Genomic DNA, 115,343 nt, shown 5'->3' with positions numbered 1-115,343 from the left:
TAAAAGGTATAGTGGCACGTGGAAAAGAGTTGTTTTACCAGTACCTTGAACAATATTCGCTAGCCAGCTTGATGGTGCAGGCGCCACAATTACGTGAGATATTCACGGTGGCGCGCGGTGAGTTAAATTAACCGGCACGCCACCTTTGTTCAAGTTTGATTAAAACCCAAGCGGGATGCCAAAGCTGAAAAACGCGACTAACAGCGCGGTCCATACCAGCATAAAGGCCAGTGAATAGGGCACCATCATGGCAATCATTTCACCAAAGGTGAGTTGCGGATTATATTTGCGCATAAAGGCTAAGATAATACCGGCGTAACTCATCATCGGGGTGATGATATTGGTTGATGAATCCGCCACTCGGAAGGCTGCGGCGACTAAATCGGGTGTCATTTCGCTATTAACCAAGTACAGCATCGGAATAAATATTGGGCCTAACAGCATCCATTTAGAGGTGAGCCCGCCGACGAAAATATTAATGATGGCGGTAACTAGGATAAAGCCAATCAATAATAATACCGGAAAGCTTTGTAACCCTAAGTTAGTGAGTAAAGTAGCGCCTAGATAGGTGATGTAGGCGCCAAGTCCGCTGTAACTAAGTACACCCAGAAAGTTATAGCAAAAGAAAGTAAGCACCAAGATGTAGCCCATGGTGTCCATCTGTTTCACCATGGCTTTCACGACATCTTGCATCGAGGTAAAACGTCCGCTTGCCACACCAAAAGCAACACCCACTGCGGTAAAGACGAAAGTGATAAGTAGGATCACGTTATTCAGGTAGGGAGTAATGGTTGCGCCCTCGGCGTTTTGATAGGGTGCCAGGGGGCCCACTGCTAAGCCATAAACAGCCAGTAACGCTACCACTAGAGCAATGCCTGCGGCACGTAAACCTTTTTGTTCTTGCGCAGTGACATCAAAATCGCCGAGCTCTAATTCAGCTGGGATGGTATAGGGCTTTTGCTCGAGTCGCGGTTGCACAAATTTTAACGTAACCCAAGCCCCTACCGCACCTAACACGAAAGTTGAAGCCAAAATGAAGTAGTAATTCATGGTGGCTGGCGTTAAAGGTTCTCCGGCTTGATTGGTGAAAGGAATCCCCTGAGCTTCGGCAAAAACTTGAGCGTTGACCCCAATAATGACATCAATCGGGGTTGCGGGAATTAAATTGGCACTAAAGCCGGCGGAAACTCCGGCAAAAGCTGCGGCCATGCCGATCAGCGGGTTTTTGTTTAAGCCTGCATAAAGTAGCCCGGCCAGCGGGATCAAGATCAAGTAACCGGCATCGGTAGCAATGGAGCTCATGATGCCAATAAAGACGAGGAATAAGGGTAACCAATTAATGGGTAAGCCGCGTGATACTTTCTTTAAGATGGCGCCAAATAATCCAGAGTGTTCTGCAATGCCTACCCCTAGCATGACGATTAAGATAACGCCAAGCACGCCGCCACCAAAACCTAACCAGTTAGCTAATAACGCATTATCAAACAGCCATACCACATTGTCGCTGGCCAGCATGTTTTTGATTTCATAGGCTATGGGTTGCCCATCGCCACCGTAGGTTGTGAAGGTTAAGCCACCGATGGCCCAGGTTAACACCAGCGCGCCGACTAGAAAGTAAATGAAGATAATAACGGGATCGGGGATGCGTTTACCAGCTCGTTCAACAAAAGCGATGAAGCCTTTATCGCTGGAGGTTGTTGGTTGTGAAGACACTGCTAGGTTCCTTAGTTATTTTTATTAGGTATTGTGATGATGGGCATGGTAGGAGAATTTTTCCGGGGTGTCTACGCTTTAGCTGGCACATATAGGTGGTTCTGGGGCTGGCACTTGTCCTTGCGTACGGCAGCCAAGTAACAAGCGCCAGACCAGAATAAGTTTATCTTAATTGATGCTTCAACACCTTACCGTTCGCGTTGTGGGGGAGTTCATCCATGACGGCGTAAATGCGGGGACATTTATAATCGGCGAGGCAGTTGCTCATGTGTGCACGCAAGTCAGCTTCAGTGGCGTCAGCTTTCAGTACCACGCAGGCTTTTACGGTTTCGCCCCACTGCGGGTGCGGAATACCAATAACCGCGGCTTCTAGCACCGCAGGGTGCCGGGCTAAAGCATCTTCAACCTCGCGTGGATAGACATTTACACCGCCACAGATAATGAGATCTTTGATGCGATCTTTGACCCAGAAATAGCCGTCTTGGTCACGAATACCTATATCTCCAGTTCGGATCCAGCCGTCGCTGGTGAAGACCTCTGCGGTGGCGCTGGGATTACGCCAATATTCTAGCATCAGGCCTTCTCCGCCAATGTGAATTTCGCCCGGTTCGTTCACTGCTGCGATCTTGCCATCGCTGTTGATAATTCTCATCTCGGTAAAGGCGGCGGCACGCCTGCCAACAGATCCAGCTTTGCTGGCATGCTCTTCTGGGCGTAAAAAACTGCCAGTTGGACCGGCCTCGGTTAGGCCGTAAACGCAATAAAATTGATCGCTACCAAAGGCTTCTTGTACTTGTGTTGCATGTTCTGCGGCTAACGGGCCGCCACCATAAATCCAGTGACTCATGCTGGTTAAGTCAGTTGTTTTAATAGCAGGGTGCTGTGCCGTCATCAGGTAGGCCACGGGTGCGCCAAAGAAATGGGTGGTGCGTTCTTGTGCTACTAGCTGAAGGAGCAGTTCAGGAGTAAAAGTTGGTGCGATAACATGGGTGCTGCCCATGATGGTACCGCCTACTAAGGTTAGGTTTAGCGGTGCCGAATGAGTAAATGGCATCAGCGATAACAGCCGACTATCGGGGCCGTAATGCATTTCTGTGGCGAACATCATGCCAACAAAGAGTAACGCTTGATGATGAAACAAGACCCCTTTGGGGCGGCCAGTGGTGCCTGAGGTGTAGAGCAAGGTTGCGGCGGTTAATACGGCGTCTGTTGCCAACGGTTGTAATGGGTCTTGGGCGCTATCTGATGGCCCGGGGGGCAGGGTATGGGCGATTGGCTGGCTGGCAAGAAATTCGGGCATCTGGTTAATCACCAGGCTGTTTATACCTAAGTCGCGGCAGGCTGCTAGTGCGTGGGTGCTGGTTAAATCACAGGTGATCACTAAACGGGCATCTGCATCGGTGAAGATGTAGTTAAGCTCACTGGCGGTGAGTTTGACGTTAATCGGAGCGACGATGGCACCGATACGTTGGATGGCAAAATACGCCACCACAAAAGTGTAGGTATTGGGTAACACCAAACAGACCCGGTCGCCTGCGCTAATTTGGTACTGGCAAACTAAGTAGCGTGCACAGCGATCCACATCGTTATCGAGTTGCTGCCACGTTGCTCGCAGTTGGCCATCAACGACGGCTTCTTGGTTTGGGTATTTACGGGCGTTACGTGCTACGTAAGCTGGGATAATCATCGCAGGCTCCTTAAAACGCGCGGTTAATGATTGAGTTAAGATCGAGCCCACTGGGCAGACAGCCGTAATTGGCATGACTGCGGGCAACCAGACGTGCAGCGATAAAAGCATCAGCTAGGGTATTGGGGGCGTGTTGTAAGAGCAGGGCCGCCTGCAAGGCAAGCGCCATGTGGTCGGCAAAGTAACGTGCATGGTAGGGCCATTGCTGTTGCGGCGTTTGTTTGAAATTGCGTTGTAGTTCAGCGACAAATTCATCAAAGCGTCGGTCACAGCCGCTCGCTCGCTGCAGTTCGTTAAAATAGGCCTCGAGTACTTGTGGTTCTTTTGCTATGGCGCGCAGAATATCCAGACATTGCACGTTTCCGCTGCCCTCCCAAATGGCGTTAACCGGGGCCTCTCGATACAAGCGCGGCATGATGGTGTTTTCCATAACGCCCATACCACCGATAACCTCCATGGCTTCGTATGCATGATTAGGGGTGCGTTTACAAATCCAATACTTACCTATGGGAGTAGCAATACGGGCCAACAGCCGCTCGTGTTCTTGATCTTGTTGGTCCATGGAGCGAGCCATGCGCAGGGTAAGTGTCATCGCAGCTTCGCTTTCTAGAGCTAAATCGGCTAACACATTCTGCATCAAGGGTTGATCACAGAGGAGGGCACCAAAGGCTTGGCGATGACGGGTATGATGAATGGCTTGTACGGTTGCTTGACGCATTCCAGAACTAGAACCAATCATGCAATCGTAACGAGTCATGGCCACCATCTCGATGATAGTGGGCACGCCGCGGCCCGGCTCACCTACCATCCAGCCAAGTGCACCGCGCAGCTCACACTCGCTGGAAGCGTTGGCAATATTGCCCATTTTGTTTTTCAGTTGCTGGATCTGCAGCGCATTTTTACTGCCATCAGGGCGCCAACGGGGCACTAAAAAGCAGGATAGGCCGGCTGGCGTTTGCGCAAGGACTAAGAAGGCATCACTCATAGGAGCAGATACAAACCACTTATGGCCCACCAGTTCATAGGCTTCGCCGGCACCTTCCGTACCTACCGCATAGGCTTGGGTGCTGTTGCTACGTACGTCAGAACCACCTTGTTTTTCGGTCATCGCCATGCCGATGGTTAGGCCTAATTTTTGCCCATCAGGTAGGTTTCGGCCGTCGTAGATGGTGCTGGTAATTTTGGGTGCGAATTGCGCAAACAAGTTGGGTTGATGGCGCAAGGCTGGTAGGGCGGCAAAGGTCATGGTTATCGGGCAACCGTGGGCAGCTTCCACTTGGGTGTGCAAATAATACTTGGCGGCACGGGCGACGTGGGCACCAGGCTTCGGGTCAGTCCATGGGCTTGCATGTAAACCTTCGCTGATAGCGATGTCCATCAATTGGTGATAGCTAGGATGAAAATCGATGTGATCGATACGGTGGCCAAAGCGGTCGTGGGTAAGTAGTTGTGGCTTATTTGCATTGGCGTGAAAGCCCAATGCAATGCGTTCGGGCAGACCGCACTCTGCACCAAACCGGGCTAAGTCTTGTTGCGCCCACGCGCCGCCTTCGCGGTTAACTGCTTCTTGAAGGGCGCTATCTTCTGCATAAAGATTATAGTCTTCTAAAGCTGGGGGTTGGTTTTCTACTTGGTGGGTACTGCTTAGATAAGTAGGGTCGCGTTCGGCTGGCATGATGGTTGTCCTGTGTTGATCATTATTTATGAGTTATTGATGATGCGAGATGGGCTGACGGCCATGGACGGGCGCTGATGGCCTGCATACAAAAAGCAACGCTGGTTTGCACCGCGGCATGAGCATCGAGTTGTTCGGTTTTGGCCAGCGGCCCAATTAAAGCTTCAGCTATAGCTCCTACCAAAGCTCGACTACTCAAGCTGCTGTCTTGCGCAGGGAGTTCGCCCGTAGCTACGCCTTGCTCGATGGCGTTGGCAAAGAGTTGAGCGTAGCGTTCACGGTAATGTAAACGTGCGGCAACCACTGCTGGAGCTACCGGTTCAGCGATAAGGGCCCAGGCGGTGATAGGTGCACGTAAGGCACGTTTAGCAAAAGTGCTTAGGGCAGCAGCTATGCGTTCACTGGCAGTATCTGTGGTACTGCTAAGGTGTTGTTCCACTTGCGCGATTTCGATATCGGTAGCATGGGCAAAGAGCACCGTGCAGAGATCTTCTTTTGAGGGAAAGTAACGATACAAGGTACCGGTAGCTAAGCCACAACGATTGGCTAATGCGGCCATTTGCAATCCGCTGAAGCCCACTTCGTTAAGCATTGCTAGTGCATGGCTTACGATGGTGCTGTGGGTTGCTTGTTTGCGTTCACGTATTTTACTAGTTTCGCGGTAGGCCATGGTGGTTGCTCGTTGCTTGTTGCTCGTTACTTGTTCGTAGTTGCTCGGGTGTACGACCGTGTCACTCAATACAAGAAGTGAATCATGATTCATTTTTTAGATCAAGGTTTATTTGCAAAGCGATTGTGTCTGAAAATCAGCCAGATATGGCATTTATCTCTTTACACTATTAAAAGATAGTTGAAAAATTGTTGAAACTGATAACATTTGCGTCTATATTTCACTCACTTTATCTGTAGCTAAATGCGTACATACCTATGGGGCAAATCACTCACTTAGGTGCACACTAAGCTGCAATGAGTTTTAACAACACCAGTACAGGGATAATAACTATGGATAGAAGTACCTATCGAATGGGCGGTTTAGCTCGTTCCCTTAGACTGATTTTAACCGGGGTTGCAGCTGCTACCGTGCTTACTGCATGTGGTGGCTCTGATGATCCTGAGCCTATTACTCCGCCACCGCCTCCGCCGCCACCGCCAGCAAGTTACACGGTAACTGCTGAAGCCGGTGAGGGAGGAAGCGTGGCGCCAACCGAACAAGAAGTAGAGTCTGGCGAGCAAGCATCGATTGAGGTGACTGCTGATACGGGTTATGACATTGATGGCGTAACCGGATGTGGCGGTGATTTAGCTGGTACGACTTACACCACCGGTGCAATTACTGAAGACTGTACCGTCACCGCAAGTTTTATTAAAAAGACGTACACAGTTACCACAGATGTAACTGAGGGCGGTAGTTGGTCACCAACCGAAGCGATTGTTGAACACGGTGATAGCACCTCATTTGTGCTGACCTGGGACCCGGTGGATTATCGTATTTTAACCACCGAGGGCTGTGAAGGTAGTTTTGCAGATGACACTTATACTACCGGGCCGATTACCGCTGCGTGTGTGGTACAAGCGCAATTACAATTTAACGAAGCACCGCAGTGTGATGCCGGTGATGACACCGACGCGAATGCCGGTGATCGGGTCAGTATTGAAGGGACTGGCTCAGACGATATGGAGATTGTGAGCTGGTTATGGGAGCAGATAAGCGGTCCTGAGGTGGTGATTCTTGATCCCGCTAGCCCAACCCTTGAGTTTGATGCCCCTGACGTGACCGAGGTCACTACGTTGGTATTTCGGTTAACAGTTACGGATAACGAAGGCAAGACTGCCACGGATGAAGTGACAGTTACGCTGTATCCGGTGTATCCGGAACTTACTGGTGTCGCTATGTTTGCAGGCGATGCTCGTGCCGTAGGTAGCACAGTAACCGTCTATCTAGACAGCAGCGAAGATCTGCGTTCTATCAACTGGCAGGTGACTAAGCGTGCTGATGCAAGCGCGGTTGATTTTACTGCTATCAACGACAACGCAGCCATTGAATTCAATGTGGATGATGTAGGCTTGTATGATGTAGTGGCTACCTCGCACAGTGGTGATAGCATGCAGTCGATGGCGGTACTGACTTCTAGTGTGCCGGCACCAGACCCCGCCGCGTTAGAAAACTACGATGGCACCACAGCATTAGATGAAGTGGTGGCGGTGGTACTGAACCAATCGTGGGTGGTGAGTGATACGCTCACGGAAGCTGAGCTTACCGCGCTTATTACCAGCGATTACAGCACCCTTAACCCGGTTGCTTATGATGCAACGCAGGGCCTATTGGTGCAGTACGATGCGGATTCTATTTTGGTACGCGAACAGTTAGAAATGCTTAAGTTGCAGCCGAATATCGCATCTGTCAATCAGCGCGTGCATGTGGGTGTGAATGCTGAAATCAGCTTCAGTACCGCATTACCTGATGATGGTGACACTTGGGCTGATGGCGGCAGTAACTGGCACCTAGAAACCGAGCAAGGGGCAAACTTTGTCGAGGCTTGGAATACGGTTACCGGTAACGAAAACGTGCAAATTGCCGTGGTTGATGGTGGGTTTTATGCCGAGCATGAAGAGCTGCAAGGTCGTTATAGCCACTTGTTGACGGCGAGCCAGTCAGCGCATGGCAACGGCACCGCTGGTGCGATTGTCGGGGCTAGCAACAATGGCGTGGGTGTTACTGGTATCAATCACAGTTCGCAAGCAGTGTTAGCGCGCTGGGGCGTGCAGTCGTACGCTGAAGCTTTGGCGCAAGATGATGCCAATGATCTTCGTAAAATTAAGGTGGTGAATAACTCATGGGGTCCGATGGGGAACAACTCCAGCTCGATAAGCATGGGTATTTACTTCAGCCGTAGTTATCGCCAATTAGCCTTAGCTCATCAAGATGTGTTGCACGTATGGGCTGCCGGTAATGACGGGCGCTCAGCAACTTATCAAAATGGTGCCTTGCATTTAAATAACAACGGCAGCTACTCGCCTTTGAGTAATATCATGGTGGTTGCGGCTCACGGCAGCGACGGCTTGTTGTTGCCTTACAGTAACTATGGCACCAGCGTAGATATTGCAGCTCCTAGTGAGTATCTCGGGGTAGGTGCAGTTAACGCAGGTGTGTCTGAATACTATGCCAGCGAAGACGATAGTTATGGCAGTTGTTACAGCGGCGGCTTTAATGGTACCTCGGCTGCGTCGCCAGTAGTGGCTGGTGCTGCTTCGTTAATTTACAGCATGTATCCGGGCTTTACCCCAGCTGAAGTGAAACAGATCTTGGTCGACAGTGCTGATACTTATGTTACTCAGCGTCATGCCAATGCTGCGAGCTGTAATGGCGTGCCAGAAACGGTTGAATTACCTAGCCCGATTCCGGTATTGAATGTGGCTAACGCGGTGGCGATGGCGCAAGACATCATCAATAGTAAAGTGACTATTAGCCACTACATGGTGAATCCGTTTATGAATCAAGTGCAGTTTATTATGACTAGCATTGATAACAACTTAGCGGTGCAGTCTTTTGATTGGCAGTTAGAGAGCTTATCTGCTGAGCAAAACTGGTCTGTAACGGATTCAGGTACCGGTGATGTGGGTATTTTTGCGGGGATGTTTGATGGTACTGCGCAGGAGCATCGGTTAACAGTTAACGTTGAGCTGTATGATCCGCAAAGCGACACCATCGTGAATGCGAGCCGTAGCTATACCTTTAGCCTAGCGCAAGTATTCATCAATACTCGTGATACGGTCAGCCTGAACGCCATTGGTGGTGCTGAGTTGCAAATAGCTAACGAAGCTGGTCAATTGTATAGCTTTACCGGTTATTCGCCTGAAAGTGGTATTACCCCAGCATGGTTGAAGCCGGGTAGCTATTCGGTTTATGCCGAGGCAACGGATTATCAGAGCAGCGCGGTGAGCTTTACCGTAACGACTGATGAGCCGCAAACGATTTACCTCAATATGACGACACTAGATGCCGGTTCGGTGGGCTCTATTAGCGGCCGGGTGGTGAATCAAAATGATGAGCCGGTAGCAGGCGCGTCAGTACGTATCTCTGGTGGTGAGCTCACTAATGGCTACTTTGCTTCGGCAGTAACCAATAGTGCCGGTGAGTATGTGATTTCTAACATCTCCAAAGTATCGAGCACTGGCCAACCGATTGAGAGCTTTACCATGGAAGCGACAGCATCGATGCATACCACAGTGGTACGTGACGAAGTGATCGTATTGGCAGGCTTAGATCGGGTAGAAAACTTCCGTTTGAACGAGCTGGAAGAGTCTGAAGAAGTTATTTTTGCAGATAGCTTTGAAAATGGCCCCGGCGAATGGTCTGCAGAAGGTATGTGGCACTTGGAGTCAATGACGGGTAATAGCTTGTACAACCTGTTGGTTGATGAAGGGTATGTGCTGTTTGCTCCAGATGAAGTTGCTGACCATGCATATCTGCCACAGGCTTATGATGGCGATTACGTGTGGTGGTACGGCAAAGCCGATACAGGTACCTTTATTGGTGAACAAGCTAGTTCAGATACGCTGTTAAGTGGTGGTCGCTCTACGTCAAGTAATATGGGTATGCTAACCTCACCGGTGATTGACTTGAGTAATACCAACCAGCCGATGTTAGATCTACAAAGCTGGTGGGAAATCGAGTCAGTGAATCCTAATAGTAGCGGTTTTGATTTGCTACGGATTCAGGTGTCGATGAACGGTGATAATTTTGTCACGGTGCGTACGTTAAATCCGTATGTTGATCCGAATGATACGCAACGCGCTGCGAAGCCGTTCTCATCAGCGGGCTACAATCGTAAACCGGTGTGGACCAACGAACTGTTAGACTTATCGGCGTACGCAGGTTCGCAGATTCAGATCCGCTTCCAGTTCGCAACGATAGACCATTTATACAATGGCTTCCGTGGTTGGGTGATTGACCATGTGCGGGTGGTTGACCGCTATAGTGAAGTGGTGGATCCGTCGATTGCGAGTGGTCGCGTTGAGCATCCAGATTCAGCTGAGTTGTTACAGCAATTACGGCAGCCGCAATGGCAGCCAGAGCAGGCGCAACAAGCACCTGTGCGAGACTCTATGGATGGAGTGCAGCGGTAATACCCGTCATTAAGTGAGTTAAAACCGCTTGTAGCTTTGGCTATGAGCGGTTTTTTTATGGTGTTTTTTAGCCTTTTTGTAGCAACCTGCTCATGGCTGTGGTTAAGCCATCTAAGGTGAGTGGAAACATACGGTGCCCCATGAGTTCGTTCATCATGTCGATGGACGCGTAATAATGCCAGTGCTGTTGTGGCTGGGGATTAAGCCAAACCGCATGCTGGTAATGCCCAAGTAATCTTTGCATCCAAACTGAACCAGGCTCTTCGTTCCAGTGCTCGACACTCCCCCCCGGATAAGCGATTTCGTAGGGCCCCATGGTGGCATCGCCGACAAAAATCAGTTTGTAGTCGCGGCCGTATTTATTGATAAGCTCTTTCGTGGGCGTTTTTTCGGTAAAACGGCGGCTGTTATGTTGCCACACATGCTCATACACGCAGTTATGAAAGTAATAAAATTCGAGGTGTTTAAATTCGCTGCGGGCAGCGCTAAAAAGCTGTTCACATTCATAGATATAGTCATCCATAGAGCCACCGACATCAAACAAGATCAACACTTTGATGGCGTTGTGACGTTCCGCCTGCCATTGCAAATCAAGTAATCCGCCTTTTTGCGAGGTGGCTCGAATGGTGTTGTTAAGGTCTAGTTCAGTGGCTGCGCCGGAGCGAGCAAACTTGCGTAATTTGCGCAGGGCGAGCTGCAGATGGCGCTGGGTGAGTTGTTGGCCACCATCGAGATCTTTAAATTCGCGCTGATCCCACACTTTGACTGCGCGTCGTGCATTGCTGCGGTCTTGGCCGACTCGAATACCTTCAGGGTTATAGCCGTATGCGCCAAACGGTGAGGTGCCACCGGTGCCAATCCATTTGTTGCCACCAGCATGGCGCTTTTGTTGTTCGGCTAAGCGCTCGCGGAAGGTTTTAAGGAGTTCATCTAGGCCGCCCAAAGCTTGAAGTTTAGCTTTATCTTCGTCACTGAGCTGGCGCTGCAGAGCCTGCTCTAGCCATTCAGGCGGAATGCTAGCAGCAAGATCAACCTGCTCAACGCCGGTAAAATATTCAGCGAAGGCTTGGTCAAACTTATCGTATTGGCTTTCGTCTTTAACGAGCACCAGCCTTGCTAGCCTATAGAAGTCATCGACGTTAGCAAAGATCACACCGCGCTCTAACGCAGCCAATAGATCTAATAGCTCGGTAATACTGGTGCTAAGCCCATGTTTACGCAGGTAGTAAAAAAACTCTATTAGCATTAGCGCTGGCGACGCGCCATAAAGGCGAGTTTCTCAACCAGTTGCACATCTTGCTCGTTTTTTAACAAGGCACCGAACAGCGGCATCAGGCCGGTATTCTGTTGTAAGTCAGCGGGCTGGATTTGTTCCGCAAGCAAGAGTTTTAGCCAGTCGATAAGTTCCGACGTGGATGGCTTTTTCTTCAGATTTGGCACTTGGCGCAAGTCAAAGAAAACCTCGAGTGCGGTACTCAACAACTGTTGTCGAATGTCTGGAAAGTGAACCTGCACGATTTGCGCTAAGGTGTCTGCATCTGGAAATTTGATGTAGTGAAAAAAACAGCGTCGCAGAAAGGCATCTGGAAGCTCTTTTTCGTTGTTGGAGGTGATGATAACAATAGGGCGCTGTTGAGCTCTGATTTGCTCGCCCGTCTCATACACATGAAACTCCATTTGATCCAGTTCATGTAAGAGATCGTTGGGAAACTCGATGTCCGCCTTGTCGATTTCATCGATCAACAATACCGGTCGGGTGGTGGCGCTAAAAGCCTGCCAGAGTTTGCCCGGTTTAATGTAATTGGCAATATCGTGCACTTTGTCGCTGCCCAACTGACTATCACGCAAGCGCGATACAGCATCGTATTCGTACAGACCTTGCTGAGCTTTGGTGGTGGATTTTATTTGCCAACGAATCAGTGGTACGCCCAAACTGGCGGCTAATTCTTCCGCCAGTCGGGTTTTACCAGTGCCAGGTTCGCCTTTGAGTAAGAGCGGTTTTTCTAAAGTTACTGCGGCGTTTACGGCTAGGCCGAGATCATCGGCAACAATATAATTACTGGTACTGGTAAAGCTCATGTTAGTCCACTATTTTTCCTGAAGTTTGCAGGTATTGTTTACCGTTTTTCTTCACTTTGTCAAAGTCCATGTGCTCTGAGCCTTTGTGAACTTCCTCTAGCACGTCTTGTAAATCATCAACTTCGGTCTCTAGACGTTGCAGTGCAACTTCGAGGGTGTAGGTTAATTGATGAATTTCACCCATTTTTTGAGGCGTTAACTCACCGTTAAGTACTTCGGCTAATTTTTTATTGTATTCGCGCAAGTTATCTAAGGCTTGCTCAAGGTTTTCTGATGGCTTGCCTTTAAAGTGGTCGGGACGGTCATCGCTAGCTTGGCTAGCTGGTGCAAAAGCTACGCCGCTGGCAAGGATAACGGCAATAGAGGCGCTGGTTAATTGTTTAAAAAGGGTCATGAATAAGCTCCTGGGTAGACTGAGTGACAACTTAAGCCAAATGCTTAATGAGAATCGTTCTCATAAAATACTCTAATTTGTCATGGCTGCCAAGTGTTTTACTTGAGTTATGTCCCCGGGGTAAAACCACAATCACTGAAGAACTGTTGCCAATAACGCACATGATTACGGGTGGTATCGGTGAGTTGATCAGGTAATGCGTTGATTTGTCGCAGGTGGGTTAACCACGCTTGCGGTGCCTCGGGTGAGGCCAATAGGGTTAATAGCGGAGCTACTTGCTGAGCTTGGCGAATTAGGCCGGCAAAATGCTGCTGCACAGGGCCACTGAAATATTGCACAAAAACATTGCGTAATACTAGGGCCCGACTGGGGGTGCCGGCACTTAGGCAACCGGCTGCGGCACTCAAGTCTTGTACTAATGGCGTTAGCTGCTGCAGGTATTGTTGCTGATCATACAAAGCGCGCCAGAGTTGGCTTAGGTAAGGGGACTGCTCGAGGAGCTGCAATGCCTGCTCTAGCTCATCCAGCGCAACCGGGGCGATCGATAACTCGCTTTGCTGCTCTTGGTTGAATGCCGCATTGGGCGCTGGTAAGGGCGCATTTAACAGTAGGTAGACTTGTTGTAAGGCGGTTAAAAGCGGCGCGAGTTGGGCAGGGTCGACCTTGGCTAAAGGACGATCTGCTAGGCGTAAACTTTGCCGTATACTAGGGTCACTTACCAAGGCTTGGAGCTTGAGTTGGGTCATATTGGCAGCTTTGTTGCGGCTTAGGTCGCTCACCTTTTGCGCTAATTCAAGCTGACCTTGTTGTTCTAGCTGAGCGGCACAGATATAAAGCGCTTGCAGCAGCTGATAATCATGATAGTAGCGCACTAAGCCCTGTTGTAATTTGCCTAAACTGCTGTTGCGCTCAGCGATTAGACTGCCCGCTTGGCATTGATCTAAACGTATCGCATCCAGCAACGACAGACTCTGGCTTGGTACTTCGATGCGTAGTTCGCGCAAGGGCGGCAGTTGCCAGGTGGGCGCTGTTAGCACGGGTGCTGGTAATGGGCTCTTGAGGGTATTAGCGACCCGCTGCCGGTAATCAGCTACTTGCTCTAATCCAACGGGTGCCGGGTTACAGGCTGTCAGTAGCAGCAACGTTGTTAGCCACGCCCATGTGCGATAGCGGCAGGTTAAGCAACGTTGGTTAGGATGCTGCGGCTGAGTCATAGGGTTCCTGTTTGTTGGTGATCTGCGCTCAGTGGTACTCGTACTTTACGTGGCACTTCATCATTATTGTGGTTACAATATTTTACCTGAGATTCAGCAAAACGAGACCTCTTATGTTCACCGGAATAGTACAAACCCAAGCGCAAGTGGCCAAATTACAGGACCGTGACAACTTTCGTCAACTTACCCTAAGCGTAGCCCCTGAGTATCTGCAGCAGGTGGCACTAGGTGCCAGTATTGCGATTAATGGTTGTTGTTTAACGGTGGTGAGTTTTACCGAGACCACAGTAAGCTTTGATATCATTGATGAAACCTTGCGCTTAACTAATCTAGGCGCACTCTGCGTGGGTGACAAGGTTAACTTTGAGCGTAGTTTGAAGGTGGGCGATGAAATGGGCGGCCATTACGTCTCGGGCCATATTCATGGGGTGGGGCGCATTGTTGAGCGGCAACAGAGCCCTGATAACTTAGCTTTGTGGATTGAATTTGCGCCTGAATTTGCGCCTTACGTTTTGCCCAAGGGCTTTATCAGTGTCAATGGTGCAAGCTTGACCGTAGGCCAAGTGGTAGGCAATACATTTTCTTTGCATTTAATTCCGGAAACCTTGCGGCTTACTAATTTGGCAGACGCAGACCAGGTTAACCTTGAGTTTGACCAACAAACCATGACCATTGTAAACACAGTCGAGCGAGTTTTAGCGCAGCGCGGGCATTAGTCTATGGCAGCTGACGAGCGAGTGATTCGATTAAAGTTGCGCTCGGTTGAGCAGTTATTTAACTCGCTCGACCCATCGCCGTTTGTGGGGCGCGATCTCGATCCAGCGGCTGAGAGCTTCATCGTTGATTGGGCGGCGGAACATCCGCGTACTGGGGCGTTTAAGTTAGAAGTGCTGGTAGAGCAGGTGGCTGCTCCCGAACTGGCTCAAGAACGGTTAAGCGCTGCTTTACAAAGCTATTTTGGTGCCAGCGTAGCTGCCACAGAACAGCAATTTCGTCGATTAATGCGCCAAGGACGCTTTAGTTTGTTGGTGGGTTTGGCGTTTTTGATAACCTGTTTTGGCGTGAGTGATTTATTGCAGCAGCAAGTCCCCCATTCACGGGCAGTCGATTTTATTTCAGAAGGGCTATTGATTGTGTGCTGGGTTGCCATGTGGCAGCCACTGCAAATTTTTTTATATGAGTGGTGGCCGTTGCGTCGTCACCGGCAACTATTGCAACGGCTAGCGGCAATGTCAGTGGTGATTAAAACTCAGTAGAAATTTTCGTCATCGCTGGCCACGCGGACAATTATTTTATCCGCTACCTCATCTATCTTCACTATCAAATGAATATCTGAACCGCATGCAGCGCACTCATCGAGGTAGTCTTGAGCACCTTCTGAGGGGTCGATACTAACGTGGATTCGGTGTCCGCAGTGAGGGCAGCGGAGGCCGGCATCGTAGAGTTTATCAGCGTTCATACTTACTTCCTTGCAGTGGCTTGAGTCACTTTAGTATGGCTGATTCTGCGAAAATTTCCTGTTGCTGACCACGTAAAATATTTTAGTCGATGGCTCAACGAGTTAGCTTACATGAGCCAAACCAAACAACAGAGCAATACCTGCCACGGCCACCAAGGCGCCAAGAATACTGCGGAGTGATAGCGGTTGACCACGCAGCCATTGAATCGGAATAAGCCACAGCGGAGCCGTTGCGAGTAGGGTTTGAGCGAGGCCCGGATTGATGTAGGCAATAGCCGTTTGTTGTAACCAAATCGCTAAAAAAGTCCCCATCACGATAGCCACCAACAACCAAGGGATAGAAGTGTGTCGCAATGCGGCACGGGTGCTGGCAAGCAAACTTGGTTTGAGAAATAAGAGCGCGATGGTGAGCGCTAGGGTACCGGCAAGCAACCGTAGTAAGGCTGCATTTAGCGGGTTCATGTTGAACTCTTGCAACGCATGAAACGACATCACTAGCCCCAGTGCTTGGCACAGCGCCGCACCTACACCAGCGGCAATCCCACTGCTACTAAGCTCAACACGCTTGGCAGCGGCTGGTTTTTCGCTAATCACCACCACAATGCCGAGGATAATAATGGCGGCAGCGACTACTTCTTGTAGCCTCATGCCCTGTGCCAACAGCACCCAAGCTAGCAGCGCGGCAAAAGGCGGAGCTAGGTATTCAAGTAGCATGGTGTGCCATGGGCCAAGTCGGCGCAGTGCGGAAAAGTACAAAGTATCGCCTAAGGTAATACCAATCACGCCACTGGCAAGTAGCAGGTAGGTGGCTGGATTAGCTTCTAAGGTGAGTAGTTGCCCGGTAAACCAGCCGGCGATGAGCAGTAGCGGACAGGCTACAATGCCTTTGACCAAGTTTAATTGGGTGGCCGACAAATAACTGCCAGCTTGACTATAAAGTAAGGTGGCAAGGGTCCAAAATAAGGCTGCGGTTAAAGCCGCTAGTGGGCCAATGAGGTTTTCCATGATTACTGTCTCTGGTAACGGCTAAGTTTTAGGTGCGATTGCAGTGCAGGCCTTTCCTTGGGGGGCATCATACGCTATAGTGCTGCTTTCTAAAATCACAAGTGACACTTGGTAGGTGCCACCACTGTAAAAAAGGATTCAGTCATGCCTGTAGTAACCCTTCCTGATGGTAGTCAACGTGCCTTTGATGGCCCCGTTTCCATTCTTGATGTTGCCCAAGATATTGGCCCTGGTTTAGCCAAAGCGACGGTAGCTGGACGAATTAACGGTGATTTGCACGACGCGTGTGACCTCATTACTGAAGACGCCCATGTACAGATCATCACGCCAAAAGACGATGATGGTTTGCATATTATTCGTCACTCTTGTGCGCACTTGCTCGGCCATGCCTTAAAGCAGATGTTCCCTGATGTGAAGATGGCCATTGGTCCGGTCATTGAAAATGGCTTTTACTACGATGTGGATATGGAGCATACGCTCACTGCAGACGATTTGCAGGCGTTAGAAAAACGCATGCTAGAGTTGGCAAAAACTGAATATTCAGTGGTGAAGAAAAAGGTAAGCTGGCAACAAGCTCGCGAGACTTTTGTCAGCCGTCATGAACCTTATAAGGTTGAGATTTTAGATGATGATATCAGCCAAGATGATCAGCCTGGCTTGTATCACCATGAAGAATACATCGACATGTGCCGTGGTCCGCACGTGCCGAACATGCGTTTTTGCCAACACTTCAAGATCATGAAGGTAGCCGGTGCTTACTGGCGTGGCAATTCAGATAACAAGATGCTACAGCGTATTTATGGTACGGCCTGGGCGGATAAAAAAGCGTTGAAAGCTTATCTGCAACGATTAGAAGAAGCAGAAAAGCGTGACCACCGTAAAATTGGTAAAACCCAAGATTTGTTTCACTGGCAAGAAGAAGCGCCAGGTATGGTGTTTTGGCACCACAATGGCTGGACCATTTTCTTAGAACTTGAACGTTTTATTCGCGAAAAATTACGCGAGTACAAATACCAAGAAGTAAAAGGCCCATTGATGATGGACCGAGTGCTGTGGGAACGTTCAGGGCACTGGGAAAAGTTTTCTGAGCTGATGTTTACTACGGCTTCAGAAAACCGTGAATATGCTATTAAACCCATGAACTGTCCGGGGCATGTGCAGATTTTTAATCAAGGTTTAAAATCTTACCGTGATTTGCCGTTGCGGATGGCTGAATTTGGCTCGTGCCATCGTAACGAACCGTCAGGTGCCTTGCATGGCCTGATGCGCGTTCGTGGCTTTACCCAAGACGATGCGCATATTTTCTGTACGGATGCACAGGTGCAGCAAGAAGTTAGTGGCTGCATTAAGATGGTTTACGAAACCTACAAAACTTTTGGTTTTGAAGATATCGTAGTGAAACTGTCAACCCGTCCAGAACATCGTCTAGGCGATGACGCAACTTGGGACCATGCTGAACAAGCCTTGGCCGATGCGTTAAAGAATCACGGCATTGAGTTTGAATACTTGCCGGGTGAGGGCGCTTTCTACGGTCCGAAAATTGAATTTACCCTGCACGACTGTTTAGGTCGGGCATGGCAATGTGGTACGGTACAGTTAGATTTCGCGTTACCGGGCCGCTTAGGTGCTACTTATGTGGGCGAAGATAATGAACGCCATACGCCCGTGATGATTCACCGTGCCATTTTGGGCTCGTTAGAGCGCTTTATGGGAATTATCATTGAAGAATATGCGGGTTACTTCCCATTATGGTTGGCACCAAATCAAGTTGTGGTGATGAATATCACCGATAATCAGGCTGATTATGCAAAAGAAATCGTAAAAGAGTTGAATAAACTCGGATTTAGGGCGACAGCCGACTTGAGAAATGAGAAAATAGGCTTTAAAATTCGCGAGCACACTTTAAAACGTGTTCCATATTTGTTGGTTGTTGGCGATAAAGAAGTCGAGAACCAAGCGGTTGCGGTACGTACTCGACGTGGTGAAGATCACGGTGTTAAAGGGCTACAGCAGTTTATTGCTGAGCTTAACGAAGAAGTACGTAGTCGCAAGATTAGTTAATTGATTGGAGGAATGACCCATTAAAGGCGGAAAAAAAACTCAGAAAGCTGGTGATAAGAATCGGATTAACGAAGAAATTCGTGTCAAAGAAGTACGATTAATCGGTGTTGAAGGTGAACAAATCGGTGTTGTCGCTATTCAGGATGCAATTAATGCAGCTGAAGAAGCGGGCGTTGATCTGGTTGAAATCAGCCCTAACGCTGAGCCGCCAGTCTGTCGTTTGATGGATTACGGGAAGTTTGTCTACGAGAAAGCTAAGAACGCTAAAGAGCAAAAGAAAAACCAGAAGCAGATTCAGGTGAAGGAAGTTAAATTCCGTCCTGGAACTGATGAAGGCGATTATCAGGTAAAACTACGCAACCTGACTCGTTTTCTGGAGGGAGGTGACAAAACTAAAGTCACCGTTCGTTTCCGTGGCCGAGAAATGGCGCACCAAGAGTTGGGTATTGACCTACTAAACCGGATCAAAACCGATTTAGAAGAGATCTCAACTTGCGAGTCGTTCCCAAGACGGGCTGAAGGTCGTCAGATGATTATGGTTCTGGCACCTACTAAGAAGTAGCTGTGGTTTTCAAGTAGGGCGGCGGGCTTCAATTGAAGTTCACCAAACTCACCCTGTTACACTGTTAACTAACAATGCGGAGTAATTTTCATGCCGAAAATGAAATCCAAAAAAGGCGCCTCAAAGCGCTTTAAGAAAACCGCTTCAGGCGGCTTTAAATGCAAGCAATCACATTTGCGTCACATTCTGACTAAGAAAAGCTCAAAGCGGAAACGTCACTTACGTGCGAAAAGCATGGTGCACGAGTCTGATGTAGCGTTAGTCGCGCGCATGTTACCGTTCGCGTAAAAGGAAAGGAGATAGCAAATGGCACGAGTAAAACGTGGTGTGATCGCGCGAGCGCGTCACAAGAAAGTCCTGAAGCAGGCGAAAGGTTATTATGGTGCTCGTTCACGCGTTTATCGCGTAGCGAAGCAAGCCGTTATCAAAGCGGGTCAATACGCATACCGTGACCGTAAAGCTAAGAAACGTACGTTCCGTCAATTATGGATCGTTCGTATCAATGCTGCAGCGCGTCAAAGTGGTTTGTCGTACAGCCGTTTTATCAATGGCTTGAAAAAAGCATCGGTAGAAATCGATCGTAAAATCCTGGCCGACATCGCAGTTCATGACCAAGCTGGTTTTGCTGCGCTGGTAGAGAAAGCTAAAAGCGCTCTGTAAGCTAGTTGAAATACATAAAAAGGGGGCTTTCTAGCTCCCTTTTTTTATGCTTTTTCGTTATCATAGGCGCAATTAACTATTCACTTTTATGTTTTAGTCATAACCGAGGAAACTCATGGCGTTATCTGACATTGTAGCTGCAGCTGAAGCGGCGGTTGCGGCGGCCACTACCGCGCAACAATTGGACCAAGTACGAGTTGATTACTTGGGTAAGAAAGGGGCTCTTACCGAGCAGCTGAAAAGCCTCGGCAAACTAAGTGCTGAAGAGCGTCCAGCTGCCGGACAAGCGATTAACGAAGCCAAGCAGCAAGTGCAAGCTGTGATTAACGCGCGTAACGATGAACTAAAACAAGCAGAATTAGCGGCTAAGTTAGCGGCTGAACGGATTGATGTTAGTTTACCAGGTCGGCGTGCTGAGCGTGGCGGCATGCATCCGGTCAGTCAGACCATTGCACGAATTGAAGCGTTTTTTGGTGATTTAGGTTTTCGTACGGTTGAAGGCCCGGAAGTGGAAGATGATTTTCATAACTTTGATGCGCTCAATATTCCTGCGAATCACCCAGCTCGAGCCGACCACGATACCTTTTATTTTACCCCAAAGACCATGTTGCGCACCCAAACTTCAGGGGTGCAGATCCGCACCATGGAACAGGAACAGCCACCGTTGCGGATTATTTCTCCAGGACGCGTGTATCGTAATGACTACGATCAGACCCATACGCCGATGTTCCATCAGGTTGAAGGCTTGATGGTAGATACGGATGTGAGTTTTACCCAGCTTAAAGGCATTCTAGAAGACTTTTTGGTGAACTTCTTTGAAGAAGAGCTAGAAGTACGTTTCCGTCCTTCTTACTTCCCATTTACCGAGCCGTCCGCAGAAGTGGACGTGCGTCGTAAAAATGGTCAATGGTTAGAAGTACTAGGTTGCGGCATGGTGCATCCAAGTGTGTTGCAAGCAGTTGGCATTGATAGCGAAAAATACACCGGGTTTGCGTTTGGTATGGGCGTTGAGCGTTTAACTATGCTCCGCTACGGCGTGAACGATTTACGTGCGTTCTTCGAAAATGACGTACGCTTCTTAAAACAATTTAACTAAGCCGGGTACGCAGATGAAATTTAGTGAAAAGTGGTTACGTAGCTGGGTTAACCCGGCCTTAGATAGTGTGGCGTTGTCAGAGCAATTAAGCATGGCAGGCCTAGAAGTAGACAGTATTGATGCGGTAGCGGAAGATTTTAGTGCCGTCGTGGTGGGCGAAGTTATTGCCTGTGGTCCGCATCCTGATGCCGATAAATTACAAGTCACTAAGGTTGATATCGGTGCTGATGAGCCGGTTGATATCGTCTGTGGTGCGCCGAACTGCCGATTGGGTTTGAAAGTAGCGGTAGCGACTGTGGGTGCTGTGCTACCAGGTGATTTTAAAATCAAGAAAGCCAAATTACGCGGTCAGCCTTCGCACGGCATGTTATGTTCGAACGCTGAGCTTGGTTTAAGTGATGATCACGATGGCATTATTGAATTGCCAGCCGATGCGCCGGTAGGCATGGATTATCGCGATTATCTAGAACTTAATGATGTAACTTTAGATGTGGATTTAACCCCAAACCGCGCTGATTGCTTAGGCATTCGCGGTATTGCTCGCGAAGTGGGCGTACTGAATCGCTTAGCAGTAACTGAACCAGCTATGGCTCCAGTTACGGTAACCCATGACCAAGAGCGCGCTTTAGTCTTAGCAGCACCGGCAGCTTGTCCTCGTTATTTGGGTCGAGTTGTACGTGATCTTAACGTGCAAGCCGAGTCACCATTGTGGTTGCGTGAACGTCTGCGCCGCAGTGGTGTACGTAGTATTGATCCTGTGGTGGACGTAACCAACTACGTGTTGTTAGAGCTGGGTCACCCTATGCACGCCTTTGATAACGCTAAGTTAGAAGGTGCCGTGCAGGTACGAATGGCAACCGCTGGCGAGCAACTGACCTTGCTAGATGGCAACCAAGTGACCTTAACTGATGACGTGGTGGTTATCGCTGATGAAGCAAAAGCACTAGCCATGGCAGGTATTTTTGGTGGTGCCGATAGCGGTGTAACCAGTGCCACCACGGATGTCTTCTTAGAGAGTGCGTTTTTTGCACCAGCGGCGATCGCCGGCCGGGCACGTCGGTTTGGCTTACATACAGATGCATCGCATCGTTATGAGCGTGGGGTTGATCCTGAACTCCAACGCACGGCGATGGAGCGAGCCACTGCGTTGTTGATAGAGATTTGCGGTGGCGAAGCAGGTCCGATTGTTGAGGCAGTAAGCCCTGAACATCTGCCGCAAGCAGCAAAGATTGTGTTACGTAAAGCTCGCTTAGCCAAAGTGTTGGGGATTAGCATTGCTGCAGCAGAAGTAACTGACATCTTAACCCGCTTAGGTTTTGCTGTTGAAGAAGATGCAGATGCTTGGCAGGTGACTGTACCAACCTTCCGCTTTGATATGGCCATTGAAGAAGATCTAATTGAAGAAGTAGCCCGCATCTATGGCTATCATCGCATTCAAGCTGCTGCTCCAGCAGCACAATTGCGCATGATTGCCCGCCAAGAAGGCAAGCTTAGTGCTGTTTCATTAAAGCGCACTTTGATTGACCGTGGCTATCAAGAAGCTATCACTTACAGCTTTGTTGATCCTAAACATCAAGCGATGCTATTTGATGACGTGGCTGCGTTGACGCTGCCGCACCCGATTTCGGTAGAGATGTCATCGATGCGTGTGAGTTTGTGGCCAGGCTTAGTAGGTGCCGTGGCGCACAACCAGAAACGCCAGCAACAATCGTTAGCTTTCTGTGAAACTGGGTTACGTTTCATTCCTGCGGAGGATGCTGAAAATGGCGTTCGCCAACAGCCGATGATTGCTGGTATTCGAGCTGGTAAAGCCCATCCAGAGCATTGGAGTGATGGTGAGCGTGCGGTTGATTTTTATGACCTTAAGGGTGATGTAGAGGCATTGTTAGCCATGACTGGCGCGGCGGGCGAGTTCCGCTTTGTGGCAGATCAGCATCCAGCCTTGCACCCAGGGCAAACCGCAGCTGTGTTCCGCGGTGCTGAGCGCATCGGTTACTTGGGCGCGATTCATCCGCAGTTTGAGAAAAAACTGGGCTTGAACGGTCGCACCTACGTATTTGAGCTAGAGCTAGACGGCTTGGTAAACCGTGCGGTACCAGAAGCTCAAGCAGTTTCTAAATACCCATCCATTCGTCGTGATTTGGCGATTGTGGTGAAACAGAGCATTGCCGCCGGTGAGATTTTGGCTGCAATTGAAAATATTGGCGTAAATCATTTAGTTGGCCTAAACTTGTTTGACGTGTACCAAGGTGCTGGTGTTGCCGAAGGTCATCGCAGTTTAGCTTTATCGATGACGTTACAGCACGCTGAGCGCACGCTCGAAGAACAAGAAATCAACGCTGCCGTGGCGGCAGTGGTTGACATGCTGACATCTGAATTTGGGGCAACCCTAAGGGAGTGATGCTATGGCGCTGACCAAGGCTGAATTAGCTGAACAATTAAATGAAAAGTTTGGCATGCACAAACGTGATGCAAAAGAACTGGTTGAATGTTTTTTTGAAGAAATTCGTCGTGCATTAGAAGCTGGTGAAGAAGTAAAACTATCTGGTTTTGGTAACTTTGAGTTGCGTACTAAAAACCAACGGCCGGGTAGAAACCCAAAAACGGGCGAAGATATTCCAATCTCAGCTCGCCGGGTAGTAACCTTCCGGCCTGGACAGAAATTAAAGCAGCGCGTTGTTAACGCCAACCCGCAAGACTAAAAAAAGCCGTTGTGATTATCACAACGGCTTTTTTAATGACTTTAGTTTGCAGCTTGAGTTATTTAAAGAACAAACTACTAAAAGGATTTAACAAGCGACTTAGGCCCGTAGTGAAGTGCAACGGAGCGTCTAGTGCCGCTAAGGTTAAACAATCTTCGTGAGTGGTGTGCGGGCTGTGTTTGTGCGCGCCATCCAGTAACACAAAGTCACCGTCTTTATAGTCACCTTGCTCGTCACTGAACACACCGTTTATCACTAAGGTTGCTTCGTTACCTTTATGGGTATGCTCTGGTACGGTACTTTGCTCGCCCATGTAGATAAAGTTGAGCGACTGCTCAGCTCCGATATCTACGGAGGCACGCCACAATTTACCCGGTAAGCGGCTCCAGTCACCAATGCGGTGGCTGTTGCGTGCTAAGGTCGCAGGCAACGTAAAACGCTTGCCTTCTAAGTACAATAGGTTGTCATGGGGCTGTGGTGGGCTGGGTTCAGCAACCGGCGCCGTTGACGCAAATATTGCAGCTAGCATGGCATCATGAGTCTTACTGTCTAGGCTGTTAGCTTGATAATCGGCAAAATTATTTTCGCCAAATAGTTTGCGTGCCATCTGCTCTTCGATGTCTTGTACCTGTGCTTGGCATTGCTTACACATGTCCACATGGGTACCCACCATCATCAGCATGGCAGGGCTGAGTTCACCAGCAGCATAAAGCACAAGTTGCTGTTCTGAAGGGTGGAATTTAATCATGCTGTATTAACTCTTTCAATTTCTGTAGTGCCAAGCGAGTACGTGATTTAACAGTACCCAACGGAATATCCAAGGCGTCAGCAACTTCTTGCTGCGATTTGCCTTCTATGTAAATCAACTCAATCACGGTTTTTTGAGCCGGCGGTAGTTGTTCACAATAAACCGCCAACTGCTGCATCAGTAAATCGTCATCTAACGCATAATCGTCATCAAGAGATTCATTTTGCTCGGCCAGAACTGGCCACAAATCATCCGCACTTAAATCATTCTGGCGATATTTATTCTTCCGCAAGAAATCAAAGCGAATGTTTCTAGCAATAGTGAATATCCAAGTGGCTGCAGAACCGCGGTCGGGCTTAAATAAATGAGCCTTATGCCAAACGTTGGTCATGGTTTCTTGAACCAAATCCATCGCGGTCTGTTCATTGCCGAATTGTCGCGTTGCGTAAGCTTGTAAGCGTGGTGCAAAGTGTTTGAATAATTCACTAAAGGCAGCACGCGATTGCTCAGTAGCAATTTGGGCGAGAAGCTCGGCAGCGTGTTCGGGATTATCCGGCTGCGCAGGAGGCATAGTTTTCCGTTGTGTTATTTGCTCAGTTGCTATCTGCATAGTAGTGATACCCGCTTGGATATTCAAGGATTACCTATGTTTACGCCAAGGTTTTACACAAGGATCACTACTGCCTAAAAAATCTGCAAAAATAATTAGCTGTCGTATTCTTGGCTAGCATCCATCAAATCGCGTAAAAACTCTAAGGCGGCATCAGCCGTTGGGGCTTGCAACAATTCTTGCTTGGCAGTCGCGGCTATGGGTAATAACTCTAGCCAGCGTAGCGCTACCCAATCAGCTCGTTGCCACAGTTCAGGGTCAGCTTCGATGGCAAGTTCTGGATAAGCTTGATAGACAGCGTTTAACTGGTCAGCAATATGCTTATCGTTCGCGCTTAATGACAACGCTGACCAAGCTCCAATCGGCTCAATTTCGCCTACTCGTAGGCCATCGTCTTGCACTTGAATGTCGACGATACGAAACAGCTCATTGCCGGCTACCGTGATCCCCAGTAAGCCATCAGGTAATTGCTCAAAATCAACAATGGTGACCTTGGTGCCAATGGGATGGATATGGGTGTTAGAAGCTACGTCGCCATCCTCATTGAGCATGCATAAGCCAATCGGTGAACAACTGTTACCATTGCAGGCTTCTTTCACCATCCGCACGTAGCGAGGCTCAAAGATGCGCAAACGCATGGTTCCCCCAGGAAGCACATGTCCAGAGAGAGGAAACAAGGGAATTGTGGGTTGCGCATGTGTCATGCTTAAATCCTTCATAGTTAAACTTATGCTCCAGTACGCTAGCCTCTGGTCTTTGGATTAGTACTTAGTGAACTTTTCCTCGCGACTAGCGTAATTTGTCAGTATGTTGTCAGCATGAGTTCAAGAACAAGGAGTAGCTTGTGACCATCAAAGTTGGGATAAGTGCCTGTTTATTAGGCGATCAGGTGCGTTATGACGGCGGCCATAAAAGGTCTTCTTTTTGTGCCGATGAGTTAATTCGTCATGTGGAGTTTGTCAAGTTGTGTCCCGAAGTCGGGATTGGTATGCCGGTGCCGCGTCCAACCATCCGCTTAGAGTGGCATGAACAAGCACCTACCGCTTCGGAACCTGCATCTTCGGTACGTGCAATTGTACCTAAGACAGGTGAAGACGTGACTGCACGCTTAACCGAATTTGCCGACCGGGCGCAGCCGCATTTGCGCCAATTAAGTGGCTACGTACTTTGTGCAAAATCGCCTAGTTGCGGGATGGAACGGGTTAAGTTGTACGATCCTGTTACTGGCTATTCAAAAAAAGCCGCTGAGGGCATTTTTGTACAGCGGTTAAGGCAGTTGCATCCTGCTTTGCCATTAGAAGAAGATGGCCGGTTAAACGATGCACCACTACGCGAGAACTTTATCATGCGGGTGTATGTCTATCATGCTTGGCAGCAACTGTTGGGCAAAGCAACGCCGGCGGTGGCGGTGAAGAAAGCTGATTTATTAGCCTTTCATACCAGCCTAAAACTACTCCTTATGGCGCATAACCAGCAGCAATATCGTGAGCTTGGCCGCTGGGTTGCGGCGCAACAAGATTTAACCTCAGCAGATGCACAAGAGTATATTGAGCAGGTGATGCAGGCATTAGGTAAACCAGCGACACGAGCCAACCATACTAACGTCTTGCAACATTTGCAGGGCTATTTTGGTCGTCATTTAAACGCTGAGCAAAAGCAAGAGCTAAGTCAGCTGATTCTGGATTACCACGATGGTATCCAGCCGTTGTTGGCGCCATTAACCTTGCTACGACATTATTTACGGGAATATCCAGATAGCTACTTGGCCGGACAGCGTTACTTGAATCCTTACCCAGCTGATTTGAAATTGAGGTACGCGTTATGAGTTCAGAGGCACCAGCAACGGCTAGCGCACGGGCAGGGTTGTGGTTGCGCCACGACCTGCGGCTACGCAGTAATCCGGCACTGGCAGCAGCGGCTAAGCTGAATGGCGCTGAGCAGCCCATCCCGGCGTTGATTTTGCTTTGCCCACAGCAAATGCATGAGCACGATTGGGCTCCAATCAAGTGGGACTTGTATTATCGGCACCTACACGAGTTTGTAAAAAGTGCGGCGGCGGCTGGGATAGCGCTATCCATTCAGGTGATTGAGAGTTGGCAAGTAGCGCCTAAAGCCGTGAAGCGATTTGCCGAACAACAGCAGCTGTCAGAGGTTCATGTCAATGTAGAGTATCCGTTGCACGAAGTGCGCCGAGATCGTGCAGTAAAAGCGCTGTTGGAGCAGCAAGGTGTGGCGTGGCATGGGCATCATGGCAACCTCGTCGTCCCCCCTGTGTTGACCACTCAAACCGGCACTATTTACCAGAAGTTCACTCCATTTGCGAAAGCGTGGCGGCAGCATTTGCGAGAGCAGCTTGGTCATAATGGGCTGCCATTCATGCAACCCGTGGAACGCCGCTGCAAGGTGGCAGCAGCCGTGGTACCCGAGGTTGATTACCCGCGACAGGATTCCAGCGCCTGGGTGGTGGGTGAAGATGCAGTGTATCAGCAATTACAAGGGTACATCGAGGAGCGGGTGACCGCTTATGCGGCGGAACGTGATTTGCCAGGTCTAGATACGACTTCGCGTTTATCACCCTACTGGGAACTAGGCATGCTATCGCCATGGCAAGCCGTGCAGCAGTTAGCGCAGTTAAGTCCGGACTTTCCTGATGCGTTAGATCAAGGTCCTGATGTGTGGCTAACGGAATTGATTTGGCGAGAGTTTTACCAACATCTGATGTTCCACGTGCCGCGCTTAAATTATGGCAAAGCCTTTTTAAAACATACCGATGCTATGCAATGGCGTGAGGATGCCGACAGCTTTCAACGCTGGTGTGAAGGCCGTACCGGCTTTCCTATCGTGGATGCTGGCATGCGGCAATTAGCTGCAGAAGGTTGGATGCACAACCGAGTACGGATGATAGTAGCTCACTTTTTAGTTAAAGATTTACTGCTGGATTGGCGCTTAGGTGAACAGTTTTTTATGCGTCACTTAATTGATGGCAGCTTTCCGGCCAACAACGGCGGCTGGCAGTGGAGTGCCTCGACGGGTACTGATGCAGCACCTTATTTCAGGGTGTTTAACCCAACCTTACAGAGCGAAAAAGTTGATCCCGACGGCAGTTATATTCGTAGATGGGTGAAAGAATTAGCCGATTGTCCGAAACAGCATATCCATGCTCCAGGAAAATGGCTGAAAGACCGTAAACGCAGTGATTATCCGCAACCTATCGTGGACCATAAAGTAGCTCGAGAGCGTTTTTTAGCTGCGTTTAAAGCATTATAAAACCGCTGAGTTTACTAGGTTAGAGGGTAGATGGTAGGCATAACACCGGAGAGCAGGCATGACTGATACAAGCGCAACCGATAACAGTGACATTGTGGCACGCCTAGAACAGGTCTATGCCGAGCTAAACCAACAAAGTATTGCCGCGCTAGATGCACTCTATGCTGACCAGGTGAGTTTTGTCGATCCTATTCACCAAGTGCATGGGTTGAGCGACCTCAAAGCTTATTTTCAAAACACCATTAAAAATGTGCAGAGCTGCTACTTTAAGTTTACCGACCATGCGTTGCAGGGTGATAACTTGTTTGTAGCCTGGCAGATGTTGTTACGGCACCCTAAGTTGGCTAAAGGCGAGCAGGTGACATTGCCAGGTACCAGCCATTTTAAGTTAGCGAATGGCAAGATTATCGCTCAAGTGGATTACTACGATGCTGGTGCGATGGTCTATGAACATATTCCGGTGCTTGGCTGGGCCATTCGCACCGTCAAAGATAAGGTGAAGTCTGCATGAAAATTTTGATTACTGGCGCGACCTCTGGTATCGGCAAGCAGCTCGCCCTCGATTATGCGGCAGCCGGCCACACAGTGATAGCTTGTGGCCGTAATACAGATGCGCTAGCTGAACTTGAACAAGTTCATCCCCAGCACATTGCCGGGCAGCGTTTGGATGTAAGTGATGCGGCCAGCACCAAGCAAGTTTTAGCTGTGTATCAAGATGTTGATGTGGTGATCTTGTCGGCAGGTGTATGTGAGTACTTGGACGTCGAGCAGTTTGAAGCGGCCATGTTCGAGCGCGTGTTTGAAGTGAACGTGTTTGGCATGATGCGTTGTGTCGAGGCTTTATTGCCGAACCTGCAAGCTGGTTCGCAGTTAGTCTTTGTTGGCAGTACTGCACGGCTGCTGCCGTTTACCAAAGCTCAAGCTTACGGTGGCTCTAAAGCAGCTATCCAGTATATCGCGCGTAGCTTACAGGTGGATTTAGCGAAACGGGGTATCCATGTACAAACCGTATCTCCGGGCTTTGTAAAAACCCCGATGACGGACGCCAATACCTTTGAGATGCCGATGCAGGTAACGGTTGAATTCGCTTCACAGCGGATCCGTAAGGGTATTGCTAATAAAACCACCGACATTACCTTTCCGACGCTGTTTGGCTGGGTGCTTAAATTCTTATCGCGGTTGCCACAGAGTTGGCAAGTTGCACTATCTAAACGCTTAAGTTAACGGAGTACATGCGTTCATGAAGATCGCCATTATTGGTTCTGGGATTGCTGGCATGACGTCGGCCTATTTGTTGCAGCAACAGCACGAGATCACCCTGTTTGAAAAGAATAGTTATATCGGTGGCCATACCCGTACTGTTACCGTTGAGGTGCAAGGCAAGGAATACGCCATTGATACCGGTTTTATCGTATTTAACGATAGAACCTATCCGTTATTTCGTAAGCTGATGCGCGAGATCGGCGTATCTTGGCAAGATACCGAAATGAGTTTTAGTGTGCGCGACCCTGAGTCTGGTTTGGAATACAATGGGCACAATCTGAACACCTTGTTTGCACAGCGCAAAAACCTAGTATCCCCCAGTTTCTGGCGATTGATTCGCGGTATCTTAAAGTTCAACAAGGCTGCAAAAGAGGCTTACAACAGCGGAGCGGATCTTGATCAGTTGACCCTAGGTGAGTTTTTACGTCAGCAGCACATCCATCCTTCAGTGAGCGAGTTTTACTTGTTGCCCATGGTGGCAGCTATTTGGAGTGCCTCGTTACAGGAAGCAGAAGCCTTTCCGTTAGGCTTTTTCTTACGCTTCTTTAATAACCATGGATTACTGAATGTCGCAGACCGGCCACAGTGGGCGACCATAGATGGCGGCTCAAGTGCATACGTAGCGCCATTAACTGCGAGTTATCGCGAGCGTATTGAGTTAAACGCCAATATTGTTGCGGTACATCGTCAGCTGCCAGAACGCCAAGCTGCGGTCACATTAGAGTTTGCTGATGGCGAGTTACGCGATTTTGACGAAGTGGTGTTTGCCTGTCACAGCGATGAAGCTTTGGCTTTGTTAGCTCAACCGAGCGCGGCAGAGCAGCAGGTTTTAGGTGCTATCCCGTATCAAATGAACGAAGTAGTGTTACATACTGACGTGCGCTTACTACCACGTGAACAGCGGGCATGGGCCAGCTGGAATTATCTATTGCATAGCGACGATCAGGCACGGACACGGCCGAGTTCAGTCAGCTATAACATGAATATCTTACAGCGCATTCAGGCTCCAGAGGTGTTTTGCGTTACGCTAAATAACACGGCAGCGATTCATCCTGAAAAGATTTTAGGCACCTACCATTATGCGCACCCGGTTTATAGTGTAGAGTCGATGCAAGCCCGCGCCCAGCGTGCGCTGATTTGTGGCCAGCAACATACCCATTATTGCGGGGCTTATTGGTATAACGGTTTCCATGAAGACGGGGTTCGTAGTGCCGTCGATGTCGCCAAACGGTTAGGAGTAGAATTTGTCGCTAGCTAGTGCTATCTATCGAGGGCGAGTGCACCACGCTCGCTACTTACCGCATCCCCACGCCTTTAGCTACAGTATCGCGCAGTGGTGGTTAGCATTGGACGAGTTAGAGCAAGTGGCGGCGCAAAGTCGGTGGTTTTCGTTAACCAACCGCTGGGTGCCATTACGCTTTAAACGCAGCGATTATTTACCTGATACCGACGGTGATTTAGCCGCAGCTGTGCGCCAAAAACTCAGTGAACAGTTGCAGCAGCCAATCAGCGGACGGGTGTTCTTTCTTGGTGCGCTGCGAACCTGTGGGCTCTACTTCAACCCATTAAATTGTTACTTCGTGCAGAGCGATGGGGCGCAAGAGTTCAGTTATATGTTGGCTGAAGTAAGTAACACGCCCTGGAACGAACGCCATTACTATGCCGTAGACTTACAGCAACCACTGCGGCATCCCAAGACTTTCTTTGTATCGCCTTTTAATCCACTTAACATGCATTATCGTTGGCAGCTCAAACCACCAGCTGGGTATGCAGTAGAGGCGGGTGACAAGGCTCTCGTTCATTTAGATGTGCTTAAACAACAAGCAACGGCAGGCACTGATGCCGCCAGTTGGGTGCGTCATTTTAGTGCCACGATGAAATTATCACGGGTGGCATTGAACCGACGTAGCATTCGTAACGTATTATTGCGGTATCCAATAAACACGGTAGGTACGGTGGCGGCTATTTACTGGCAAGCATTGCGATTATGGTTAAAACGTAATCCAGTGTATATCAGTGAGCGTAATTGTTCGGAGACAACAAGTTCAGAGACAACAAGTTCAGCGGCAACCAGTACTGAGTCCAAACAGAATGAACTCAACAAATAATGGTCTAAATTAGGCCAATATAACAGGTAAGTTCCATGTATAAAGAAGATGCCTTAACAGTGATGCAGAACGATTTAACTACGCTCGATAAAACCTTTCGTACCATTGTCTTACGCCTACTGAATCATCTGCAGTTGGGTCACCTTAAGATGTTTGAGCAAGGTCAGCTGATTGCTGAGTTTGGTGATAAAGCCAGTGAGTTAAAAGCTGAGATAGATATACAGAAAGGGGATTTTTATCGCCGCTTTTTGTTTGGTGGTAGTATTGGCGCCGCTGAATTATTTATGGATGAAAGTTGGACGACACCCAACCTGACCCATGTCATTCAATTGTTTGCCCGGAACTTACCCGCGTTAGATGCAGCCGAAGCTAAGTTTAGCTGGTTGTTATTACCGCTCCAAAAGTTTCAGCACTGGCGCCGCAACAATAGCAAGCGCCAGGCCAAAGAGAATATTTCAGCGCACTACGATTTAGGTAACGACCTGTATCAAGCCTTTTTAGACCCAGCACTACAGTATTCAAGTGCAGTATATCCGCATGCTGATGCAAGTCTTGCCGAAGCGCAACAACATAAGCTCAAACGCTTGTGTGACAGCTTAGAGCTATCTGCGGAAGATCACCTGCTCGAAATTGGTACGGGCTGGGGCGGTATGGCGGTATTTGCCGCCAAACATTACGGCTGTAAAGTAACTACAACGACCATCTCAGAAGAGCAATATAGCTATACCAAAGAGCTGATTGAACGAGAAGGGCTGACACAGCAGATCACTTTGCTGAAAAAAGATTACCGCGATTTAGAAGGTACTTACGATAAGTTGGTATCGGTAGAGATGATTGAAGCCGTAGGCTTAAAGTACATGCCGACCTTCTTTAAAACCTGCAGTCGTTTACTTAAGCCAAATGGCAAAATGGCGTTGCAAGCCATTACCATTGCGGACCAGCGCATGAAAAGCTATGCCAACTCGGTGGATTTTATTCAAAAATATATCTTCCCAGGTGGTTTTTTGCCGTCGTTAACCATGATGGCTGAAATGTTTACTAAGCATACAGATATGGTAATGCGTGAAGTACGTGATATTGGTTATGACTACGCCAAAACCTTAGCTGACTGGCGCGACAATTTTAATCAGGCGCACCCGCAACTGATCGACAAAGGCTACGATGAGCGCTTTGGCCGGATGTGGAATTACTACCTGTGCTATTGCGAAGGTGGTTTTTGGGAGCGGACCGTATCTGCGGTGCAGTTGGTTGCAACTAAGCCGCAGAGTCGTTAAGAGGTTATGGCTAATCCTAAGGCGTTAATAAAAACCTACCTGCCTAAGCTGGTAGGTTTGTTTTTATTTGATGCAGTGTGGTTCGCAGCAGTTGCTGGGCGTGGTGAATGGCTGGCGCTGACGTTGGTTTTAGTGGCTGCTCAGGTGGTGTTAGCACTGCGTACTGGGCCTTTCAGCTGGCGCTTGTACGTCGCTTTGTTGGTGCTGGGGTTAGTATTAGAAGCCAGTGTGGTTAGCATGGGCATCCTACGTTTTAGTGAAGGCTGGCTACCCATTTGGCTGGTACTTCTGTGGGTGGGCTTTGTCGGCATGCTGATGAACACCCTCAGTGGCTTAGCCGGGCGCCCTTGGTGGGCAGCATTGCTGGGCATTGCCTCGGGTCCGTTAACTTATGCGATAGGTGCCCGCTTGGGTGCTGCAGAAATTTTGGTTGAAGAATGGCTCTTGTGGTTGGTGTATGGTTTGTTGTGGGCTGCTTATATGGTGATCTTTGCGCTGGTGTCACAACGTATAAAGCAGACACAGGAGGGCAGTCATGATGTCATTAGCAACAGTTCGCAGTCGTCTTAATCTTAGCCTGCATAACATGTTTTCACCGCAGTCAGCCGCACGTTCGTTACTGAGCAGTTTAGCCGCGGGGATGCTCTTAACGGTAGCCGTTGGTATGCCAAGCGCAGCCGCTAACGAGGCCGCTGCAGCTAGTGCCATGACGACGGCTGTCGCGGCGGCAGACAGTTGTACAGTACCGGCATTTCAGCAACTACAAACCGTAGGCAAAACACGCTTAAAAGTGTGGTTTTGGGATGTTTATGATGCACAACTCAAAACCGATACAGGCGCGTTTGGCGATGCCAACCAGCGTGCACTGCAGCTCACCTACTTACGTGATATCGATGCGGATGATTTAGTGGATACCACCGCTGATGAATGGCAGCGTTTAGGTATTGAGCAAACCCCAGAGCACCAGCAATGGTTACAAGAGTTGCGTGAGATGTGGCCTAACGTGAGCAAAGGTGATTGTATTACCTTGGTTGAGACCAATGCTGGCGATGCACAGTTTTATGCCAATCAGGAATTACTTGGTGAGATTGCATCGGCGCAGTTTACCGATGACTTTCTAGCTATCTGGCTTGATGCTAAATCACGCTTTAAAGATGAGCGTGATGAATTAATAGGAGCTAAATAATGAAACAAGCATGGCAAGCTATGATCGCGCTGATGCTGTTGGTGCTGCTGGTGGGCTGCTCGGCAAAGTTAGAAGACTACCAAGGTGAGCAACCGCAGCTTAAGTTAGAAACCTTTTTTAACGGTGACTTGGTGGCACATGGCATTGTCCAAGATTACAGTGGCAAGGTTATTCAGCGCTTTACTGCTGACCTCAAGGGTACTTGGGATGGCAACGAAGGAGTGTTAGATGAGCAGTTTTACTATGCAGACGGTACCCGCCAAGAGCGTATTTGGTATTTAACCAAAACCGCAGACCATACCTATGAGGGCCGTGCCAGCGATGTTGAAGGCACCGCGATAGGCACTACTAGTGGTAACGCCTTACATTGGCGCTATACCCTAATCATTGAGCTTGATGGTGAACCCTTTGCTGTGGACCTTGATGATTGGATGTACTTGGTGGATGAAAACAACATGATTAACCGTACTCAAATGTACAAATTTGGCTTGCCGGTAGGTGAAATCACTCTGTATATAGGTAAGCGTTCATAGGTCTTGGTACGTAGCTATTTGCGCGTAGGTATTCGCACCTAGGTGTGAGTACAAAAGGTTAGGCAGGCAATAACAAACGAGCCGCCCAAGGCGGCTCGTTATAACTTACTCATCGTAACCACGGGGTAGCCGCGACAAGGTTTGATCTTGTTCTAAGCGCTGCTTCCACAATTCTTTGGCACTCAAGCCACCACCACTTTTACTGACTTTAACAGCCTTTTTAGGCGCAACTGCCGGTTTCGCTGCTGCTTTTTTCGCTGAAGCTTTTGCTTTGGCGGGCGCTGCTGAGCTACCAGTTGCACCGCCAAGCTCGGCTGTTGCTTCAGCTAACTGGGCCAGACGCATGTTTTTACCGCCATCCACGCTGTACCAGCCGCCTTTGGCTTCGATATTAGGTTGTTTGCCGTGAGCCTTTAGGTAAGCTGCTGAATAATCAGCTAATACTTGGTCCTTATCAAGTTTGCTCATGTGTTGTTCCTATCGTTGTTGCATGAGAGTGATTCTTTTTTATACCGTCTTTTCTAGTTATTGTCTAATCAACAAGGCAAAAGATTGTAATTTATGGTAAAAAAGAGCCTATTTAGCGACGACATTGAGGCCTATTTTGCAACGATATCAATTACAACAGTATCTGGCCGAATTACTGCAGGTAGAGACCATCAAGGATTATTGTCCCAATGGTCTGCAAGTAGAAGGGCGAGCGGAGATCAACACCCTAGTGACTGGTGTAACTGCTAACCAAGCTCTGTTAGACCAAGCCCTTGCGCTCAATGCCGATGCCGTGTTGGTGCATCACGGGTATTTCTGGAAAAACGAACCGGAAGTGATTACGGGGATGAAAAAACGTCGGCTACAAAGCTTGCTTCAAGCGGATGTTAATCTATTTGCTTACCATCTACCGCTCGATGTTCATGCCACGCTGGGCAACAATGCTCAATTAGCACGGGTGTTAGGTTGGCCGGATGGTTATCAGGTGTCAGGCATCAGCCCCGCTGGGGTGGTGATGGGTTGTGATTTGAGCGCGCCGTTAAGCAGCGTCGCCTTAGCCGAACACCTCAGTGAGGCGCTACAGCGTCCAGTAACCGCGTGTATTGAGCGGGCTGCACCCATTCAACGAGTGGCTTGGTGTACCGGCGGCGGACAAGGTTTCATCGATGCTGTAGCTGCGGCTGGTTTTGATGCCTTCATTAGTGGTGAAATCAGCGAACAGACCACCCACAGTGCGCGCGAGCAAGGTCTTGCTTATATCGCAGCTGGACACCATGCGACCGAGCGCTATGGTGTGCAGGCTTTGGGTAAGCACTTGGCCGCGCAGTTTGGCCTGCGGCATCACTTTATTGATATTGACAACCCAGCGTAGGCCAAACTTTCTTCATGAACAGCAACAACAAGCAGAACAACCAAGCATCGAAAGCCACAGGCGATCAATCCTTTGATGGCATCACGCATAAGTTTTCGCACAACATCTATGCCACCACTAAAGGTCGTTTGCGCTTAGCTGTATTAAAACGTGATTTGCAGCCTTGGTTAACACGAGCAAAGCAGCGCCCCTTAAAGATTTTGGATATTGGTGGTGGGTTAGGGCAAGTTAGCGAGTGGTTTGCGGAGTTAGGCTGCAACATCATGCACACGGACATATCCGCTGAGATAGTGGCGGCAGCGCAACAACAGCATGCGCAAGCTGGATTAGCACAGCGCTATCAGTATTTGGTAGCGCCGTTGCAGCAACTACCTGGACATGTAGCTGATGATTATGATCTGATTTTATGCCATGCGGTGTTAGAGTGGCTAGCAGATCCCGCTGCGGCGATTGCTTTGTTACCCCAGCTACTAGCGCCGCAGGGCGGCATTTCCTTGATGTTCTACAACAAAGACGCCAAGGTGTTGGCTAACGTTATCTTTGGTAATTTTGACTACGTAGAAGCCGGCTTAACAGTTAAGAAAAAAGTGCGATTAAGCCCACAACAGCCGTTAGCTCCCGCGCACGTAGCCCAGTGGTTAGAACAAGCAGGGCTACAGATAGAACACAAAACTGGCGTGCGTTGTTTTCATGATTATCTTAAAAATGCCGCCGACAAAGAGCGCTTCGAGCAATTATTAGCACTTGAACTGCGCTACAACCAGCAAGCTCCGTTTTGTGATATTGGCCGTTATTTACATTGGCAACTCAAGCGAGCATAGGGTTGGGTCACTAATATGCTGCAGGTGATTTATTTTCATAGCCTAAGTAGGCGTGCGCGGCGTTATGCTAAAGCTTATGCGAGCTATTTTGGCGAGGCCCAGTTAGTTGCTAGCAGCGGTGATAGAGACACCGACGTAGCAGCGCTTCGGGCAGCCATGGCGCCGGCATTCGAGACGCCAGTAACTAAGGCGCCAACAACCAAGGCGCCAACAACCAAGGCTGAATGCTTGGTGATTGGTGGCGATGGCAGCCTCAATATTGCAGTCAATGCGTTTGCCTACAGCGCTGTGAGTATTAGTTTGATAGCGGTTGGAACGGGTAATGATTTTGCGCGGCATTATTTGAACCATACAAAACACAGATGCACTGCGCTTAAGGACTGGCGTTGGCGGATGCGAGCGCCTTACCAAGAGCTGCAACTAGCGCTAGGTAAAGTCGCCACAGCCACGGCCAGTTATTATTTTATCAATCATGCTGGTTGTGGCCTCAGTGTTGATCTTACGCGCTTACAACCGCCATGGATGAAGCGCTGGTTAGGTTCATTCAGCTACACGGTTGCGTTATTGCGTTACCTGTTTGGGCCGCTCAGCAAACGCACTCAATGGTACTCGCACGCCTCATCAGGGCAGGCACTAAATGGCCAACTGGTGGTATTGGGACGGTTTATTGGCGGTGGCTTAGAGGTTTACCCACAAGCCAACCGTCAGCGCGGCGACTTGCGTCGTATCGAGATCCCCTTGTTGGGACGCTGGCAGCAGTTAGCTGCGTTAATACAAGTTAAATGGGGTGGTATTGATACCTCAGCAGTGATTAATTGTCGGCCGGTAACTGCCGAGCAGGGGCCGGCATTCGAGCTAGCAGCGGCGGCAATAATATATGAAGTGGATGGTGATATTGTTGGTGAGGGGCCGGTGGCCGTGAGTGTTTGCCCGCAGGCAATTAAACTTAATTTACCAATAGATGAAGCCTTGTGTATGACTGAGTTGGAGAGACAAACATGACTGCATGTGCATTTATTGGCTTAGGTGTGATGGGATATCCCATGGCCGGCCATTTACAAACCGGGGGGGTTACCACCACTGTTTACAACCGTACTGCAAGCAAAGCACAGCAGTGGCAACAGCGTTACCAAGGTAAGGCAGCTGCTACCCCAGCAGCTGCTGCGCAAGGCGCTGATTTAGTGATGTTGTGTGTGGGCAATGACGATGATGTACGCAGCGTGGTGTACGGTGAACATGGGGTGTTGGCCAGCATGCAGCCGGGCAGCATTTTAATTGACCACACTACCGCGTCAGCAGAACTTGCGAAGGAACTCGCTACGGCTTGTGCCGAACGTGGTATTGGTTGGCTCGATGCGCCGGTATCTGGCGGTCAGCAGGGCGCAGAGAACGGTGTTTTAACGGCTATGATTGGTGGTGATAAAGAGGCTTTAATTCAAGCGGACAAGGCCTTAGCTTGTTATGCGAAAACCCGCGAGTACATGGGGCCAGCAGGCCATGGGCAATTAGCCAAAATGGTGAACCAAATTTGCATTGCTGGGGTGGTGCAGGGCTTAGCGGAAGGATTACAACTGGCACGCAAGGTAGGGCTGGATGCAGACACCTTGATCAACGCCATTAGCCAAGGTGCCGCCGGCTCTTGGCAAATGAAGAATCGTTATCAAACCATGTGGAACAATCATTATGAGCATGGTTTTGCCGTGGATTGGATGCGCAAGGATTTAAAAATTGCGTTGCAGGAAGCAGAACGCCAAGGCTTGAGTATGCCGATGACAGCTTTGGTGGATCAGTTCTATGCTGAAGTTCAGAAAATGGGTGGTTCACGTTGGGATACGTCCAGTTTGTTAGCCCGTCTAGAACGAGATTAATCGCCAATAAAAAAGGCCTTATCAATTGATAAGGCCTTTTATTATCTGTTGCTTATAAGCTCAGCGGGTTAGATCTTAACGAATACCCATCCGGCGTAAGCTACCGGTGCTGAAGTCTGAGCGGCTCATCTTAATACCAAAGTTCATGAACTCGCTTTCTTCGTTAGATAGGCCCAGTAGGATGTATCGACCTGAGTTAAGGTCATACAAAGCCTCTGCTGCCATCCACGGGGTGTCGTGGTAGTAGAATTGGGTGTTGTAGGCTTCCGCTACGCGCCACAATTCGCCGCGACCATCGTACTGGTCGATGACTGAGGCTGTCCAGGTATCTTCATCGATAAACATATGGCGGGTTGCATAAATATGACGCTCGCCATCTTTCAAGGTGCCTTTCACTTCCCATACACGGTGTTTTTCGTACCGTACATAGTCTTGGTTCATGTGGCCAGGGCCGATGATATCGTCATACGACAAGCTCGTATCCATCAGCTTGTAGTTGTTGTATGGGATATACATTTCGCGCTTGCCCACAAGTTCCCAGTTGTATTTATCTGGCGCACCGTTGAACATATCTAAGCCATCAGAAGTCCGTAAGCCATCTGATGCGGTACCTGGACCGTCATAGGCTACTGATGGAGCTTTACGAACACGACGTTGACCTGCGTTATACAGCCATGCACGACGTGCTTCTTTCACCTGGTCAATCGTTTCGTGAACCAACAATACGGTACCTGTCATACGCGCCGGTGCAAGAACTTCTTGTAAGAAGTAGAACAGCACGTTGTCGTCTGCTGACTCACGGCCGCTGGCTAAGTATTCAGGGAATACCAACGACTCACGCAATAACACAGGTACAAAACTACCGTTTTCTAGTACTGGGAACTGGTTCACTAAACGTTGAACCGAGCCACCACGATAACGGGTAATGTGGTTCCAAACAGCTTCGACACCTGATGATGGAATTGGGAACGGAATGTGTTTGTCAAAGTTAGCTAAACCATTGCCACCACTGATAAGCTCAGCGTTAAGGGCGTTTTTCTTAATCACATCGTACACGGCTTGCGGGTAAGCTGCGGTACGGTGGGTAGGATAGACGTGGATCTTAAAGTCTGGGTATTTCTTGAACATGGCCACCTGGCCTGGCGACAACATGTTGGCATGCTGGTCGACGTTGGCAGGCGTGATCGTAAGAATAGGCTGTTCATCGGCAAATGGGTCGGCTGGACGGTCTGGCACTTCTCCGTCTGCTTTCACACTATAGCCACCAGTCCAAGCTGGGATAGAACCATCAGCATTGGCGGCCATTTCGGCACCTACCGGAGTTAAATCTTGACCTAAGCGGTTGGCTTCGTCAGGGCTAACTTTAGCCATGACACTTGCTGATACCACTGATAGCGCAAAAATACCGGCTTTTAGCATCATTTTATTCATTGTGCTTTTCCTTGTTGTTCTTAGTTCGCGTTAAAGCTACATCAAAACTAATGTAATATAAATGCCCAACTGCTACTAGCGTTACATTCATTCTCGATGTAAGGTATCAGCTGGTTTGACCTCTAGCGATTTCACATAGCATGTATCGCGAAACAAAAATTTGCAACAGTTTACATGACAATTCTAAGACCAAGAACAATCAAGAGGGTTCCATGATTAAAGCAACAGCGTCTGCTGGTGCAGCATTAACGCTGCTAGCAAGTGCAGTGGCAACGGCCTTAGCAGCGCCTATAGCTAGCGCTGAAGAAAGTTCTGCCTACGAAGTGATTACCGCACCTGCGGTGATGGCAAAAGAAGCGCAGCGGGCGGTATTAAGTGATATCGCTGAAGCAGGCGAGGCTGACATCGCCGTTGGCGATTATGGCATTATTTTGCGCCGCACCGAGCAGCAGTGGCAACAAATGCCCGTTCCTACCAGTGTTTTTCTAAGCTCAGTGAGTTTTGCCGATGCGCAACAGGGCTGGGCTGTCGGTCACCATGGGGTGATTGTTGGCAGCAGCGATGGCGGCCAAACTTGGCAGCGGCAATTGGATGGTTTTGCATTTATTCAGCTACAACAAGATTACTTCGCAACTCGTATTGAACAGTTAACAGATGAGATCGCAGCAGCTGAAGCAAAGGGTGCTGACGAGCTTATTGGCGATCTTGAATTTGCTCTAGAAACTGCCGAGTTTAATTTAGAAAATGCGCAGTTTGCCGAAGAAGAAGGCCCCACCAAACCGTTTTTAGATGTATTAGCGCTAACCCCTGAGGTCGTCTTAGTAGCTGGTGCTTATGGCTCCTTGTTGCGCAGTACCGATGCTGGTCGTAGCTGGCAGGTGCTAGACGGAGCACTCGAAAATCCAGATGGTTATCATTTGAATAGTTTAACGGCAGATTCGGATTACACCTACTTAGCGGGTGAATCGGGATTACTCTTTCGAAGTGCTGATCAGGGCTCGACCTGGGAAACCCTAGATAGCCCTTATTACGGCTCGTTTTTTGGTTTGCATGTGGATGCAGAGCAGCGGCTATGGGCGTTTGGTCTACGTGGTAATATCTTTGTAAGCGAGGATCACGGCGAATCTTTTAGTCAGATTAGCTTGCAAGATCCGGTCAATATTAATGCTGCAATAGATGCCCCCGATGGTGGCGTTTATTTGGTGGGTAATGCTGGTGTGATAGCGTGGGCGAATGCCGCTGGCGAGGTGCTTGAAAGCACTCACAGTAGTGGTGCCGCACTAACCGACGTGGTGCTTAACGATGACGGTACTCTGACTATGGTGGGGCAGCGAGGCCTGCTCACTCAACCCGCTTTGCGTAACTAAGGATTGACGTTTTTATGTCTCAACAATCTTCAACATCAACTCCGCCGGGCAAAAGTGTTTTGTTAGAGCGGGTGTTGTTTTCGATGCGACCTTTATGGTTGGCTCTGTTTGCTATTTTGACGGTTTATTTGGGCTGGCATGCAAGTCAGGTTCGTCCTGAAGCTAGCTTAACCAAAATGATTCCTACTAATCACGAGTTCATTCAGAACTATTTTAAGCACCAAGAAGATTTGGCGAGCTTGGGTAACGTTATTCGGGTGGCGGTAGAAACCACCGAGGGGGATATTTTCACCCCAGAATTTCAGGCAACTTTGCAGCAAATAACGGACGAAGTTTTTTATGTGCCTGGCGTTGACCGTAGTGGTTTAAAAAGTATTTGGACACCAAATGTGCGCTGGAGCGAGGTCACCGAAGAGGGCTTTGTCGGCGGACCTGTAATTCCAGACACATGGGATGCATCTGAGCGTTCACTGGACCAATTGCGCACCAATATTCTGCGCTCTGGTGAAGTAGGTAACTTAGTTGCCAATAACTTCAAATCGGCACTGATTTACGTGCCTTTATATGAAGTGCATCCAGATACCGGCGAAAAACTTGATTACAAGGTGTTATCTGAAGCCTTAGAGCAGAACATTCGCGACAAATATCAAACGGATACCGTAAAAATTCACATTACCGGCTTTGCCAAAGTGATTGGTGACCTGATTGAAGGTGCGTATCAGGTAGGGCTGTTCTTTGTTATCGCCATTGTGATCACTCTCGTGATGCTGTACTGGTACAGCCGTTGTTGGCGTAGTGCGTTTGCGGTGCTGAGTTGTTCCATCATTGCGGTGGTATGGCAGTTAGGCATTATTGAACTGATTGGAAGTGGGATTAACCCTTACTCGATGTTGGTGCCGTTCTTAGTGTTTGCCATTGGCGTGAGCCATGGGGTGCAAATCATCAACGCCATCAGTAATAACCGAGTAGATGCCTTAGATAAGGTGGGCGCTACTCGTTTGGCGTTCCGTGGTTTATATATCGCTGGCTTAACTGCTTTGGTTTCAGATGCCATCGGTTTTACGACCTTGATGGTCATTGATATTGAGGTGATTCAAGAGTTAGCGATTGCCGCAAGTATTGGTGTGGCGGTAGTGGTGTTAACCAATTTAGGGATGTTGCCTATTTTGATGTCCTACACCGGAGTCTCTAAAGCCGGCGTTGAATACGCTGCTAAAGCGCGCCAAAAAGAACATCCGGTGCTCAATATTTTCAGCCGTTTTTCGCGCCCTAAGTGGGCCTATAGTGCCTTAGTTGTGGCTCTGATGGGGTTAGCCTGGGGTTTGTACTACGGCCAGCAAATGAAGATTGGTGATTTAGACGCAGGGGCGCCAGAACTACGTCCGGATAGTCGTTATAACTTAGATAACCAATTTATTGTTGATAACTACAGCTCGAGTACCGATGTGTTTGTGGTGATGGCAGAAACGGCACCAAGCCAATGTATTGCCTACGATAACCTGGAGCTGTTAGACCGTTTTACGTGGCACATGCAAAATACCCCTGGGGTGCAAGACGTTAAGTCTGTCGCTTATGTGGCTAAAATGGGTTCGTATGGCCTCAACGAGGGTAATTTAAAGTGGTATAGCCTAACTCGTAATCAATATTCATTGAATGGTTACACGGGGCGTACTCCGCCGGGGTTGATTAACCCTGATTGTTCGATGGCACCGGTGATTATCTTCTTGAATGATCACAAAGCCGAAACCTTGCAAACCGTGGTCGCCTCGGTCAATAGTTTTAATCAAGAATATCAACAAGATGGTCTTGAACTATTGATGGCAGCAGGTAATTCAGGGATTGAAGCTGCGACAAACTCAGTGATTGAGTCAGCTCAGAACAAAATGATGTTGTGGGTGTATGGCGTGGTTATTTTCTTATGCTTACTAACGTTCCGGAGCTTACGTACAGTAACCTGTATCATTTTACCGTTGGCACTAACCACGGTGATGAGCCAAGGCTTGATGGCAGTTCTGGGCATTGGCGTGAAAGTAGCAACCTTGCCAGTGATTGCCTTAGGTGTGGGGATTGGAGTGGATTATGGTATTTACATCTACACCAAGATTCGTGAAGGTTTAGCGCAAGGCATGCATCTTGATGACAGCTACAAGTACGCGCTAGACAGCACTGGTAAAGCGGTTGGATTTACTGGGCTCACTTTGGCTATTGGCGTAGCTACTTGGATCTTCTCGCCGATTAAGTTTCAAGCGGATATGGGGATCCTGTTAACCTTTATGTTCATCTGGAACATGCTAGGTGCCTTGATCCTGATCCCAGCGTTAGCACGCTTCTTTGCTAACTTTACCCGCAAAGCCCACTAACTGTAGGCTTGCGTTACCGTTAGAACCAGCAGACGCCGCTACTTGTTAGCGGCGTCTTGCAATATAAAATCAGCACCTTGGTCAGCGATCACCATGGTGGGCGCGTTGGTATTGCCACTCACTACGGTCGGCATGATGGAAGCGTCAATGACGCGTAAACCAGCAACGCCATTTACTCGCAACTGCGCATCAACCACAGCATCTTGGTCGTTGCCCATGCGGCAGGTGCTGGTTGGATGGTAAATCAGCCCGACATTACTCATCAGCTTAGCTAACAACTCCTCATCATTAGCACAAGGCCCTGGCCATACTTCGCCGCCATTATGCTCAGCAAGGGGCGCTTGGTTCATAATCTCGCGTACCTGTCGCACCCCAGCCAACAACGCCTGTTGATCACTAGGATGCTTTAAAAAGTCATAGCTAAAAAGCGGTTTATCTGTGGCTTTGTTACTCCGCAAACGTAACTGGCCTCGGGCTTGTGGTCGTAACAGGCAAACATGGCAGGCATAGCCATGGGTGAAAGCCGGTTTAAGGTCATACCCGCTGTCGTTAAAGCGAGTCGAGACAAAGTGAAGTTGTAGATCAGGTGTCTCTATTTGTTCACTGCTGCGCAAGAATCCACCCACCTCGGCCGGAGGATGTGCGAGTGGGCCGGTTTTATCACGCCGATATTGCCACCAAGCTTTCGCCATCCTAGCTAATCCTATGGGATTAAGACTGATGCCGTCTTTGCGCTTGTTGCGGTAATGAATCATCACATCCACGTGCTCTTGCAGATTAGCGCCCACCTCAGCACGATCGGCAATGATACTGATGCCATGTTGTTGCAACTGGGCGGCTGGGCCAATACCAGATAACATCAACAATTGCGGGGAGTTGATTGCGCCACCGCTTATAATCACTTCGCGTTGCGCGAACCATTGCTCGCCACTGACTAATTCAATCCCTACGGCTTGGGGCTGGGCTTGGCTTTGGTCAAAGAGCACCCGTTGTACCAAGCTATCAGTTAACACCTTGAGGTTAGGGCGTTGCATTGCTGGCAGCAAGAAAGCACGGCGCACACTCCAGCGCTGCGCTTGGTGAATCGTAAATTGGAACGGGCCAATACCGTAGAGCTCGGCACCGTTAAAATCTGGGTTAAAGGGAATACCGGCAGCAACTCCTGCCTCAACAAAGCGTTGGGCAGCGAGAAAATAGGTGGGCACATCACTGACTTTAAGCGGCCCATCAGCGCCATGATAAGCGTCGGCACCGCGGCTATTGGCTTCAAGTTTCTTGAACCTTGCCAACATGGCGGGCCAATCCCAGTTACTGTTGGTTAAGCTGGCCCAATGTTGATAATCACTAGGGGCACCGCGGGTATAAATCATGGCATTAATTAAGCTGCTGCCACCTAAACCTTTGCCGCGCGGGGTAAACAAGCCTTTGCCTTGGCGAAGTGGGGCTTTATCACTGCTGCGGTAGCCCCAATTAAAGCCACGGTGGTGCATAAAGCGTACTACGCCACCGGGCATATCACTGAATTCGTGTTGGCCGTTGCCGCCAGCTTCTACTAGGAGCACTTGGTAGTTACCGCAGGCACTCAAGCGGTCCGCCAGCACGCATCCAGCGGAACCACCACCGACAATGATAAAATCGTACTTTGTTGTGCTCATGGTTGTTGTTCTGTATTCGTGATTGTTCGTGATTGTTCGTTTTATAAACTTTGAGCGTAGCGTAAAAGATCATTCAATAAACGCATGTTGCGAGAGTTATCGCTATGCTGCTGCGCAGCTAACTCCAGCTCTTGCATAAATCGCTCGGCAGACAAACCACCTGGAGGAGGTGAGAGCAGCCTACCTTGGCAAAATTCACGCCATTTCAGTAATTCAGAATCAGTTAACGTACTTGGGTAATTACGGGCACGGTAGCGAAACAACATCTCGGGTAAGCGCGAATCGCTAAAGTTTAAGGTCAAACCTGGTAGTTGTTCAGGCGCTGTATTACGGATAATGTCCATATTAGAGCGGTCTTGTTCACTAAAGAAAGGGCCGCTGTAGAGCATAAAATCAGGATCAGTAACCGCGTCATAGGTTTTGCTGGTCAGTAACGCTTGGCACAAGCGGTCGCGTAATTCGCTCTGTGCTAAAAGCGCCTGCCGGTGGCGTTCTAGTTGCTCGAGATCTAAGTTCCAACGCTGCTGCGCGCTGCTGTCGAGCACATTGAGTTTAGCGATAAAGGGGCAGCGATTGAGTTGCAAGGTTCCCCCAGCGAAGGCCGATAAACCTTGCTCAGCTAGCTGTTTACGCGGGGTAAAGCGGCGTTCGACCAAATCATCTAGCGAACTCTCTAAAAACTCCAGCGGGTTGTGGCGCAAATCCCAGTAGAGCAGGGTGTTGGGCTGCTCCGGATGATAGCCTAGCGGCATGATCACACTCACGTAACCGTTGAGTGCGCCGTAAAAACCACTGATGTGTACGCGTGGTTCAAAATTCACCAAATCAATCAGTTGTTGCACGGCTTGTTTGCGGCGTAATCCATAAGCGTAGGCAAACAACCTTGGTTGTGCTTGTTTAACTTTACGAGCCATGCCGATGGTGGCATGAACGTCAGCCATAGCATCATGGGCGTTGGCGTGTTCAATACCATTGGCTTTAGACAAGTCTTCTAAGCGCATGCTGACCCGCCCATCGTCATGGTAGGGCCATTCGATTCCTTCGGGGCGCAGGGCATAGCAAGCGCGCATCAAGTCGATTAGATCCCAGCGTGAATTTTGCTGCTGCCAAGTATGAGCGTAGGGATCATGAAAATTACGGTAGAACAGGTGCCGGGTTACTTCATCGTCAAAGGCGATGTTGTTGTAGCCAATGATAGTGGTGTTCGGTACGCTCATTTGCGCTGCGATAGCCGCGGCAAAGCTCGCTTCGTTGGTACCTTGCGCAAGCGCAAACTGCGGCGTAATACCTGTCACTAGCACCGCCTGAGGATGAGGCAAAAAATCTGGCGTGGGCTGACTAAATAGGGTCAGTGGACGACCGCAGGGCTCTAATTCTAAATTGGTTCTTAAACCGGCAAATTGGGAGGGCCGATCGTAATGAGGGTTAGCCCCCCAAGTTTCGTAGTCATGAAAGTAAAAACTGGCGTCAGACATGGCGCATAATAATCCTTGCTAATGTATGCAGGTCAGACTACCTGATTGCTGACTTAGCCGCAATCAAGAGGTGACGGCCAACCCTAATTACCGCTAAGATAGCTAACTAATGATAATAAAATGATTCAACAGCACCGAGGCGATTATGGGTCTATTCAGTTCTTTTTCTTTTGCCACCAACAAGCGCGTGGGCTTAAGTTTGCTCGCCACCGCTTGCTTTACTGCCGCCGCTTGCAGCAGTGCACCTGAGCCAAGTTCTAGTGTAGCTGCCAAGGCGACTGTGACCGAGGCCGCACCGTTTGCGATTGCCATTCATGGGGGCGCCGGCACCATTACCCGCGCAAGCATGACGCCAGCACGGGAACGCGCCTATCGCGAAAAACTAGCCGAAGCTATCGCCGCCGGACAGCAGATCTTAGCCGCCGGTGGCACCAGTATGGATGCGGTTATTGCGGCGGTACAAGTGTTGGAAGACTCACCGCTGTTTAATGCCGGTCGCGGTGCCGTGTACACTTGGGATGAACAGCATGAACTTGATGCCGCCATTATGGACGGTTCCAATCGTGCAGCGGGAGCAGTGACTGGGGTGACAACGATCAAGAGCCCGATTGCCTTGGCCCGTAAAGTGATGGAAGAATCGGTGCATGTGATGCTCAGCGGCGCTGGTGCTGAGGAGTTTGCTGATCTGCATCAACTAGAACGGGTGGATAACAGCTACTTCAATACCGAAGCTCGCTTTGATGCGCTGCAACGCATGAAACAGCAGCTTGGTAGCCAAGATAAAACCGCATGGCAGCAGCTAGACGCACGCTTCAAGTATGGCACCGTTGGGGCGGTAGCGTTGGATACTCATGGTAATTTAGCTGCCGCCACCTCAACCGGAGGAATGACGGGCAAGCGCTACGGTCGTATTGGTGATTCGCCAGTGATTGGCGCTGGTACTTGGGCGGATAATGGCAGTTGTGCGGTTTCGGCCACAGGTCATGGTGAATATTTTATTAAGTATCAGGTAGCAGCAGATATTTGCGCACGAGTGACCTATCAAGGCAAAGATATCGTAAGTGCTGGTGATACCGTTATTCATGAGGTGCTGATGCCCGTTGGTGGTACTGGCGGCGTGATCATTGTTGACGGTCAAGGCAAGGTGCATATGCCGTTTAATACCGAAGGCATGTACCGCGCTAGTCAACAAGGTGATGGTCCGGTTCATATTGCAATTTATGCAGACGAAAACTAACTCGCAATAAGGGCTGTTGGTGCGGGTTAACAAGCTTACAGAGGGCTGCTAAACTAGCAGCCCTTTTAAATCTAAGTGCTAATGCAGGATTTTTGTGCAAACCATTCAATTTCCAGCTGAACTCCCTGTGGTGCAGGCCAAGGCCGAGATTCAAACGGCCATTGCCAAACACCAAGTGGTGATTGTCGCGGGCGAGACCGGTTCAGGTAAAACCACACAGTTACCTAAAATGCTGCTAGAAATGGGCTACGGTAAAATGATTGCCCACACCCAGCCGCGGCGTTTAGCTGCCCGCAGTGTTGCCCAACGTATCGCACAAGAATTAGAAACTGAGTTGGGTAACCGGGTTGGTTATAAGGTACGTTTTCATGATCAAACGGCACCCACCACAGAAATAAAATTGCTCACGGATGGGATGTTGCTGGCTGAACTGCAGAATGATCGCATGTTGCGGCAATACGATGCCATTATCATTGATGAAGCCCATGAACGTAGTCTGAATATCGACTTTCTGTTAGGCGCGTTGGCCACTATTTTGCCTAAGCGGCCAGAGTTAAAACTGGTGATTACCTCAGCTACCATTGAGACGGAACGCTTTGCCAAACATTTTAATCAGGCCCCGATCATTACCGTTACCGGGCGTACTTATCCGGTTGAGGTGCGTTATCGGCCGTTAAGCAATGCCGATGATGATAACCAAGACAGCGCTGATGTAGTGCAAGGCGTGTGTGATGGGGTATTAGAGCTAAGCCGTGAAGCCCCCGGTGATATTTTGATTTTTGCCAGTGGTGAGCGTGAAATACGTGATTTTGCTGAAGCTATTGGTGATTTACAGTTACCTAATACTGAGCTTTTACCGCTGTTTGCACGGCTATCTGCTGCTGAGCAACAACGGATTTTTCAGCCGCATAGCCAACGTCGTATTGTGATTGCGACCAACGTCGCTGAAACCTCACTGACGGTGCCCGGCATTCGTTATGTGATAGACCCAGGTACGGCTCGTATCAGTCGTTACAGTTACCGCAGCAAAGTGCAACGCTTGCCGATTGAGAAAATTTCACAAGCTTCAGCGAATCAACGGATGGGGCGTTGTGGCCGGGTCGCACCGGGGATTTGTATCCGGCTCTATGATGAAGCTGATTTTTTAGCTCGGCCTGAATACACAGATCCAGAAATCTTACGCACCAATCTAGCTGCGGTTATTCTGCAAATGACGGCGGCAAAACTTGGCGATATTCGTCGTTTTCCATTCGTAGAAAGGCCCGATGAGCGGTTTATTAAAGATGGCCTGAATTTATTAGAAGAGCTGCATGCTTTAGAAAGCACGGGTGGGCGATCCGGCAAAAGCAACAAGCGGCGCGGGTATCAAGGCCCAAGATTAACCGAGATTGGGCGACAAATCGCCCAGTTGCCGATTGATCCGCGGTTGGGGCGGATGGTGATAGCTGCAAATGAATTTGGCTGTATGCAGGAAGTGTTAATTATTGCCGCCGCACTGAGTATTCAAGATCCGCGTGAGCGTCCACAACAGGGGGCGCAAAAAGCAGACCAACTGCATCAAAGGTTTCACCATAAAGACTCTGATTTTGCGAGCTTCTTGCTGTTGTGGCAATACCTTGAGGGTCTACAAAAAGAGCTTTCTAGAGGCCAACTGCGAAAGCGTCTGAAAGAAGAGTTTATTCATTTTCTGCGGGTGCGTGAATGGCAAGATGTGTACACTCAGCTGCGCCAAAGTGTGCGAGGTATGGGCTTTCGGATTAATCAAGAACCCGCCAGCTATGAGGCCATCCACCAAGCGCTCTTAACCGGCATGCTCTCGCATCTAGGAACCAAGCAAGAAGGCCATGAATACATGGGTGCGCGGCAACGCAAGTTTTTTGTGTTCCCGGGCTCTGGCTTGTTTAAAAAGTCGCCTAAGTGGCTGATGGCCGCAGAGCTTGTAGAAACCAGCCGCTTGTTTGCCCGCATCAATGCTCGGATTGAACCCGAATGGGTTGAGCCACTGGCGAAACACCTGGTTAAATACAGCTATTTTGAACCCCATTTTTCGAAAAAACAGGGCTCGGTGTTAGCTGATGAGCAAGTGACGCTTTATGGCTTGATTATCGTGCCACGGCGTAAAGTGCAGTATGGCCCGGTAAAACCTATTGAAGCGCGCGAGATCTTTATTCGTGAGGCACTGGTGCAAGGGCAGCTTAAACGGCAACTGCCTTTCATTAAGCACAATCTTGCACTTATCGAGAGTGTTAAAGGGCTCGAAGACAAATCGCGTCGGCGCGATATCCTGGTGGATGATGAAGCTCTGTTTCAGGCCTATGATGAGCATATTCCCGCGGGTATTTACAACGAGCAGTTATTAGCCGGGTGGTGGCATAAAGCTGTTAAGCAGAATCCCCAACTTCTGTATTTTGTACGCGCTGATCTGATGGCCCAAGATGCGGAACATGTCACCCCTGATGATTATCCAGATGTTTGGCAGCAGGGCCAACTGACCTTACCCTTGCATTATCATTTTGCTCCAGGCAGTGAAGATGATGGGGTGACGGTGCAGATCCCGCTAGCACTGCTAAACCAAGTGACGCCGCAAGGGTTTGATTGGCAAATACCAGCTCTGCGGCATGATCTAGTGGTAGCCTTGATCAAGAGCCTGCCCAAACAACTCCGTCGAAACTTTGTGCCGGCACCTAACTACGCCCAAGCGTTTTTAGCTGATACCCCAGCGGCAACGATAGCGAAAGAGCCTTTGCTTACGGCCTTATCTGCCAAATTACGGCGTATGACGGGTGTCACTATCCCTGATGATGCTTGGTATCATGGTGGCGCAGATGCTATTCCAGCACATTTACAGATGAACTTTGCGGTAGTGGATGAGCAGGGCAAGGTACTGCAACAAGGGCGAGATTTACACCAGTTGCAACAGCGGCTACAAGGTGACGTGAAAGAGGCCCTCGCTCAGGCAGTAGCCAGTAAGCAGGCACCGCAAGCGGCAACCAGTTGGCAGTTTGGTACGCTCCCCGACATGCTCGAGCAGCAACAACAAGGTTATGCGATTAAAGCCTTTCCGGCGTTAGTGGCTGAGGCCGAAGGAGTGCGTGAAGAACTCTTCGATAGCCTAGCGAAAGCCGAACATGCGCATTGGCAAGGATTGCGGCAGCTGTTGTTGCTGCAACTACCGTCACCTATTCGGCATTTGCAGCAAACGCTTTCTAATAAAGCGAAATTAGCGCTTTATTACAATCCATGGGGCAATGTTGAAGAACTTATCGCTGATTGTATTAGGGCGGCGCTGGATGAGTTTATTGAGGCAAATCCAGCCCGTGACCCAGCGGCTTTTCAAGCCTTGTATGATACTGCGAGAGCACATTTAAACGAGCGGGTGAGCGAGATAGCTAACCAATTAGAGCCTTGTCTGCTGCTTAGCCACAGCATTCGTAAACGGATGAAAGGCAAGGTTAGCTTAGAGCAGATTCAAGCCCACGGGGATATAGCACAACAGTTGGATGCCTTGGTGGGCCCCGGTTTTGTTAGTAACGCCGGAGCGCAGCGTTTGGATGATATTCAACGCTATTTGAAAGCAATCGAGCGACGCTTAGATAAGCTGCCGGTGGATCCGAACAAAGATCGTTTACACACGTTGGTCCTGACGGACTTGTCGCAAGCCTATCAAAGCTTGTTGGCGAAACAAAACAAACAGCAGTTGATACCGTCAGATGTGCTTGAAATCAGATGGATGATAGAAGAGCTGCGGGTAAGTTTTTTTGCGCAGACGTTGGGTACCCAATACCCGATCTCAGAAAAGAGAATTCGCCAAGCGCTTGCTGCAGCAGCTTAAATGCTGCTGCAGTAGTGCTTAACTAAGTTAGGCGTATAAACCTAAATTGGCGCGGGCATAAGCTTCAAATTCAGTGCATCCACCGATGTGTTTTTCGTCCACAAAAATCTGCGGTACGGTTAAGACGGGTGCGCCGACGGTTTTCTCTAAATCTGCTTTTGAGATACCTTCAGCGTGCATGTCGACGTAGCGAAATTCAAAATCATCGCGATCGGCAGTGAGTTTTTCAGCGATTTGTACCGCACGAACGCAGAATGGGCAGCCAGGGCGACCAAAAATAACAGTAAACATCTCAGACTCCTTTAAAAAATGATATTAGCCATATTTTCCTATAAACCGCGGCGGCTTGCCAATGAGTTTTGTGGATAGTGGCTATCGAAGCTAGCGATTATTGATTAATTTCAAGATCCGAGGCTGCAACGCAGCAACAAGGCAAGCAATCGCCGGGTCGCACGAAAGCCAGTGGCTCGTTGATGTAGGTGATCTCGCCTTGTACTAGTTGCACTCGACAGGCGCCGCAAAAACCATTGCGACAATGATAGTGGGGCTCTAAACCAGCCGCTTCCATAGCTTCTAAGAGGGTACCCTGTGAGCTGTCAACGGTCAGCTGCTGCTGACCATTGACGATGACTTTATACGCAGTGCTCATGATGATTTAGAGTTCAAAATCTCCGAGGTCAGAAGCACTAACGTTACTGTCGATTTGGCCTACCAGATAGGAGGTGATTTCGGCCTCTTGTGGTGCGACTTGGACGTTGTCTGACACCAGATACTTGTTCATCCAGGGTAGCGGGTTGCTACGCTGTTTAAAGGGCGCATCAAAACCAATGGCTTCCATTCGCATATTAGCAATGTATTCCACATACTGGCAGAGCATTTCTTCGTTTAGGCCAATCATAGAGCCATGTCTGAACAAATAGTGGGCCCATTGCTTTTCTTGTTCAACGGCCTTCATAAAGATGTTCAGTGCTTCGTCGCGTAACTCTTCGGCAATTTCTTTCATTTCTGGGTCATCTTGACCGTATTGCCATAGATTAAGAATTTGCTGAGTAGAGACCAAATGCAAGTTCTCATCACGGGCGATAAGACGGATGATTTTTGAGTTACCTTCCATCAGATCACGTTCAGCAAAGGCGAAGGTACAAGCGAAGCTCACATAAAAACGAACTGCCTCTAGCGCATTCACTGAGTTGATGCACAAGAATAGCTTTTTCTTGAGCTCACGCATGCTAACCAGATGCTTCTCACCGTCAACTTCCCATTCGCCTTCGCCATGGGTTTGCCAAAGCTGCGTATAGAAGATCAAATCGTCGTAATAGCGAGAAATATCGGTGGCGCGTTTCTGAATTTCTTCATTAATCACGATATCTTCAAAAACTTCACTCGGGTCAGTAAATAAATTCCGTAAAATATGCGTGTACGAACGTGAGTGAATGGTTTCAAAAAACGACCAAGTTTCAATCCAAGTTTCTAATTCAGGAATGGATACAATCGGCAGCAATGCAATGTTAGGGCTGCGTCCTTGTACTGAATCTAACAAGGTTTGATACTTTAAGTTAGAGATAAAAATATGCTTTTCGCTATCAGTTAAGGCTTGAAAATCAACGCGGTCGCGGCTGACATCAACTTCTTCTGGGCGCCAAAAAAAGCTAATTTGTTTCTCAATCAGCTTTTCAAAAATGCTGTGTTTTTGTTGGTCATAGCGCGCAACGTTGACTGAATTACCAAAAAACATTGGCTCTAACAGAGGGTTAACTTGGTTCTGATTAAATGTTGAATAACTCATACCTTAGCACACCTTTTTTAGCATCATCAGCTGAGCAGCGGTACTGCTCAGCGAGTGCAACTTGTTGTTATTAAGCAGCAGAACTAGATCTTACAGGCACCACCGGCACAATCATCGTCTTCTTCAATAATCGCGACAGTTGCTTGTTGGTTCTCTTCTTCACGAGTTTTGGCTTCTACTTTGTCACGCAAATCTACTTGGTTATCTGAAGCACCGTCACGCGTGTTGTGATAATAAAGCGTTTTTACGCCTAACTTATAGGCATACAGCAAGTCTTGTAGCAATTGCTTCATCGGCACTTTGCCTGCTTCAAACTTGGCTGGGTCGTAGTTGGTGTTAGCGGAAATGGTTTGGTCGACGAATTTCTGCATAATGCCAACCAATTCTAAGTAACCTTTGTTACTAGGGATGCTCCACAACAGCTCATACGCGTCTTTCAACGTTTCGTACTCAGGCACGACTTGTTTCGTAATGCCGTCTTTTGATGCTTTAATACTGATATGTCCGCGCGGTGGTTCAATACCGTTGGTTGCATTAGAAATCTGCGACGAGGTTTCTGATGGCATTAAGGCAGACAGGGTAGAGTTACGCATACCGTATTGTTGTACATCACGACGTAACTGGTCCCAATCAAGATGCAATGGCTCTTGGCAAACGCTATCCAGATCTTTCTTGTAAGTATCGATTGGCATCACACCTTTGGCATAGGTGGTTTCATTAAACTTAGGACAAGCACCAAGCTCTTTCGCTAAGTTCATGGAAGCCTTCATCAAGTAGTATTGAATAGCCTCAAAAGTGCGATGAGTTAACGCGTTCGCGGAACCATCAGAATAACGGACCCCGTTTTTAGCTAAATAATAAGCGTAGTTAATTACCCCAATGCCCAACGTACGACGGCCCATGGTTGCGTTACGAGCGGCAGGTACGGGATATTCTTGATAATCGAGTAAGCTATCAAGCGCACGCACGGCTAAATCAGCCATTTCATCAAGTTCATCTAATGATTTAATCGCACCTAAGTTAAAGGCCGACAGCGTACATAAAGCGATTTCACCTTCTTCATCATTCACGTGGCGCAATGGCTTCGTTGGCAAGGCGATTTCTAAACACAGGTTACTTTGTCGAATAGGTGCAACCGCCGGGTCAAACGGACTGTGAGTGTTGCAATGGTCCACGTTTTGCAGGTAAATGCGACCTGTACTAGCACGTTCTTGCATGAATAAACTAAAGAGTTCAATGGCTTTGATACGCTTTTTGCGAATGCTATCGTCGGCTTCGTATTGCAGATAGAGGCGTTCAAATTCTTCTTGATTAGCAAAGAAAGCATCGTATAAACCAGGGACATCAGACGGGCTAAACAAAGTGATGTAGTCGTCTTTGATTAAGCGCTGATACATAACACGGTTGAATTGCACGCCATAATCTAAGTGGCGCACACGGTTCTCTTCAACGCCGCGGTTGTTTTTAAGAACCAGCAAGCTTTCTACTTCTAGGTGCCAAAGCGGATAGAACAGGGTAGCGGCACCGCCACGAACACCGCCCTGAGAACAGCTTTTAACTGCGGTCTGGAAGTACTTATAAAATGGAATACAGCCGGTGTGGAAAGCTTCGCCACCACGAATGGCACTACCAAGCGCACGGATACGGCCAGCGTTGATGCCAATCCCAGCACGTTGAGAAACGTACTTAACAATAGCACTTGCAGTGGCGTTAATTGAATCTAAGCTGTCGCCTGTTTCAATCAATACGCACGAACTAAACTGGCGCGTAGGTGTACGAACGCCTGACATGATAGGGGTTGGCAAGGAGATCTTAAACAATGACGTGGCATCGTAAAAACGCTGCACATAGCTCATCCGAGTTTCTTTCGGATAGTTCGCAAACAAACAGGCCGCGACTAAGACATACAAAAATTGCGCACTTTCATAGAGCTCACCGGTCACTCGGTTTTGCACCAAGTATTTGCCTTCTAATTGCTTCACCGCTGCGTAGGAAAAGTTCAAGTCGCGGGCGTGATCGATAAAATCGTTCATTTGCTCGAATTCTTCGCGCGTGTAGTCAGTCAACAAATGTTTATCGTAACGACCCGCAGCAACCATTTTAGTGACTTGATCATACAAATGGGGCGGCTCAAATTGGTTATAAGCTAATTTACGCAGATGGAAAACTGCTAAGCGCGCTGCTAAATACTGATAATCAGGTGCTTCTTCAGAGATAAGGTCAGCGGCAGCTTTGATGATGGTCTCGTGAATATCTTCAGTCTTAATACCGTCATAAAATTGGATATGGGATTTAATTTCAACTTGTGATACCGAAACGTTGTTCAAGCCTTCGGCTGCCCAACTAATCACACGGTGAATTTTGTCTAGGTTTAAAGGTTCGCGTTCACCGCTACGTTTAGTTACGAAAAGCTTTTGGTTCATGAGGCGCATCCATCGTTGTTATGGTTGTTTTGTCTAGCCACAAGATATAGTGCGTGTTGCGACCGCTCGACGGTTTTATACACAATATCTTGGGATGAATGAATGGGGTTATCCTAGCACTTATCGCACACTGATCAAGTGCGTTTACGTTACAAAAAGGGGAAGGTTTGACTAACCGAAGTGTAGGCTTTCGCTAAAACCTACGGTGCAATAGAGGTTTAGTAAAATCAAGCACTCTGAAAAAAAATATTGGAAATTTTTTTACCGTCATTAGCTGACGTTTTGTTGCTCAATGAAAACCGATTAGAAAGCGGAGGTTTGGTTAGATAAATCTACATATGGACGTTTCAGTGGTGTGACTGTCTATATGTTGTGCTGGTTTTTTTGGTGAAAACTGCGAAGCAGCGCTGCTGGCACTTTTTGTTGGTGCCGAATCAAGGCCAAAATCCAGACCAGCGCAAGCCCCGTAGTTAGGCCAAGAGATCATAATTAAGTTAATAAATCGAGTAACTCTAAGGGGGTTTCGATGAAACTGTCGGCTCCCCACGCGGTTGGCGTTTCGATGGCACTGATGTAGCCATAATTCGCCACAATAGTGCGCATGCCAGCAGCGCGACCGGCTTGAATATCCCGCTCGGCATCGCCCACGTACCAACAATCGTCCGCCACTACTTGTAGTGCTTGGGTAGCGTGCAGTAGGGGTTGTGGTGATGGTTTCGCTACTGCTAAGGTATCGCCGCAAACAACCACCTCGATTGCAGCTAATTCAGGAAAGCTAGGCAGCAGTTGCACGGTTAAGGCCGTTGGTTTATTGGTGACAATCGCAACCGGTATCTGTTGCTGTTGTAGTTGTGCTAGCAGTTCGCTAACCCCAGCAAAAAGCTGGGTTTGTTCAGCAATAGCTTCGCTATAAAAACTTAAGAACTTGTGTCTGAGTTCGTCTTTGCGTTGTTCAAATTCAGCTTCACCGTAGGCAAAGCGTAAAAGCCCAGCGGAGCCATGAGAGGCAATCGGAGTGTAATCACTAGCACTCACTAAGGGGCGTTGCTCAGCCCTAAGGACGCGGTTTAAAGCTGCGCCTAAGTCAGGGGCGGTATCTAACAGGGTGCCATCTAAATCAAACAGGATTGCAGCTGGACGTGACATGCTTAGTCCTTCAACGGTTTGGTTAAACAGACGATGTAATTTACATCAACATTGTTCTGGTCTAAGTAAAAGCCGCGCCACGGCAGGTAATGGAGCCCAGTCATGCTTTGCGCAACCAATCCAGCAGCATCGGTCATGCGCAATAATTCAGCCGGTTGAATGAACTTTTGGTGCTGATGCGTGCCTTTCGGTACCCACTGCAGCACATATTCTGCCGCAACGATCCCAAGCAGCCAAGATTTTAGATTACGGTTCAAGGTTGAGAAAAACACCTTACCACCTGGCTTAACCAAGTCTGCTGCCGCTTGGACTATCGCCGCCGGGTTGGGCACGTGTTCGAGCATTTCTAAACAGGTGACCACGTCAAACTGGCCTGGCTCGCTCGCGGCCAGTTGTTCGGCTGGGATAAATTGATAGTCAATTTGTAGCTGGCTTTCTAAGGCATGTAATCTGGCTACTTGCAACGATTGTTCAGCCAAATCAATGCCGGTCACCTGAGCACCAGCACGGGCTAGGCCTTCTGCCAACAAGCCGCCACCGCAACCAATATCGACAATACGGCTACCAAACACACCATCACAGGCAGCTTGGATAAAGTCTAAGCGCAACGGATTAATTTGATGCAGCGGTTTAAACTCTCCGGCGGGGTCCCACCAACGTGAGGCGATGGCACTGAATTTTTCAATTTCTGCAGGATCAACATTAGAACTTGTGGTCATAGGGCTTCTGCTACGGCTTAAAAGTAGGTACAGTGTACCCAACCTACAGGGATAAAAAAAGATGCGATAGTAAGCCCGTACGGGTACAATGGCGTTATCTTGTAAAACTATAAAAAGACAGATCGTTTAGGGATATAACTACTATGAGTGATCTCGCCAGAGAAGTCGTTCCGGTTAACATTGAAGATGAGTTGAAGAGTTCGTATTTAGATTACGCCATGAGTGTAATTGTCGGTCGAGCTTTACCGGACGTTCGTGACGGCCTCAAGCCAGTTCACCGTCGTGTACTGTTTGCGATGAATGAACTGCGTAATGACTACAACAAGCCTTACAAAAAATCAGCGCGTATTGTTGGTGACGTGATCGGTAAATATCACCCTCATGGTGATATTGCTGTGTATGACACCATCGTGCGGATGGCTCAGCCATTCTCGTTGCGTTACATGTTGGTTGATGGTCAAGGTAACTTTGGTTCAGTAGACGGTGACTCGGCGGCAGCCATGCGTTACACCGAAATTCGGATGGCAAAAATTGCCAGCGAGTTGCTCTCTGACCTAGAAAAAGAAACCGTTAACTTTGTGCCTAACTATGACGGCACAGAGCAAATTCCTGATGTTTTACCGACCCGAGTACCTAACTTATTAGTGAATGGTTCGTCGGGTATTGCGGTTGGCATGGCTACCAATATTCCGCCGCACAACCTCACAGAAGTGGTGAATGGCTGCTTGGCCATGATTGAAAACCCAGACATCACCATTGATGAATTGATGGATTACATTCCGGGCCCAGATTTTCCAACAGCGGCATCCATTTCAGGTCGCTCAGGCATCGTTGAAGCCTATCGTACCGGGCGTGGTCGTATTCATTTACGCGCCAAAGCTGAGATTGAAACGGGAGATAATGGCCGTGAAACCATCATTGTTTCTGAAATCCCGTATCAAGTTAACAAAGCTAAACTGATTGAAAAAATCGCTGAATTAGTTAAAGAAAAACGTCTGGAAGGGATCAGCGCTTTACGCGATGAATCTGATAAAGACGGGATGCGGATTGTCATCGAATTAAAACGCGGTGAAGTAGGTGAGGTGGTCTTGAACCACCTGTACGCCAATACGCAAATGCAAGTGGTGTTCGGTATTAACATGGTGGCGTTGGATAAAAACCAACCGCGCCTGTTTAACTTACGCGACATGCTGCATTGCTTTATTTTGCACCGGCGTGAAGTGGTTACCCGCCGCTCTGTGTATGAGCTGCGTAAAGCTCGTGAGCGGGCCCACATCTTAGAAGGCTTAGCCATTGCGCTAGCTAACATCGATGAGATCATTGAGCTGATTCGTCGGTCACAAACAGCGGCCGATGCGAAGGCTGGTTTAACCAGTCGCGCTTGGCGTTTAGGCGATGTTGCCGCGATGCTAGAACGGGCTGGGGTTGATGCAGCGCGGCCTGATCATCTGGATGAAAAATACGGTATTCGTGACGGTGAGTACCATTTAACTGACGAGCAAGCACAAGCTATCTTGGATTTACGTTTGCACAAGTTGACTGGTCTTGAGCATGAAAAAATCCTAGATGAATACAAAGGCTTGTTGCAGGTTATTGAAGAATTACTGTTGATTTTGAATAGCCCAGAGCGGCTCATGGAAGTGATTCGTGAAGAGCTAGAGAAAATCAAAGCTGATTATGGTGATGCGCGACGTACGGAAATTACGGCGGCAGCACACGATATCAGCATGGAAGACTTGATTAATGAAGAAGACGTGGTGGTGACTTTGTCGCACCATGGCTACGTGAAGTACCAGCCACTTACCGAATATGAAGCACAGCGTCGCGGCGGCAAAGGTAAAGCCGCAACTAAGATGAAAGATGAAGATTTCATTGAGCGCTTGTGGGTGGCGAATACGCACGACACCATTCTATGCTTCTCAACCCGCGGTAAAATCTATTGGATGAAAGTGTACCAATTACCGCTGGCTAACCGCACTTCGCGTGGCCGTCCTATCGTCAACTTGTTGCCGTTAGAAGCGGATGAAAGGATCACTGCGATTCTGCCAACGCGCGATTACCCAGAAGATAAATTTATCATCATGGCCACCCGTAACGGTACCGTGAAGAAGACCCCAATGGTGGAATATTCGCGGCAACGTAAAGGCGGCATTATTGCGCTTAACTTGGTTGAAGGCGATGAGTTGATTGGGGTTGATGTGACTACCGCTGGTGATGAGATCATGCTGTTCTCGAATGCTGGTAAAGTAGTTCGCTTTAGCGAAGATCAAGTTCGTTCGGTAAGCCGTACTGCTACAGGTGTCCGCGGTATTCGCCTAGAAGCTGGGCAGCATGTGGTTAGCTTGATTGTGCCGCGCACTGGTGACGAACTCGAACTTGCGGACGACGGTGAAGCAGAAATGCCATCGGTGCTTACGGTGACTGAAAATGGCTACGGTAAGCGTACGCCAATCACTGAGTATCCAGCTAAGAGCCGTGCTACCAAAGGTGTGGTTTCGATTAAGGTGAGTGAGCGTAACGGCCAAGTCGTCGGTGCGATGGAAGTGATTGATAGTAATCAAATCATGCTCATTAGTAACAAAGGCACCTTGGTACGGACTCGCGTCAGTGAAGTTTCAGTGGTTGGCCGTAACACTCAAGGGGTGCGCTTGATTCGTACCGGCGATGATGAAAAAGTAGTTGGATTACAACGGGTTGATGATATCGACGAGGACGAAGAACTGGATCCATTGTTGAATGAACCTGTTGAAGGCGAAACAGACGAGCCGCTAGATGATGAAGCGGATGACGAAACCGATGTTGTAGAAGGTGAGGAATAAGCCATGAGCGCCCCGTTTAATTTTTCTGCGGGGCCGGCAATGTTGCCGGCAGAAGTAATGCAACAAGCGCGCGATGAGTTTTTAAACTGGAATGATTTAGGCATTTCAGTGATGGAAATAAGTCACCGCGACCCAGCGTTTATTCGCTTGGCTGAGCAGGCTGAGCAAGATTTACGCGATTTGATGGCTATTCCAGACCACTATAAAGTGCTGTTTATGCATGGTGGTGGACGCGGTCAATTCAGTGCTGTCCCACAAAATATTGCGGCTACTGATGCGACCGTGGATTATCTAAACTGCGGGATTTGGTCTGACTTTGCGATTCGTGAAGCACAAAAGTACGTGCGCCATGTCAATGTTGTCGGCGCGGCCGTGCAAACCGATCAAGGTAAAGCAATAAGTCATCCAGACTCATGGCAGTTATCTGAACATGCAGCGTACTTTCATTATTGCCCGAATGAGACAGTGGACGGTATTGCGGTGCATGAGATACCGCAAGTGAATGCTCCCATTGTGGCTGATATGTCGTCGAATATTCTCTCTGAGCCGCTGGACGTGAGTAAGTTTGGCGTTATCTATGCCGGTGCACAAAAGAATATAGGTCCTTCTGGTTTCGCGATTAGTATTGTGCGTGAAGATTTGTTAGGTCACGCGCAAACGAATACCTCCACCATTATGGATTATACCGTGCAGGCCAAAGAAGGCTCGATGTATAACACTCCTAACACCTTTGCATGGTATTTATCAGCCTTGGTGTTTCAATGGTTAAAACGCCAAGGTGGGGTGACTGCGATAGGTGAACTAAACCGAGCTAAAGCAGCTAAGCTTTACCACTACATTGATCAATCAGACTTTTATTCAAACCCGGTGCATCCAGATTATCGTTCACGCATGAATATTCCGTTTTTACTGGCTGATAGCTCGCTTGATAATGCCTTTTTAGAACAGGCTGCAGCGGCTGGTTTAGTGGGTTTAAAAGGGCATAGGTTTGTGGGTGGTATGCGCGCCAGTATTTATAATGCGATGCCAATGGCCGGCGTGGATGCGCTGGTGGAATTTATGGCTGAGTTTGAACGTAAGGTGTGATGTCGCGCAAGCAAGAGCGCTGTTAGCTATTGGATATTAGCTATTGGCGTGGGCACCCTTTACTGACAACGAACAACGAACAACGAACAACCAGGAAACTCATGACAAACTTTGATGCAAAATCTCTCGCTAATGTTGGCGTACGTAACTTAAGCCCATACCAGGCAGGTAAACCCATTGAAGAGCTTGAGCGCGAACTAGGGCTAACAGATATCGTGAAACTCGCTTCGAACGAAAATCCGCTAGGGTTGAGCAAGCAGGTTACCGCAGCTTTGCAAGATACCTTAGCCGGATTAGCTCGCTATCCTGACGCCAACGGTTTTTATCTAAAGAGCAAACTGGCTGAGAAACTGGGTGTAAATATTAATCAAATCACCTTAGGTAACGGCTCCAACGATGTCTTAGAACTGTTGGCGCGTACCTTTGTTAACGAACATCATGAAGTGCTGTTTTCGCAACATGCGTTTGTGGTGTATCCATTGGTAACTCAAGCTATTGGTGCCAAGGGTATTGCAGTACCAGCGAAAAACTATGGTCACGATTTGGATGCTATGGCCGCAGCTATTACCGATAAAACACGAATGATTTTTATCGCTAATCCAAATAACCCAACCGGTACTTTCTTAACCACGGCTGAGCTAGAAAGTTTCTTAGCTAAAGTACCTGCGCAGGTGTTGGTGGTGTTAGACGAAGCTTACTACGAATACGTGCCTGCAGCTGAACGAGCGCCTTCGGTTGAATGGGTTCAGCGCTATCCTAATTTGATTGTAAGCCGTACCTTTTCTAAAGCTTATGGCTTAGCCGGCTTACGAGCCGGTTATGCGGTGACTCATGCGGATATCGCAGATTTAATGAATCGGGTGCGTCAGCCATTTAACATGAACAGCTTGAGCCTAAAGGCTGCTGAAGTTGTCTTAGATGATGCTGATTATTTAGCCCAATCTATTGCTGTCAACCAGGCAGGAATGGCACAACTGATTGAATTTTGTGAACAATTTAACTTAGCTTACATTCCATCCTATGGAAACTTTTTGACCATTGAAGTTGGAGCTAATGCGGCCGATATTTATCAGCAGTTACTGCATAAAGGCGTGATTGTGCGGCCGGTAGCTGGGTACCAATTACCGAACCACTTACGCGTAAGTATTGGCCTTGAACACGAAAACCAAGTGTTTATTGATGCACTAAAAAGCATTCTACTGTAATCAGTTATTGGGGTTATTGATGCGATGAGCGGTAGGATAGCGTTACGTGGATTAAGCTCTTGTGCGGGCGAGGTTACTTTGCCCGGTTCAAAAAGTATCGCGAATCGTGCCTTATTAATGGCGGCCTTGTGTAGTAACTCAGATTCGAATTCTGGTTCTCATTCTGGGTCTGCCCCGGCAGTTACTCGGGTAACGAATTTACTGCGCAGCGACGACACTGAACGCATGCTCGAAGCTTTGACTGCGTTAGGCGTGCGGATTGAGCTTGATGCCAACGACCCCAGCCAGGTTACCGTGCATGGTTGCGGTGGTGATTGGCCTTATTGGCAAGCTAACCCGACGGCAACCCTTGAGTTGTTCCTAGGTAATGCAGGCACTGCGGTACGGCCGTTGACCGCAGTCTTGGCTGCCACCGTACCCGCAACCGCAGCTGTAGTGATAGCCGGCGATGCACGCATGCATGAACGTCCGCTCGCGGCGTTGACCGATACCTTGCAAGCCGGCCATGCTTCAATCAAGTTTCTACAACAGCCAGGCTATCCGCCGTTACGACTCGGTGCTGGTTTGTGTGGGGGCTCGCTGCAAGTAGACGGGAGTGCCTCAAGCCAATACATTTCGGCGCTACTGATGGCGCTACCTTTGTTGGCGGATGACACCTTGTTAGAGCTGACCGGCGAGGTGGTATCTTGGCCCTACATTGAATTAACTCTGGCTATGTTACGACGTTTTGGTATCACCATTGCCCAAGTGAGTGCCCATGAGTTTTTCATTGCCGGTGGACAACGCTATCAAAGCCCTCAGCAGTATTGGGTAGAAGGGGATGCCAGTGCGGCCTCGTACTGGTTAGCGGCGGCGGCGATTAGCGGTGGTCCGTTAACGGTTAAAGGGGTGGGTGCAGATAGCATTCAAGGCGATATAGCCTTTGCCGATTACCTTGCGCAAATGGGCGCTGAGGTTGATATCCAGCCGCAACAAATCAGGGTGAGCCGCCAGTTATCCGAGCCGTTACAAGCTTTAGATGCTGATTTAAATGCCATCCCTGATGCCGCCATGACTTTTGCCACTTTGGCGTTGTTTGCCGAGGGCACCACAAACATCCGCAATATCGCCAATTGGCGGATTAAAGAAACCGATCGCCTGCACGCTATGGCGACTGAGCTGCGCAAAGTGGGGGCTCAGGTGGTTGAGCATGCTGATGGCATTGAAATCACTGCGCCGGCCCAATTGCAGCATGCTGAGATTGCCACCTACGATGACCATCGGATGGCGATGTGCTTTTCATTGTTAGGTTTCAGTGCCAGTGGCGTGACTATTCTTGACCCTGATTGCTGTCGCAAAACCTACCCGCGTTATTTCGAAGATTTTTGTGCGGTAACGCAAACGTCGAGTAAGGTTCATCGTAAGTTCACCGAATAAAGGTGCAATTTTCTGCCAATTCCGTATAATTGCGGCGCTTTTATTGGGTAGGGGATAGCATGACCAAACAGATTCCGGTAATCACCATCGATGGACCAAGCGGTGCCGGCAAAGGTACGGTAAGCCGTATTCTCGCTGATAAGTTAGGTTGGCATTTACTTGACAGTGGCGCCATCTATCGCGTTTTAGCTCTCGCTGCGTTGCATCATGGGTTCGCCGCCGATGATGAAGCAAGCTTAGTGGCTCTAGCAGGAGCGCTAGACGTTAAGTTTGACGTAGAAGAAGACCCAGACTTAACCCATATTATCTTAGAAGGTGAAGACGTTACCATGACCATTCGTAATGAAGAGGTCGGTAATATGGCTTCCAAAATTGCTGCGTTGCCACGGGTACGTGAAGCTTTATTGCGCCGTCAACGGGCGTTTAAAGAGCTGCCAGGCCTCGTTGCTGATGGTCGAGATATGGGAACTGTGGTGTTTACCGACGCTGCGGCAAAGGTGTTTTTAACAGCCAGCCCAGAAGAACGTGCACAACGGCGTTACCAACAATTGCTAGATAAAGGTTTTACTGCTAAAATCGACCAATTAATCACCGAAATTCGCGAGCGTGATGCACGCGACACCAATCGCTCGGTTGCACCTTTACGTGCTGCCGAAGGATCGTTGCAGATAGATTCAACGGATCTGAGCATTGACGAGGTGGTGGACAACATTCTTGAGTTTGCATACAGCAAGCTCTCGCATTCTGAGTAGGTCAGCATGTAGCTGGCTAACTTAGCGGTCTGTAGCAAGGATAAGCGAACAGATTATTTTTAATAACCCCGCCGAACAGGATGTCTGGTGGACGTACTTAACTGAAGTAAGCTAACTCATATGTCAGAAAATTTTGCACAGCTGTTTGAAGAAAGCCTCAAAGAGGTCGAAACTCGCCCAGGTTCTATCGTAAAAGGCACCATCGTAGCTATCAACCGTGACGTTGTTTTGGTAGACGCCGGTCTGAAATCTGAAAGTGCTATTCCGGTTGAGCAATTCCGCAACGCAGAAGGCGTTGTAGAAGTTCAAGTTGGCGATCAAATTGACGTAGCACTAGATGCGGTTGAAGATGGTTTCGGTGAAACTATCCTGTCACGCGAAAAAGCAAAACGTTATGAAGCTTGGTTACAGCTGGAAAAAGCTTATGAAGACCAAGAAACTGTTACCGGTTTCATCAGCGGTAAAGTTAAAGGTGGCTTCACTGTAGATTTAGGTGGCGTTCGTGCATTCTTACCAGGTTCATTGGTAGATGTTCGCCCAGTTCGTGAAACGACGCACCTAGAAAACAAAGATTTAGAGTTCAAAGTTATCAAGCTAGACCAGAAGCGCAACAACGTTGTTGTTTCTCGTCGTGCTGTTATTGAAACTGAGAACAGTGCAGAGCGTGATGAGCTGCTAGAGAACTTGCAAGAAGGTCAAGAAGTTAAAGGTATCGTTAAGAACCTGACTGACTACGGCGCGTTCGTTGATCTAGGCGGCGTTGACGGCTTGTTGCACATTACCGATATGGCTTGGAAGCGCGTTAAGCACCCAAGCGAAGTGGTTAACGTAGGCGACGAAATCAATGTGAAAGTATTGAAATTCGATCGTGAGCGTACTCGCGTATCATTAGGTCTGAAGCAATTAGGCGCAGATCCATGGGCGGATATCGCTGCTCGTTACCCAGAAGGTCATCGTTTGACTGGTCGTGTAACCAACTTAACTGATTACGGCTGCTTCGTTGAAATCGAAGAAGGCGTAGAAGGTTTGGTACACGTTTCTGAAATGGATTGGACCAACAAAAACGTTCACCCATCTAAAGTTGTTAACTTGGATGACGTGGTTGAAGTTATGGTTCTTGAAATTGACGAAGAACGTCGTCGTATTTCACTTGGCCTGAAACAGTGTAAAGCTAACCCTTGGGAAGAGTTCGCGAAGAACTTCAACAAAGGTGACAAAGTGTCAGGTAAGATCAAGTCAATCACTGACTTCGGTATCTTCATCGGTTTAGATGGCGGCATCGACGGTTTGGTTCACTTGTCTGACATCAGCTGGAACGCTACTGGCGAAGAAGCTGTACGCGAATTCAAGAAAGGTGAAGAAGTTACCGCTGTGGTGTTACAAGTTGACGCAGAGCGCGAGCGCATCTCTCTTGGTATCAAGCAATTAGAAGAAGATCCGTTCAACAATTATCTGGCAGCTAACAAAAAAGGTGCTATTGTTACTGGTAAGGTCATCGAAGTTGATGCCAAAGGTGCAAAAGTTGAACTGGCTGACAGCGTTGAAGGTTACGTTCGTGCCGCTGATATCTCACGTGATCGCGTTGAAGACGCTACCACTGAGTTGAAAGTTGGTGACGAAATCGAAGCTCGTTTCATGGGCGTTGATCGTAAGAACCGTACTTTGAGCTTGTCTATTCGTGCTAAAGACGAAGTTGAAGAGAAAGAAGCTATTGAGTCAGTGAACAAGCAGCAAGACGAAGCTGACTTCTCTAATGCAATGGCTGAAGCCTTCAAAGCGGCTAAAAACGACTAATAAGTCAGGTTTACTGAAAACCCGAGCGCATTGACGCACACATAGAGGAGCTTAAGATGACAAAATCGGAACTGATTAACCAGTTAACGGCGTTGTACCCAGAGCATTCTTCGCGTCAGATTGAAGATGCGGTGAAAGAAATTATCGAGCAGATGGCGCAGCAAATGGCGTCAGGCGGACGGATTGAGATTCGTGGCTTTGGTAGTTTCTCATTGCATTATCGAGCGCCGCGGGTTGGACGTAATCCTAAAACCGGTGAATCGGTTGAACTTGAGGGCAAATATGTCCCTCATTTTAAACCGGGTAAAGAACTGCGTGAGCGGGTCGACAACATCGGTTGATTTTTAACGTCGAGTTAAACAAAACGGCATGCTACTATAAAGCATGCCGTTTTTTTATGAAGACGAGACCTGTAACTATGATCCGATTCTTGTTTGTTAGCTTACCCTTATTGATTCTATTTTTAATTGCCATCGCTTTTGGTGCTATGAATAATACGCCAGTCACCGTTGATTTTCTGGCTGTACAACAACAAGTTTCGTTAGCCCTAGTTGCAGCACTATTTTTGGCTCTTGGCTTTATCATTGGTGTGATAGCCATGTTAGCTCGGCAATTTCTGTTAGGCCGAGAAGTAAAGAAATTACGTAAACAGCTGGTGAAAACGAGCACCCCTTAATGCTTGAATTGTTATTCTTATTGTTACCTGTTGCTGCTGCCTATGGCTGGTTCATGGGGCGTAACAGTGTGCGTAATGAAGACCGCAAAGAACAAGAACAATTCTCCAAGCAATATGTCACCGGCTTAAATTTATTACTTTCTGATCAACCGGATAAAGCAGTCGACCTGTTTATTGAACTGCTTGATGTAGATTCAGACACCTTAGAAACCCACTGGGCGCTGGGTAAACTATTTCGCCGTCGTGGTGAAATAGATCGCGCGATTAAAATTCATCAGAACCTCACCTCAAGACCCTCGATAACCGAACAGCAAAGGCGCATGGCTATGTTTGAGTTAGGTCTAGATTATCTGGCTGCGGGTATTTACGATCGGGCTGAAGACATGTTACTGGCCCTGCAAACCGACAAACAGTTTCATGAAGCCTGCCAACGCCATTTATTAGAACTTTATGAATCGACCCATGAGTGGGATAAAGCGATTCGTGTCGCCTTGAAAATCACTCGCTTTGACAGCTCTGCTGAGGTATTGGTAGGGCAACTTTATTGCGAATTAGCAGAGCAACAAACGCAACCTGAAGCGGGCGAAAAGTATTATTTAAAAGCGCGTCAGCACGATCCTGAATGTGTCCGTGCAGCGCTCGCGCTAGGGCGGATGTGGTATGCCCAGGGGCAGCTAGTCAAAGCGCGTAATATATTGGTGGGAATCCTGCATGAAGATTGCGATTTCGTCAGCGAAGCCTTACCACTCATCAAAGCATGTTTTGATGATTTACACGATGAAACCGGCTTGGTGCAGTTTTTACATGAATGCGTGAAAGTGGCACATTCAACCTCAGCCGCCGTGTTATTGTCTGAACTTATCGCTCGTGAAAATAGCATTGAGGCAGCTGAGCAATTTATTCAGTCTTTCTTGATTCAGAATCCGACCATGCGCGGGTTTCATAAATTAATGGATTTTCATATTCGTGCGGCTGATGTTGGTAAAGCTCGCGATAGTCTGCGCATGCTGCAGAAGTTGGTGCAACAGCAGATGCAACAGCGGCCGAAGTATCGCTGTCGCCACTGTGGCTTTTCGGGCAGTACCCTTTATTGGCATTGCCCTAGCTGTCGGAGTTGGGGCGAAATAAAACCCATAATTGGTTTAGATGGAGAATAAATGAAACAGTCAGAAATCTTTGTAGCCTTAGATTATGCCACGCCTGCACAAGCTTGGCCGTTGATTAAGTTACTTTCACCTAGTGCGTGCGGTTTAAAGGTGGGTAAAGAACTTTTTACTGCGGCAGGCCCTGAATTTGTGAAAGAGCTGGTCGCAATGGGCTTTAAGGTATTTCTTGATCTGAAATTTCATGATATTCCAAACACTGTAGGTAAAGCGGTACGCGCAGCTGCCGACCTTGGGGTGTGGATGGTTAATGTGCATGCAAGCGGTGGTAGTCGGATGATGCAAGCGGCGCGGGAGGCTCTGGCAGACTTACCCCAGCCACCTTTCTTAATCGCGGTCACGGTGTTAACCAGTATGACAGCCGAAGATTTAGCCGAGCAAGGCATTAACGTAAGCCCGCAAGAGCAGGTGTTACGGTTAGCCAAATTAACCCAGCAAGCGGGCTTAGATGGGGTGGTTTGTTCGGCCCAAGAAGCCGAGCTGATTGCCGAACACTGTGGCCCGAACTTTATGCGAGTCACGCCAGGTATTCGTCCGGCTGGTAGTGCTGCAGATGATCAGCGCCGTACTATGACGCCTGCAGCGGCCAATCAATTAGGAATTGAAGTGTTAGTCATCGGTCGACCTATTACTCAAGCGGCTGACCCCGCCGCAGCCTTAACTGCAATTAAGCAATCGCTCACGGCCTAATACGAGCTATTTAATGGCTTAAACGCCAGCCCCTTCGTACACTCTTCAGGTCTGCATGGTGCAGTCATCAAACTGACTTGGAGAGTGCCTTATGTTACGGAAGACCTTGATTTTCGCCTCAATGTTATCGCCGCTGGTGTTGTTACAGCCGGCTGTAGCCCAACCTTTATTATTTGCTCCTGCTGCAGTGGCGATGCAAGAAGCAGCAAGTACCCCTACGGTTAACATCAATACTGCCAGCGCCGAACAGTTAGCCATGGCACTCACCGGCGTCGGCTTAAAGCGAGCTGAAGCTATCATCAAGTTACGCGAGCAGTTAGGCACTTTTAGTGATGCTAACCAACTGATGCAGGTGAAGGGAATCGGCCCACGTATGCTCGAACTCAACAAAGATCGGATTGTCCTGTAAGGGTGTTAACGCAGCTGTTATAGCGACGGATCTGATTAAGTTATAGGGCCCACGGATTGGGCCCTTTATTTTATTTGTCCTGGTTTGATTCTGCCATGGTAGCCAAAGCTTTAAGGCTACGGCAGTGCAGATGCCATGCGAGTAAACCACCCACTAAACCACAGGCATGAAGAATACCTATCGCTTGCGGATCGCCGATGCTCAACAGAATTTTACTTTGCACTAAACCAGAGTACTCGAGCAGCACTTTAAGCCCTAACAGCCCAAGCACTATGGGGTTCAGCCAGTCAGACCAGCGATAATTTTGTTGCCGCCAGTCAAGTAGCACGCCAAGTAGCAGTAGCCCGTGTAACACTGCCGAAAAGCCTACAAAACGGCTTGGGTAACCAATCAACCAGACCAAAGCAGCAATGACAACGGCAATAATTAGAAGTGCATTAAACCAGCTCCGCAGGGTGAAGTTGCCAGCAAAAAATAGGGTGAGCAGAAGCAGTCCAATCGCATTGTAGATGGCGTGCTGAGCATCAAGGTGCAGGATATGAGCGGTAAGCAGGCGCCAAGGCTCTTGCCACACCAAAGGTTGAGTAAAATCAAAGGTCTCAAGCAACGAGCCTTGTTGTTGCTGATAAAAATGCAGCCATACCATAATCACAGCAAGCAACAAGCTACTGATGGTAATTTGTCCTCGTTCAGATAAGACTAAGGCAGATAATGTTGTTTTGGGCGGTGATTTTGACACGTTGTCATCCTTACATGGCGGCCTATGAATGACGAGGATAAGCCGCAATGGCGTTGTTATCAATGGCACAAGATCTTATGATAGCAGCGATAGTATGAAAAGACTGAATGACTAGGTAAATCCGCATCTTGCGAGTAATAGCACGAATAAGGTGATAATTATGCAGAAGTATTGGGCGTTACTAGCGCTAGCATTAGTTGGTTGTGGTAGCCAAACTACCCCTACGGAACGGGTTGCAGCTGATCCTGAAGCAGCTACTGGCTTTATTGCGAAAAGCGGGCAAGCAGCCCAGCAATATATGGTGGCAGCAGCTACACCCGCGGCGGCAGAAGCTGGGCGGAAGGTGTTAGCGGCAGGTGGAAGTGCAATTGATGCCGCAGTGGCGGTACAAGCCATGCTGACTTTAACTGAGCCACAGTCTTCTGGTATTGGTGGCGGTGGTTTTTTACTTTATTGGGATGCCAGCGAACAACAACTTTACACCGTTGATGCGCGTGAAACTGCACCCGCAGCTGCCACGCCGGAGTTGTTCCTCGACGCCCAAGGGCAGCCACCGGCTAGCTTTTTAGACGCTGTGGTAGGTGGGCGTTCGGTAGGGACCCCGGGTATTTTGCGTGGTTTAGAGCGAGCTCATCAGCAATGGGGCAAGTTACCATGGCAGCAGCTATTCACCGATACCATTACTACCGCCGAGCAGGGTTTTACTGTCTCGGCGCGGCTTCAAGGCTTACTTGATTTGGAATTTCATCCTGGCTTAAAAACTTTAAGCCCAGCCAAAGACTATTTTTATCCAAACGGGCAAGCCCTCAAGCAAGGGCAAGTATTAAAAAACCCTGAGCTAGCTGCCAGCTTACGAATGATTGCCGAACAGGGTGCAGATGCTTTTTATCAAGGGCCGTTGGCGACACAAATAGCGCAAGCGGTGCAACAAGCAGAACGTAGCCCAGGCACCTTAAGTGTCGAAGATTTAGCAAGGTATCAAGCAGTTATTCGTGAGCCAGTTTGTAGTAACTATCGTGTCTATGAGGTGTGCGGGATGGCACCGCCAAGTTCTGGTGGGATTACCGTGCTGCAAATATTAAGCATGTTAGAGAGTAAAGATTTAGCCGAGTTAGCGCCAAACAGTGAACAGGCTGTCCATTATTTTACCCAAGCATCGAAGTTAGCTTTTGCGGATCGTAATCGTTACATTGCTGATAGCGATTTTGTGGATGTTCCTGTCACCGCCATGCTTGATAAGGGCTATTTAACCGAGCGTGCGCAATTGATTGGCGAGCGTGATTTAGGTAAGGCAACGCCCGGTGAACTAACGACTCTGGTATATGCAGATGATCAATCGCCGGAGCTCCCTAATACCTCCCACATCTCTATTGTTGATGCTGAAGGCAATGCGGTGTCTTTAACCACCAGTATTGAAACAGGATTTGGTTCAGGGGTGATGGTAGGAGGCTTCTTGCTAAATAACCAACTGACGGACTTTTCAATCGTACCTGAAGTGAACGGCAATCCGGTCGCTAACCGGGTTGAGCCGGGTAAGCGCCCGCGTAGCTCGATGTCACCGATGATGGTGTTTGATGAGCAAGGAGAGTTACTGCATGTGGTGGGTTCACCTGGCGGTGCTCGGATTATTAACTATGTTGCACAAACCTTGGTAGGCTTGCTTGATTGGAATTTAGATATGCAAGCAGCGATGGATTTGCCGCACGTGACTAACTTAAATGGTGAGACTGCACTAGAGCGGGGAACCACGATTGAAGCTCTAGCAGAGGGCCTCAAAGCCCGTGGCCATCAGGTACGGGTGCAAGACCTGAACAGCGGTTTGCATGGTATCAGCCGCTTAGAAGATGGTAGCTTGTACGGTGGTGCAGATCCTCGTCGCGAGGGTATTGCGACCGGTCAGTAGTTGCTCTTAAAAAGGAAGGCCGCTGGTGACTTAATGCTACCAGCGGCCTTTTTTATGCTTCGCCTAAACTTGTTTCGGCCGGTTATTTGCAAACGGCGGCCAGCCCATGGTGATCCCCGCTAACAAGTGCAAGTGAATGTGGTACACCGATTGGCCACCATCTTCATTGCAGTTCATCACGACCCGATAGCCGTCTTTAGCAAAATCATACTGAGCGGCAATTTTTGCTGCCACCCAATATAAATGCCCAACAATTTCACGATTTTCTTCCGTAATATCATTGATGGTGGCTATGTGTTGTTTCGGGATAATCAACAGATGAACGGGCGCTTGCGGATTAATATCTTTGAACGCCAAACTCAGATCATCTTCGTAGACTATCTCAGCTGGAATTTCGCGGCTGATAATTTTGTCAAAAATAGTACTCATGCTTACCTCGTCTATGCTGCTATTGCGCTGCTTATGCTCATAACTCTAGCTAAGTTAACCGCGCAGAACAAATCCTTTTAAATACAACGACTCTGGAAAGTTAGTGCGAACTGGGTGATCCGCGCCCTGAAATAACCGCTCAATGATGTGTAACGGACGCTTGGCATCCAGGGCTGCATCGGCGACTACTTTTTGAAACAAATCTACAGGCAATAGGCCAGAACATGAAAACGTGATCAGGGTACCACCGGGCTTGAGGATCATAGTTGCGAGGCGATTGATATCTTTATAACCCCGACAAGCACTATTGAGGTTGGCCTTATTATCGACAAACTTGGGTGGGTCGAGCACAATCACATCAAACCGCTCACCGCTTTGATGAAACTTGCGTAAGGCTTCAAACACATCAAGTTGCAGGTTTTGTAGCTGTTCGGGGGGCAATTGGTTGCGCTCATGATTGGCAGCCGCTTGCGCCAAGGCCGGAGCTGACACATCTAAATTAACCACTTCGGTTGCACCAGCTGCTGCTGCGTATAAGCCAAAACCACCGGTATAACTAAAAGCGTTCAAGACACGTTTGCCGGGTGCATACTTTTGCATCGCTAACCGACTATCACGCTGATCTAGGTAATAACCGGTTTTGTGTCCAGCTTGAATATCCACGCCCAGTTGCAAGCCGTTCTCTTCAATCCATAAAGTGGTTGGAGGCGCCTCGCCGGATTGGCTGTAGAGTACTTGAGTGACTGTTGGTAAGCCTTCTTTTTGCCGCACATCCACATCGGAGCGCTCATAAATAGAGCACTCAGGAAACAATGCTCGCAAAGCGTTTACAATGGCATCGCGCCAGAGTTCAGCTCCGGCACTGAGTAACTGGCAGACCAGCCAATTATCGTATTTATCGATGGTGATACCGGGCAGTTGGTCGGCCTCGGCGGCAACCAGCCGATAGGCATTACTGCGCAGCTCGAGCCCATCGCGTAGCGCTTTTGCCGCAGCAATGCGTTGCAGAAAAAACTCGGCATCAATGCTGTCACCTTGATTAAAGCTCCACACCCGCGCTCTAATTTGCGATTTGGGAGACCAAGCGGCATAGCCGAGCCAGTCTCCATTGTGTGCATGGATAGAGACAGTAGCACCGCTTTCAGGTTGGCCTTTAACGCGTGCAATGGCTCCGCTAAATATCCACGGATGTAAGCGCTTTAGAGATTTTTCTTTGCCTTCGTAAAGGTGTACGGTAGCGACCATTATTTAACCCGCATCCCTGGTTTTGCACCAGCGTGTGGATTAAGAATAAACAGTTCTTCGCCACCAGGGCCGGCGGCTAGAACCATGCCTTCTGATAAGCCAAACCGCATTTTGCGTGGTGCCAAGTTAGCGACCATCACGGTATGTTGGCCAATCAGTTGCTCTGGGGCATAAGCCGATTTAATGCCGGCAAAAACTTGGCGTGTTTCACCGCCTAAATCTAGGGTTAACTTGAGTAGCTTATCAGCGCCTTCAACGTGCTCGGCGTTAGCAATAAGCGCGATCCGTAAATCAACTTTAGCAAAGTCGTCATAGTTAATTTCGGCGCTGATAGGATCACGTTCGAGTTCACCGTTGCTGGTGGCTGCTGCAACTGGGGTTGCGCTGGCTTTAGAATCTTCAATCATGGCTTCTACTTTTTCCATGTCAATACGTTGTAACAGGGCCTTGAACGGGCTAATGGTGTGATCTGTTAATAATTGTTGGTGACTATCCCAACTAAATTCATCGTTCAAGAACTCTTGCACGCGGGTCGCCAAGGCTGGCACCACAGGGGTTAAATAAATCATCAATAAGCGGAACAAGTTAATGCCGATAGAACAAATTTCATGCACTTGAGCCTGTTTGCTTGGGTCTTTGATAAGCTGCCAAGGCTCTTGCTCAGCAATGTAGAAGTTTGCTTTATCAGCCAGTGCCATAATGTCGCGCATCGCTTTCGAAAACTCGCGTTTTTCATACGCTTGGGCGATGCCAGCGGCTGCCGCTTGGAACTCATCTAATAGGCTGGTATCACTAATGCTAGCTGCTAATTTGCCGTCAAATTTCTTACTAATAAAGCCAGCACAACGACTCGCAATGTTGACTACCTTGCCAACTAAATCTGCATTAACGCGCTGAGCGAAGTCGGTCAAATTCAAATCCAAATCGTCAATACGGTTGGTCAGTTTGGCAGCGAAATAGTAGCGCAGGTAATCCGGATCTAGATGGTCCAGATAGGTACGTGCCATCACAAAAGTGCCTTTGGATTTGGACATCTTAGTACCGTTCACTGTGATAAAGCCGTGCGCCCACACGTTGGTTGGTTGCCGGAAGCTTGCACCCTTGAGCATGGCCGGCCAAAACAGGCTATGAAAGTAGATGATGTCTTTACCGATAAAATGATAGAGCTCTGCCTGGCTATCGAGTTGCCAGTAATCGTCAAAATTAGCTTTGCCGGTGGTTTGGCAATAGTGCTTAAAACTACCCATATAGCCAATTGGAGCATCAAGCCAGACGTAGAAATACTTGCCAGGCGCATCTGGGATTTCAAAGCCGAAGTAGGGGGCATCACGGCTGATGTCCCACATTTGTAGGCCTGACTCAAACCATTCGTTTAATTTGTTTGCCATTTCGTCTTGCAACGAACCTGAACGAGTCCATTCTTTTAGCATCTGCTCAAAGGCTGGCAAATCAAAGAAGTAATGTTCTGATTGACGCAGCTCAGGGGTGGCACCAGAAACCGCTGATTTAGGGTTTTTAAGTTCAGTTGGTGCATAGGTAGCGCCGCACACATCGCAATTATCGCCGTACTGATCTTCTGCACCACATTTAGGGCAGGTGCCTTTAACGAAGCGATCGGGCAAAAACATCTCTTGCTGTGGATCGTACAACTGCTCAATGGTCTTGGTTTTAATATGCCCAGCATCACGTAAGCGGGTATAGATAAGTTCCGCTAGTTCACGATTCTCGTCACTATGGGTAGAGTGATAATGATCAAAGGCCACATGAAAGTCCGCAAAGTCAGCTTGGTGGGCTTGATTCATATCGGCAATCATTTGCTCTGGCGCAATACCTAATTGCTGCGCTTTAAGCATAATCGGCGTACCGTGCGCATCATCGGCACAGACATAGTGGCATTCGTGTCCACGTAACTTCTGAAAACGAACCCAAATGTCGGCTTGAATGTAGCCAAGCATATGCCCAATGTGAATCGGCCCATTAGCGTAAGGAAGGGCATTGGTAACCAGAATTTTGCGAGTTGCTGTCGGCATGGATATTTCCGTTAATTCCGTGATATTTAAAGGCCTAAAGTGTAACTTAATCGTGGCTGGCAATCCAGCCGAACTAGCCGTATCATGGCTGCCGACAACCAAGCTGGGAGGGATAGATGTTTAGTCGTTTCAAAAAATCCAAAGCCGCCGCCACAGACCCATCAACCACGTTGGATGCAACCGCGCAGTTTAGCGCTGCTTTAGCTAAGATGAGGTTGCCAGGTTGGCAAGGCGCTATCCCTTCAGCATGGGTGAGTGTAGCGGATAATAAAGCCACTTTGACCTTACCCTTTGCCGCTGATGCCAGTGTGTTGGAGTCTTTCCAGCAAGACCCTCAGTTAGGTCAGTATCAATGGCAGTTGGTGTGCAAGGTCGCTAAGCTAAAAAATTCCCAACCTGAATTACCGCTCGTCTATGGCAATGTGATTGTGGTGTCGTCAGGCAAGGGCGGGGTGGGTAAATCTTCGGTGAGCGTGCAACTGGCGTTGGCCTTGGCAAGTTTCGGTGCCAAGGTAGGGATTCTCGATGCCGATGTTTATGGTCCTTCGTTACCTACCATGCTCGGTGGTGCTGATGAGAAAATGACCGTGAATGAGCAGCAAAAAATGATCCCCCATCAACGCCATGGTGTGTATGCTTCATCGTTGGGTTACCTTACCGATACCAAGGATGCCGCTATTTGGCGTGGCCCTATGGCCAGTGCTGCGTTGCAACAGCTCTTTCGGGATACCAAATGGCCAGCTCTCGATTATCTGATTGTTGACCTACCGCCGGGTACCGGCGATATTCAGCTAACCTTTGCGCAAAAGCTGCCCATAACTGGGGCCGTTGTAGTTACGACCCCTCAAACCGTCGCGCTAGCAGATGCTGAAAAAGGCATTACCATGTTCCAGAAAGTAGGGGTGCCGATTACTGGTTTAGTTGAGAATATGAGTTATTTTGAATGTAGTCATTGTGGGCATCACGAAGCTATTTTTGGCACTGGCGGCGGGGTTAAGGTGGCTGCTGAACATGGCGTGCCCTTGTTAGGCCAGTGGCCTCTAGCAGCGCGCTTACGTGAGAGCTTAGATAACGGCACCCCTTTGGTGGTAAGTGCTCCTGATGACCCTATTAGTGTTATCATCAAACAAAGCGCAACGGCGTTGGCGGCCCAGCTTTATCAACAAGCCCAAGCTAACGCATCATAAGAACAAGCAGGAGAGCTCCCCATGCGTTTAACCGATGGTCAAATAGAAGCCTACTTAGCGGCTGGTAAAATTGTATTAGACCCAGCGCCATTGGCGGAGGATATCAGCGGCGTCACCGTAGATATTCATTTGGGAAATGAATTTAGAGTGTTGCAAGATCACGCTGCTCCTTTTATCGATATCAGCGGCCCACGCGATGAGATCGATAAGGCGATTCAATCGGTGATGAGCGATGCCATTGTACTGAATGAAGACCAAGCCTTTTTTATTCACCCAGGTGAGTTTGCCTTGGCGGTTACCCATGAATCGGTGACCTTACCCGCTGATATGGTGGGATGGTTAGATGGTCGCTCGTCGTTGGCGCGGTTGGGATTAATGGTGCATGTAACTGCTCACCGCATCGACCCCGGTTGGTCGGGGCAGGTGGTGCTTGAATTTTTTAATAGTGGTAAGTTGCCGTTAGCGTTACGGCCGCTGATGAAAATCGGTGCACTCAGCTTTGAACAACTTGATGAGCCATGTGTACGCCCTTATAGTTCGCGCAAAGACGCTAAATACAAGGATCAACGAGGTGCGGTTGCATCGCGTATTGGGGCTGACAAGAGCGCCTAGACGAGGTGGTCTAGGCGCTTATTGCAGTTATAGCTATCGGAGTGGGCTAGCGTGGCTAGCTCCGGCAAAGATGGCATTCATTAACAGAATATTCAGACCATCAAGGTAGGCCCGATAGGTGGGTTCTTGGGCAAAGCTTATCACCATGCCGCGACCCTGCGGCTGCCACATCAGATAAGGTTTGTAAGCCAACTGCTGTTGATTCTCCGCCCACAAATAACCGCTCGCTAACACCTCATTAGGGCCGGCATAATTCACAATATTGCGACCATGATCAATGGTAAGCGGGCGGAAGATTTGATTACCAACCGTTACTGCAAAAACCTCAGGTTTGACCCCAGCACTTAACCAATGTTCTTGGTCTACCTGCAAGCGGGTGATGACGCCAGCGGTCCAATATGGGTCGGCATGGTCGGCTTGAATGTAGTGCATAAGTTCTTCACGCTGCTTAAACAGCAAGCCCTCAACACGTTTTTCGTCGCCGTGGCTTGGGGCTTTAGTTTGCACAACACTTTCTAACGCACTAGATAAAAACTCGGCATCTACGGCCCACGCAGAACTGCTGCCAAGAGTAATTAAGACGCCGCCTTTGGCAACCCAATCCTGAATATTTTGTTGCCCGCGTTCACCTAGTGCGGCTTGCAATGCACCGCTACTGGCTGCTGGCATGATCAACACTTGATACTGGCTTAAGTTGGCGCCAGCTAATTGGGCAGCGCGTATGGCGGTAACTGGATAGTTAAACTGCTGCTCAATCACAAAGCGCGTATGCCCGGCATTTAGGCTAGATACCGGCTCGTCCCACAACATAGCGATTTGGGGCGCATGCACCCGTTGCACGTTATTGGAACCAAAGTTAGGGCCATCAGTTACCCAACTAGAATTCACACCATCAACCTGAGCCCCACTGGCAACCGCTAAGTCTTGGATAATTGCAGCCAAATTGGCATTGTCGGCATGGGTTAAAATGAGAGACCCGGCTGGATAGCGCTTGCCGTTACTATGGGTAAAAGGTAAATCCGTTTGTTTTACTGTGAGGCCTTCACGTAGAGCAGCGGTGAGAAAACGTCCTGCATTCATATCACCCCAAGGGACGATAAAGCCCACGTTGGCATCAGCCTGATTAACTTGACCTGGCTTAATCAGATCCGTCCCAGCAGCAACAGTGGCCACCCGCGGTAACTTGGCACAGGTTTGATAGCTAACATTAAACATCTGCGGCAGTGACCAAGCAGTGACGTCATAAATTTCATCGGCCAGGTTATTCTTACGGCGCCGCTCTTGTTCCGCAATAAAGTCGGCATCCATGGCAATGTCTTTATCGAGCAGCGTGCGCAACATGTAATAGGCCGGCTGGGCGCTATCGACAATAAAGCTACCGGCAGCATATTGATTGCCACAGGCTTTGAAGTCTTGCTCTGCTTGCTCAACTTTAACGCCATGGCGAGTTAGCAAGCCGGCTAACCGACGCGCTGCTGCCGCATCTTGTTGTGGATTAAAGACCCAGTAACGCTGCTTGCTTTGACGCCCCAGTTGCACTGCTTGTTGGCGATAATCCCAATAACTTTGCAATAATTGCTGACGCTCTTTAGCGACCGTCTCAATGGTAGCGATAGAGGCAATAAAATGGCGTTGTACGCCATCACCGTAGGTTAAGATTTCACCATCTTTGGTGCGAAAGTGATGGCCGCGCGCCGATGCCATTTCGTAAGTCATGGAAATTGCGCCATGGTACAAAGGCCAGCTGGCGCCGTAGCCCGGATAAAAGGCATCAAACACTTCGCGGGTGTAGTAATCGTAACCGTGCTGATCAAACCACTTACCGTTATTTTCACCTATGGTCCACAGCGCTTTGCGTTGAGTTTCCGTGATTAGCGGGTTATAGGGCTCAGCTTCAGGGGTGAAGTAGTAGCTGGTGTCGCCGCCCATCTCATGTAAATCGACATACACTAGCGGCATATTTTTTAACAGGGCATCCACTTGACCGGCAATTTCAGGCTGGGTTAGAGCTAGCCAGTCGCGGTTTAAATCGAACAAGTAGTGGTTGCTACGACCACTTGGCCAAGGTTCGTTATGTTCTGCTGAAAGTCTATCGCTACTGTGCTCTAACCCTGCGGTCATGTAATAGCGACTGACAAAGCGTGCACGCCCGTCTGGGTTTTGAACAGGGTCAATAAACACATAGGCTTGGTCTAAGTAGCCTTGCGTTGTGGCATCGGTTGCAGCCAGCAAATGCCACGCTGTAAGCATGGCGGCTTCAGGTGACGAGATCTCGTTACCATGCACCCCATAAGAGAGCCAAACGCTGGCTGGCATGCTTTTGATCAGCTGCTCGGCTTGTTTGCTTGAGGTACTATCGGCTGCGCTTAACGCCGCAATATTTGCTTGATAATCACCTAACTTAGCTATATTTTCAGCGCTCGAAATCACCACGTAATAGAGATTTCGGCCCTCCCAACTGCGCCCATAAGAGTGCACTTGTACCTGCTCTGGGTAGGCTTTGGCTAAGGCATTAAAATAAGCTTCGATGGCCTCGGGTGAACTGATACGACTGCCGCCTGGGTAGCCTAAAACGGCTTCGATAGTCGGGCTGTTGGCTTGATAATCGGTTGCCAAGCCAAGCTGTTGTGCTGGTTCTGCGGCAAGCGCACTCCAACTGGTGCAACTTAACAGTGCCGCCAATTGCACCACAAGTTTGGTTAATTTCATCTGCCATTCCTCGATAAGGTAAGGATCACAGCGCTGCCGGTTAGGCGTTAAAAGCTTTTGTTAGCGCTGCTAATAAGGATTCAGGTTGATGCCGATGAGCTGCTTCTGAGGAGGGGCAGACGTGATCAAAACTAGGCAGGGTGAGGTTCGGGTCCGGTCGATTAGTAATGACCTTATCTACCACTTGCACACCTAATTGCTGCTCCATCCAAGCTAATTTTTCACTCAATGATAATTGCCCCGCAGGACTATTTTCCGGCACTAGATTATCAATAAAAATGACTTGCGCAGCACTGTTTGCGATAGCTTGAGCAAATTCTTCTACCAATAACGGTGGCATCACCGAGGTTAGAAAGCTGCCTGGGCCTAAAATGATCAGCTCGCTGCGTTCCACATGATGCAAGGCTTCAGGAGTTGCCGCCACCGGTTGCGATAAGCGCAGTTGTGCAGGCATCTGTTGTAAGCCATCCACTAGGAGTTCACCGAAACACTCCATTCCATCGTGGGTGGCTGCCACCAAATCAACGGGCGTTTCAGACATCGGCAGCAAACGGGTATTGATATTGAGTAGTCGACTCAACAGGGCAATCCCATCGAGTGGTCGCGCACTTAGCTGATCTAAGGTGTAGAGCAATAAGTTACCCAAGTTGTGGCCATGTAGGCTGTGTTCGGTGGTAAAGCGATAGTTAAGCACATCCGCCGCTAATGGATGCTTGGCCAGTTGTGATAAACAATTGCGAATATCGCCCCAAGCAATACAGTCATGATTACGTCTAAGCAGGCCACTAGCGCCACCATCATCGGTGGTGGCCACAATCCCTATTAAGCGTCGATTTAGAAACGCCAAAGTTGAGAGTACCCGTCCTAAACCATGGCCACCGCCAATAGCCGTCACTGAGCGCAACTGTTGCAGTTGTCTAGGAGCTGTTAGTAGGGGACTAGGAGATGTCTTTAGTGTCATGTTAACAATATGTGGTTTGTTTATAGCGCTACTTTATGCTGTTCTGCGGTGCTTATCAACGGTTAGATGGCATTCAAGCTATCTTTTGTTGATAACTGTAAAGGCTAAGTAAAAGGGAAGGCTAAAGCTTTTTTCTTTGTTCAATTTTGCTATACATATGACATCTTTCATATAACGAAGAGGTTGATATGTTTAACCGAGCTCCTATTAGCACCATGATTGCTTTAACGTTAGCCAGCAGCATGCTTGTTGCTTGTGGTTCAGATAGTGATTCTGAAGTGGTTGCGCAAACCGGTCAATTTTCCTTTGCTGTCAGTGATGCCCCCGTAGACGCCGCTGATGAGGTATGGGCTTGCTTTCATGCTATCGAATTGCTCGGCAATAGTGCTGGCAAGCAAGTTTTCACCATTGGCGAGGACAGTAACACCATTGCTAGTAACGATGTCTGTGTAGATAGCAACGGTGAGGTTATCGCTAATACTCGCGGCATTAACCTTATGAACTTTACCGGTTCAGCAGCAGAAGATTTAATCAGTGGTGTGGAGGTGCCTGCTGGGGATTACAGTCAACTACGGTTAGTGATGGCGGATGGTTCTTATGTTCAAGTGGGGGACCAAAGGATCCCACTAAGCGTGCCATCGAATGAATTGAAGTTTGATGGTATTACCGTGGGTGCTGGCGGTGAAACTGCTTACACTGCAGAGTTTGATTTACGCCAAGCCTTAGTTAATCCGGTCGGACAAGATCAGTATTTCTTGAAACCGCGCGGCGTTCGTTTGGTTAATAACCTAACCGTAGGACACATTGAAGGCAGCATGGCGGAAGCCCTTTTGATTGAAAGTAGCTGCACTGTCGCCCCTGCTGATACTGGCACGGCGGTAGCAAGCGTCTACCTGTACCCAGGTGTTGATCATGTTGTTGCGGATCTTGCTGATGTTGGTGGTAGCGAAGCCGTTGAACCTTATGCCGTGAGCGCGGTCTATTTTGATGGTGCGGTAAATTATCAGTTTGAACTTGGCTATGTGAGCGCTGGGGACTATACCCTAGGCTATACCTGCGATGTCGCAGATGATCCTGAAGTGGATGACGATATTAGCTTGTTAGGCCATCAAACAGTCACAGTTGTCGATAATGGTGAGGTGACGACGGTGGTTATTGAGTAAAGAATACACTCTCCCTTTGAGCCTCCTTACCTGGAGGCTTTTTTTTACCTTTTTTTCTGAGTTAAATAAAGCGATACTAGGTTTTTAGCTACTAACACAGAGGCATAGCTCATGGTTCTTACCAGTCTTATTTCTACCGCGTGGTTAGTGTCCTTGTTGCATTTAGAGCCAGCCGGAACTGCGGCGTTGGCGGGGCAGCCGGCATCACCCTCGTTAAAAACCGAGCAATGGTGTATTGCTGGGCATGAGCATCCCTTGCAGTTAGAAATTGCTGACACCTATGATAGCCGTGCACGTGGCTTGATGTTTCGTGAAACTCTAGCTGAACACGCGGGGATGTTGTTTAAGTACCAACAAGAACGCCCCGGTAGTGCAGGTTTCTGGATGTACAATACCTACTTACCGTTAGATATTGCTTATCTCGATAAGGACATGAAAATTGCCACCATTTTATCGATGGACCCATGCCCAAGTATTGATTCACGTCGCTGCCCCGTGTACGAACCTAAAGTACGTTATATGGCGGCATTAGAACTAAACCAAGGCTATTTTGAGCGTTATGGTATTACCGTTGGCGCCCAATTACAGTCATGCAAACAACCAGGAGAATAAACCCATGAACAAGCTCTCAGCGTTGGCTGCGGCTAGTTTACTGATGGTTGCCTGTAGCCCAGCGCAAGCACCTCAAGAGCAAACTAGCAAGCCGGCGGTAGACGTTAATCCGTATAGCTTTAATGAAAATTATACGGAATATTTGCAAACCCTTAGCGCCGATGAATTTGAAGGGCGCGCACCAGCGTCAGCAGGTGAAGAAAAAACAGTTGCCTACATCGAGGGTAAATTTAAAGAATGGGGTTTGCAGCCCTATGATAGCGAGAAGGGTAGCTATCAACAGCAAGTTCCGCTGGTACGTATGTTGCCAACGCAAGTATCTAACATGGCGTTTAGCAATAACGATATTAGCGCGTTTGAATACCGCAAAGATATGATGGCTTGGTCCCCACGAGTACAAGAACAAGTAGACCTAAGCAATAGCGAGATGGTGTTTGCCGGCTATGGCATTGTTGCCCCCGAATTTGGTTGGAACGATTACGCAGGCTTAGATGTGGCCGGTAAAACCGTAGTGGTGTTAGTGAATGACCCTGGTTACGATAGCCAAGATGCGGAAGTCTTTAACGGTAAGGCGATGACCTATTACGGGCGTTGGACTTATAAGTTTGAAGAAGCAGCTCGACAAGGAGCCGCTGGGGTTATTGTGATTCATGACACTGGGCCTGCAGGTTATGGCTGGGGCGTGATTGCTGGTGGTTCGCCGATGCGATTTGATTTGGCCCGTGACAATAAAAACATGGACCGAACTCAAATTGAAGGTTGGATCACAAAAGACGCCGCCGATGTGTTATTTGCTCGCTTAGGTAGCAGTTATGATGATATGCGCAAAGCGGCACAACAACCCGACTTTAAAGCAGTTGCGCTGAATACAGCTATGAGCATTAGCGTATCAACCAAATTTGACTACCTTAATTCACCTAACTTGATTGGTTACATTGAAGGTAAATCAAAACCTGATGAGCACGTCATTTATATGGCTCATTGGGACCATATGGGGTTAGACCCGATCAATCCTGACGACGGTATCTTTAATGGTGCGCAGGATAACGCCAGTGGTACTGCTGGGGTGATGGCGCTAGCCGAGTTCTACAGCAGCCAACCGCAACCAGAGCGTTCGGTGGTGTTTGTGTTGGTAACAGCCGAAGAGCGAGGTTTGTTGGGCTCTGATTGGTATGCGGATAACCCGATGTTACCTCTTAGTAAAGCTGTAGGTGGCATCAACATGGACGTTTTGAATGTCTATGGTCCGATGCGCGATATGGTTGTGGTTGGCTACGGTAATTCCGAGCTTGAGGGTTATTTGGCTAAGTATGTGGAACAACAAGGGCGTTACGTTGCGCCTGAGCCAAGCCCTGAAGCGGGATCCTTCTATCGCTCAGATCATTTTAACTTAGCTAAGCGTGGTGTACCTATGTTGTACGCTAAAGGTGGCAATGATCACATTGAGTTTGGCAAGGAATATGGTCAGCAAAAACGTGCAGAATATGTCCAAGTAGCTTATCATAAGCCAGCTGATGAGTTTGACCCGAATTGGGATTTACGCGGTGTACAACAAGATCTTTGGTTGTATTACTGGGTAGGTGAAGAACTTGCCAATAGTGCGCTATGGCCGAACTGGAATGCTGGCAACGAATTTAAAGCGATTCGTGACGCAAGTGCAGGCGAGCGCCAATAATTAAGTGACGTAAATGACATTAAAAAGCGGTGGTGGTGGCGCAGCTACCATGACCGCTTTTTTATTATTGCTTTGATCTGGTAAAGGTGAACCGTGGGTTTAAGTATAGAAGGAATAGCGGAAGTCTTTGGCGTTATTGCGTTGGTAGCTAATTTTATTGCCTACCGTCAAGGCACCGCAAATCGCTATCGTATTGTCTCGGCGATTGCTTTAGGCAGTTTGTCGATTCACTTTGCGATGCTTGGTGCTGTTGCTGGCGCGATTGTTACTGGGATTGCAGTATTACGTAATCTGATTGCATTACGGTGGCGCGGCAAGTTGGTGTTATGGGGATTTATTAGCATCAACCTAGGTTTCTTCTTTTGGGAATTAACCGGCGATACCCCATTATTACCTTTATTGATGGCCTATACCTCGTCTATTATTTTTACTGCTGGCGCTATCGTACTCAACGATCCTGTGCTGATTCGGCGTTGGTTTTTACTGGCTGAAATACTGGGTTTAGCCTATGCCATTTTAGTTGGCAGTGTGTCTGGTACCGTATTTAATATTGTTAACTTAACCAGCATTATTCTTAAAATGCTACAAGACAAGCTCGCTGCTCGTGCAACCAATAAGGGCAATGACTTGTCTGAGAAATAATCATCCCCATATATTAAGTTAGGGTGATAGTTACAAGCTAAACAAGCGAGACCTTATGTTGATTTATATTCGCCAAATGCAAAGCAAAATAAAACCACAGCCTGGAGCAAACCCGCTGGCGGTTATTTTGGGCTGGTTGTTGTTTGGTGCCTTATTGTTACTTGGTTTATTTTTAGGGCTGGTATTTTTGCTGGTTGGTTGGATTCTATTACTTCCAGTGATGTGGCGTAAACGCCGCCAACTCAAACAAATGTGGCAGTTTAGTAAAGCGACGCGACAGGCACAGCAGCAAGCTCGTCGACAGGCGCAGAATGCTTATCAGCAACGCCAAAATCGTCAAGATGATAGCGTTATTGAAGGTGAATATGAGGTTAAGCGCGACTCCAAATCCTAGCAGGAGTCGCCTTGGTATTAATGCAATCTAGGGCGTCACTCGGCGCCCTTTGTTGGTATGACGAATACGTCGCCAACCCCATCTCAGTAAGCCCCAACACGTATCCCATAGCAGTAGCGTCAGTACTGCACTCACCAACGCGGTCACCACTGCGGTCGTCGTCATAGGTACGTTGTAGCTATACATGCGCCAGGTATCTTGGCGAATTTGGGGATTGGCTTGCGTCGCAATAAACCAAACTTGAACGGGTAGGGGGCGTTGCAATTGCTGCTGTTCGTAGCTGAGTAATTCGACCCGTTCAATCAGTGTACGGAGCGGTACAGCTTCTGCCTTAAAGATGTCATTATCGCTATTTTCATGCGCCGCTAGCAGTGCTTGCATATCACCGTTTAAATAAGTATCGGCGATAGCCTGATACTCGCGGTAATAAATCATTGCTTCGGTGTATTGGGCGTCAATGCGCTGCTGGTACTGGGTCACGTAGTTGGGAATTTGAACTCCAACTAAGGCCGCAGCTAATGCTAATAATAAAGAAAAGTATCGTCTCAGCATAAAAAAAAGGTTGAGTCACAAAAGTGACTCAACCTTAGCATGTTTTATGGGTTTAGCTAACTATTAATCCTCGGGCCGAGCCTTCGGCGGGAAAGTTTTACGTACGACGTAAAACAGCAGAGGAACGAAGAAGATAGCTAATATGGTACCACCGACCATACCACCAATCACCCCGGTACCAATGGCTTGACGGCTTACCGCGCCGGCACCAGTTGACAAGGCTAGTGGCAAGACGCCGAAGGCAAAGGCCAGCGAGGTCATTAAGATTGGGCGCAAGCGTAAGCGGACGGCTTCCAGCGTTGCAGCCAAGAGCTCTTTGCCTTGTGCTTGTAGGTCTTTAGCAAATTCCACGATAAGAATCGCGTTACGTGCCGATACCCCAACCGTGGTAAGCAGTCCCACTTGAAAATACACATCGTTCTCAAGGCCGCGCATGGTTGCTGCAATCACGGCACCAAGAATACCTAAGGGCACCACCAACATGACCGCAAATGGAATGGACCAGCTCTCGTAAAGTGCGGCTAGGCACAAGAATACGATGAGCAAGGACAACGCATAAAGCAGTGGTGCTTGGCTACCAGAGGTACGCTCTTCGAGTGAGATACCACTCCATTCATAACCAATACCAGGCGGCAAACGACTGATCAATTCTTCCATTTTCATCATGGCGTCGCCTGACGAATAACCTGGTGCAGCTTCACCCTGGATGTTCATCGCTGGCACCCCGTTGTAACGCTCTAAGCGCTGCGGACCAAAGTCCCAACGGGTGGTCGCAAAGGAGGCAAAAGAGACCATATCGCCTTGATTATTGCGCACATACCACTCATTCACGTCTTCTGGCGTCATCCGGGCTTCCGGTTTACCCTGTAGGTAAACTTTCTTAACCCGACCACGATCCACGAAATCGTTAACGTAGGTAGTACCGAAAGCATTCGATAAGGTCGCGTTGATTTCGCTGATATTTAAGCCCAGTGCTTTGGCTTTTTCATAATCAACGTCAATACGCAGTTGTGCGGTATCTTCCAAGCCATTCGGACGCACCCCAGTTAAACTAGGTTCTTGTGCGGCCATCCCCAGCAATTGGTTGCGTGCATTCAAGAGTTCTGCGTGGCCTAAACCAACACGGTCTTGAATGTAAAGGTTAAAACCACTGGCAGTACCTAACTCAGGAATTGAAGGTAGGTTAAAGGCAAACACCATAGCCTCACGAATTTGCGAGAAGAAGCCAAAAGCTTGACCAATAATGGCATCTATTTGCAGGTGTGGCTCAGTACGCTCACTCCAGTCCGTTAACCGAATAAACACTAACCCTGAGTTTTGTCCTTGACCACTGAAGCTAAAGCCAACCACCGAAAATACGGATTGGATACCCTCTGCTTGCTCGAGGTAATAATCTTCAATCTTAGCCATGGTTTGACGTGATTGCTCAAGGGTCGATCCAGCGGGTAACTGCATCTGAGTTAAGAATACACCGCGGTCTTCGTTTGGAATAAACGAACTCGGCATACGAGCAAATAAGAAGCCAAGTACCACAACTAAGCCCAAATAAACCAGTACAAAACGCACACTACGTTTGATGATATTTTGGACAGAATTGGTGTATTTGTTGGTGGCTTTATCGAGAGTACGGTTAAACCAACCTAGCAAACCTTTTGGCTGATGGTCGTGGTTTAATGGTTTCAGAATGGTCGCACACAAAGATGGCGTGAAGATGATGGCCACCAATACTGATAACGACATCGCTGAAATAATGGTGATAGAGAATTGACGATACACAGCACCGGTAGAGCCGCCGAAGAAGGCCATAGGCACGAATACTGCCGCCATAACCAAGCCAATAGCCACCAAGGCGCCCGTGATTTGTTGCATGGACTTAATCGTAGCTTTACGTGGCGATAGTTTTTCTTCGCTCATCAAACGTTCAACGTTCTCGACCACCACGATGGCATCATCCACCAACAAGCCAATGGCAAGCACCAAACCAAACATGGTTAGGGTATTAATCGAGAAACCAAGGGCAGACATGATCCCGAAGGTACCTAACAGTACCACCGGTATGGCTAACGATGGAATGATAGTGGCGCGCAAGTTCTGTAAGAACAAGAACATCAGCAAGAACACCAAGATGACCGCTTCAAATAAAATCTTCACCACTTCTTTGATGGAGATCTCAACAAACGGAGTGGTGTCATAAGGAATGACTAAACTGACGCCTTCAGGGAAGAATTGCTCAAGTTCAGCTAAGGTTGCTTTCACTGCCTTAGCCGTATCCAAGGCATTTGCCCCGGTCGCCAAGTTAATCGCTAAACCAGAAGCTTGTTGGCGGTTATAACGTGCGGCAACACTGTAGTCTTGGCCACCAAGTTCGACTTTGGCGACATCACCCACGGTAACTTTCGAGCCGTCGTTGTTTACCCGTAGTAACACTTGTTCAAATTGCGCCACTGTTTCTAAGCGCGTTTGCGCAATAATAGAAGCGGTTAGACGTTGGCCTTCAACGGATGGAGTACCACCAACTTGGCCAGCAGCAACCTGATTGTTTTGCTCGCGCAACGCTTGCACCACATCGATGGTGTTCATGTTGTAGCGTACTAACAATTCAGGGTCGAGCCAAATACGCATGGAGTAGGGCGCACCAAACAAACGTACGCTACCAACGCCAGGAGTACGGCTAATCGGGTCCTGAATGTTACTCGCAATATAGTCGCCTAAATCGATTTGAGTAATTTCAGGGTTGTCAGAAATGAGCGCTGCTACTAACAAGAAAGAGTTGTTCGCTTTAGCTACCACCAGACCTTGGTCTTGTACTTCTTGTGGTAACAGCGGTAGCGCCAACTGCAATTTGTTTTGCACCTGAACCTGCGCGATGTCCGCATCGGTACCGGCTTCAAATGTGAGCGTAATGCTGGCGTTACCAGCGGAATCGCTGGTAGATGAAAAGTATTTGAGGTTATCAATACCATTCATGTTCTGCTCAATAACCTGGGTCACACTCTCTTCTAAGGTGGCTGCCGTAGCGCCAGGATAAGAGGCGTTAATTTGCACCGACGGCGGCGCAATTTCAGGATATTGCTCAACAGGAAGCTGCGTGACCGCTAGCCCGCCTGCCAACATGATGATAATAGCGATAACCCAAGCAAAAATTGGGCGATCGATAAAAAACTTAGCCATAGGTTATTTCACTTCTTCAGTTTTAACCGGCATCCCCGGCTGAATTTTTTGCAAGCCTTCGACGATGACTTGGTCACCAGCAGTTAAACCATCGGTCACAATCCAATCGCTACCAACGGTACCTTGCACGGTTAAGTAGCGTTGCTCAACTTCACCCGTTTGATTAACCACCATGGCGATGGCACGCCCGCGCGGATCACGAGTTACCCCGGTTTGCGGAGCTAAAATGGCTTGCTGCAATTCACCGCTAGCAATCTCAGTGCGTACGTACATACCTGGCATCAACACCTGCTCAGGGTTGGCCACTTTGGCGCGCAAGGTAATAGCACTGGTTTGAGGGTCGACGGTAACTTCATTGAACAACAATTCACCTTGTAACTCGGTGTTATCACCGACTTTAACAGTCACTGCCGCACGGTTATTGGCATCAGTCACTATTTGTCCCGAACGCATAGCTTGCTGTAACTGCAGATACTCTGAGCTACTTTGCGCAATATCTATGTAAATTGGATCTAATTGGTGAATAGTGGTTAATGCTTGGGCTTGACCAACGCTTAATAATGCACCTTCAGTAAGCTGTGAACGTCCAATACGCCCACTAATAGGCGCTTTAACACGAGTATACTCAAGGTTGAGCTTGGCTTGAGTGATGCTTGCTTCAGCGACTTTAAGTTGAGCTTCAGCTTGTAAGTAAGCAGCTTCTGCTTCGTCATAATCTTGCTGGCTAATGGCTTTATCCGCGACCAACCCTTGTGAACGCTCAAAACGCGCTTTACTTGCTTTTAGTGTGGCCTGTGCTCGCTTTAATTCGGCCTCGGCACTAGCTAAAGTTGCTTCGTACATGGCTGCGTCGATTTGATACAGTTGCTGGCCGGCTTCGACCATCGCACCTTCTTGAAATAGCTGGCGTTGTAAAATACCGTTCACCTGCGGGCGCACTTCAGCGACCCGATAGGCACTAGCACGACCGGGCAGGGTGGTGGTGAGGTCGACATTTTGCGGAGCAATAGTTACTACTCCTACGGTCATTTGCTGTTGTTGTTGTGCGCCAGGCCCCTGTGCCTGTTCTGCATCACCGCAACCTGCTAGCGCTAACGATGCGCTAAGCATCGAAACTAACAAAGGTACACGTAAACGTTGCTGCATGAATTACCTCTATTCTTATGTATGGATTGGCCGCAGCCAATTGGAATAATCTAGGACGACAAAATTGCACTAATTATACATACATTCATGTATGTTTGTAAGTGCAAATTAGCGAAAATCACTTTGTTTATCTGCGTTAGAAACATGCTAAGGTATGTGCTAAGTACGCTTCAAACACCGAGAAAGATTATGTTTACTTCGTTCAAACGCCAGTTGTTACTAGGATTATTGATTATAGCGATTGCCATCATCGGAATGATAGTGCAACGGCAATGGCAGGCCACTGATTCAACAAAAAATCGTAACTATTTGTATCAACAATTACTGGAGCGTTCGGGACAGCTAAATCGTGACTTACCTAAATTACTCGACCGGCAAACTCGGTTTGAGCGGGCCGAAGTAGTTCATTACGGCATGCGCTTTATTTACTCGTTAGTAGGTATTGATAAGTACAGCCACGATGAGGCCAATATTGAGCAACAGCTTGAACCAGCAATGTTACGTCAGTATTGCCAGCATGACAGTTTAGCTTTTTATCGTGAGCATGCTGACTTTCTCGAAATTCGTTACCTCGATCAGAATGACCAGTCTTTGTTTACGCTGCGTTTTGTGCCTACCGACTGCAGCTGATAGGCACCAAGCTGCGCGGTTATCTAATCAGGCGCATTAAAGCCATCTAACACCAGTTTGCCAATCACTTGATGACTTTCAAGCAAGCTGTGAGCTAGACGAAGATTGGCCGCGGTTAAGGGGCCTAAATGCTCAGATAGGGTCGTTTTTAAAATACCGGCATCGGTTAATTCAGCGACTTGCTGCAAAATCAGGCCTTGTATATAGGCATCAGCGGTGTTGAACATGGAGCGGGTAAACATAAATTCCCAATGCAAACTGATGCTCTTTTGTTTTAACAGGCGAATGTCTAACAGCTCGCTCGGATCATCAATGAGCGCTAATTTTCCTTGCGGCATGATCAGCTCAGTTAAGCTAGTAAAATGCTGGTCGGTATGGGTTAGACTGGCCACATAATCAACTCCAGTTAAACCATGTTGAGCCAATTGTGGGGCTAACGGCTGATGATGGTTGATAACGAGATCAGCTCCTAAATCACGCACCCATTGCTGACTTTCTGGTCGGGATGCAGTTGCAATCACTGTGAGTTTGGTCAGTTGTTTTGCAAGTTGAATTAAGGCTGAACCAACGCCGCCAGCAGCCCCGGTGATCAGCAAACTACCGGTAGTATCTGCGGTTAAGGCTAAGCGCTCAAACAACAGCTCCCACGCTGTTAAAAAGGTTAACGGCATGGCCGCCGCTTGCGCAAAGTTAAGGCTGTGCGGTTTTCTGCTGACGAGGCGTGCATCAACTACATGATACTGAGCATTAGCACCAGCGCGGTCTACAGCGCCCGCATACCAAACTTCGTCACCTTCTTTAAAATCCATGACATTGTCACCAACGCCAATCACCACCCCGGCGACATCCCAGCCAAGAACTCCAAACTCGCCGGCTTGCGGCTGTTTGCGTTGGCGAATTTTGGTATCAACAGGGTTCACTGATAGGCCATACACTGCAACTAAGATGTCGTCGGCTTGTAGAGTTGGCTCAGCTATTTCTATGTCCAATAAAGCTTGGTTGTTATCAATGGGTAACGATTGTTGGTAACCGACTGCTTTCATGCTTGGTTCCTCAATGCCGAAGTGATGTTTTGGTTTAGCTTAACGTAAAAACTCAGTAAGCCAGAGGTTAAACTAACGGAAACCTTGGTCATTAGGTTAAAATACCAAGATTAAACGAATTTATTAGCTACATTGTAGACTAATTTAGGTCACTCGTTGAGGGAATCAAAGCCCAGTATTATGTAACAACATGATGCTAAGATGAGCGGCCCGCTCAAGGCTCAATGCATTTTAAGGAATTAGCGTGTCCAAAGTGTCTAAACCAGCAGCCACTCCAAGCTCTAACAGCGGCAAAGCTGACGCTTGGTATCAGCGGGTTGCCGAATCATCGGCGGTGTTACCGCTGATGTTTGTGTTGTCGATGTTAGAATCAATCATTATTCCGATCCCGCTCGAGCTTATTCTTATTCCGTTGTTGATTCATCAGCGTGAGCGGCTGTGGGCCATAGCTACCGTGGTACTGGCAGGGTGTTTGGTTGGCGCAAGTATCGGTTATGGGGTTGGGTTATGGTTGTTTGATGATATCGGTGACGCTATTCTCACCTATTTTGGCTACAGCCAAGCGTTTGAACAATTTACCGCACAGTTTCAACAGCACGGCTTTGTGACCCTGTTACTGACGGGGATCACGCCCATTCCATTTCAGGTAGGGATGTTAGCGGCGGGGAGTAGTAATTATCCTTTTTCTCTGTTTATGTTGGCAGCCGTGATAGCACGCGGGCTGCGCTATTATGGCCTAGCACTCTCGGTGTATTGGTTTGGACCGCTCGTTTTAGGATGGTGGCAACAACATTCGCGTAAAGCTGGATGGTTGTTGCTAACCTTGTTGGGGGGCGGTTATGCAGTATATTTATTGGTTTAGTAGCCTTAGCAGAGTTGTAGTTTGGCGCTGATCGCACGCAAGGCTTCTACGCCATGTAAATCCGTAGGGAAGAGCGGTAAATAGAGTTGCGGCAGGCTGCTAAATTGCGCCTGAATTTGTTCGCGATAAATGGCCTCTTGCTGGCGACGCTGGGCAAAAAACTCACTATCGATAGCGTCAGGAACATTGCGGTTGATCACTAACCCCGCAACGGGCAGATGTTCCGCCTGTAAGGTTTGCACGGCCCGCGTCGTTTCGAGGATCGGTAGTTTTTCTGGGGTCAATACAAACACAATGCCACATTGCTGCGCATCTGTGAGCTGATGGCGAATACGATGAAACAGGCTTTGCCGTTGTTGCAAAGTAGCCGTTATTTCAGCTGTTCGATCATCCATCTCTGCTGTTTCATGGGTGGTTGGGTCGCCCATTGGGTTAGCGATATCACGGCCTGATTTAGCCGAGAGATGGGCTAATACGCCCTCAAGCTGTTCACTCTTTTTGGTTTGCCGTAACAATCCTTGGGTCCAAGCGGCCATGGCTTCAGGCAAGGTTAACAGGCGCAATGTATGGCCGGTAGGAGCCGTATCAAAAATAACTAAATCATACTGGCTGGGCGCGCTATCAATGATTTTCGCAATGCGTTCTAATAACGCTGCTTCTTGCGCACCCGGCGATTGCTCGGTTAAGCGCATTTGGCGCTCAATTTCCCCATACATTTGCGGCCGCGCAAAACGCTTCATGGTACGCATCACCCGATTAATGTGGGCACGCACTTGTTTATCCGGATCAATTTCTAAGGCATCAATGTTTGGCAACAGTGGTTGATATTGCTCTTGTTCTTGCTCGCTACTGGGGTCACCGATGGTTAAATCAAAGGCGTCGGCTAAGCTATGGGCGGGGTCTGTTGAGACCAATAATACTCGCTTGCCCAGTTGCGCCGCTTGTAAGGCTATGGCTGCCGAAACCGTGGTTTTACCTACACCACCTTTACCGCCGACAAATAAGATACGTTTAGATAAGATAGGTAACATAAAAGCTCAGCTAGGTTAGGGGTGTTAACAACAACGAAAGCCATCTAATGGGGAGTGTTCCATCCCCATGCGTAGATGCCATTCATGAAAACGTTCAAGCAATAAAGGTTGTAGTTCAAGGGTATAATAAGAAGCGGGATTAGGAACCCCCATCAGTTCTGAGAACACTAACAGCATGAAAAGATCGTCCTCGTCCCGCTTCGCACGAGCTATGGCTGCTCGGTAAGGAGCGTTATAGACCGCCGTGGCATACCTATTAGCTTTCCCTAACCAATCGACAATAGCTCGTATTTTCATAGTATGACCTTTTATTTCTAGCTTAATTAAGCTTTGTTACGTTGTTCGCGACGTAGCCTTGTAAGAGTACTAGCCGCTTCTAAAGAAATCCAAATAGCTGCAACTAACACCACTAAGTCTAAGCTTAACAAGAACCAATCTGATTTTTGGTAGAAGGTCATTAACTGAATAAGCAACGCGTAAATGGCCATGACTAGCAAAAACAGCAAAGGTATCAAGGTCACATACATGGGGCGACCTAGCTTAACCAGCATGGTGGTGATCACCAGTAGGGTTAATCCGGCAAGTAACTGGTTGGTAGTACCAAACAGTGGCCAAATTAGCAAGCCACCAGAACCATCAGCACCGCCGGCACCAAAGGCGAGCAACAAGCACGAACCTACGGCAAGTAAGGTAGCAGGCGCAGCTTTTTCCATCCATTTGATGTTATAAATATTGCCCCATTCTTGGAAGATATAGCGCTGTAAACGTAGCCCTGTATCCATGGTGGTACCGGCAAACAACACCGCCATCACCGTGAGCAAGGTTTGCGAGATTTCAGCATTTAAGCCGATACCATTCTCGAGGATATTTGCGCCACCGGATACAAAGGCAGCCACGCCTCCTTGACCGAAGCTATGATACACGGCCTGCCAATCGGCTAAGGTAGCAAAGCCAGCAGTTGCCGCAATGATGGTGGCAAGAGACAATGAACCTTCACCGATTGCACCAAAATAACCAACAAAACGAGCATCCGTTTCTTTGTCGAGCTGTTTTGAGGTGGTTCCTGATGCAACTAATCCATGGAACCCAGATATAGCGCCACAAGCGATGGTGACAAATAACAGTGGCACCAGCGATGGTGTCCCTTCCGGAGTATTGGTATTAAATGCTGGAGCAACGAGTTCAGGGCCGCTTATTAGCACGGCACCGTAAAGAAGAATTAAGCCGATGAATAATTGTAAGCCGTTAATGTAATCACGTGGTTGCAGTAACATCCATACCGGCAACAAACTAGCGATAGCAGCATAAAGGAAAAGCACAATAATCCACTGCGCATTATCAGAAACGCCAAATACCGTTTCTGGTAATTCAATCGGGTACGATGGTCCAGCCCATATCAGTGCATAGAGTGCAATCACCCCTAAAATAGAAACCGTGCCTAGGTTCATCCATTTACGGAAGATAAATTGGCCAATAATCAGGGCCACAAAGATAGCTCCCCATACGGGCACCACGGAACTAGGGAAGTTGATCAGTAGCCCTGAAATGGCGGTCGCAAACACCGCATTAACCATGAGCAGCACTAAAAAAATCACGATCATGAACAGGCTTTGTGAGCGTCGGCCTACCACATCACCGGTGAGAGCCCCAATGGAGCGGGCTTTGTTGCGGTTCGAGGCCCAAATAGCACCAGCATCATGAACGCCAGCAAAGAAGATAGTACCAAACACCACCCATAAAAAGGCCGGCACCCAACCCCAAATAACGGCGATAGCTGGCCCAATGATAGGCGCGGCACCCGCAACTGAGGTAAAATGGTGACCCCACAACACGTACTTGTTAGTGGGAACAAAATCTACGCCGTCTTCAAACTCGTGCGCTGGCGTGCGAAAATTAGGGTCTAGCTGGTAGATTTTTTCGGCTACGAACTTTGAATAAAATACGTAGCCCAAAAACATCGCACCTAAGCCCAGTAACATCAGCAGAATTGCATTCATGGCTTATCCTTTTTTAGTTTATTATTGGCAAATCAATAACTGCGTTATGGTAATGCATAGATAGTAAAGTCTGACATTGGACCAAAGTCTAGGCTAAACCTCAATTTAAGGATCGATATGTTTCGTTGGTTTGAAAGCCGGTTAAATCCATTTCCCGAAGATAAAGTAGAGCAACCACCGCAAACCCTGGTGAAATTCTGCCTTTATTATAGCCGCGGCGCTTGGCCTTATATCATTGCGGCCGGGCTGCTGATGATGTTGATTGCGCTAACTGAAGTTTGGCTGTTTAGTTTTATCGGTAATATTGTCGATTGGCTGGCTGAGCAGAATCGAGAAACCTTTGTGCAGGAGCAATTCTGGGGGCTCACCGGGATGGCTTTGGTGGTGATGTTGGGCTTGCCCATGCTGGTCATTTTGCACTCCTTAATTACCTATCAGTCGCTATTAGGTAATTATCCCATGCGTATTCGCTGGTTAGTGCACAAGTATTTGCTTAATCAGTCCCTCACTTTTTACCAAGACGAGTTTGCCGGACGCATTGCCACCAAAGTGATGCAAACAGCACTCGCAGTGCGCGAGTGCGTGATCAAACTGTTCGACGTACTGAATTATGTTACCGTGTATTTTATTGGTACCGTTGCCATTATTGCTAGTGCGGACTGGCGCTTGGCGGCACCGCTGGTGGTTTGGGTGGTGTTATACGGGTTGCTATTACGCTTTTTTGTGCCGCGCCTGGGCAAAGTAGCTGCTGCCCAAGCAGATGCGCGCTCAATCATGACGGGTCGCATTGTTGATAGTTATACCAACATCCAAACGGTGAAGTTATTTTCACATGCGGAGCGCGAATTAGAGTTTGCCAAAGACGGTATGGCGGGGTTTCTTGGCACAGTGCATCGACAAATGCGCTGGGTGACCAAGCTTTATACCTGTCTTTACCTGCTTAACTCAACGCTGTTATTTGCGGTCGGTTTTTTAGCCATTTCGCTTTGGGTAGACAATCAGATCAGTGTGGGTGCCATTGCAGTTGCTTTGAGTTTGGTACTGCGCTTATGGGGCATGAGCCAATGGATTATGTGGGAGATTTCCGCATTGTTTGAGAATATTGGGACAGTGCAGGATGGCATCAAGACCGTTTCGGTACCGCAAGATATTCTCGACAAAGAGGGCGCGGTGCCGCTTCATGTTACCCAAGGAAGTATTGAATTTGATCAGGTAAGTTTTAATTATCATAGCGATAAACCGGTTTTACATGATTTGAGCTTACACATCGCTGCCGGTGAGAAAATTGGCTTGGTAGGACGTTCGGGTGCCGGTAAATCAACCTTAGTTAACTTGTTGCTGCGGTTTTATGAGGTAAATGAAGGGGCGATTCGGATTGATGGTCAGAATATTGCTGAGGTGACGCAAACCAGTTTACGTCAGCACATCGGCATGGTTACTCAAGATACCTCGTTATTGCACCGTTCGGTACGCGGTAATATTAGTTATGGTCGCCCCGATGCTACCGATGCGATGATTGAAGAAGCCATCCACAAAGCCGAAGCCGATACCTTTATTGATGAGTTAGAGGATGCCGAAGGGCGCCGTGGTTTGGCTGCCCATGTTGGCGAGCGTGGGGTTAAATTGTCAGGCGGACAACGACAGCGGGTCGCTATCGCCCGCGTGATGCTTAAAGATGCGCCGATTTTAATTTTAGATGAAGCCACCTCGGCATTAGACTCAGAAGTTGAGGCGGCCATTCAAGAGAATTTATATCGCTTGATGGAAGGTAAAACTGTGATTGCTATTGCCCATCGGTTATCAACTATAGCCGCAATGGATCGCTTGGTAGTTATGGATCAAGGCCGAATTGTAGAGCAAGGAACTCATGAGCAACTCTTGCAGCAGGGCGGTATCTATGCCCAATTATGGGCGCGCCAATCAGGCGGCTTTATTCCGGAAGAATAATAGGCACTATGACAGCTATTTTTGCAAAATTTAAAGCGATTTGGATGTCCGAGTTGGTTCGTCGATACGAGCTCGAACACGGCTTTCAGCGCGATGCTGTGATTGAGCAGCAGGCTCGGCAACAGCCGCAGCTCAGTCAGCAAGTGTTGCTGCGTGGACAACTCTGGGCAGAGCGACTCGGGCTTACGCAGCACTTGCAACGGTGGCACCAACTGCGGCGGGTGATTGCGATCAGCTTGAGTTTGTTGGCAGTACTCATTGGCTTGGCGCAAGTGCAGGCAACGCTAGCCTTGCCAAGTCCAATCTCCTTGCTATTTGCCTTGGTGCTATTACTCGGAATGAATAGTGTCATGTTACTGCTGTGGCTGGTGCTGAGCCTACTGCAGGGGGTACGGCGACCAGCCAGCACACAGGCTAGCGGCACCAGTATTTTGCGGCTATCGATGTGGTTGATGCAGCGCCTAGGTCGGCGGCCGCAACATCAGCAGTATCAAACAGCCCTGTGGTCGGTTGCTCAGCGCAATAAAATGATTGCGCCGGGCACCGCTATGCTCAGCCATGGCTACTGGCTCTTGGTGATGTTGGCCACCTGGTTATTTTTGTTTGTGAGCTTAAGCACCAATGTTTATCAGTTTACTTGGGCTAGTACCATCTGGCCGGCGGCGACGGTTTCTAGCTGGGCTGAAGTGATAGGTTGGGGCCCCAGCTGGTGGGGAGTTAGCGCTCCTAGCTATGCAGATTTAGGCCCAGCTAGTGCTGATGCCACGAATCAACTGGCAGCCGGCCGCTGGCTACTTATGTGCGTGTTTAGCTACGGTATTGTGCCGCGGTTGTTGTTTCTGCTTGCTGCTATGCTGCTGCTAGGCTGGCGGGCGTGGCGGGCCCAACTTGATTTACAAGCACCTGGTATGGCAACCGTAGTGCAGGGCTTAAAACCTCGCGCCCAAGCCGTGGTGATTGATGCAGATACCCAATCGCCAACGAATTCCCCAGTTACGGTAACCATGGCTAGTTCAGCACAACACCAGCGTCTGGAGCCGCCGCAATTAACTGCTGATAGCTTAACCGTGAGCCTGGATTTTGAATTAGACCATGCGTGGTTAGCACAACAGCAAACTGCAGCATCGGTTGGTTTTTATGGTGTTGTTGCCAGCGGTCTAGAAAAACGCCGGTTATTAGCTCACCTACATGCGCACCCTCCGCAGCAATTATGGGTGCGGGTTAATAGTGAACTAAGCCCAGACCGTACCACGCTTAAATTGTTACGAGAGATGATGGCATATGTTGCTCATCTAGAAGTACTACTGATCACAGCGAGTGAGCATGCTAGTGCCGAACAACAACAGCGCCTGCAGCATTGGCAGCAGCTGTTAGCTCAACAGGAGATACCATGGCGACTCGTTTAACGGCGTTACAATTGGCCGTAGTGGGGCATACCAATACGGGCAAAACCTCGTTATTGCGTACACTTTTGCATGACAGCCAATTTGGTGAAGTAGCTAGCCGCCCAAGTACCACTCGTGACGTGCTTACCATGGCGATTGGGAATGCTGAGCAGGTGTTGCTTGAGCTCTATGATACTCCGGGGCTAGAAGCTGGTAGTGACTTATTTGAGAGTTTAAGCCTAAGCGATGCCGAATTTAGACACGATGGCGCCAAACAAATACACCAGTTTCTAAATTCTACCTTAGCCGAAACAGAATTTGCGCAAGAAGCCAAAGTACTACGACAACTGCTTAAAAGTGACGCTGCGCTCTATGTGATTGATGTGCGTGATCCTGTGTTGCCAAAATACCAAGATGAATTAGCCGTATTGATGCGCTGCGGTAAACCGCTACTACCTGTGCTTAACTTTACCGCAACTACCGCAGGCTACAGCAGCGCCTGGCAACAAGCACTAGCGCAGGTAAATTTGCATAGCTTTATTGAGTTTGATGCGGTGAGCCCACCTGAGGGCGGTGAAGCTGAATTATTAACCCGTTTAAAGTTAGTGGTGAAAGGCTTTGATCAGCAGCTAAACCTACTTATTGAGCACCGTGAGCAGCAACGGCAGCAACGTCTGCACCAGGGGCTACAGCAGATCGCTGAATTACTGACTGATGTAGCTGCACTGCAACATCTGGTGAGTGCGGAGCTCGATAGTAGCGCTCTGCAGGAGGTTTTAGCTAAGGTACAGCGTCAAGTTACCGAACGCGAGCGTCGATGTGTGCAAGACTTACTAGCTTTGTATGAGTTCAACTTAGATGCCGTGGCGCTCGATAACTTAGATATTAGCACCGGTCACTGGCACGATGATCTCTTCGATACTGAGACCTTGACTGAGTTTGGTATCAAGGCCGGCTTAGGTGTAGGCAGTGGGGCGGCCGTGGGGGCTGGTTTTGATCTCTTGGTCGGCGGAGCCAGTTTAGGCGCAGGAACCTTGTTAGGGGCCACTATCGGTGGTTTGTGGCAAGGCTGGCAACACTACGGCAAGCAACTGAAACATAAGCTACAAGGCCAACATCAACTGATCGTTGAAGACCCTATTATCTTGCTTTTAGCCGTGCGCCAACTGCAGTTGTTGCAGCAATTGAGCTTGCGTGGTCATGGGGCGACAAACACCTTATTACTCAGCAGTGATAACAGCCAGCGTGAACAAGAGTTAAGTAAGCTAAAATCTTTGTTTAAAGGAGCGCGAAAAAATCCGCAATGGTCAACTTTAGCGCAAGAAAATTTTATCAATGAGCCAGAACGTGCTACATATATAGACAAGTTAGTTGCACAGTTAATTAGATAATTTTATCAATTCAAGTCTTATGTGTTAGATAGCCAACGTTGAGCGACCCAACCCAGTTGGTAACAGATGCATAAGGGTTGGTTATTTATGGGGTAATTATTTCTAGCTTAGGGATATCATCATTGCCAGACCAAGGATTGCACGTAACAACAAAGGACCAAGGCAAATCCCCACCGCCTTACACGAATGCATTGTCTTTATTAAGCCGCCGAGTGATTATTGGAGTGTTAATAACGGGGATTATCGCTAGCACCAGTACCTTAATTCCGCTGTTTTTTTATTTGGATAAAACAGAAGATCGGCAGGATTTAGCTTATGCTTCTGCACAAGCTCTTGCTGTAGAGCAACAACTTACTCATTATGAACAGATAGCTCAACAGTTTGCGAGTCGCTCACAGATACGTCAGCGTTTGGCTTTGTATTTGGACCAGCAACTTGCGCTAGCTCAAGTACAACAAGAGACAGCCGCGCGGCTGGCACATGCTGTCGATTTTATTCCAACCCTAGTGGGGGTGATAAGAATTGCAGCTAATGGCACCGAGATTGCTCGAGTTGCAGGTGAATCAGGCACCACCAGCCTATTAAAGCAGGTAAATCTGAGCCAATTAAATCTACATAGAACGGACTACATCAACCTCTCTGGGCATATTTATATCAGTGTAGTAGCCCCTATTATAAGCCTTAATAATGAAATCATTGGTCATGATGTGTTGCTATTCGACCAAACTGAGATCATTGATATTTTAGAGCACTTGAATAAATTTGATGCAACCACTGAATTTAGTTTACTGCATTTAACCCGCAAAGTTGAGCTTCACTTTAGTTTGACTCCTATAGCCACTGCCGCATCAACTGAATTTAACGCGAATGTGCGCGAGCTGATTAATTCTGAAGCAGTTACAGTTGCCCATGCTTTAGTAGGCCAGCAACCTCAACTTCATAGTGGTGTATTTCATAACTTACATCATCGTCACTTTTATATTCCACTCAGCGAGTCTAATTGGGGCTTGTGGGTAACACAGCCAGAAACGTCATTGCGTGAAGAACTCTTGGTTGAGTTGCTCTGGGTAAGCGGCATAATTTTCTTGATTGTGGCGATAGGTGCCTATTTATTAAAACTTTACATGCGACCCATTATCCAGCAGCAGCAACTACAGCAGCAGCAACTACAGGCACTCAATCGGCAGCTCCAGCTAGCTGGGATGGTGTTTGAAAAGACTCATGAAGCTATTGTCATTACGGATGTGGACTTACGTATTAAGAGAGCTAATCAAGCTTTTTTGAATTTGCTTAACCTGAGCAGCAAAGAGATAAAGCAGCATTCTTTAAGTGATTTTATTGATAGCAACAAAGTCTCTCTGCGGCTTACCGAAACCGTTCGTAAACATTTACAACAACAGGATGGCTGGCAAGGCGAAATCTGGTATCGCACTGCAAAAGGCGAACCCATTGCTGCTTTGCAAACGATCACAGCGGTGCGCAATCAAGAACGCACGGTCACACAGCTTATCCATATCTTTAATGATGTAACAGCAGACCAATTAGCGGTGGAAAACATCAAACAACAGGCCCTAACAGACCCCTTAACTGGATTACCTAACCGAGCGGCTATCAACCATCAGATTACGGTGCTGTTACACAATGCACCGACACACCTAGCCGTGTTGTTTTTAGATTTGGATAAATTCAAGCCTATTAATGACACCTATGGTCACGATGTAGGGGACCAATTGTTACGTTGTATTGGACCAAGAATTAAGGCGCAACTGCGCCATCATGACGTGGTGGCGCGCATTGGTGGCGATGAGTTTGTGATTGTTCTCAATGCGCTCACTGAGCCTAAAGATGCCGAGGCTATTGCTCAGAAGCTGGTGCTCGCATTACAGCAGCCCTTTGTGCTCGAGCAGCATACGGTCACTGTTGGAGCATCGGTTGGGATAGCGCTTTATCCACAGCATGGTGAAGACTACGAAACCTTGCTCAATAAAGCCGATAATGCCATGTATCGTGCGAAAGAAAGTGGCCGCAATAGGTATTGCGTGGCGGAATGACAAGCAGCTAGGGCCGTTTGCCCCTCCACGAGCCCCTCGTATACCAACATTTCAAGGGTCTAAAAAAAAGGGCTTAAGCGTTAGCCTAAACCCTTGTTTTTATTTGATTTTTTGGTCGGCGTGATAGGATTTGAACCTACGACCCCTGACACCCCATGACAGTGCGCTACCAAGCTGCGCCACACGCCGACCGAGGGCGTTATATTACTGATAAATTCAACTTTAGCAAGCTCTGCACCGTTCAACTGCGGGTTATTTAATCAATTGCAGCCGTGTTATTATTACTGAAGCGTTTGAGCTTGCGAATACCGTCTACAAGAATAGGGGTTGCCGGAACCACCCCAGATAAAGGTTCATAAGTATCGTTGGCAAAGGTTCGAATATTAGCATCAGCTTCGATCACCGACGTCATCTGTTCTTGATAGATGACTAAATCAGTACCGTAGCTCGTCATCAATGGCAGTTTTCTCACTTTCTCGGTCATATTCACGCCCACCGAGTAACTTGCGGCCTCGTTCGCGCAGCGCATGTAGCTGTGCAACACCGAGGGCATAATATCCGATAGTAGCACCAAGGGTTGGGCTTGCCATGACAGGTTTGAACTGATCAACAAAGGCACCTGCAGGTTGTTGATGGCATAAGTCTCAGTGCCACTAGATACTGCTGGCGTTAGCCCCACAATAATGAGCTGTAGTTGTTGGTTCTGTACCTCAGTGAGTGCGATCTTAACCTGGGCTACTAATTCTGCCCATTGACCTTGGCGATAATAGAGCAGCTCGAGGCTTGCGTTAGGGTTATTCGAGGTGATGTCCGCAAGCGCAAATTCGTCATCGGCACGAAGCTCAATGCCGTAGCTCTCTAAGACGGTTAAGTAGGCCGGTGGGGTGTTGGCTTGCTGCACCGCGCGTTGATACAAATCGGGTAAGCCATAAGTTAACTCAAACAGTGCCGCGCTGACATGGGTTTGTCCGAGTACCGGCGTGGCAACGCTACTAAACTCTCGTAAGCTAGCAGCTTTTACTGGGCTGCTGGAAAGCTCCATAAGCTTAGCTGCTTGGCTGCTCGTTAGCTTATCCACGGCAATTAACAAGGTGTCGTTAGGGTTGCTCTGGCGCGAGCACATTAGCTCGTTAAGCGGGTATTGCAGATTTATATCAGCGCGGGTGCGGATCAGATTCTGGGTAATGGCTTGGCGCTCTTCCACCAACAAGCCGTGCTTGCTCATTAAGGTTTTTGCGGTAGTTGGATAAGATAACGGAAACATATCATCTTGTTTGGTTATCGGAGTGTAAAACACTGCATCTGCCCACACGTGAATACTATGACTTGCTAAAAAACAGGCGACAAAAATGCTAGCAAAGGTTGGTCCCCAATGTTTTTGTTGTAATGAATCTAGGCGCTTCCAAGCGATATTAGACAGGCCTAGCTCAAAGACCAGCAGCACCACAAAAATAAGTAGCATGCCTAAGAGAATTAAAAAACTAGCGCCGGCAAAAGCTGATTCAGCATCGCTTGCCAATTGACTGAGTGAATAGGTATTTAAATGGTAGCCGTATTGGCGATAAAACAAAGCATCAGCAACTAAAGCGATCAAGCCAAAACTAGCCACTAACGTGGCGATGCCCCGAAGCACTCGTGATATCGGAATAAAAATACAGAACGGAAAAATCAGAATGATAAAAACAATAAAGGGTAAAAAGGCAAAATGGCCAAGCCAATTTACTATCAGGTAGATAACGCCAAGTGCAGACCCTGGCGCAGCAGATGCTTCTATATATAAGGTACCAATAGCTAAGACTAAAAGAATATTAAAAAACGTAAACCAATGGCCCCAGCTTATTAAGCGAGCTATTTTGTCTCTGCGTTGTTTACGTTGCTTCATAGTAAGCTCTAGCGATTATTGTTTATTAGATGCAAGTGATTGTAACAGCACTTTACCAAATTGTTCAGCAATCTTATGCGTATCGTCGGGGTGATAACGAGCTTGAATGGTATTACTAACGGCATTCCCTAAAGTCATTAAAATAAGATCCGTAGGCGCTTGGTGTTGACTGAATACGGCTAACACGTCGTCGAGTAATTGCTGTTGTTGGTCGGCGTTGTATTTGGACACAATAGGCATAGTTTTTTGTCTCAATCTGATAGAATAGCGTCATCTTACCACAGGCACTGCAACAGAATACAAGGGTGACCATGTACGCAGAAGTAAAACATAGCATTATTCATCAGTTTTATACCAATGACGGCCAAATTGGACTGCGCGTAGCTCCAGCAACTTTACCGATTAACGATGAAGTTAGTCTCTTACTGACCGAGTTAACCGATGTATACCAAGCCAAGCCAAGCAAGGGGTACGCTAGATTTTTAAGCGCCAATGATGAGGATGCCGAGCCGCATCAGCTTAGTGAGTTTCCGCACTTACTTACGGGGTGGTTAGGTCAACAACTAGAATTTGTCGATTTTTCGCAGCAAGCCGCTAAGATTTTGCACCAGCAATTGCAGCATTACGGCATCTTAGAGGCTGGCTTTTTATTGATGGCGAGCTATACCGACCGCTGTGAAGATTATCTCGTGGTGGCTTTTTTGCCGTTTCAAGATGGCGTTACCATAGCCCCCGATTTATCGGTTGACCGTTCGTCGCAATTAGCTATCAGCAAAGTGCAATTAGCTGCCACTATTAATATCAGTGAGTGGCAGCAAGAACCGGATTCAGTCACTTACATTTCTTTTATTAAGGGACGAGTGGGGCGCAAAGTTTCAGACTTTTTTTTGGACTTTTTGGGCTGTGCCGAGGCTGCCAACCCAAAGAAACAATCGCAACACTTGGTTGAAAGTGTGCAAAAGTTCGTTCAAGAGTCGCAATTAGCTGCTGAGCAGGCAAGCCAAGTTCGTCAATCGGTGTACGACATCTGTGACAATCAATGGCAACAAGGCGAACCGGTGCGCGTTAAGGACTTGTCCGAACAGCTGCAGGCTCAAGTGCCATTGGAGCGCAGTTTTGCTGATTTTGCAGGTAGCCAAGAGCAAGCTTTGCCCGAGGAAGTTTTAACGGATCGATCCACCTTACGAAAACTGGTTAAATTTCAAGGGCAAGGTGGCGGTTTGAGTGTTGGTTTTGAACAAACTCTGTTGAATGAACGGGTTAAGTATGACCCACACACAGATACCTTAACCATTCATGGGACACCACCTAACTTACGCGATCAACTGCGGCGGTATTTTGGTATTGATAGTTAAAAAAACGCCGGTGAAAGCCGGCGTTTGTGAAGGTTTCATTATCTAACCACGGCAGGGTTATTTACCTTGAACGGGAATGATATTGGTTGCGTGTAAACCTTTAGGGCCCTGTTCTAGTTGGAATTCAACATCTTGGCCAGCTTTCAGAGTGCGGTATCCATCCATTTCAATGGTTGAATAATGCGCGAAGATATCACCTTCGCGATCTTCCGCCTCGATAAAGCCAAACCCTTTAGAGTTATTGAACCACTTCACTTTACCGGTTGCCATACTTCTACTTCCTTTATTCTGCATTTAAGATTTAGTTATTGTTAGAATGGCATCGTGAAAAAAGAAACCAGTATGCATAAGCGCAGGTCTTGAATTTCTTTTTTGTTAACGCCATGTTTTACAATAGGTGACTTTTGCGGATAGTCAAGGCGTTTTTTGTCTAGTTAGTAACCGAACAGCTTATTTTTTTAAAGTTAAGCCATTTTTTGAATTTAATACTATATATAAGAGAAAGGGTTATCGATGAGTCATCCAAATCATCATCACCAGGGTGAAGTGCATACTGAAGACAAACAGGCGTTAAAGCCACCACCCATGTATAAAGTGGTTTTACATAATGATGACTACACTCCGATGGATTTTGTGGTAGAAGTATTAATCAAGTTTTTTCGGATGGACCAGGAGCGAGCTACCGACACCATGCTGACCATTCATTACAAAGGTCGAGCCGTTTGCGGTATTTATTCAGCCGAGATAGCTGAAACGAAAGTTGCGCAGGTAAATCACTATTCGCGCGAACATCAACATCCGTTGTTATGTGGCATGGAACTAGCCTAAGCATAAGAATGTTGGGTTGTTTGGGTATAAGGAGTTGATATGTTGAACAAAGCTTTAGAAGTAACACTCAACGATGCATTTCGTTTAGCACGAGATTATCGGCATGAGTTGATGACCGTTGAACATTTACTCCTAGCATTATTGGATAATCCTGAAGCCAGCAAAGCGTTGCGCGCATGCGGTTTGGATTTCACCAAGTTTAGGCTTGAGTTATTAGGCTATGTAGAGCGCACTACACCGAGTTTTGACGATGACAGCGCGGATACCGAGACCCAACCTACCTTAGGCTTTCAGCGGGTGTTGCAACGCGCGGTGTTTCATGTGCAGTCGGCTGGTAATAGCGAAGTGACCGGTGCTAACGTTTTGGTCGCCATTTTTGGTGAGCAAGAATCTCATGGCGTGTACCTCCTGAACAAACACGACATTACGCGCCTCGATTTGGTGCATTATTTATCTCATGGGCTGACTAAACTAGAGGATGAAGCTAACAACCAAAGCGATGAGCACGGCGCTAGCGAAGCCCTTGATAATCATACCGATGAAGAACAGAGCTTTCTCAGCCGCTTTTGCAGCAACTTAAACCAACGTGCCAAAGATGGTCGTATTGATCCTTTGATTGGCCGTGAGTACGAAGTGGAACGGTGTGTTCAAGTGCTGTGTCGTCGACGCAAGAATAACCCTCTCTTGGTGGGCGAGGCTGGCGTAGGTAAAACTGCTATTGCGGAAGGTTTGGCCTACCGCATTGTGCATCATGAAGTACCAGACGTGATGGCTGATGCCGTGATCTATTCCCTTGATATGGGCGGCTTGCTAGCTGGCACCAAGTATCGCGGTGATTTTGAAAAGCGCTTTAAACAATTACTCAAAGAATTAGCCGGGCAAACTAATGCGATTCTTTTTATTGACGAAATTCATACCATTATTGGCGCCGGTGCTGCCAGCGGTGGGGTGCTAGATGCCTCGAATCTGCTCAAGCCGTTACTCTCAAACGGCGAGCTAAAATGCATAGGCTCTACGACTTATAGTGAATTTAAAAATATTTTTGAAAAAGATCGGGCGTTAGTACGTCGGTTTCAGAAAATTGATGTCAGCGAACCATCGGTGGAAGATACCACTCGCATCTTAATGGGGCTGAAAGAACGTTACGAAGAGCACCATCAAATTCGTTATACCCAACCGGCCATCAAAGCGGCTGCTGAATTAGCCGCACGTTACATTAACGACCGCCAGTTGCCAGATAAAGCTATCGATGTGCTTGATGAAGCGGGTGCCAGCCAACGGCTGTTACCTCCGTCAAAACGCAAGAAAACCATAGGCGTTGGCGATATTGAGGCGATTGTGGCTAAGATTGCCCGTATTCCAGAGCAATCGGTGTCTCGTTCAGACCAACATATTCTGAAAAATCTCGATCGAAACCTGAAGCTGGTGGTGTTTGGGCAAGACCAAGCTATTGACCAATTAACCGCAGCTATTCGACTGTCACGATCGGGCTTAGGTCATGAACAAAAACCGATTGGTTCGTTTTTGTTTGCCGGGCCAACGGGTGTTGGTAAAACTGAAGTCACGCAGCAGCTAGCTAAGGCCATGGGCATTGAGTTCTTGCGTTTCGACATGTCTGAATACATGGAACGCCATGCCGTTAGCCGGTTAATTGGTGCACCGCCGGGCTATGTAGGGTTCGAGCAAGGTGGGCTGCTGACAGATGCGGTGATAAAACATCCGCATGCGGTGTTACTGTTAGATGAAATAGAGAAAGCTCATAGCGATATCTACAACATCTTATTGCAGGTGATGGATCACGGCACCCTTACTGATAATAACGGCCGTAAAGCGGACTTTAGGAACGTTATTGTGGTGATGACCACCAATGCTGGCGTGCAAGAAACCGTACGTCAAAGTATTGGTTTTCAGCAACAAGATCATGCTCCTGATGCCATGCAAGAAATCAACCGAACCTTTTCTCCGGAATTTCGTAATCGCCTCGATAGCATCGTTTGGTTTAACCATTTGAATACCGAAGTGATTGAACAAGTCGTCGACAAGTTTATTTGTGAGCTGCAAGTGCAGTTAGACAAAAAACAAGTGTCGCTGACTCTAGATCAAGCAGCGGTGAAATGGTTAGCAGCAAAAGGCTACGATAAAGCTATGGGCGCACGGCCGATGGCTCGTGTCATTCAGGAATATCTGAAAAAGCCATTAGCTAACGAAATCCTGTTCGGCCGTTTAAGCAATGGTGGGGCAGTGGCTGTTAGTACGAAAAATGGCGAGTTAAACCTCGCCATTAGTGAGCGCGAAACCACCCCGAGTTCTGCTAGTTAAGCAGGGCTCGGTGGTGCTATTAACGAGCGCGGAAGACGATCCGACCTTTGGTTAGGTCATACGGGGTAAGCTGCACCGTGACAGTGTCACCCGTTAAAATGCGGATATAGTGCTTGCGCATTTTGCCAGAAATATGCGCAGTCACCACGTGACCATTTTCTAGCTCAACACGGAACATAGTGTTAGGTAGGGTATCTAGCACCGTACCTTGCATTTCAATACTGTCTTCTTTTGCCATTCAAATCCTCGATATTTTATCGTTTATATATGCGTTGCAGGGAATGATGAAGGTGGTTAAGAGGTTAACCGATCGCGCTGATGACATCCCCGTGCGAAAAGTGGCCAGAATTTTAGCCGCTTTTGACAATAAATGCCACTGATAATGCCGTTTAGCCATGATTTAAAGCTGAGCTTGCTGCCAAAATTGCTTGACGCTTGCACGTTGCGGCTGTGCAAGTTCAGTTAAATAAGGCGCCCGGGCCAGTTCAAAGGCACCTAAGGAAGCTGTGTGTGGATTCATGATCTGCGCATCAATAAAGCTGCCACCAGCTGCAAAAAAGGCCTGCGCAAAACGCAGCAGCGCAAATTTACTCGCATTGGTGACCCTTTGAAACATGCTTTCTGCACAAAAAAGGTTGTTGACGGCAACGCCGTATAAACCGCCGACCAACTGGCCTTGCTGCCACACCTCAATGGAGTGGGTGTGGCCTAATTGGTGCAAGTGCTGATAAGCCGTGATCATTTCGGGATGAATCCAAACCCCACGTCCAGCTTGTGCGTGTACCTCAGCACAAGCTTGGATCACCCCGACAAAATCTTGATTGATGGTGACCTGCAAGTTCGTAGTGCGGATAAATCGGCGCATCGAGCGACTAACGTGGAGGGAGGTTGGACTAAACACACAGCGCGGATCCGGGCTCCACCACAACAAGGGGTCGTCCTCGCCAAACCACGGAAAGATACCTTGTTGGTAAGCTGCGATTAAACGAGCGGAGGCAAGGTCACCACCAATGGCGAGCAAGCCATTAGGATCAGCTAGAGCAAAACGTGGTGATGGAAACCAGATAGAATCGCTTGCAAGATGTGCAATCACGTTTTGCCCTAGTCGTCTTGAACTAAACTTAGGCTTTGGTTAAGCCATCTAAATAACGTTCTGCGTCCAGCGCCGCCATACAGCCCGTGCCTGCCGAGGTAATAGCTTGGCGATAAATATGATCCATCACATCACCGGCAGCAAAGACGCCAGGTACGCTGGTAGCAGTGGCATTACCGTGGGTACCCGATTGCACGCTGATGTAACCGTCTTGCATGTCTAACTGATCGGCAAAAATACCTGTGTTTGGCTGATGGCCGATGGCAATAAAGCAGCCCATAGCCTCAATCTCACTCAAGGCACCGGTTTGAGTGTCTTTTACGCGCACTCCAGTAACGCCCATATCATCACCTAGGACTTCGTCGAGGGTCTTATGTAAATGCAAGGTCACGTTACCGTTGGCTGCTTTTTCCATTAACCGATCGACCAAGATTTTCTCAGCACGGAAGCTATCGCGACGATGGATAACATGAACTTCGCTAGCAATGTTAGCAAGATACAAAGCTTCTTCAACGGCAGTATTACCACCACCAACAACGACAACTTTCTGATTACGATAGAAGAAACCATCGCAGGTTGCGCAAGCAGAAACACCTTTACCCATAAAAGCTTGTTCTGATTCTAGGCCTAGGTATTTAGCTGACGCGCCAGTAGCTACAATCACCGCATCGGCAGTGTATTCGCCGCTATCACCGAATAACTTGAGCGGCTTCGTAGAAAAATCAACGCTATTAATGGTGTCAAAAATGATTTCTGTATTAAATTTTTCCGCGTGCTGCTGCATCCGCACCATCAAATCAGGACCTGTTAAACCTTCAGGATCACCTGGCCAATTCTCTACTTCGGTGGTGGTGGTTAATTGTCCACCTTGTTGTAAACCTGTCACTAGCACTGGGTTTAAATTGGCTCGTGCTGCATAAACCGCAGCGGTATAACCGGCTGGGCCAGAACCCAAAATGAGAAGACGACAATGTTTGGCTGTAGCCATGAAAAATGTACTCCGTTATGCGTTCAAATTATTTCTTAGGTATATGGCCTGATTGTAGAGTTTGCAACCCTAAGAAACAAGAGACCCGCAGGGTTTTCACGCTGCGGGTCTTGGCTTAATAGGTTGACAAAAGGTGAAATTTAACCAGCAACCGCCTGTTGTGGGTCTAGGTATTCCAGCCCTAATTGCGCACCTAAATCGTCGTGAATCGCTTTATAGGTGATTTTACCTTGATGCATATTCAAACCGTTCAGCAGGTGTGGATCATTCGCTAATGCTTGCAGACCTTTATTAGCTAATGCCAAACCAAATGGCAAGGTAGCATTGTTCAGGGCAATGGTGGACGTACGAGCAACGCCACCTGGCATGTTAGCCACACAATAGTGAATCACATCTTCAACCACATAGGTTGGATCTTGATGGGTCGTTGCTTTAGAGGTTTCAAAACAGCCTCCTTGGTCGATTGCTACGTCGACAACCACTGAACCTGGCTTCATGTTTTTCAGGTGTTCACGGGTTAATAACTTAGGCGCTGCGGCTCCAGGAATAAGTACCGCACCAATCACTAAATCAGCTTCACGCGAGTAGGTGTCTACCGCATCAACCGTTGAGTAGATGGTTTTCACGCGGCCAGCAAAAATGTCGTCTAACTGACGTAACCGCGGTAATGAGCGATCTAGAATAGTAACGTCAGCACCCATGCCAACAGCCATTTTAGCTGCTTGAGTACCAACCACACCGCCGCCTAAGATCAGGACTTTTGCAGGAGCTACGCCAGGCACGCCGCCAAGCAGGGTGCCGCTGCCGCCATTGGCTTTTTCAAGGTGGTGTGCACCTGCTTGAATACTCATGCGGCCAGCTACTTCACTCATCGGAGCAAGCAAAGGTAAGCCACCGTTGCGATCGGTTACAGTTTCGTAAGCGATAGCAGTTACGCCAGCTTTTGCTAACAACTCAGTTTGTACTGGGTCTGGCGCTAAGTGTAAGTAGGTATAAATAATCTGCCCCTCACGCAATTGTTCACATTCATGTGGTTGCGGTTCTTTGACCTTGATAATCATTTCAGCCTTGGCAAAGATATCTTTTGGGTCAGCAACAATAGTGGCACCGGCTTGCTCGTAATCTTCGTTGGTAAAACCAATCGCTAAGCCGCCATTTTGCTCAACCATAACTTGATGGCCATGAGCAACATACTCGCGCACTGCAGCGGGGGTTAAGCCAATGCGGTATTCGTGGTTTTTAATCTCTTTTGGTACACCGATAAGCATGGAACAAGCCTCTTTGGTTGATTCTGTAAAACAATGGATAATGGCGGGCATTATAGTAGAAAGCAGGGGTGTGTTTCGTACTTTTTTTGACGCAGAAATTAGTGTATAAATAGCATTAATATGCGCTAAATAGAGAAAAACAATGTTTAGTCCGGAAGTTCCAATAGAAATCACGGTCGACCGTATCGATCGGCGGATTCTACGCATCTTGCAAGCTGAGGGGCGTATTAGTAACGTGCATTTAGCCCAGCGGGTGGGGCTTAGCCCAACGGCTTGCAGCGAGCGGGTGCGTAAACTTGAGCGAGAAGGCGTCATTGAAAGCTATCATGCTCGGATTAATCCCGCTAAATTAGGGGCTAACTTAATGGTATTTGTAGAAATTACCTTGAGTAGAACCTCATCTGATGCGTTTGCTGATTTCAGCGCTGAGGTGCAAAAAACACCGGAAATTCTAGAATGCCACTTGGTTGCCGGTGATTTTGATTTTCTGATTAAAGCACGAGTGCCAGATATGCCTTCTTATCGCAAGTTATTGGGCGAAACTATCTTAACCATGCCAGGGGTCAATGAGTCACGTACTTACGTGGTGATGGAAGAAGTTAAAGCTGATAATAAGGTCTTGATTAAAGGTTAACAAAAGAACCCTACTAAATAGCTGAATAACCCGCACAAGCACGCTACAATAGGGGATAAAATAATTATAACGCTAAGCGCAAGGATATCGATACCATGGCAAAACAGCAGCAACCGCGAGGTCTTAAATGAGCGGTGTACAACGCATGTTGGAAGTTGGCCTTATTTTATGTGGGGCCTTTGCGGTATTTTTGTTTCTGGCGTTAGCAAGCTTTCATCCGGCCGACCCTAGTTGGTCGCAAACGGGATTTGAAGGCACCATTCATAATCATGCCGGCGCCATTGGCGCATGGTTTGCCGACGCTTTGCTCTTTGCCTTGGGTTATGTTGCGTATTTAATCCCCTTTGCTCTGGCTGGTTTGGGCTATTTGATGTTTCGGCAACCCCACCGTTTACTAGAGCTAGACTATTTGGCGGTAGGATTGCGCCTGATTGGTTTAGTCCTGACGCTGATCGGTGCTTCAGCCTTAGCTTCCTTAAATTTTGCTAATATTTTTTCTTTTTCTGCCGGCGGGGTAGTGGGAAACGTTATTAGCCAATCGCTGTTACCCTATTTTAATTTGATCGGCACGACCTTATTACTGTTAACTTTTCTCTGTACCGGTTTGACCTTAGTTACCGGTGTTAGTTGGATTTGGTTAGCCGATAAGTTAGGTGAGTGGACCATTACTGCCGCATTATGGCTAGCCGCCCAAAGTCAGCGCGGCTGGGCTTGGGCGATGATGAAGTTACAAGGTCAAGCGCAACAGCGCAAGCAACAAGCGGCAGAGCGCCAAGCGGCGCAGCGCATCATTGATACAGAAGATAGCGATACCGAACATAGTGATACCGAAAATAGCAATGAGAGCGATGCTGCGCTTAATAAGAAAAGCGCTGGCACAGCTAACAAAGCAAACCGCCGAGCGATTGACTCTCCTGTTAGTGCGCGAGTAGAGCCAGAATTAGATGAAGCATTTGACTTGCCAAGTATTCAAGCCACCGATGATCTGAGCCGATTCCAACCACCGCGCGAGCCAGTACGGGTGAATTCTGACGCGACCTCTTTGAGTACTAGTAACGCTGTGCAACCAGAACCGGACACTGAGCTTGGGGCGAATACGGCAGTACCGTCAGCCGCGGATGATGATGCTAACGAACAACCAAATCAGGGCCCGATAGATCCATTACCATCGATTGAGTTATTAGACCGTCCTAATCGCACGGGTAACCCGTTAACACCAGCTGAATTACAGCAAATCAGTGAAACCGTTGAGGCTGTATTGCAAGACTTCGGAGTGGAAGTGAAGGTTGCGAATGTTCAACCTGGCCCTGTGATCACCCGGTTTGAGCTTGATTTAGCGCCTGGTGTCAAAGTGTCTAAGATTTCAAACTTAGATAAGGATATTGCGCGCTCACTTTCGGCTATTTCGGTTCGCGTTGTCGAAGTTATTCCAGGCAAATCCTACGTCGGTTTAGAGCTTCCTAATAAATCTCGAGAAACGGTATTTTTCAGTGAAGTGATAGCCTGTGATGCTTTCCAACAAAGCCAATCTCCGCTAACCATGGTGCTAGGTAAAG

At 48.3% G+C, this 115,343-nt stretch carries 102 protein-coding genes and 1 tRNA gene (2 of these 103 only partly in view); 59 read left to right on the top strand and 44 right to left on the bottom strand.

What is annotated here, in order from left to right; all coding sequences use genetic code 11:
• Positions 1 to 131, top strand: partial view of an RrF2 family transcriptional regulator gene (locus NOG12_RS03050; protein ID WP_110076904.1) — the 3' portion only. Its footprint begins 325 nt before the window's first position; 131 of the gene's 456 nt are visible here — the last part of the coding sequence; its start codon lies off the left edge, out of view; the stop codon is at positions 129 to 131.
• Between the two features lie 28 nt (positions 132 to 159).
• On the opposite strand, the gene NOG12_RS03045 is transcribed toward NOG12_RS03050, so the two are convergent.
• From NOG12_RS03045 to NOG12_RS03030, 4 genes are all read right to left on the bottom strand, one after another.
• Positions 160 to 1,713 (bottom strand): AbgT family transporter, encoded by a 1,554-nt coding sequence (locus NOG12_RS03045; RefSeq protein ID WP_110076903.1) that lies wholly within the window; start codon positions 1,711 to 1,713, stop codon positions 160 to 162.
• A gap of 163 nt (positions 1,714 to 1,876) precedes the next feature.
• Positions 1,877 to 3,400 carry a class I adenylate-forming enzyme family protein gene (locus NOG12_RS03040; RefSeq protein WP_313932384.1) on the bottom strand — a complete coding sequence of 508 codons (1,524 nt, stop codon included), beginning with the start codon at positions 3,398 to 3,400 and terminating at the stop codon, positions 1,877 to 1,879.
• 10 nt (positions 3,401 to 3,410) lie between these two features.
• Entirely contained in the window at positions 3,411 to 5,075 is a 1,665-nt protein-coding gene (locus NOG12_RS03035) for an isovaleryl-CoA dehydrogenase (RefSeq protein WP_313932383.1), read from the bottom strand.
• A gap of 22 nt (positions 5,076 to 5,097) precedes the next feature.
• The gene (locus tag NOG12_RS03030) at positions 5,098 to 5,838 is read right to left on the bottom strand and encodes a TetR/AcrR family transcriptional regulator (RefSeq protein ID WP_313932382.1); all 741 of its coding nucleotides are present in this window, start codon (positions 5,836 to 5,838) and stop codon (positions 5,098 to 5,100) included.
• Positions 5,839 to 6,077: 239 nt separating this feature from the next.
• Here NOG12_RS03030 and NOG12_RS03025 point away from each other — a divergent pair, with 239 nt between their 5' ends.
• Positions 6,078 to 10,202: a S8 family serine peptidase gene (locus NOG12_RS03025; protein ID WP_313932381.1), complete on the top strand. Its 4,125-nt coding sequence runs from the start codon at positions 6,078 to 6,080 to the stop codon at positions 10,200 to 10,202.
• Positions 10,203 to 10,269: 67 nt separating this feature from the next.
• Here NOG12_RS03025 and NOG12_RS03020 read toward each other — a convergent pair whose 3' ends face one another.
• From NOG12_RS03020 to NOG12_RS03005, 4 genes are all read right to left on the bottom strand, one after another.
• Positions 10,270 to 11,448, bottom strand: a complete 1,179-nt coding sequence (locus tag NOG12_RS03020) for a vWA domain-containing protein (RefSeq protein WP_313932380.1) — start codon at positions 11,446 to 11,448, stop codon at positions 10,270 to 10,272.
• A complete protein-coding gene (locus tag NOG12_RS03015; protein WP_313932379.1) occupies positions 11,448 to 12,281 on the bottom strand; it encodes an AAA family ATPase in 834 nt (277 codons plus the stop codon). Before NOG12_RS03015 ends, NOG12_RS03020 begins: the two co-directional genes overlap by 1 nt.
• 1 nt (position 12,282) lies before the next feature.
• A complete protein-coding gene (locus tag NOG12_RS03010) occupies positions 12,283 to 12,675 on the bottom strand; it encodes a DUF6746 family protein (RefSeq protein WP_313932378.1) in 393 nt (130 codons plus the stop codon).
• Positions 12,676 to 12,782: 107 nt separating this feature from the next.
• Positions 12,783 to 13,889 (bottom strand): DUF3080 family protein, encoded by a 1,107-nt coding sequence (locus NOG12_RS03005; protein ID WP_313932377.1) that lies wholly within the window; start codon positions 13,887 to 13,889, stop codon positions 12,783 to 12,785.
• 113 nt (positions 13,890 to 14,002) lie between these two features.
• Between NOG12_RS03005 and NOG12_RS03000 the strand changes: the two genes are divergently transcribed.
• Positions 14,003 to 14,605, top strand: coding sequence for a riboflavin synthase subunit alpha (locus NOG12_RS03000; protein ID WP_110076894.1), 603 nt, complete (start codon positions 14,003 to 14,005; stop codon positions 14,603 to 14,605).
• A 3-nt stretch (positions 14,606 to 14,608) separates the two neighbouring features.
• Entirely contained in the window at positions 14,609 to 15,145 is a 537-nt protein-coding gene (locus NOG12_RS02995) for a hypothetical protein (RefSeq protein WP_313932376.1), read from the top strand.
• On the opposite strand, the gene NOG12_RS02990 is transcribed toward NOG12_RS02995, so the two are convergent.
• Entirely contained in the window at positions 15,139 to 15,348 is a 210-nt protein-coding gene (locus NOG12_RS02990; RefSeq protein ID WP_110076893.1) for a zinc ribbon domain-containing protein, read from the bottom strand. The two genes, NOG12_RS02995 and NOG12_RS02990, sit on opposite strands and share 7 nt — an antisense overlap.
• A 102-nt stretch (positions 15,349 to 15,450) precedes the next feature.
• A complete protein-coding gene (locus NOG12_RS02985; protein ID WP_313932375.1) occupies positions 15,451 to 16,353 on the bottom strand; it encodes a DMT family transporter in 903 nt (300 codons plus the stop codon).
• A 144-nt stretch (positions 16,354 to 16,497) separates the two neighbouring features.
• Here NOG12_RS02985 and thrS point away from each other — a divergent pair, with 144 nt between their 5' ends.
• The 7 genes from thrS to NOG12_RS02950 all read left to right on the top strand — a co-directional run bounded on the left by thrS (position 16,498) and on the right by NOG12_RS02950 (position 23,434).
• Positions 16,498 to 18,414 (top strand): threonine--tRNA ligase, encoded by a 1,917-nt coding sequence (gene thrS / locus NOG12_RS02980; protein WP_313932374.1) that lies wholly within the window; start codon positions 16,498 to 16,500, stop codon positions 18,412 to 18,414.
• 19 nt (positions 18,415 to 18,433) lie between these two features.
• Positions 18,434 to 18,976 (top strand): translation initiation factor IF-3, encoded by a 543-nt coding sequence (gene infC, locus NOG12_RS02975; protein WP_110074957.1) that lies wholly within the window; start codon positions 18,434 to 18,436, stop codon positions 18,974 to 18,976.
• 90 nt (positions 18,977 to 19,066) lie between these two features.
• Positions 19,067 to 19,264, top strand: coding sequence for a 50S ribosomal protein L35 (rpmI, locus tag NOG12_RS02970; protein ID WP_110074958.1), 198 nt, complete (start codon positions 19,067 to 19,069; stop codon positions 19,262 to 19,264).
• A gap of 18 nt (positions 19,265 to 19,282) precedes the next feature.
• Positions 19,283 to 19,636 (top strand): 50S ribosomal protein L20, encoded by a 354-nt coding sequence (rplT, locus tag NOG12_RS02965; protein ID WP_110074959.1) that lies wholly within the window; start codon positions 19,283 to 19,285, stop codon positions 19,634 to 19,636.
• Positions 19,637 to 19,751: 115 nt separating this feature from the next.
• The gene (gene pheS, locus NOG12_RS02960) at positions 19,752 to 20,732 is read left to right on the top strand and encodes a phenylalanine--tRNA ligase subunit alpha (protein WP_110074960.1); all 981 of its coding nucleotides are present in this window, start codon (positions 19,752 to 19,754) and stop codon (positions 20,730 to 20,732) included.
• Positions 20,733 to 20,745: 13 nt separating this feature from the next.
• Positions 20,746 to 23,133, top strand: a complete 2,388-nt coding sequence (gene pheT / locus NOG12_RS02955; RefSeq protein WP_313932373.1) for a phenylalanine--tRNA ligase subunit beta — start codon at positions 20,746 to 20,748, stop codon at positions 23,131 to 23,133.
• Positions 23,134 to 23,137: 4 nt separating this feature from the next.
• Positions 23,138 to 23,434 (top strand): integration host factor subunit alpha, encoded by a 297-nt coding sequence (locus NOG12_RS02950; protein ID WP_110074962.1) that lies wholly within the window; start codon positions 23,138 to 23,140, stop codon positions 23,432 to 23,434.
• A gap of 58 nt (positions 23,435 to 23,492) precedes the next feature.
• Here the strand turns inward: NOG12_RS02950 and NOG12_RS02945 are convergent, their stop codons facing one another.
• From NOG12_RS02945 to NOG12_RS02935, 3 genes are all read right to left on the bottom strand, one after another.
• Complete coding sequence (locus NOG12_RS02945; protein ID WP_110074963.1) at positions 23,493 to 24,182, bottom strand: ChrR family anti-sigma-E factor; 690 nt, start codon at positions 24,180 to 24,182, stop codon at positions 23,493 to 23,495.
• A complete protein-coding gene (locus tag NOG12_RS02940; RefSeq protein WP_110074964.1) occupies positions 24,175 to 24,792 on the bottom strand; it encodes a sigma-70 family RNA polymerase sigma factor in 618 nt (205 codons plus the stop codon). Before NOG12_RS02940 ends, NOG12_RS02945 begins: the two co-directional genes overlap by 8 nt.
• 95 nt (positions 24,793 to 24,887) lie before the next feature.
• Positions 24,888 to 25,496: an LON peptidase substrate-binding domain-containing protein gene (locus NOG12_RS02935; RefSeq protein ID WP_313932372.1), complete on the bottom strand. Its 609-nt coding sequence runs from the start codon at positions 25,494 to 25,496 to the stop codon at positions 24,888 to 24,890.
• Positions 25,497 to 25,636: 140 nt separating this feature from the next.
• Here NOG12_RS02935 and NOG12_RS02930 point away from each other — a divergent pair, with 140 nt between their 5' ends.
• Genes NOG12_RS02930 through NOG12_RS02885 form a run of 10 tightly spaced genes read left to right on the top strand, consistent with a single transcriptional unit; the run spans position 25,637 to position 34,423 of the window.
• Positions 25,637 to 26,617 (top strand): YbgA family protein, encoded by a 981-nt coding sequence (locus NOG12_RS02930; RefSeq protein ID WP_313932371.1) that lies wholly within the window; start codon positions 25,637 to 25,639, stop codon positions 26,615 to 26,617.
• Positions 26,614 to 28,059 carry a cryptochrome/photolyase family protein gene (locus tag NOG12_RS02925; protein WP_313932370.1) on the top strand — a complete coding sequence of 482 codons (1,446 nt, stop codon included), beginning with the start codon at positions 26,614 to 26,616 and terminating at the stop codon, positions 28,057 to 28,059. Before NOG12_RS02930 ends, NOG12_RS02925 begins: the two co-directional genes overlap by 4 nt.
• A gap of 58 nt (positions 28,060 to 28,117) precedes the next feature.
• On the top strand, positions 28,118 to 28,570 hold the full coding sequence (locus tag NOG12_RS02920) for a nuclear transport factor 2 family protein (RefSeq protein ID WP_313932369.1): 453 nt from the start codon (positions 28,118 to 28,120) through the stop codon (positions 28,568 to 28,570).
• Positions 28,567 to 29,283 carry an SDR family NAD(P)-dependent oxidoreductase gene (locus NOG12_RS02915; protein ID WP_153825508.1) on the top strand — a complete coding sequence of 239 codons (717 nt, stop codon included), beginning with the start codon at positions 28,567 to 28,569 and terminating at the stop codon, positions 29,281 to 29,283. Before NOG12_RS02920 ends, NOG12_RS02915 begins: the two co-directional genes overlap by 4 nt.
• Positions 29,284 to 29,299: 16 nt before the next feature.
• On the top strand, positions 29,300 to 30,580 hold the full coding sequence (locus NOG12_RS02910) for an NAD(P)/FAD-dependent oxidoreductase (protein WP_313932368.1): 1,281 nt from the start codon (positions 29,300 to 29,302) through the stop codon (positions 30,578 to 30,580).
• A complete protein-coding gene (locus NOG12_RS02905; RefSeq protein ID WP_313932367.1) occupies positions 30,567 to 31,430 on the top strand; it encodes a DUF1365 domain-containing protein in 864 nt (287 codons plus the stop codon). The genes NOG12_RS02910 and NOG12_RS02905 overlap by 14 nt, the downstream gene beginning before the upstream one ends.
• A 35-nt stretch (positions 31,431 to 31,465) precedes the next feature.
• On the top strand, positions 31,466 to 32,704 hold the full coding sequence (locus NOG12_RS02900; RefSeq protein ID WP_313932366.1) for a class I SAM-dependent methyltransferase: 1,239 nt from the start codon (positions 31,466 to 31,468) through the stop codon (positions 32,702 to 32,704).
• Between the two features lie 6 nt (positions 32,705 to 32,710).
• Complete coding sequence (locus tag NOG12_RS02895; protein ID WP_153825512.1) at positions 32,711 to 33,274, top strand: DUF2878 domain-containing protein; 564 nt, start codon at positions 32,711 to 32,713, stop codon at positions 33,272 to 33,274.
• Positions 33,240 to 33,890, top strand: a complete 651-nt coding sequence (locus NOG12_RS02890; RefSeq protein ID WP_153825513.1) for a chalcone isomerase family protein — start codon at positions 33,240 to 33,242, stop codon at positions 33,888 to 33,890. The genes NOG12_RS02895 and NOG12_RS02890 overlap by 35 nt, the downstream gene beginning before the upstream one ends.
• Positions 33,890 to 34,423 (top strand): DUF3833 domain-containing protein, encoded by a 534-nt coding sequence (locus NOG12_RS02885; protein WP_153825514.1) that lies wholly within the window; start codon positions 33,890 to 33,892, stop codon positions 34,421 to 34,423. The genes NOG12_RS02890 and NOG12_RS02885 overlap by 1 nt, the downstream gene beginning before the upstream one ends.
• Before the next feature lie 105 nt (positions 34,424 to 34,528).
• Here NOG12_RS02885 and NOG12_RS02880 read toward each other — a convergent pair whose 3' ends face one another.
• Positions 34,529 to 34,891: a hypothetical protein gene (locus NOG12_RS02880; protein ID WP_153825515.1), complete on the bottom strand. Its 363-nt coding sequence runs from the start codon at positions 34,889 to 34,891 to the stop codon at positions 34,529 to 34,531.
• Between the two features lie 136 nt (positions 34,892 to 35,027).
• Between NOG12_RS02880 and NOG12_RS02875 the strand changes: the two genes are divergently transcribed.
• From NOG12_RS02875 to NOG12_RS02860, 4 genes are read left to right on the top strand one after another with little or no spacing between them, the layout of a single operon-like run.
• Complete coding sequence (locus tag NOG12_RS02875; protein WP_153825516.1) at positions 35,028 to 35,783, top strand: Nif3-like dinuclear metal center hexameric protein; 756 nt, start codon at positions 35,028 to 35,030, stop codon at positions 35,781 to 35,783.
• Between the two features lie 14 nt (positions 35,784 to 35,797).
• Positions 35,798 to 36,604, top strand: coding sequence for a methyltransferase domain-containing protein (locus NOG12_RS02870; RefSeq protein ID WP_153825517.1), 807 nt, complete (start codon positions 35,798 to 35,800; stop codon positions 36,602 to 36,604).
• A 15-nt stretch (positions 36,605 to 36,619) separates the two neighbouring features.
• Positions 36,620 to 37,606 carry a diacylglycerol/lipid kinase family protein gene (locus NOG12_RS02865; protein WP_313932365.1) on the top strand — a complete coding sequence of 329 codons (987 nt, stop codon included), beginning with the start codon at positions 36,620 to 36,622 and terminating at the stop codon, positions 37,604 to 37,606.
• On the top strand, positions 37,603 to 38,472 hold the full coding sequence (locus tag NOG12_RS02860; RefSeq protein WP_313932364.1) for an NAD(P)-dependent oxidoreductase: 870 nt from the start codon (positions 37,603 to 37,605) through the stop codon (positions 38,470 to 38,472). Before NOG12_RS02865 ends, NOG12_RS02860 begins: the two co-directional genes overlap by 4 nt.
• Positions 38,473 to 38,547: 75 nt before the next feature.
• On the opposite strand, the gene NOG12_RS02855 is transcribed toward NOG12_RS02860, so the two are convergent.
• Positions 38,548 to 39,903 carry a DUF1329 domain-containing protein gene (locus tag NOG12_RS02855; RefSeq protein ID WP_313932363.1) on the bottom strand — a complete coding sequence of 452 codons (1,356 nt, stop codon included), beginning with the start codon at positions 39,901 to 39,903 and terminating at the stop codon, positions 38,548 to 38,550.
• A gap of 212 nt (positions 39,904 to 40,115) precedes the next feature.
• Here NOG12_RS02855 and NOG12_RS02850 point away from each other — a divergent pair, with 212 nt between their 5' ends.
• Positions 40,116 to 41,270 carry a sialidase family protein gene (locus NOG12_RS02850; protein ID WP_313932362.1) on the top strand — a complete coding sequence of 385 codons (1,155 nt, stop codon included), beginning with the start codon at positions 40,116 to 40,118 and terminating at the stop codon, positions 41,268 to 41,270.
• A gap of 14 nt (positions 41,271 to 41,284) precedes the next feature.
• Positions 41,285 to 43,630, top strand: coding sequence for an efflux RND transporter permease subunit (locus NOG12_RS02845; protein WP_313932361.1), 2,346 nt, complete (start codon positions 41,285 to 41,287; stop codon positions 43,628 to 43,630).
• Between the two features lie 38 nt (positions 43,631 to 43,668).
• Here the strand turns inward: NOG12_RS02845 and NOG12_RS02840 are convergent, their stop codons facing one another.
• Both NOG12_RS02840 and sbcB read right to left on the bottom strand, forming a co-directional pair.
• Positions 43,669 to 45,285, bottom strand: a complete 1,617-nt coding sequence (locus NOG12_RS02840; protein WP_313932360.1) for a GMC family oxidoreductase — start codon at positions 45,283 to 45,285, stop codon at positions 43,669 to 43,671.
• A 41-nt stretch (positions 45,286 to 45,326) separates the two neighbouring features.
• Entirely contained in the window at positions 45,327 to 46,760 is a 1,434-nt protein-coding gene (sbcB, locus tag NOG12_RS02835) for an exodeoxyribonuclease I (RefSeq protein ID WP_313932359.1), read from the bottom strand.
• Positions 46,761 to 46,905: 145 nt separating this feature from the next.
• Between sbcB and NOG12_RS02830 the strand changes: the two genes are divergently transcribed.
• Both NOG12_RS02830 and hrpA read left to right on the top strand, forming a co-directional pair.
• Positions 46,906 to 47,997 (top strand): isoaspartyl peptidase/L-asparaginase family protein, encoded by a 1,092-nt coding sequence (locus NOG12_RS02830; protein WP_313932358.1) that lies wholly within the window; start codon positions 46,906 to 46,908, stop codon positions 47,995 to 47,997.
• A gap of 94 nt (positions 47,998 to 48,091) precedes the next feature.
• Positions 48,092 to 51,829 carry an ATP-dependent RNA helicase HrpA gene (gene hrpA / locus NOG12_RS02825; RefSeq protein WP_313932357.1) on the top strand — a complete coding sequence of 1,246 codons (3,738 nt, stop codon included), beginning with the start codon at positions 48,092 to 48,094 and terminating at the stop codon, positions 51,827 to 51,829.
• A gap of 27 nt (positions 51,830 to 51,856) precedes the next feature.
• Here the strand turns inward: hrpA and NOG12_RS02820 are convergent, their stop codons facing one another.
• The 6 genes from NOG12_RS02820 to ubiG form a co-directional block, all read right to left on the bottom strand.
• Positions 51,857 to 52,120: a GrxA family glutaredoxin gene (locus tag NOG12_RS02820; protein ID WP_110074988.1), complete on the bottom strand. Its 264-nt coding sequence runs from the start codon at positions 52,118 to 52,120 to the stop codon at positions 51,857 to 51,859.
• Between the two features lie 97 nt (positions 52,121 to 52,217).
• A complete protein-coding gene (gene yfaE / locus NOG12_RS02815) occupies positions 52,218 to 52,478 on the bottom strand; it encodes a class I ribonucleotide reductase maintenance protein YfaE (protein ID WP_313932356.1) in 261 nt (86 codons plus the stop codon).
• Positions 52,479 to 52,484: 6 nt separating this feature from the next.
• Complete coding sequence (gene nrdB, locus NOG12_RS02810) at positions 52,485 to 53,615, bottom strand: class Ia ribonucleoside-diphosphate reductase subunit beta (RefSeq protein ID WP_110074990.1); 1,131 nt, start codon at positions 53,613 to 53,615, stop codon at positions 52,485 to 52,487.
• Positions 53,616 to 53,698: 83 nt separating this feature from the next.
• Positions 53,699 to 56,038 (bottom strand): class 1a ribonucleoside-diphosphate reductase subunit alpha, encoded by a 2,340-nt coding sequence (gene nrdA, locus NOG12_RS02805; RefSeq protein ID WP_110074991.1) that lies wholly within the window; start codon positions 56,036 to 56,038, stop codon positions 53,699 to 53,701.
• 489 nt (positions 56,039 to 56,527) lie between these two features.
• Positions 56,528 to 57,184 carry an HAD family hydrolase gene (locus NOG12_RS02800; RefSeq protein WP_153825526.1) on the bottom strand — a complete coding sequence of 219 codons (657 nt, stop codon included), beginning with the start codon at positions 57,182 to 57,184 and terminating at the stop codon, positions 56,528 to 56,530.
• A gap of 2 nt (positions 57,185 to 57,186) precedes the next feature.
• On the bottom strand, positions 57,187 to 57,903 hold the full coding sequence (gene ubiG / locus NOG12_RS02795) for a bifunctional 2-polyprenyl-6-hydroxyphenol methylase/3-demethylubiquinol 3-O-methyltransferase UbiG (RefSeq protein ID WP_313932355.1): 717 nt from the start codon (positions 57,901 to 57,903) through the stop codon (positions 57,187 to 57,189).
• Positions 57,904 to 58,046: 143 nt separating this feature from the next.
• Here ubiG and gyrA point away from each other — a divergent pair, with 143 nt between their 5' ends.
• The 11 genes from gyrA (at position 58,047) to NOG12_RS02740 (ending at position 69,913) form a co-directional block, all read left to right on the top strand.
• On the top strand, positions 58,047 to 60,722 hold the full coding sequence (gene gyrA, locus NOG12_RS02790; RefSeq protein ID WP_313932354.1) for a DNA gyrase subunit A: 2,676 nt from the start codon (positions 58,047 to 58,049) through the stop codon (positions 60,720 to 60,722).
• Between the two features lie 3 nt (positions 60,723 to 60,725).
• Entirely contained in the window at positions 60,726 to 61,808 is a 1,083-nt protein-coding gene (gene serC / locus NOG12_RS02785; RefSeq protein ID WP_313932353.1) for a 3-phosphoserine/phosphohydroxythreonine transaminase, read from the top strand.
• Between the two features lie 101 nt (positions 61,809 to 61,909).
• Positions 61,910 to 63,013: a histidinol-phosphate transaminase gene (gene hisC, locus NOG12_RS02780; protein WP_313932352.1), complete on the top strand. Its 1,104-nt coding sequence runs from the start codon at positions 61,910 to 61,912 to the stop codon at positions 63,011 to 63,013.
• Positions 63,014 to 63,037: 24 nt separating this feature from the next.
• Complete coding sequence (gene aroA, locus NOG12_RS02775; RefSeq protein ID WP_313932351.1) at positions 63,038 to 64,429, top strand: 3-phosphoshikimate 1-carboxyvinyltransferase; 1,392 nt, start codon at positions 63,038 to 63,040, stop codon at positions 64,427 to 64,429.
• Between the two features lie 59 nt (positions 64,430 to 64,488).
• Positions 64,489 to 65,181 carry a (d)CMP kinase gene (gene cmk, locus NOG12_RS02770; RefSeq protein WP_110074998.1) on the top strand — a complete coding sequence of 231 codons (693 nt, stop codon included), beginning with the start codon at positions 64,489 to 64,491 and terminating at the stop codon, positions 65,179 to 65,181.
• Positions 65,182 to 65,301: 120 nt separating this feature from the next.
• The gene (gene rpsA / locus NOG12_RS02765) at positions 65,302 to 66,975 is read left to right on the top strand and encodes a 30S ribosomal protein S1 (RefSeq protein ID WP_110074999.1); all 1,674 of its coding nucleotides are present in this window, start codon (positions 65,302 to 65,304) and stop codon (positions 66,973 to 66,975) included.
• 56 nt (positions 66,976 to 67,031) lie between these two features.
• On the top strand, positions 67,032 to 67,316 hold the full coding sequence (gene ihfB, locus NOG12_RS02760; protein WP_110075000.1) for an integration host factor subunit beta: 285 nt from the start codon (positions 67,032 to 67,034) through the stop codon (positions 67,314 to 67,316).
• A gap of 77 nt (positions 67,317 to 67,393) precedes the next feature.
• On the top strand, positions 67,394 to 67,651 hold the full coding sequence (locus NOG12_RS02755) for a lipopolysaccharide assembly protein LapA domain-containing protein (protein WP_313932350.1): 258 nt from the start codon (positions 67,394 to 67,396) through the stop codon (positions 67,649 to 67,651).
• Positions 67,651 to 68,808 carry a lipopolysaccharide assembly protein LapB gene (gene lapB / locus NOG12_RS02750; RefSeq protein ID WP_313932349.1) on the top strand — a complete coding sequence of 386 codons (1,158 nt, stop codon included), beginning with the start codon at positions 67,651 to 67,653 and terminating at the stop codon, positions 68,806 to 68,808. Before NOG12_RS02755 ends, lapB begins: the two co-directional genes overlap by 1 nt.
• Positions 68,809 to 69,504 carry an orotidine-5'-phosphate decarboxylase gene (pyrF, locus tag NOG12_RS02745; RefSeq protein WP_313932348.1) on the top strand — a complete coding sequence of 232 codons (696 nt, stop codon included), beginning with the start codon at positions 68,809 to 68,811 and terminating at the stop codon, positions 69,502 to 69,504.
• A 91-nt stretch (positions 69,505 to 69,595) separates the two neighbouring features.
• Positions 69,596 to 69,913 (top strand): ComEA family DNA-binding protein, encoded by a 318-nt coding sequence (locus tag NOG12_RS02740; protein ID WP_110075004.1) that lies wholly within the window; start codon positions 69,596 to 69,598, stop codon positions 69,911 to 69,913.
• Positions 69,914 to 69,983: 70 nt separating this feature from the next.
• On the opposite strand, the gene rrtA is transcribed toward NOG12_RS02740, so the two are convergent.
• On the bottom strand, positions 69,984 to 70,652 hold the full coding sequence (rrtA, locus tag NOG12_RS02735) for a rhombosortase (protein WP_313932347.1): 669 nt from the start codon (positions 70,650 to 70,652) through the stop codon (positions 69,984 to 69,986).
• A 160-nt stretch (positions 70,653 to 70,812) separates the two neighbouring features.
• On the opposite strand from rrtA, the gene ggt reads away from it, so the two are divergent.
• Positions 70,813 to 72,555, top strand: a complete 1,743-nt coding sequence (gene ggt / locus NOG12_RS02730) for a gamma-glutamyltransferase (protein WP_313932346.1) — start codon at positions 70,813 to 70,815, stop codon at positions 72,553 to 72,555.
• Positions 72,556 to 72,618: 63 nt separating this feature from the next.
• Here ggt and NOG12_RS02725 read toward each other — a convergent pair whose 3' ends face one another.
• The 3 genes from NOG12_RS02725 to metG are packed head-to-tail and all read right to left on the bottom strand — an operon-like array spanning position 72,619 to position 76,259.
• On the bottom strand, positions 72,619 to 72,984 hold the full coding sequence (locus tag NOG12_RS02725) for a histidine triad nucleotide-binding protein (RefSeq protein ID WP_153825536.1): 366 nt from the start codon (positions 72,982 to 72,984) through the stop codon (positions 72,619 to 72,621).
• A gap of 54 nt (positions 72,985 to 73,038) precedes the next feature.
• Complete coding sequence (locus NOG12_RS02720) at positions 73,039 to 74,229, bottom strand: class I SAM-dependent rRNA methyltransferase (protein WP_313932345.1); 1,191 nt, start codon at positions 74,227 to 74,229, stop codon at positions 73,039 to 73,041.
• Positions 74,229 to 76,259 (bottom strand): methionine--tRNA ligase, encoded by a 2,031-nt coding sequence (metG, locus tag NOG12_RS02715; RefSeq protein WP_313932344.1) that lies wholly within the window; start codon positions 76,257 to 76,259, stop codon positions 74,229 to 74,231. Before metG ends, NOG12_RS02720 begins: the two co-directional genes overlap by 1 nt.
• Before the next feature lie 116 nt (positions 76,260 to 76,375).
• Between metG and apbC the strand changes: the two genes are divergently transcribed.
• Entirely contained in the window at positions 76,376 to 77,446 is a 1,071-nt protein-coding gene (gene apbC / locus NOG12_RS02710) for an iron-sulfur cluster carrier protein ApbC (protein ID WP_313932343.1), read from the top strand.
• 21 nt (positions 77,447 to 77,467) lie between these two features.
• Positions 77,468 to 78,058, top strand: a complete 591-nt coding sequence (dcd, locus tag NOG12_RS02705) for a dCTP deaminase (protein WP_313932342.1) — start codon at positions 77,468 to 77,470, stop codon at positions 78,056 to 78,058.
• 33 nt (positions 78,059 to 78,091) lie between these two features.
• Here dcd and NOG12_RS02700 read toward each other — a convergent pair whose 3' ends face one another.
• Together NOG12_RS02700 and NOG12_RS02695 are read right to left on the bottom strand one after the other, a co-directional pair.
• Positions 78,092 to 80,767 (bottom strand): M14 family zinc carboxypeptidase, encoded by a 2,676-nt coding sequence (locus NOG12_RS02700; protein WP_313932341.1) that lies wholly within the window; start codon positions 80,765 to 80,767, stop codon positions 78,092 to 78,094.
• Between the two features lie 40 nt (positions 80,768 to 80,807).
• Complete coding sequence (locus NOG12_RS02695) at positions 80,808 to 81,728, bottom strand: gluconeogenesis factor YvcK family protein (RefSeq protein WP_313932340.1); 921 nt, start codon at positions 81,726 to 81,728, stop codon at positions 80,808 to 80,810.
• A gap of 188 nt (positions 81,729 to 81,916) precedes the next feature.
• Here NOG12_RS02695 and NOG12_RS02690 point away from each other — a divergent pair, with 188 nt between their 5' ends.
• The 5 genes from NOG12_RS02690 (at position 81,917) to NOG12_RS02670 (ending at position 86,214) form a co-directional block, all read left to right on the top strand.
• The gene (locus tag NOG12_RS02690; protein WP_313932339.1) at positions 81,917 to 82,891 is read left to right on the top strand and encodes a DUF4382 domain-containing protein; all 975 of its coding nucleotides are present in this window, start codon (positions 81,917 to 81,919) and stop codon (positions 82,889 to 82,891) included.
• Positions 82,892 to 83,002: 111 nt separating this feature from the next.
• Positions 83,003 to 83,503, top strand: coding sequence for a DUF192 domain-containing protein (locus NOG12_RS02685; RefSeq protein ID WP_153825542.1), 501 nt, complete (start codon positions 83,003 to 83,005; stop codon positions 83,501 to 83,503).
• 4 nt (positions 83,504 to 83,507) lie between these two features.
• A complete protein-coding gene (locus tag NOG12_RS02680) occupies positions 83,508 to 85,178 on the top strand; it encodes a M28 family metallopeptidase (protein ID WP_313932338.1) in 1,671 nt (556 codons plus the stop codon).
• Positions 85,179 to 85,271: 93 nt separating this feature from the next.
• Positions 85,272 to 85,820, top strand: coding sequence for a YgjV family protein (locus NOG12_RS02675; RefSeq protein ID WP_257119968.1), 549 nt, complete (start codon positions 85,272 to 85,274; stop codon positions 85,818 to 85,820).
• 55 nt (positions 85,821 to 85,875) lie between these two features.
• Positions 85,876 to 86,214, top strand: coding sequence for a hypothetical protein (locus NOG12_RS02670; protein ID WP_313932337.1), 339 nt, complete (start codon positions 85,876 to 85,878; stop codon positions 86,212 to 86,214).
• Between the two features lie 27 nt (positions 86,215 to 86,241).
• On the opposite strand, the gene NOG12_RS02665 is transcribed toward NOG12_RS02670, so the two are convergent.
• The 3 genes from NOG12_RS02665 to NOG12_RS02655 form a co-directional block, all read right to left on the bottom strand.
• Entirely contained in the window at positions 86,242 to 86,766 is a 525-nt protein-coding gene (locus tag NOG12_RS02665; RefSeq protein ID WP_228759435.1) for a DUF2937 family protein, read from the bottom strand.
• 63 nt (positions 86,767 to 86,829) lie between these two features.
• Positions 86,830 to 89,937: an efflux RND transporter permease subunit gene (locus tag NOG12_RS02660; RefSeq protein ID WP_313932336.1), complete on the bottom strand. Its 3,108-nt coding sequence runs from the start codon at positions 89,935 to 89,937 to the stop codon at positions 86,830 to 86,832.
• 3 nt (positions 89,938 to 89,940) lie between these two features.
• Positions 89,941 to 91,083, bottom strand: coding sequence for an efflux RND transporter periplasmic adaptor subunit (locus tag NOG12_RS02655; protein WP_313932335.1), 1,143 nt, complete (start codon positions 91,081 to 91,083; stop codon positions 89,941 to 89,943).
• Between the two features lie 189 nt (positions 91,084 to 91,272).
• Here NOG12_RS02655 and NOG12_RS02650 point away from each other — a divergent pair, with 189 nt between their 5' ends.
• Positions 91,273 to 91,713 carry a hypothetical protein gene (locus NOG12_RS02650; RefSeq protein WP_110075019.1) on the top strand — a complete coding sequence of 147 codons (441 nt, stop codon included), beginning with the start codon at positions 91,273 to 91,275 and terminating at the stop codon, positions 91,711 to 91,713.
• Between the two features lie 23 nt (positions 91,714 to 91,736).
• On the opposite strand, the gene NOG12_RS02645 is transcribed toward NOG12_RS02650, so the two are convergent.
• Positions 91,737 to 92,756, bottom strand: a complete 1,020-nt coding sequence (locus NOG12_RS02645) for a zinc-binding alcohol dehydrogenase family protein (protein WP_313932334.1) — start codon at positions 92,754 to 92,756, stop codon at positions 91,737 to 91,739.
• A gap of 244 nt (positions 92,757 to 93,000) precedes the next feature.
• On the opposite strand from NOG12_RS02645, the gene NOG12_RS02640 reads away from it, so the two are divergent.
• Positions 93,001 to 93,618, top strand: a complete 618-nt coding sequence (locus NOG12_RS02640; RefSeq protein ID WP_313932333.1) for a YqaA family protein — start codon at positions 93,001 to 93,003, stop codon at positions 93,616 to 93,618.
• A 5-nt stretch (positions 93,619 to 93,623) separates the two neighbouring features.
• On the opposite strand, the gene NOG12_RS02635 is transcribed toward NOG12_RS02640, so the two are convergent.
• From NOG12_RS02635 to NOG12_RS02625, 3 genes are read right to left on the bottom strand one after another with little or no spacing between them, the layout of a single operon-like run.
• Complete coding sequence (locus tag NOG12_RS02635) at positions 93,624 to 94,649, bottom strand: ArsA family ATPase (protein ID WP_110075021.1); 1,026 nt, start codon at positions 94,647 to 94,649, stop codon at positions 93,624 to 93,626.
• A gap of 24 nt (positions 94,650 to 94,673) precedes the next feature.
• A complete protein-coding gene (locus NOG12_RS02630) occupies positions 94,674 to 94,946 on the bottom strand; it encodes a cory-CC-star protein (RefSeq protein ID WP_110075022.1) in 273 nt (90 codons plus the stop codon).
• A gap of 26 nt (positions 94,947 to 94,972) precedes the next feature.
• Positions 94,973 to 96,646 (bottom strand): carbon starvation CstA family protein, encoded by a 1,674-nt coding sequence (locus NOG12_RS02625; RefSeq protein WP_110075023.1) that lies wholly within the window; start codon positions 96,644 to 96,646, stop codon positions 94,973 to 94,975.
• A 117-nt stretch (positions 96,647 to 96,763) separates the two neighbouring features.
• Between NOG12_RS02625 and NOG12_RS02620 the strand changes: the two genes are divergently transcribed.
• The 4 genes from NOG12_RS02620 (at position 96,764) to NOG12_RS02605 (ending at position 103,420) form a co-directional block, all read left to right on the top strand.
• Positions 96,764 to 98,593 (top strand): ABC transporter ATP-binding protein, encoded by a 1,830-nt coding sequence (locus tag NOG12_RS02620; RefSeq protein ID WP_313932332.1) that lies wholly within the window; start codon positions 96,764 to 96,766, stop codon positions 98,591 to 98,593.
• Between the two features lie 8 nt (positions 98,594 to 98,601).
• Positions 98,602 to 99,999 carry a DUF2868 domain-containing protein gene (locus NOG12_RS02615; RefSeq protein WP_162014464.1) on the top strand — a complete coding sequence of 466 codons (1,398 nt, stop codon included), beginning with the start codon at positions 98,602 to 98,604 and terminating at the stop codon, positions 99,997 to 99,999.
• Complete coding sequence (locus NOG12_RS02610) at positions 99,984 to 101,369, top strand: GTPase/DUF3482 domain-containing protein (protein WP_153825552.1); 1,386 nt, start codon at positions 99,984 to 99,986, stop codon at positions 101,367 to 101,369. The genes NOG12_RS02615 and NOG12_RS02610 overlap by 16 nt, the downstream gene beginning before the upstream one ends.
• A 191-nt stretch (positions 101,370 to 101,560) precedes the next feature.
• On the top strand, positions 101,561 to 103,420 hold the full coding sequence (locus tag NOG12_RS02605) for a diguanylate cyclase domain-containing protein (protein WP_313932331.1): 1,860 nt from the start codon (positions 101,561 to 101,563) through the stop codon (positions 103,418 to 103,420).
• A gap of 112 nt (positions 103,421 to 103,532) precedes the next feature.
• Here NOG12_RS02605 and NOG12_RS02600 read toward each other — a convergent pair.
• The 3 genes from NOG12_RS02600 to NOG12_RS02590 form a co-directional block, all read right to left on the bottom strand.
• Positions 103,533 to 103,609: transfer RNA gene (locus NOG12_RS02600), tRNA-Pro, on the bottom strand.
• Positions 103,610 to 103,676: 67 nt separating this feature from the next.
• The gene (locus tag NOG12_RS02595) at positions 103,677 to 105,302 is read right to left on the bottom strand and encodes a DUF3413 domain-containing protein (protein WP_313932330.1); all 1,626 of its coding nucleotides are present in this window, start codon (positions 105,300 to 105,302) and stop codon (positions 103,677 to 103,679) included.
• Positions 105,303 to 105,317: 15 nt separating this feature from the next.
• Positions 105,318 to 105,542: a YejL family protein gene (locus NOG12_RS02590; protein ID WP_110075029.1), complete on the bottom strand. Its 225-nt coding sequence runs from the start codon at positions 105,540 to 105,542 to the stop codon at positions 105,318 to 105,320.
• Between the two features lie 71 nt (positions 105,543 to 105,613).
• Here NOG12_RS02590 and yejK point away from each other — a divergent pair, with 71 nt between their 5' ends.
• Positions 105,614 to 106,657 (top strand): nucleoid-associated protein YejK, encoded by a 1,044-nt coding sequence (yejK, locus tag NOG12_RS02585; protein WP_313932329.1) that lies wholly within the window; start codon positions 105,614 to 105,616, stop codon positions 106,655 to 106,657.
• 57 nt (positions 106,658 to 106,714) lie between these two features.
• On the opposite strand, the gene cspD is transcribed toward yejK, so the two are convergent.
• Entirely contained in the window at positions 106,715 to 106,927 is a 213-nt protein-coding gene (cspD, locus tag NOG12_RS02580) for a cold shock domain-containing protein CspD (protein ID WP_110075031.1), read from the bottom strand.
• Positions 106,928 to 107,170: 243 nt separating this feature from the next.
• On the opposite strand from cspD, the gene clpS reads away from it, so the two are divergent.
• The gene (clpS, locus tag NOG12_RS02575) at positions 107,171 to 107,485 is read left to right on the top strand and encodes an ATP-dependent Clp protease adapter ClpS (protein ID WP_110075032.1); all 315 of its coding nucleotides are present in this window, start codon (positions 107,171 to 107,173) and stop codon (positions 107,483 to 107,485) included.
• A gap of 39 nt (positions 107,486 to 107,524) precedes the next feature.
• Positions 107,525 to 109,804 (top strand): ATP-dependent Clp protease ATP-binding subunit ClpA, encoded by a 2,280-nt coding sequence (gene clpA / locus NOG12_RS02570; protein WP_313932328.1) that lies wholly within the window; start codon positions 107,525 to 107,527, stop codon positions 109,802 to 109,804.
• 19 nt (positions 109,805 to 109,823) lie between these two features.
• Here the strand turns inward: clpA and infA are convergent, their stop codons facing one another.
• From infA to ald, 4 genes are all read right to left on the bottom strand, one after another.
• Positions 109,824 to 110,042, bottom strand: a complete 219-nt coding sequence (gene infA / locus NOG12_RS02565) for a translation initiation factor IF-1 (RefSeq protein WP_008489926.1) — start codon at positions 110,040 to 110,042, stop codon at positions 109,824 to 109,826.
• Between the two features lie 162 nt (positions 110,043 to 110,204).
• Complete coding sequence (gene aat, locus NOG12_RS02560; protein WP_313932327.1) at positions 110,205 to 110,897, bottom strand: leucyl/phenylalanyl-tRNA--protein transferase; 693 nt, start codon at positions 110,895 to 110,897, stop codon at positions 110,205 to 110,207.
• A gap of 28 nt (positions 110,898 to 110,925) precedes the next feature.
• On the bottom strand, positions 110,926 to 111,885 hold the full coding sequence (trxB, locus tag NOG12_RS02555; protein ID WP_110075035.1) for a thioredoxin-disulfide reductase: 960 nt from the start codon (positions 111,883 to 111,885) through the stop codon (positions 110,926 to 110,928).
• A gap of 140 nt (positions 111,886 to 112,025) precedes the next feature.
• Complete coding sequence (gene ald / locus NOG12_RS02550; RefSeq protein ID WP_313932326.1) at positions 112,026 to 113,153, bottom strand: alanine dehydrogenase; 1,128 nt, start codon at positions 113,151 to 113,153, stop codon at positions 112,026 to 112,028.
• A gap of 142 nt (positions 113,154 to 113,295) precedes the next feature.
• Between ald and lrp the strand changes: the two genes are divergently transcribed.
• Together lrp and NOG12_RS02540 are read left to right on the top strand one after the other, a co-directional pair.
• Entirely contained in the window at positions 113,296 to 113,787 is a 492-nt protein-coding gene (gene lrp, locus NOG12_RS02545) for a leucine-responsive transcriptional regulator Lrp (protein WP_110075037.1), read from the top strand.
• Between the two features lie 127 nt (positions 113,788 to 113,914).
• Positions 113,915 to 115,343, top strand: partial view of a DNA translocase FtsK 4TM domain-containing protein gene (locus tag NOG12_RS02540; protein ID WP_313932325.1) — the 5' portion only. The gene runs 1,094 nt beyond the window's last position; the window shows 1,429 of its 2,523 coding nt (coding positions 1-1,429); its start codon is at positions 113,915 to 113,917; the stop codon falls past the right edge of the window.

The organism is Pseudidiomarina fusca (assembly GCF_032227045.1).
GTDB lineage: Bacteria > Pseudomonadota > Gammaproteobacteria > Enterobacterales > Alteromonadaceae > Pseudidiomarina > Pseudidiomarina fusca.
Note: the sequence above shows the minus strand (reverse complement) of the source record. Positions and strands in the feature narration are given on the sequence as shown.

What these genes read in the sequence shown, in the direction of transcription:
- NOG12_RS03005 (WP_313932377.1), bottom strand. Translation starts at nt 13,889, where the DNA reads ATGACTCAGCCGCAGCATCCTAACCAACGTTGCTTAACCTGCCGCTAT.
- NOG12_RS03010 (WP_313932378.1), bottom strand. Translation starts at nt 12,675, where the DNA reads ATGACCCTTTTTAAACAATTAACCAGCGCCTCTATTGCCGTTATCCTT.
- NOG12_RS02620 (WP_313932332.1), top strand. Translation starts at nt 96,764, where the DNA reads ATGTTTCGTTGGTTTGAAAGCCGGTTAAATCCATTTCCCGAAGATAAA.
- NOG12_RS02895 (WP_153825512.1), top strand. Translation starts at nt 32,711, where the DNA reads ATGGCTAATCCTAAGGCGTTAATAAAAACCTACCTGCCTAAGCTGGTA.
- ihfB (WP_110075000.1), top strand. Translation starts at nt 67,032, where the DNA reads ATGACAAAATCGGAACTGATTAACCAGTTAACGGCGTTGTACCCAGAG.
- pheS (WP_110074960.1), top strand. Translation starts at nt 19,752, where the DNA reads ATGGCGTTATCTGACATTGTAGCTGCAGCTGAAGCGGCGGTTGCGGCG.
- NOG12_RS02865 (WP_313932365.1), top strand. Translation starts at nt 36,620, where the DNA reads ATGCTGCAGGTGATTTATTTTCATAGCCTAAGTAGGCGTGCGCGGCGT.
- NOG12_RS02990 (WP_110076893.1), bottom strand. Translation starts at nt 15,348, where the DNA reads ATGAACGCTGATAAACTCTACGATGCCGGCCTCCGCTGCCCTCACTGC.
- rpmI (WP_110074958.1), top strand. Translation starts at nt 19,067, where the DNA reads ATGCCGAAAATGAAATCCAAAAAAGGCGCCTCAAAGCGCTTTAAGAAA.
- clpA (WP_313932328.1), top strand. Translation starts at nt 107,525, where the DNA reads ATGTTGAACAAAGCTTTAGAAGTAACACTCAACGATGCATTTCGTTTA.
- pyrF (WP_313932348.1), top strand. Translation starts at nt 68,809, where the DNA reads ATGAAACAGTCAGAAATCTTTGTAGCCTTAGATTATGCCACGCCTGCA.
- NOG12_RS02740 (WP_110075004.1), top strand. Translation starts at nt 69,596, where the DNA reads ATGTTACGGAAGACCTTGATTTTCGCCTCAATGTTATCGCCGCTGGTG.
- NOG12_RS02845 (WP_313932361.1), top strand. Translation starts at nt 41,285, where the DNA reads ATGTCTCAACAATCTTCAACATCAACTCCGCCGGGCAAAAGTGTTTTG.
- NOG12_RS02685 (WP_153825542.1), top strand. Translation starts at nt 83,003, where the DNA reads ATGGTTCTTACCAGTCTTATTTCTACCGCGTGGTTAGTGTCCTTGTTG.
- NOG12_RS02900 (WP_313932366.1), top strand. Translation starts at nt 31,466, where the DNA reads ATGTATAAAGAAGATGCCTTAACAGTGATGCAGAACGATTTAACTACG.
- NOG12_RS02670 (WP_313932337.1), top strand. Translation starts at nt 85,876, where the DNA reads ATGTTGATTTATATTCGCCAAATGCAAAGCAAAATAAAACCACAGCCT.
- yejK (WP_313932329.1), top strand. Translation starts at nt 105,614, where the DNA reads ATGTACGCAGAAGTAAAACATAGCATTATTCATCAGTTTTATACCAAT.
- NOG12_RS03020 (WP_313932380.1), bottom strand. Translation starts at nt 11,448, where the DNA reads ATGCTAATAGAGTTTTTTTACTACCTGCGTAAACATGGGCTTAGCACC.
- NOG12_RS03030 (WP_313932382.1), bottom strand. Translation starts at nt 5,838, where the DNA reads ATGAATCATGATTCACTTCTTGTATTGAGTGACACGGTCGTACACCCG.
- NOG12_RS02925 (WP_313932370.1), top strand. Translation starts at nt 26,614, where the DNA reads ATGAGTTCAGAGGCACCAGCAACGGCTAGCGCACGGGCAGGGTTGTGG.
- yfaE (WP_313932356.1), bottom strand. Translation starts at nt 52,478, where the DNA reads ATGAGCACTGCGTATAAAGTCATCGTCAATGGTCAGCAGCAGCTGACC.
- cspD (WP_110075031.1), bottom strand. Translation starts at nt 106,927, where the DNA reads ATGGCAACCGGTAAAGTGAAGTGGTTCAATAACTCTAAAGGGTTTGGC.
- lrp (WP_110075037.1), top strand. Translation starts at nt 113,296, where the DNA reads ATGTTTAGTCCGGAAGTTCCAATAGAAATCACGGTCGACCGTATCGAT.
- NOG12_RS02590 (WP_110075029.1), bottom strand. Translation starts at nt 105,542, where the DNA reads ATGCCTATTGTGTCCAAATACAACGCCGACCAACAACAGCAATTACTC.
- trxB (WP_110075035.1), bottom strand. Translation starts at nt 111,885, where the DNA reads ATGGCTACAGCCAAACATTGTCGTCTTCTCATTTTGGGTTCTGGCCCA.
- NOG12_RS02880 (WP_153825515.1), bottom strand. Translation starts at nt 34,891, where the DNA reads ATGAGCAAACTTGATAAGGACCAAGTATTAGCTGATTATTCAGCAGCT.
- NOG12_RS03035 (WP_313932383.1), bottom strand. Translation starts at nt 5,075, where the DNA reads ATGCCAGCCGAACGCGACCCTACTTATCTAAGCAGTACCCACCAAGTA.
- NOG12_RS03015 (WP_313932379.1), bottom strand. Translation starts at nt 12,281, where the DNA reads ATGAGCTTTACCAGTACCAGTAATTATATTGTTGCCGATGATCTCGGC.
- NOG12_RS02650 (WP_110075019.1), top strand. Translation starts at nt 91,273, where the DNA reads ATGTTTACTTCGTTCAAACGCCAGTTGTTACTAGGATTATTGATTATA.
- nrdA (WP_110074991.1), bottom strand. Translation starts at nt 56,038, where the DNA reads ATGAACCAAAAGCTTTTCGTAACTAAACGTAGCGGTGAACGCGAACCT.
- NOG12_RS02890 (WP_153825513.1), top strand. Translation starts at nt 33,240, where the DNA reads ATGATGTCATTAGCAACAGTTCGCAGTCGTCTTAATCTTAGCCTGCAT.
- NOG12_RS02665 (WP_228759435.1), bottom strand. Translation starts at nt 86,766, where the DNA reads ATGCTGAGACGATACTTTTCTTTATTATTAGCATTAGCTGCGGCCTTA.
- NOG12_RS02985 (WP_313932375.1), bottom strand. Translation starts at nt 16,353, where the DNA reads ATGGAAAACCTCATTGGCCCACTAGCGGCTTTAACCGCAGCCTTATTT.
- ald (WP_313932326.1), bottom strand. Translation starts at nt 113,153, where the DNA reads ATGCTTATCGGTGTACCAAAAGAGATTAAAAACCACGAATACCGCATT.
- NOG12_RS02700 (WP_313932341.1), bottom strand. Translation starts at nt 80,767, where the DNA reads ATGAAATTAACCAAACTTGTGGTGCAATTGGCGGCACTGTTAAGTTGC.
- NOG12_RS02860 (WP_313932364.1), top strand. Translation starts at nt 37,603, where the DNA reads ATGACTGCATGTGCATTTATTGGCTTAGGTGTGATGGGATATCCCATG.
- metG (WP_313932344.1), bottom strand. Translation starts at nt 76,259, where the DNA reads ATGCCGACAGCAACTCGCAAAATTCTGGTTACCAATGCCCTTCCTTAC.
- NOG12_RS02630 (WP_110075022.1), bottom strand. Translation starts at nt 94,946, where the DNA reads ATGAAAATACGAGCTATTGTCGATTGGTTAGGGAAAGCTAATAGGTAT.
- NOG12_RS02915 (WP_153825508.1), top strand. Translation starts at nt 28,567, where the DNA reads ATGAAAATTTTGATTACTGGCGCGACCTCTGGTATCGGCAAGCAGCTC.
- NOG12_RS02830 (WP_313932358.1), top strand. Translation starts at nt 46,906, where the DNA reads ATGGGTCTATTCAGTTCTTTTTCTTTTGCCACCAACAAGCGCGTGGGC.
- NOG12_RS02595 (WP_313932330.1), bottom strand. Translation starts at nt 105,302, where the DNA reads ATGAAGCAACGTAAACAACGCAGAGACAAAATAGCTCGCTTAATAAGC.
- NOG12_RS02870 (WP_153825517.1), top strand. Translation starts at nt 35,798, where the DNA reads ATGAACAGCAACAACAAGCAGAACAACCAAGCATCGAAAGCCACAGGC.
- cmk (WP_110074998.1), top strand. Translation starts at nt 64,489, where the DNA reads ATGACCAAACAGATTCCGGTAATCACCATCGATGGACCAAGCGGTGCC.
- NOG12_RS02755 (WP_313932350.1), top strand. Translation starts at nt 67,394, where the DNA reads ATGATCCGATTCTTGTTTGTTAGCTTACCCTTATTGATTCTATTTTTA.
- NOG12_RS02800 (WP_153825526.1), bottom strand. Translation starts at nt 57,184, where the DNA reads ATGTCACGTCCAGCTGCAATCCTGTTTGATTTAGATGGCACCCTGTTA.
- NOG12_RS03040 (WP_313932384.1), bottom strand. Translation starts at nt 3,400, where the DNA reads ATGATTATCCCAGCTTACGTAGCACGTAACGCCCGTAAATACCCAAAC.
- NOG12_RS02645 (WP_313932334.1), bottom strand. Translation starts at nt 92,756, where the DNA reads ATGAAAGCAGTCGGTTACCAACAATCGTTACCCATTGATAACAACCAA.
- NOG12_RS02940 (WP_110074964.1), bottom strand. Translation starts at nt 24,792, where the DNA reads ATGCAGATAGCAACTGAGCAAATAACACAACGGAAAACTATGCCTCCT.
- NOG12_RS02635 (WP_110075021.1), bottom strand. Translation starts at nt 94,649, where the DNA reads ATGTTACCTATCTTATCTAAACGTATCTTATTTGTCGGCGGTAAAGGT.
- NOG12_RS02840 (WP_313932360.1), bottom strand. Translation starts at nt 45,285, where the DNA reads ATGAGCACAACAAAGTACGATTTTATCATTGTCGGTGGTGGTTCCGCT.
- NOG12_RS02885 (WP_153825514.1), top strand. Translation starts at nt 33,890, where the DNA reads ATGAAACAAGCATGGCAAGCTATGATCGCGCTGATGCTGTTGGTGCTG.
- NOG12_RS02855 (WP_313932363.1), bottom strand. Translation starts at nt 39,903, where the DNA reads ATGAATAAAATGATGCTAAAAGCCGGTATTTTTGCGCTATCAGTGGTA.
- NOG12_RS02920 (WP_313932369.1), top strand. Translation starts at nt 28,118, where the DNA reads ATGACTGATACAAGCGCAACCGATAACAGTGACATTGTGGCACGCCTA.
- NOG12_RS02950 (WP_110074962.1), top strand. Translation starts at nt 23,138, where the DNA reads ATGGCGCTGACCAAGGCTGAATTAGCTGAACAATTAAATGAAAAGTTT.
- ggt (WP_313932346.1), top strand. Translation starts at nt 70,813, where the DNA reads ATGCAGAAGTATTGGGCGTTACTAGCGCTAGCATTAGTTGGTTGTGGT.
- NOG12_RS02680 (WP_313932338.1), top strand. Translation starts at nt 83,508, where the DNA reads ATGAACAAGCTCTCAGCGTTGGCTGCGGCTAGTTTACTGATGGTTGCC.
- NOG12_RS02725 (WP_153825536.1), bottom strand. Translation starts at nt 72,984, where the DNA reads ATGAGTACTATTTTTGACAAAATTATCAGCCGCGAAATTCCAGCTGAG.
- NOG12_RS02850 (WP_313932362.1), top strand. Translation starts at nt 40,116, where the DNA reads ATGATTAAAGCAACAGCGTCTGCTGGTGCAGCATTAACGCTGCTAGCA.
- NOG12_RS02995 (WP_313932376.1), top strand. Translation starts at nt 14,609, where the DNA reads ATGGCAGCTGACGAGCGAGTGATTCGATTAAAGTTGCGCTCGGTTGAG.
- NOG12_RS02945 (WP_110074963.1), bottom strand. Translation starts at nt 24,182, where the DNA reads ATGATTAAATTCCACCCTTCAGAACAGCAACTTGTGCTTTATGCTGCT.
- NOG12_RS02720 (WP_313932345.1), bottom strand. Translation starts at nt 74,229, where the DNA reads ATGGTCGCTACCGTACACCTTTACGAAGGCAAAGAAAAATCTCTAAAG.
- NOG12_RS02625 (WP_110075023.1), bottom strand. Translation starts at nt 96,646, where the DNA reads ATGAATGCAATTCTGCTGATGTTACTGGGCTTAGGTGCGATGTTTTTG.
- NOG12_RS02695 (WP_313932340.1), bottom strand. Translation starts at nt 81,728, where the DNA reads ATGACACTAAAGACATCTCCTAGTCCCCTACTAACAGCTCCTAGACAA.
- rpsA (WP_110074999.1), top strand. Translation starts at nt 65,302, where the DNA reads ATGTCAGAAAATTTTGCACAGCTGTTTGAAGAAAGCCTCAAAGAGGTC.
- ubiG (WP_313932355.1), bottom strand. Translation starts at nt 57,903, where the DNA reads ATGACCACAAGTTCTAATGTTGATCCTGCAGAAATTGAAAAATTCAGT.
- hisC (WP_313932352.1), top strand. Translation starts at nt 61,910, where the DNA reads ATGACAAACTTTGATGCAAAATCTCTCGCTAATGTTGGCGTACGTAAC.
- apbC (WP_313932343.1), top strand. Translation starts at nt 76,376, where the DNA reads ATGTTTAGTCGTTTCAAAAAATCCAAAGCCGCCGCCACAGACCCATCA.
- sbcB (WP_313932359.1), bottom strand. Translation starts at nt 46,760, where the DNA reads ATGTCTGACGCCAGTTTTTACTTTCATGACTACGAAACTTGGGGGGCT.
- NOG12_RS02910 (WP_313932368.1), top strand. Translation starts at nt 29,300, where the DNA reads ATGAAGATCGCCATTATTGGTTCTGGGATTGCTGGCATGACGTCGGCC.
- thrS (WP_313932374.1), top strand. Translation starts at nt 16,498, where the DNA reads ATGCCTGTAGTAACCCTTCCTGATGGTAGTCAACGTGCCTTTGATGGC.
- NOG12_RS03000 (WP_110076894.1), top strand. Translation starts at nt 14,003, where the DNA reads ATGTTCACCGGAATAGTACAAACCCAAGCGCAAGTGGCCAAATTACAG.
- NOG12_RS03025 (WP_313932381.1), top strand. Translation starts at nt 6,078, where the DNA reads ATGGATAGAAGTACCTATCGAATGGGCGGTTTAGCTCGTTCCCTTAGA.
- NOG12_RS02935 (WP_313932372.1), bottom strand. Translation starts at nt 25,496, where the DNA reads ATGACACATGCGCAACCCACAATTCCCTTGTTTCCTCTCTCTGGACAT.
- serC (WP_313932353.1), top strand. Translation starts at nt 60,726, where the DNA reads ATGAGCGCCCCGTTTAATTTTTCTGCGGGGCCGGCAATGTTGCCGGCA.
- NOG12_RS02690 (WP_313932339.1), top strand. Translation starts at nt 81,917, where the DNA reads ATGTTTAACCGAGCTCCTATTAGCACCATGATTGCTTTAACGTTAGCC.
- clpS (WP_110075032.1), top strand. Translation starts at nt 107,171, where the DNA reads ATGAGTCATCCAAATCATCATCACCAGGGTGAAGTGCATACTGAAGAC.
- dcd (WP_313932342.1), top strand. Translation starts at nt 77,468, where the DNA reads ATGCGTTTAACCGATGGTCAAATAGAAGCCTACTTAGCGGCTGGTAAA.
- lapB (WP_313932349.1), top strand. Translation starts at nt 67,651, where the DNA reads ATGCTTGAATTGTTATTCTTATTGTTACCTGTTGCTGCTGCCTATGGC.
- NOG12_RS02615 (WP_162014464.1), top strand. Translation starts at nt 98,602, where the DNA reads ATGACAGCTATTTTTGCAAAATTTAAAGCGATTTGGATGTCCGAGTTG.
- pheT (WP_313932373.1), top strand. Translation starts at nt 20,746, where the DNA reads ATGAAATTTAGTGAAAAGTGGTTACGTAGCTGGGTTAACCCGGCCTTA.
- gyrA (WP_313932354.1), top strand. Translation starts at nt 58,047, where the DNA reads ATGAGTGATCTCGCCAGAGAAGTCGTTCCGGTTAACATTGAAGATGAG.
- rplT (WP_110074959.1), top strand. Translation starts at nt 19,283, where the DNA reads ATGGCACGAGTAAAACGTGGTGTGATCGCGCGAGCGCGTCACAAGAAA.
- NOG12_RS02820 (WP_110074988.1), bottom strand. Translation starts at nt 52,120, where the DNA reads ATGTTTACTGTTATTTTTGGTCGCCCTGGCTGCCCATTCTGCGTTCGT.
- NOG12_RS02655 (WP_313932335.1), bottom strand. Translation starts at nt 91,083, where the DNA reads ATGCAGCAACGTTTACGTGTACCTTTGTTAGTTTCGATGCTTAGCGCA.
- NOG12_RS02610 (WP_153825552.1), top strand. Translation starts at nt 99,984, where the DNA reads ATGGCGACTCGTTTAACGGCGTTACAATTGGCCGTAGTGGGGCATACC.
- aroA (WP_313932351.1), top strand. Translation starts at nt 63,038, where the DNA reads ATGAGCGGTAGGATAGCGTTACGTGGATTAAGCTCTTGTGCGGGCGAG.
- infA (WP_008489926.1), bottom strand. Translation starts at nt 110,042, where the DNA reads ATGGCAAAAGAAGACAGTATTGAAATGCAAGGTACGGTGCTAGATACC.
- NOG12_RS02660 (WP_313932336.1), bottom strand. Translation starts at nt 89,937, where the DNA reads ATGGCTAAGTTTTTTATCGATCGCCCAATTTTTGCTTGGGTTATCGCT.
- nrdB (WP_110074990.1), bottom strand. Translation starts at nt 53,615, where the DNA reads ATGAGTTATTCAACATTTAATCAGAACCAAGTTAACCCTCTGTTAGAG.